Source organism: Bradyrhizobium sp. USDA 3240 (genome assembly GCF_054063295.1).
Map to the genome: position 1 here is coordinate 3040946 of NZ_JBSSGD010000002.1, position 112182 is coordinate 3153127.

102 protein-coding genes, 3 tRNA genes and 8 pseudogenes (2 of these 113 only partly in view) are annotated in these 112182 nt (G+C 63.3%); 48 read left to right on the plus strand and 65 right to left on the minus strand.

The window, feature by feature from the left end:
- Both ACVIGA_RS15190 and ACVIGA_RS15195 read left to right on the plus strand, forming a co-directional pair.
- On the plus strand, positions 1 to 310 hold the final stretch of the coding sequence (locus ACVIGA_RS15190) for a LysR family transcriptional regulator (protein WP_456667002.1). Its footprint begins 584 nt before the window's first position; 310 of the gene's 894 nt are visible here — the last part of the coding sequence; its start codon lies off the left edge, out of view; the stop codon is at positions 308 to 310.
- Positions 311 to 487: 177 nt separating this feature from the next.
- Positions 488 to 757: a hypothetical protein gene (locus tag ACVIGA_RS15195; protein WP_456667003.1), complete on the plus strand. Its 270-nt coding sequence runs from the start codon at positions 488 to 490 to the stop codon at positions 755 to 757.
- A 9-nt stretch (positions 758 to 766) separates the two neighbouring features.
- Here ACVIGA_RS15195 and ACVIGA_RS15200 read toward each other — a convergent pair whose 3' ends face one another.
- The gene (locus ACVIGA_RS15200; RefSeq protein ID WP_212314035.1) at positions 767 to 1087 is read right to left on the minus strand and encodes a PilZ domain-containing protein; all 321 of its coding nucleotides are present in this window, start codon (positions 1085 to 1087) and stop codon (positions 767 to 769) included.
- Between the two features lie 323 nt (positions 1088 to 1410).
- Between ACVIGA_RS15200 and ACVIGA_RS15205 the strand changes: the two genes are divergently transcribed.
- The 3 genes from ACVIGA_RS15205 (at position 1411) to ACVIGA_RS15215 (ending at position 5246) form a co-directional block, all read left to right on the plus strand.
- Positions 1411 to 2919 (plus strand): AMP-binding protein, encoded by a 1509-nt coding sequence (locus tag ACVIGA_RS15205; protein ID WP_456667004.1) that lies wholly within the window; start codon positions 1411 to 1413, stop codon positions 2917 to 2919.
- Between the two features lie 249 nt (positions 2920 to 3168).
- Positions 3169 to 4140: a S1C family serine protease gene (locus ACVIGA_RS15210; RefSeq protein WP_223966758.1), complete on the plus strand. Its 972-nt coding sequence runs from the start codon at positions 3169 to 3171 to the stop codon at positions 4138 to 4140.
- Between the two features lie 23 nt (positions 4141 to 4163).
- Positions 4164 to 5246, plus strand: coding sequence for a carboxylesterase family protein (locus ACVIGA_RS15215; RefSeq protein ID WP_456667005.1), 1083 nt, complete (start codon positions 4164 to 4166; stop codon positions 5244 to 5246).
- 216 nt (positions 5247 to 5462) lie between these two features.
- Here the strand turns inward: ACVIGA_RS15215 and ACVIGA_RS15220 are convergent, their stop codons facing one another.
- Together ACVIGA_RS15220 and ACVIGA_RS15225 are read right to left on the minus strand one after the other, a co-directional pair.
- Complete coding sequence (locus ACVIGA_RS15220) at positions 5463 to 6362, minus strand: SDR family oxidoreductase (RefSeq protein ID WP_456667006.1); 900 nt, start codon at positions 6360 to 6362, stop codon at positions 5463 to 5465.
- 56 nt (positions 6363 to 6418) lie between these two features.
- A complete protein-coding gene (locus ACVIGA_RS15225) occupies positions 6419 to 7159 on the minus strand; it encodes an SDR family oxidoreductase (RefSeq protein WP_456667007.1) in 741 nt (246 codons plus the stop codon).
- A 120-nt stretch (positions 7160 to 7279) separates the two neighbouring features.
- Between ACVIGA_RS15225 and ACVIGA_RS15230 the strand changes: the two genes are divergently transcribed.
- Both ACVIGA_RS15230 and ACVIGA_RS15235 read left to right on the plus strand, forming a co-directional pair.
- On the plus strand, positions 7280 to 8167 hold the full coding sequence (locus tag ACVIGA_RS15230; RefSeq protein ID WP_456667008.1) for a LysR family transcriptional regulator: 888 nt from the start codon (positions 7280 to 7282) through the stop codon (positions 8165 to 8167).
- A gap of 63 nt (positions 8168 to 8230) precedes the next feature.
- Positions 8231 to 8437 (plus strand): hypothetical protein, encoded by a 207-nt coding sequence (locus ACVIGA_RS15235; RefSeq protein ID WP_173638800.1) that lies wholly within the window; start codon positions 8231 to 8233, stop codon positions 8435 to 8437.
- 9 nt (positions 8438 to 8446) lie between these two features.
- Here ACVIGA_RS15235 and ACVIGA_RS15240 read toward each other — a convergent pair whose 3' ends face one another.
- A complete protein-coding gene (locus ACVIGA_RS15240; RefSeq protein WP_456667009.1) occupies positions 8447 to 8773 on the minus strand; it encodes an AzlD domain-containing protein in 327 nt (108 codons plus the stop codon).
- On the minus strand, positions 8766 to 9443 hold the full coding sequence (locus ACVIGA_RS15245) for an AzlC family ABC transporter permease (protein ID WP_456667010.1): 678 nt from the start codon (positions 9441 to 9443) through the stop codon (positions 8766 to 8768). Before ACVIGA_RS15245 ends, ACVIGA_RS15240 begins: the two co-directional genes overlap by 8 nt.
- Positions 9444 to 9517: 74 nt before the next feature.
- Here ACVIGA_RS15245 and ACVIGA_RS15250 point away from each other — a divergent pair, with 74 nt between their 5' ends.
- Entirely contained in the window at positions 9518 to 10120 is a 603-nt protein-coding gene (locus ACVIGA_RS15250; protein WP_456667011.1) for a CGNR zinc finger domain-containing protein, read from the plus strand.
- A gap of 40 nt (positions 10121 to 10160) precedes the next feature.
- Here the strand turns inward: ACVIGA_RS15250 and ACVIGA_RS15255 are convergent, their stop codons facing one another.
- The 6 genes and pseudogenes from ACVIGA_RS15255 to ACVIGA_RS15280 form a co-directional block, all read right to left on the minus strand.
- Positions 10161 to 10838, minus strand: a complete 678-nt coding sequence (locus tag ACVIGA_RS15255; protein WP_456667012.1) for a DsbA family protein — start codon at positions 10836 to 10838, stop codon at positions 10161 to 10163.
- Positions 10839 to 10874: 36 nt separating this feature from the next.
- Complete coding sequence (locus tag ACVIGA_RS15260) at positions 10875 to 11612, minus strand: sulfite exporter TauE/SafE family protein (protein WP_456670813.1); 738 nt, start codon at positions 11610 to 11612, stop codon at positions 10875 to 10877.
- Between the two features lie 139 nt (positions 11613 to 11751).
- Positions 11752 to 12471: pseudogene (locus ACVIGA_RS15265) on the minus strand (LrgB family protein); the annotation flags it as partial.
- Entirely contained in the window at positions 12468 to 12845 is a 378-nt protein-coding gene (locus ACVIGA_RS15270; RefSeq protein ID WP_456667013.1) for a CidA/LrgA family protein, read from the minus strand. The gene ACVIGA_RS15270 and the pseudogene ACVIGA_RS15265, both read right to left, overlap by 4 nt.
- 269 nt (positions 12846 to 13114) lie before the next feature.
- Positions 13115 to 13594 carry a PaaI family thioesterase gene (locus ACVIGA_RS15275; protein WP_456667014.1) on the minus strand — a complete coding sequence of 160 codons (480 nt, stop codon included), beginning with the start codon at positions 13592 to 13594 and terminating at the stop codon, positions 13115 to 13117.
- 5 nt (positions 13595 to 13599) lie between these two features.
- Positions 13600 to 14034 carry an acyl-CoA thioesterase gene (locus ACVIGA_RS15280; RefSeq protein WP_456667015.1) on the minus strand — a complete coding sequence of 145 codons (435 nt, stop codon included), beginning with the start codon at positions 14032 to 14034 and terminating at the stop codon, positions 13600 to 13602.
- Positions 14035 to 14127: 93 nt separating this feature from the next.
- On the opposite strand from ACVIGA_RS15280, the gene ACVIGA_RS15285 reads away from it, so the two are divergent.
- Positions 14128 to 14685: a TetR/AcrR family transcriptional regulator gene (locus ACVIGA_RS15285; protein WP_375777178.1), complete on the plus strand. Its 558-nt coding sequence runs from the start codon at positions 14128 to 14130 to the stop codon at positions 14683 to 14685.
- A 195-nt stretch (positions 14686 to 14880) separates the two neighbouring features.
- On the opposite strand, the gene ACVIGA_RS15290 is transcribed toward ACVIGA_RS15285, so the two are convergent.
- Positions 14881 to 15372, minus strand: coding sequence for a hypothetical protein (locus ACVIGA_RS15290; RefSeq protein WP_456667016.1), 492 nt, complete (start codon positions 15370 to 15372; stop codon positions 14881 to 14883).
- Positions 15373 to 15588: 216 nt separating this feature from the next.
- On the opposite strand from ACVIGA_RS15290, the gene ACVIGA_RS15295 reads away from it, so the two are divergent.
- Both ACVIGA_RS15295 and ACVIGA_RS15300 read left to right on the plus strand, forming a co-directional pair.
- A complete protein-coding gene (locus tag ACVIGA_RS15295) occupies positions 15589 to 15861 on the plus strand; it encodes a PsiF family protein (protein WP_223966735.1) in 273 nt (90 codons plus the stop codon).
- Positions 15862 to 15996: 135 nt separating this feature from the next.
- The gene (locus tag ACVIGA_RS15300; RefSeq protein WP_456667017.1) at positions 15997 to 17082 is read left to right on the plus strand and encodes an AbrB family transcriptional regulator; all 1086 of its coding nucleotides are present in this window, start codon (positions 15997 to 15999) and stop codon (positions 17080 to 17082) included.
- A 247-nt stretch (positions 17083 to 17329) separates the two neighbouring features.
- On the opposite strand, the gene ACVIGA_RS15305 is transcribed toward ACVIGA_RS15300, so the two are convergent.
- The 4 genes from ACVIGA_RS15305 to ACVIGA_RS15320 form a co-directional block, all read right to left on the minus strand.
- The gene (locus tag ACVIGA_RS15305) at positions 17330 to 17713 is read right to left on the minus strand and encodes a hypothetical protein (RefSeq protein ID WP_223966733.1); all 384 of its coding nucleotides are present in this window, start codon (positions 17711 to 17713) and stop codon (positions 17330 to 17332) included.
- A gap of 94 nt (positions 17714 to 17807) precedes the next feature.
- The gene (locus ACVIGA_RS15310) at positions 17808 to 18092 is read right to left on the minus strand and encodes a DUF1488 family protein (protein WP_092123564.1); all 285 of its coding nucleotides are present in this window, start codon (positions 18090 to 18092) and stop codon (positions 17808 to 17810) included.
- A gap of 37 nt (positions 18093 to 18129) precedes the next feature.
- Complete coding sequence (locus tag ACVIGA_RS15315; RefSeq protein WP_456667018.1) at positions 18130 to 18426, minus strand: hypothetical protein; 297 nt, start codon at positions 18424 to 18426, stop codon at positions 18130 to 18132.
- Complete coding sequence (locus ACVIGA_RS15320) at positions 18419 to 18688, minus strand: hypothetical protein (protein ID WP_456670814.1); 270 nt, start codon at positions 18686 to 18688, stop codon at positions 18419 to 18421. Before ACVIGA_RS15320 ends, ACVIGA_RS15315 begins: the two co-directional genes overlap by 8 nt.
- A gap of 330 nt (positions 18689 to 19018) precedes the next feature.
- On the opposite strand from ACVIGA_RS15320, the gene ACVIGA_RS15325 reads away from it, so the two are divergent.
- Positions 19019 to 19147, plus strand: a complete 129-nt coding sequence (locus ACVIGA_RS15325) for a hypothetical protein (RefSeq protein ID WP_263009968.1) — start codon at positions 19019 to 19021, stop codon at positions 19145 to 19147.
- 65 nt (positions 19148 to 19212) lie between these two features.
- Here the strand turns inward: ACVIGA_RS15325 and ACVIGA_RS15330 are convergent, their stop codons facing one another.
- Positions 19213 to 19785, minus strand: coding sequence for a disulfide bond formation protein B (locus tag ACVIGA_RS15330; protein ID WP_456667019.1), 573 nt, complete (start codon positions 19783 to 19785; stop codon positions 19213 to 19215).
- A 158-nt stretch (positions 19786 to 19943) separates the two neighbouring features.
- Here ACVIGA_RS15330 and ACVIGA_RS15335 point away from each other — a divergent pair.
- The 6 genes from ACVIGA_RS15335 to ACVIGA_RS15360 all read left to right on the plus strand — a co-directional run bounded on the left by ACVIGA_RS15335 (position 19944) and on the right by ACVIGA_RS15360 (position 23953).
- Positions 19944 to 20028: transfer RNA gene (locus tag ACVIGA_RS15335), tRNA-Leu, on the plus strand.
- Positions 20029 to 20250: 222 nt separating this feature from the next.
- Complete coding sequence (locus tag ACVIGA_RS15340) at positions 20251 to 21618, plus strand: tyrosine-type recombinase/integrase (RefSeq protein WP_456667020.1); 1368 nt, start codon at positions 20251 to 20253, stop codon at positions 21616 to 21618.
- Positions 21619 to 21979: 361 nt separating this feature from the next.
- Positions 21980 to 22056: transfer RNA gene (locus tag ACVIGA_RS15345), tRNA-Arg, on the plus strand.
- A 119-nt stretch (positions 22057 to 22175) separates the two neighbouring features.
- Positions 22176 to 22604 (plus strand): DUF4238 domain-containing protein, encoded by a 429-nt coding sequence (locus ACVIGA_RS15350; RefSeq protein WP_456667021.1) that lies wholly within the window; start codon positions 22176 to 22178, stop codon positions 22602 to 22604.
- Positions 22549 to 23061 carry a hypothetical protein gene (locus ACVIGA_RS15355; RefSeq protein WP_456667022.1) on the plus strand — a complete coding sequence of 171 codons (513 nt, stop codon included), beginning with the start codon at positions 22549 to 22551 and terminating at the stop codon, positions 23059 to 23061. Before ACVIGA_RS15350 ends, ACVIGA_RS15355 begins: the two co-directional genes overlap by 56 nt.
- A gap of 55 nt (positions 23062 to 23116) precedes the next feature.
- Complete coding sequence (locus tag ACVIGA_RS15360; RefSeq protein WP_456667023.1) at positions 23117 to 23953, plus strand: hypothetical protein; 837 nt, start codon at positions 23117 to 23119, stop codon at positions 23951 to 23953.
- Positions 23954 to 25624: 1671 nt separating this feature from the next.
- On the opposite strand, the gene ACVIGA_RS15365 is transcribed toward ACVIGA_RS15360, so the two are convergent.
- From ACVIGA_RS15365 to ACVIGA_RS15375, 3 genes and pseudogenes are all read right to left on the minus strand, one after another.
- The gene (locus tag ACVIGA_RS15365; protein WP_456667024.1) at positions 25625 to 25864 is read right to left on the minus strand and encodes a hypothetical protein; all 240 of its coding nucleotides are present in this window, start codon (positions 25862 to 25864) and stop codon (positions 25625 to 25627) included.
- Positions 25865 to 26111: 247 nt separating this feature from the next.
- Complete coding sequence (locus tag ACVIGA_RS15370) at positions 26112 to 27431, minus strand: Glu/Leu/Phe/Val family dehydrogenase (RefSeq protein ID WP_456667025.1); 1320 nt, start codon at positions 27429 to 27431, stop codon at positions 26112 to 26114.
- Positions 27382 to 28355 (minus strand): annotated as a pseudogene (locus ACVIGA_RS15375) (IS3 family transposase); the annotation flags it as partial. The pseudogene ACVIGA_RS15375 and the gene ACVIGA_RS15370, both read right to left, overlap by 50 nt.
- Between ACVIGA_RS15375 and ACVIGA_RS15380 the strand changes: the two are divergent.
- Positions 28323 to 28757, plus strand: a pseudogene (locus ACVIGA_RS15380) (IS3 family transposase); the annotation flags it as partial. The pseudogenes ACVIGA_RS15375 and ACVIGA_RS15380 sit on opposite strands and share 33 nt — an antisense overlap.
- Before the next feature lie 100 nt (positions 28758 to 28857).
- On the opposite strand, the gene ACVIGA_RS15385 reads toward ACVIGA_RS15380, so the two are convergent.
- Together ACVIGA_RS15385 and ACVIGA_RS15390 are read right to left on the minus strand one after the other, a co-directional pair.
- Positions 28858 to 29673 carry a helix-turn-helix domain-containing protein gene (locus ACVIGA_RS15385; RefSeq protein ID WP_456667026.1) on the minus strand — a complete coding sequence of 272 codons (816 nt, stop codon included), beginning with the start codon at positions 29671 to 29673 and terminating at the stop codon, positions 28858 to 28860.
- A gap of 152 nt (positions 29674 to 29825) precedes the next feature.
- Positions 29826 to 30233, minus strand: a complete 408-nt coding sequence (locus ACVIGA_RS15390) for a DUF6194 family protein (RefSeq protein ID WP_456667027.1) — start codon at positions 30231 to 30233, stop codon at positions 29826 to 29828.
- 84 nt (positions 30234 to 30317) lie between these two features.
- On the opposite strand from ACVIGA_RS15390, the gene ACVIGA_RS15395 reads away from it, so the two are divergent.
- Both ACVIGA_RS15395 and ACVIGA_RS15400 read left to right on the plus strand, forming a co-directional pair.
- Positions 30318 to 30860 (plus strand): PadR family transcriptional regulator, encoded by a 543-nt coding sequence (locus tag ACVIGA_RS15395; RefSeq protein WP_456667028.1) that lies wholly within the window; start codon positions 30318 to 30320, stop codon positions 30858 to 30860.
- A gap of 127 nt (positions 30861 to 30987) precedes the next feature.
- On the plus strand, positions 30988 to 32910 hold the full coding sequence (locus tag ACVIGA_RS15400; RefSeq protein WP_456667029.1) for a LysR family transcriptional regulator: 1923 nt from the start codon (positions 30988 to 30990) through the stop codon (positions 32908 to 32910).
- On the opposite strand, the gene ACVIGA_RS15405 is transcribed toward ACVIGA_RS15400, so the two are convergent.
- From ACVIGA_RS15405 to ACVIGA_RS15460, 12 genes and pseudogenes are all read right to left on the minus strand, one after another.
- The gene (locus tag ACVIGA_RS15405) at positions 32843 to 33931 is read right to left on the minus strand and encodes an acyl-CoA dehydrogenase family protein (protein WP_456667030.1); all 1089 of its coding nucleotides are present in this window, start codon (positions 33929 to 33931) and stop codon (positions 32843 to 32845) included. The two genes, ACVIGA_RS15400 and ACVIGA_RS15405, sit on opposite strands and share 68 nt — an antisense overlap.
- Positions 33928 to 35112, minus strand: a complete 1185-nt coding sequence (locus ACVIGA_RS15410) for an acyl-CoA dehydrogenase family protein (protein ID WP_456667031.1) — start codon at positions 35110 to 35112, stop codon at positions 33928 to 33930. The genes ACVIGA_RS15405 and ACVIGA_RS15410 overlap by 4 nt, the downstream gene beginning before the upstream one ends.
- A gap of 29 nt (positions 35113 to 35141) precedes the next feature.
- Positions 35142 to 36374 (minus strand): CaiB/BaiF CoA transferase family protein, encoded by a 1233-nt coding sequence (locus tag ACVIGA_RS15415; RefSeq protein ID WP_456667032.1) that lies wholly within the window; start codon positions 36372 to 36374, stop codon positions 35142 to 35144.
- A 157-nt stretch (positions 36375 to 36531) separates the two neighbouring features.
- Entirely contained in the window at positions 36532 to 37107 is a 576-nt protein-coding gene (locus ACVIGA_RS15420; RefSeq protein WP_456667033.1) for a UbiX family flavin prenyltransferase, read from the minus strand.
- A 76-nt stretch (positions 37108 to 37183) separates the two neighbouring features.
- Positions 37184 to 38545 carry a UbiD family decarboxylase gene (locus ACVIGA_RS15425; RefSeq protein ID WP_456667034.1) on the minus strand — a complete coding sequence of 454 codons (1362 nt, stop codon included), beginning with the start codon at positions 38543 to 38545 and terminating at the stop codon, positions 37184 to 37186.
- Positions 38546 to 38695: 150 nt separating this feature from the next.
- On the minus strand, positions 38696 to 39955 hold the full coding sequence (locus tag ACVIGA_RS15430) for a Zn-dependent hydrolase (protein ID WP_456667035.1): 1260 nt from the start codon (positions 39953 to 39955) through the stop codon (positions 38696 to 38698).
- The gene (locus ACVIGA_RS15435; protein ID WP_456667036.1) at positions 39955 to 41337 is read right to left on the minus strand and encodes a dihydroorotase; all 1383 of its coding nucleotides are present in this window, start codon (positions 41335 to 41337) and stop codon (positions 39955 to 39957) included. Before ACVIGA_RS15435 ends, ACVIGA_RS15430 begins: the two co-directional genes overlap by 1 nt.
- A 15-nt stretch (positions 41338 to 41352) precedes the next feature.
- Complete coding sequence (locus ACVIGA_RS15440; RefSeq protein ID WP_456667037.1) at positions 41353 to 42066, minus strand: ABC transporter ATP-binding protein; 714 nt, start codon at positions 42064 to 42066, stop codon at positions 41353 to 41355.
- Complete coding sequence (locus ACVIGA_RS15445) at positions 42047 to 42532, minus strand: ATP-binding cassette domain-containing protein (protein WP_456667038.1); 486 nt, start codon at positions 42530 to 42532, stop codon at positions 42047 to 42049. Before ACVIGA_RS15445 ends, ACVIGA_RS15440 begins: the two co-directional genes overlap by 20 nt.
- Positions 42533 to 42608: 76 nt before the next feature.
- Positions 42609 to 42656 (minus strand): annotated as a pseudogene (locus ACVIGA_RS15450) (hypothetical protein); the annotation flags it as partial.
- 17 nt (positions 42657 to 42673) lie between these two features.
- Positions 42674 to 43978 (minus strand): annotated as a pseudogene (locus tag ACVIGA_RS15455) (methylase); the annotation flags it as partial.
- Positions 43979 to 44161: 183 nt separating this feature from the next.
- Positions 44162 to 46276 carry a ParB/RepB/Spo0J family partition protein gene (locus tag ACVIGA_RS15460; RefSeq protein WP_456667039.1) on the minus strand — a complete coding sequence of 705 codons (2115 nt, stop codon included), beginning with the start codon at positions 46274 to 46276 and terminating at the stop codon, positions 44162 to 44164.
- Between the two features lie 1203 nt (positions 46277 to 47479).
- On the opposite strand from ACVIGA_RS15460, the pseudogene ACVIGA_RS15465 reads away from it, so the two are divergent.
- A pseudogene (locus ACVIGA_RS15465) lies at positions 47480 to 48108 on the plus strand (reverse transcriptase domain-containing protein).
- Positions 48109 to 48442: 334 nt separating this feature from the next.
- On the opposite strand, the gene ACVIGA_RS15470 reads toward ACVIGA_RS15465, so the two are convergent.
- Positions 48443 to 49471 (minus strand): IS110 family RNA-guided transposase, encoded by a 1029-nt coding sequence (locus ACVIGA_RS15470; protein WP_456667040.1) that lies wholly within the window; start codon positions 49469 to 49471, stop codon positions 48443 to 48445.
- A 467-nt stretch (positions 49472 to 49938) separates the two neighbouring features.
- Here ACVIGA_RS15470 and ACVIGA_RS15475 point away from each other — a divergent pair, with 467 nt between their 5' ends.
- The 6 genes from ACVIGA_RS15475 (at position 49939) to ACVIGA_RS15500 (ending at position 55811) form a co-directional block, all read left to right on the plus strand.
- Positions 49939 to 50253, plus strand: coding sequence for a hypothetical protein (locus ACVIGA_RS15475; protein WP_456667041.1), 315 nt, complete (start codon positions 49939 to 49941; stop codon positions 50251 to 50253).
- A 91-nt stretch (positions 50254 to 50344) separates the two neighbouring features.
- Positions 50345 to 51844: an IS21 family transposase gene (gene istA / locus ACVIGA_RS15480; RefSeq protein ID WP_166309211.1), complete on the plus strand. Its 1500-nt coding sequence runs from the start codon at positions 50345 to 50347 to the stop codon at positions 51842 to 51844.
- Positions 51844 to 52707 (plus strand): IS21-like element helper ATPase IstB, encoded by an 864-nt coding sequence (gene istB / locus ACVIGA_RS15485; protein ID WP_166107168.1) that lies wholly within the window; start codon positions 51844 to 51846, stop codon positions 52705 to 52707. The genes istA and istB overlap by 1 nt, the downstream gene beginning before the upstream one ends.
- A 75-nt stretch (positions 52708 to 52782) precedes the next feature.
- Positions 52783 to 53337, plus strand: a complete 555-nt coding sequence (locus ACVIGA_RS15490) for a hypothetical protein (RefSeq protein ID WP_456667042.1) — start codon at positions 52783 to 52785, stop codon at positions 53335 to 53337.
- Positions 53337 to 54653 (plus strand): hypothetical protein, encoded by a 1317-nt coding sequence (locus ACVIGA_RS15495; RefSeq protein WP_456667043.1) that lies wholly within the window; start codon positions 53337 to 53339, stop codon positions 54651 to 54653. The genes ACVIGA_RS15490 and ACVIGA_RS15495 overlap by 1 nt, the downstream gene beginning before the upstream one ends.
- A gap of 231 nt (positions 54654 to 54884) precedes the next feature.
- Positions 54885 to 55811 (plus strand): DUF4238 domain-containing protein, encoded by a 927-nt coding sequence (locus tag ACVIGA_RS15500; RefSeq protein ID WP_456667044.1) that lies wholly within the window; start codon positions 54885 to 54887, stop codon positions 55809 to 55811.
- A gap of 260 nt (positions 55812 to 56071) precedes the next feature.
- Here ACVIGA_RS15500 and tenA read toward each other — a convergent pair whose 3' ends face one another.
- The 4 genes from tenA to ACVIGA_RS15520 all read right to left on the minus strand — a co-directional run bounded on the left by tenA (position 56072) and on the right by ACVIGA_RS15520 (position 58327).
- Positions 56072 to 56746, minus strand: a complete 675-nt coding sequence (tenA, locus tag ACVIGA_RS15505; protein ID WP_456670815.1) for a thiaminase II — start codon at positions 56744 to 56746, stop codon at positions 56072 to 56074.
- Between the two features lie 218 nt (positions 56747 to 56964).
- A tRNA-His gene (locus ACVIGA_RS15510) sits at positions 56965 to 57041 on the minus strand.
- Between the two features lie 187 nt (positions 57042 to 57228).
- Positions 57229 to 57666: a phasin gene (locus ACVIGA_RS15515; protein WP_223976032.1), complete on the minus strand. Its 438-nt coding sequence runs from the start codon at positions 57664 to 57666 to the stop codon at positions 57229 to 57231.
- 262 nt (positions 57667 to 57928) lie between these two features.
- The gene (locus ACVIGA_RS15520) at positions 57929 to 58327 is read right to left on the minus strand and encodes a phasin family protein (protein ID WP_223976029.1); all 399 of its coding nucleotides are present in this window, start codon (positions 58325 to 58327) and stop codon (positions 57929 to 57931) included.
- 361 nt (positions 58328 to 58688) lie between these two features.
- On the opposite strand from ACVIGA_RS15520, the gene ACVIGA_RS15525 reads away from it, so the two are divergent.
- Both ACVIGA_RS15525 and ACVIGA_RS15530 read left to right on the plus strand, forming a co-directional pair.
- On the plus strand, positions 58689 to 62603 hold the full coding sequence (locus ACVIGA_RS15525; protein ID WP_456667045.1) for a histidine kinase dimerization/phospho-acceptor domain-containing protein: 3915 nt from the start codon (positions 58689 to 58691) through the stop codon (positions 62601 to 62603).
- A gap of 397 nt (positions 62604 to 63000) precedes the next feature.
- A complete protein-coding gene (locus ACVIGA_RS15530) occupies positions 63001 to 63828 on the plus strand; it encodes a metallophosphoesterase family protein (RefSeq protein WP_456667046.1) in 828 nt (275 codons plus the stop codon).
- Here ACVIGA_RS15530 and ACVIGA_RS15535 read toward each other — a convergent pair.
- The 5 genes from ACVIGA_RS15535 to ACVIGA_RS15555 all read right to left on the minus strand — a co-directional run bounded on the left by ACVIGA_RS15535 (position 63767) and on the right by ACVIGA_RS15555 (position 69345).
- Complete coding sequence (locus ACVIGA_RS15535) at positions 63767 to 64252, minus strand: Crp/Fnr family transcriptional regulator (protein WP_456667047.1); 486 nt, start codon at positions 64250 to 64252, stop codon at positions 63767 to 63769. The genes ACVIGA_RS15530 and ACVIGA_RS15535 overlap by 62 nt on opposite strands.
- A gap of 399 nt (positions 64253 to 64651) precedes the next feature.
- Positions 64652 to 66352, minus strand: a complete 1701-nt coding sequence (locus tag ACVIGA_RS15540; RefSeq protein ID WP_456667048.1) for a vWA domain-containing protein — start codon at positions 66350 to 66352, stop codon at positions 64652 to 64654.
- Between the two features lie 345 nt (positions 66353 to 66697).
- Entirely contained in the window at positions 66698 to 67681 is a 984-nt protein-coding gene (locus ACVIGA_RS15545; protein WP_456667049.1) for a carbon-nitrogen hydrolase family protein, read from the minus strand.
- Between the two features lie 14 nt (positions 67682 to 67695).
- On the minus strand, positions 67696 to 68223 hold the full coding sequence (locus ACVIGA_RS15550; protein WP_456667050.1) for a tautomerase family protein: 528 nt from the start codon (positions 68221 to 68223) through the stop codon (positions 67696 to 67698).
- A 102-nt stretch (positions 68224 to 68325) separates the two neighbouring features.
- A complete protein-coding gene (locus ACVIGA_RS15555) occupies positions 68326 to 69345 on the minus strand; it encodes a GlxA family transcriptional regulator (RefSeq protein WP_456667051.1) in 1020 nt (339 codons plus the stop codon).
- 261 nt (positions 69346 to 69606) lie between these two features.
- Between ACVIGA_RS15555 and ACVIGA_RS15560 the strand changes: the two are divergent.
- Both ACVIGA_RS15560 and ACVIGA_RS15565 read left to right on the plus strand, forming a co-directional pair.
- A pseudogene (locus ACVIGA_RS15560) lies at positions 69607 to 70769 on the plus strand (IS481 family transposase).
- A 411-nt stretch (positions 70770 to 71180) separates the two neighbouring features.
- Positions 71181 to 72122 (plus strand): IS110 family transposase, encoded by a 942-nt coding sequence (locus ACVIGA_RS15565; protein ID WP_456665701.1) that lies wholly within the window; start codon positions 71181 to 71183, stop codon positions 72120 to 72122.
- Positions 72123 to 72235: 113 nt separating this feature from the next.
- Here ACVIGA_RS15565 and ACVIGA_RS15570 read toward each other — a convergent pair whose 3' ends face one another.
- From ACVIGA_RS15570 to ACVIGA_RS15580, 3 genes are all read right to left on the minus strand, one after another.
- Positions 72236 to 72880, minus strand: coding sequence for a GNAT family N-acetyltransferase (locus ACVIGA_RS15570; protein WP_456667052.1), 645 nt, complete (start codon positions 72878 to 72880; stop codon positions 72236 to 72238).
- A gap of 1 nt (position 72881) precedes the next feature.
- Positions 72882 to 73532, minus strand: coding sequence for a 3-oxoacid CoA-transferase subunit B (locus ACVIGA_RS15575; RefSeq protein WP_097677082.1), 651 nt, complete (start codon positions 73530 to 73532; stop codon positions 72882 to 72884).
- A 78-nt stretch (positions 73533 to 73610) separates the two neighbouring features.
- Positions 73611 to 74318, minus strand: a complete 708-nt coding sequence (locus ACVIGA_RS15580; RefSeq protein WP_028336014.1) for a CoA transferase subunit A — start codon at positions 74316 to 74318, stop codon at positions 73611 to 73613.
- A 244-nt stretch (positions 74319 to 74562) separates the two neighbouring features.
- On the opposite strand from ACVIGA_RS15580, the pseudogene ACVIGA_RS15585 reads away from it, so the two are divergent.
- From ACVIGA_RS15585 to ACVIGA_RS15600, 4 genes and pseudogenes are all read left to right on the plus strand, one after another.
- Positions 74563 to 76516: pseudogene (locus ACVIGA_RS15585) on the plus strand (AsmA family protein).
- Positions 76517 to 76708: 192 nt separating this feature from the next.
- A complete protein-coding gene (locus ACVIGA_RS15590; protein WP_223975999.1) occupies positions 76709 to 78094 on the plus strand; it encodes an ABC transporter substrate-binding protein in 1386 nt (461 codons plus the stop codon).
- A gap of 192 nt (positions 78095 to 78286) precedes the next feature.
- A complete protein-coding gene (locus ACVIGA_RS15595) occupies positions 78287 to 79156 on the plus strand; it encodes a carbohydrate ABC transporter permease (protein ID WP_223975996.1) in 870 nt (289 codons plus the stop codon).
- Complete coding sequence (locus tag ACVIGA_RS15600) at positions 79153 to 80004, plus strand: carbohydrate ABC transporter permease (protein ID WP_176533664.1); 852 nt, start codon at positions 79153 to 79155, stop codon at positions 80002 to 80004. Before ACVIGA_RS15595 ends, ACVIGA_RS15600 begins: the two co-directional genes overlap by 4 nt.
- Before the next feature lie 144 nt (positions 80005 to 80148).
- On the opposite strand, the gene ACVIGA_RS15605 is transcribed toward ACVIGA_RS15600, so the two are convergent.
- The 3 genes from ACVIGA_RS15605 to ACVIGA_RS15615 are packed head-to-tail and all read right to left on the minus strand — an operon-like array spanning position 80149 to position 82975.
- A complete protein-coding gene (locus ACVIGA_RS15605) occupies positions 80149 to 80964 on the minus strand; it encodes an ABC transporter permease (protein ID WP_456667053.1) in 816 nt (271 codons plus the stop codon).
- A complete protein-coding gene (locus tag ACVIGA_RS15610; RefSeq protein WP_456667054.1) occupies positions 80964 to 81878 on the minus strand; it encodes an ABC transporter permease in 915 nt (304 codons plus the stop codon). Before ACVIGA_RS15610 ends, ACVIGA_RS15605 begins: the two co-directional genes overlap by 1 nt.
- On the minus strand, positions 81875 to 82975 hold the full coding sequence (locus tag ACVIGA_RS15615) for an ABC transporter ATP-binding protein (protein ID WP_456670816.1): 1101 nt from the start codon (positions 82973 to 82975) through the stop codon (positions 81875 to 81877). Before ACVIGA_RS15615 ends, ACVIGA_RS15610 begins: the two co-directional genes overlap by 4 nt.
- Positions 82976 to 83373: 398 nt before the next feature.
- On the opposite strand from ACVIGA_RS15615, the gene ACVIGA_RS15620 reads away from it, so the two are divergent.
- The gene (locus ACVIGA_RS15620) at positions 83374 to 84603 is read left to right on the plus strand and encodes a tetratricopeptide repeat protein (protein WP_456670817.1); all 1230 of its coding nucleotides are present in this window, start codon (positions 83374 to 83376) and stop codon (positions 84601 to 84603) included.
- A 7-nt stretch (positions 84604 to 84610) separates the two neighbouring features.
- Here ACVIGA_RS15620 and ACVIGA_RS15625 read toward each other — a convergent pair whose 3' ends face one another.
- The 3 genes from ACVIGA_RS15625 to ACVIGA_RS15635 all read right to left on the minus strand — a co-directional run bounded on the left by ACVIGA_RS15625 (position 84611) and on the right by ACVIGA_RS15635 (position 90983).
- Positions 84611 to 86077 (minus strand): glycerol-3-phosphate dehydrogenase, encoded by a 1467-nt coding sequence (locus tag ACVIGA_RS15625; RefSeq protein WP_456667055.1) that lies wholly within the window; start codon positions 86075 to 86077, stop codon positions 84611 to 84613.
- Between the two features lie 338 nt (positions 86078 to 86415).
- Complete coding sequence (locus tag ACVIGA_RS15630; protein WP_456670818.1) at positions 86416 to 87939, minus strand: ABC-F family ATP-binding cassette domain-containing protein; 1524 nt, start codon at positions 87937 to 87939, stop codon at positions 86416 to 86418.
- 356 nt (positions 87940 to 88295) lie between these two features.
- On the minus strand, positions 88296 to 90983 hold the full coding sequence (locus ACVIGA_RS15635; protein ID WP_456667056.1) for a sensor domain-containing protein: 2688 nt from the start codon (positions 90981 to 90983) through the stop codon (positions 88296 to 88298).
- A 231-nt stretch (positions 90984 to 91214) separates the two neighbouring features.
- On the opposite strand from ACVIGA_RS15635, the gene ACVIGA_RS15640 reads away from it, so the two are divergent.
- Positions 91215 to 92354 (plus strand): NAD(P)/FAD-dependent oxidoreductase, encoded by a 1140-nt coding sequence (locus tag ACVIGA_RS15640; protein WP_456667057.1) that lies wholly within the window; start codon positions 91215 to 91217, stop codon positions 92352 to 92354.
- Positions 92355 to 92448: 94 nt separating this feature from the next.
- Here the strand turns inward: ACVIGA_RS15640 and ACVIGA_RS15645 are convergent, their stop codons facing one another.
- Positions 92449 to 92634 carry a YdcH family protein gene (locus ACVIGA_RS15645; protein ID WP_050422666.1) on the minus strand — a complete coding sequence of 62 codons (186 nt, stop codon included), beginning with the start codon at positions 92632 to 92634 and terminating at the stop codon, positions 92449 to 92451.
- Positions 92635 to 92874: 240 nt separating this feature from the next.
- Here ACVIGA_RS15645 and ACVIGA_RS15650 point away from each other — a divergent pair, with 240 nt between their 5' ends.
- From ACVIGA_RS15650 to ACVIGA_RS15660, 3 genes are all read left to right on the plus strand, one after another.
- Positions 92875 to 93081, plus strand: coding sequence for a YdcH family protein (locus ACVIGA_RS15650; RefSeq protein WP_024583705.1), 207 nt, complete (start codon positions 92875 to 92877; stop codon positions 93079 to 93081).
- A gap of 186 nt (positions 93082 to 93267) precedes the next feature.
- Positions 93268 to 93477: a hypothetical protein gene (locus ACVIGA_RS15655; RefSeq protein ID WP_050401735.1), complete on the plus strand. Its 210-nt coding sequence runs from the start codon at positions 93268 to 93270 to the stop codon at positions 93475 to 93477.
- Positions 93478 to 93496: 19 nt separating this feature from the next.
- Positions 93497 to 93748 (plus strand): hypothetical protein, encoded by a 252-nt coding sequence (locus tag ACVIGA_RS15660; protein WP_212316296.1) that lies wholly within the window; start codon positions 93497 to 93499, stop codon positions 93746 to 93748.
- Positions 93749 to 93754: 6 nt separating this feature from the next.
- On the opposite strand, the gene ACVIGA_RS15665 is transcribed toward ACVIGA_RS15660, so the two are convergent.
- The gene (locus tag ACVIGA_RS15665) at positions 93755 to 94477 is read right to left on the minus strand and encodes a GGDEF domain-containing protein (RefSeq protein ID WP_456667058.1); all 723 of its coding nucleotides are present in this window, start codon (positions 94475 to 94477) and stop codon (positions 93755 to 93757) included.
- Positions 94478 to 94623: 146 nt separating this feature from the next.
- Between ACVIGA_RS15665 and purE the strand changes: the two genes are divergently transcribed.
- Positions 94624 to 95112 carry a 5-(carboxyamino)imidazole ribonucleotide mutase gene (purE, locus tag ACVIGA_RS15670; protein ID WP_223975967.1) on the plus strand — a complete coding sequence of 163 codons (489 nt, stop codon included), beginning with the start codon at positions 94624 to 94626 and terminating at the stop codon, positions 95110 to 95112.
- Positions 95109 to 96212 carry a 5-(carboxyamino)imidazole ribonucleotide synthase gene (locus ACVIGA_RS15675; protein WP_375778551.1) on the plus strand — a complete coding sequence of 368 codons (1104 nt, stop codon included), beginning with the start codon at positions 95109 to 95111 and terminating at the stop codon, positions 96210 to 96212. Before purE ends, ACVIGA_RS15675 begins: the two co-directional genes overlap by 4 nt.
- An 85-nt stretch (positions 96213 to 96297) precedes the next feature.
- On the opposite strand, the gene aqpZ is transcribed toward ACVIGA_RS15675, so the two are convergent.
- The gene (gene aqpZ / locus ACVIGA_RS15680; RefSeq protein ID WP_456667059.1) at positions 96298 to 97020 is read right to left on the minus strand and encodes an aquaporin Z; all 723 of its coding nucleotides are present in this window, start codon (positions 97018 to 97020) and stop codon (positions 96298 to 96300) included.
- A 265-nt stretch (positions 97021 to 97285) separates the two neighbouring features.
- On the opposite strand from aqpZ, the gene rpsU reads away from it, so the two are divergent.
- Both rpsU and ACVIGA_RS15690 read left to right on the plus strand, forming a co-directional pair.
- Positions 97286 to 97582, plus strand: a complete 297-nt coding sequence (gene rpsU / locus ACVIGA_RS15685) for a 30S ribosomal protein S21 (RefSeq protein WP_021078544.1) — start codon at positions 97286 to 97288, stop codon at positions 97580 to 97582.
- A 116-nt stretch (positions 97583 to 97698) separates the two neighbouring features.
- Complete coding sequence (locus ACVIGA_RS15690) at positions 97699 to 98292, plus strand: tetratricopeptide repeat protein (protein ID WP_456670819.1); 594 nt, start codon at positions 97699 to 97701, stop codon at positions 98290 to 98292.
- 9 nt (positions 98293 to 98301) lie between these two features.
- Here the strand turns inward: ACVIGA_RS15690 and ACVIGA_RS15695 are convergent, their stop codons facing one another.
- The 9 genes from ACVIGA_RS15695 to ACVIGA_RS15735 form a co-directional block, all read right to left on the minus strand.
- Complete coding sequence (locus tag ACVIGA_RS15695) at positions 98302 to 99195, minus strand: hypothetical protein (protein ID WP_456667060.1); 894 nt, start codon at positions 99193 to 99195, stop codon at positions 98302 to 98304.
- A 250-nt stretch (positions 99196 to 99445) separates the two neighbouring features.
- Positions 99446 to 99730 (minus strand): cupin domain-containing protein, encoded by a 285-nt coding sequence (locus tag ACVIGA_RS15700; protein WP_028340624.1) that lies wholly within the window; start codon positions 99728 to 99730, stop codon positions 99446 to 99448.
- A gap of 114 nt (positions 99731 to 99844) precedes the next feature.
- Positions 99845 to 100942 (minus strand): calcium:proton antiporter, encoded by a 1098-nt coding sequence (locus tag ACVIGA_RS15705; protein ID WP_456667061.1) that lies wholly within the window; start codon positions 100940 to 100942, stop codon positions 99845 to 99847.
- A 54-nt stretch (positions 100943 to 100996) separates the two neighbouring features.
- Positions 100997 to 101815, minus strand: coding sequence for an alpha/beta hydrolase (locus ACVIGA_RS15710; RefSeq protein WP_456667062.1), 819 nt, complete (start codon positions 101813 to 101815; stop codon positions 100997 to 100999).
- Positions 101816 to 102012: 197 nt separating this feature from the next.
- The gene (locus ACVIGA_RS15715) at positions 102013 to 103410 is read right to left on the minus strand and encodes an NAD(P)(+) transhydrogenase (Re/Si-specific) subunit beta (RefSeq protein WP_456666461.1); all 1398 of its coding nucleotides are present in this window, start codon (positions 103408 to 103410) and stop codon (positions 102013 to 102015) included.
- Between the two features lie 43 nt (positions 103411 to 103453).
- Entirely contained in the window at positions 103454 to 103771 is a 318-nt protein-coding gene (locus tag ACVIGA_RS15720; protein ID WP_016841609.1) for a proton-translocating transhydrogenase family protein, read from the minus strand.
- Positions 103772 to 103782: 11 nt separating this feature from the next.
- On the minus strand, positions 103783 to 104907 hold the full coding sequence (locus tag ACVIGA_RS15725; RefSeq protein ID WP_456667063.1) for a Re/Si-specific NAD(P)(+) transhydrogenase subunit alpha: 1125 nt from the start codon (positions 104905 to 104907) through the stop codon (positions 103783 to 103785).
- Between the two features lie 144 nt (positions 104908 to 105051).
- Positions 105052 to 105204 (minus strand): aa3-type cytochrome c oxidase subunit IV, encoded by a 153-nt coding sequence (locus ACVIGA_RS15730; RefSeq protein WP_163159659.1) that lies wholly within the window; start codon positions 105202 to 105204, stop codon positions 105052 to 105054.
- 252 nt (positions 105205 to 105456) lie between these two features.
- Positions 105457 to 107382, minus strand: a complete 1926-nt coding sequence (locus ACVIGA_RS15735) for a M3 family oligoendopeptidase (RefSeq protein ID WP_456667064.1) — start codon at positions 107380 to 107382, stop codon at positions 105457 to 105459.
- A 142-nt stretch (positions 107383 to 107524) separates the two neighbouring features.
- Here ACVIGA_RS15735 and ACVIGA_RS15740 point away from each other — a divergent pair, with 142 nt between their 5' ends.
- The 3 genes from ACVIGA_RS15740 to ACVIGA_RS15750 all read left to right on the plus strand — a co-directional run.
- The gene (locus tag ACVIGA_RS15740) at positions 107525 to 109012 is read left to right on the plus strand and encodes a sigma-54-dependent transcriptional regulator (protein WP_456667065.1); all 1488 of its coding nucleotides are present in this window, start codon (positions 107525 to 107527) and stop codon (positions 109010 to 109012) included.
- A gap of 307 nt (positions 109013 to 109319) precedes the next feature.
- Positions 109320 to 111599 carry a L,D-transpeptidase scaffold domain-containing protein gene (locus tag ACVIGA_RS15745; protein ID WP_456667066.1) on the plus strand — a complete coding sequence of 760 codons (2280 nt, stop codon included), beginning with the start codon at positions 109320 to 109322 and terminating at the stop codon, positions 111597 to 111599.
- A gap of 264 nt (positions 111600 to 111863) precedes the next feature.
- On the plus strand, positions 111864 to 112182 hold the 5' portion of the coding sequence (locus ACVIGA_RS15750) for a DUF882 domain-containing protein (RefSeq protein WP_456667067.1). 1280 nt of this gene lie beyond the right edge of the window; only the first 319 of its 1599 coding nucleotides appear in the window; it begins with the start codon at positions 111864 to 111866; the stop codon falls past the right edge of the window.

Genomic DNA, 112182 nt, shown 5'->3' on the forward strand with positions numbered 1-112182 from the left:
CCGCCTGCCGACCTTTGGCGGCATCTATGCTTGGGAATTCGAGAAGCGCGGACGCCCGATCAAGGTCCGCGTCGACGGACAATTGGTGTTCAACAGCACCGCACTGCGGATCAAGGCGGCGCTGGCCGGGCTCGGGCTTGCCTATGTCGCCGAGGATCAGGTGCAGGCGCAACTGGACAAGGGCCAACTGGTCCAGGTGCTCGACGACTGGTGCGCGCCGTTTCCCGGCTATCACCTCTATTACCCGAGCCGCCGGCAATCCTCGCCGGCGTTCGCGCTGCTGGTCGACGCGCTGCGTTATCGGGGCTAGCGGAGCGGACGCGGCGCCGTGATCGCGCCCGCATCCACCACACGGATATTTGCTTTGCGGTATGGCCGTATCCTCTGGGAACGAGACCAACACCACTTACGTTATTGGAGACGCAATCGAGCGGCTTGGCGGACCTCGCCACCGCGCGAGCCTCACCGCACCATCCGGGCTAACCCCATGTTCAGAAACAAATTCGCCATCATCCTCGCTGCCGGCCTCACCCTCGCGCCGGCCCAGCTTCTCGCGCAAAGCACGGGGGGCTCCCCACCGCCGCCGAGGCCCGGAGATCGCGCCGCTTCGTCGGGCGGCGTTGGCGGCACTGCGCTTCCAGCCCAGAGCGGTCAGCGCTATGCACCGTCCTCCGGCGGCAATTTCAGTGCGGCGCCGGCCGCTCCCGGCGGTTCGGTGAACACAACCGGCAATGCCAACAGCGCGCAGGGGCGCTGAGGCGCAGCGCTAGATCGCGCCGGCCGGCTCCGCGGCCGGTTCGTCCGGCTCGGCGTCGGCGGTGACGAATTTGAGCCCGTAGGTCTTGCCGCGACGCCAGACCACCTCGCAGGGGTAGCGCTTGGCGTGATCAGCGAGCAGCGTCAGCGCAAGGCGATCCTTGACGTCGAACTCGACCTCGGTCGTGATCTTGGCGCCGCCGGGCGAGATATCGACCACGGCGCAGGCGTTCTCGGTTACACCGTCATCGACCGTGATCCACGCCGCACGATTGTTGAGCTGGCGCCGCGGCTCGCGACTGATTTTGATCCGTGCTCCATTGCTCGCCATCGTCGTCGTCCTTGAAGACATTGGTCCTTGAAAAAAATTGGAGGCCGCGCAGGTCGATCGACGCGCCCGGCACACAACCGCACGGGCCACAATGCCGCCGCCCCGTAAAGTCCGGCTTAGCGCGATCGCTTGAACTTTACCGGAATCTTGACCCGGCTTTTATCGAACGAGGATTCCGCAATTCCATCAGCGGGATACCGGCCGCCCTGGCAGCCATTGGCTTGACACGGAGACCGCATAGTTGGTGAAGTGGCAGCCGTGGCTTCGGCCACATCCCTGCAACAAGAGCGCTTCAAGCCGCCTTAGTCCTTCGGAAACGCCCCATGCTGATCCCCCTCGCCGACGTGCCGCGCTGGTATGCCGAACGCAAGCCCGTAGACGCGATCGCCGTCAGTCACGGCGCGGATGCGCTGACCTGGCGTGAGCTCGAGCAGCGCGCCAATGCGCGGGCGCGCGCCTTTGCCGCCAAGGGCGTCAAGCCCGGCGACTTCGTCGCGATCGGGCTGCCCAACAGCAACGCATTCTTCGAGACCACGTTTGCGGTGTGGAAGTGTGGCGCGACGCCGACCTCGCTGTCATGGCGGCTGCCGCGCGGCGAGGCCGCCGCGGTGCTCGAGATCCTGAAACCGTCGCTGGTGGTCGGCGGCGAGGCCGACTGGAACGCGCCGAATTCGCTGCCGGTGGATTTTGTGCCGGAAGGATTTTCCGGGGAGCCGCTCGATGCGCCGGTCGCGCGCTACTGGAAGGCGATGACGAGCGGCGGCTCGACCGGACGACCGAAGGTGATCCTCGATCACAGCCCTGCCGTGATCGAAACCACGACACCGCTTCTGCTCGGCATGCCACATGAGGCGTCGGTCCTCAACCCGGGCCCGCTGTATCACAACGCGCCCTTCATCCTGTCGCACGCCGCGCTGTTCGGCGGCGGGCGGCTGACCGGCATGGTGAAGTTCGACGCCGAGGAGACGCTGCGGCTGATCGCGCGCGAGCGCGTGCAATGGGTCAACTTCGTGCCGACCATGATGCACCGGATCTGGGCGCTGCCCGAGGAGGTACGCAACCGCTACGACGTCTCCAGCCTGCAGATCGTGTTTCATATGGCAGCCCCGATGCCGCCCTGGTTGAAGGAGAAGTGGATCGAATGGCTCGGGCCGGAACGGGTCTGGGAGCTCTATGGCGGCACCGAGCGGCAGGGCGCCTGCGTGATCTCGGGCGTCGAGTGGATGGCGCACAAGGGCTCGGTCGGCAGGATCGGCGAGACCGCGCGCCTGCGCATCATCGGCGAGGACGGCAACGACGTCGCGCCCGGCGAGACCGGCGAGATCTACTTCCTGCCCAATGACGGCGCCGGCTCGACCTATCACTATCTCGGCGCCACGCCGAAGCGGCGTACCGACGGCTGGGAATCGCTCGGCGATATCGGCCGGCTCGACGAAGAAGGTTATCTCTATCTCGGCGACCGGCTCGCCGACATGGTGCTGCGCGGCGGCGCCAACATTTATCCGGCCGAGGTCGAGGCCGCGGTCAGCGAACATCCCGAGGTGCGCTCCTGCGTCGTGGTCGGACTGCCCGATCCGGAATTCGGGCAGCGCGTGCATGCGATCCTCGAACTCGCCGACAGCGCCGATGCGCAGAAGATCGCCGACGGCATGAGCGATTTCCTGAAGGACCGGCTCAGCCGCTACAAGCATCCGGAAAGTTTCGAGCGCGTCGGCACGGCGCCGCGTGATGATTCCGGAAAAGTTCGCCGCACCATGCTGCGCGACGAGCGCGCCGCCTGGATCAAGGAGGACCGCGCCTTCCGCATCATGCCGGCGCGCGCGAAGGCATGATCCTGAAAAGTGCGAAGCGGTTTTCCGAAAAGATCATGCCCAAACAAGAAGCTAAAGCGCGATGACGATTCAACCCGACCTCATCGCGCTTCAAAAAGCGAATAGGTTCAATTGATCTTGCGAGGGGCAGGTCTGCACGCCAGATGAGCTGTGCAGGCCGCCGCGCAAGGTATATCATTCCATCTTCCCTGCCGGCAGAACCTCGGACTACCATGAGGTTCCAGCACGCTGCACGCCAGGAGATCCCGGATGCCCTCCACCACCGAATGGAAAGTGCCAGCGGCCTTTCAGCCCCGTCCCGAAGATTACCGCTATGACCTCGATCGTGCGCTGATGAGCGTGGTCGGGCTGCACTCGATCATTCCGCCTGACGCCTTCAGCGCCGAGACGCTCGGCACTGAGCGCACCGGCAACGGCGTCTTGATCGACAATGGGCTGGTGCTGACGATCGGATATCTGATCACGGAGGCCGCCACGGTGTGGCTGCATCTCGGCGACGGCCGCGCGGTCGAGGGCCACGCGCTCGGCTTCGATTTCGAATCCGGCTTCGGCCTGGTGCAGGCACTCGGCAAGCTCGACATCAATCCGCTGCCGATCGGCTCGTCGGCGGGAACGCAGGTCGGCGACAGTGTCGTGCTCGGCGGCGCCGGCGGCCGCACACGCTCGGTCGCAAGCCAGATCGCCGCGAAGCAGGAGTTCGCGGGCTACTGGGAATACCTGCTCGACGAGGCGATCTTCACCCATCCGTCGCATCCGAACTGGGGCGGCGCCGGACTGATCAACAATGCCGGCGAGCTGATCGGCATCGGCTCGCTGCAGCTCGAACGCGAGCGCTCGGGCCGAGCCGAGCATGTCAACATGATTGTGCCGATCGATCTGCTCAAGCCGGTGCTCAGCGATCTGCGCAAGTTCGGCCGTGTCGACAGGCCGGCGCGGCCGTGGCTCGGCATGTACACGACCGAGATCGACAACCGCCTCGTGGTGGTCGGCGTCGCCAGCAAGGGACCGGCGGCGCGCGCCGAGCTCAAGACCGGCGACGTGATCCTCGCGGTCGACGGCGACAAGGTGACGAGCCAGACCGGCTTCTACAGAAAACTCTGGTCGCTCGGCGCGGCCGGCGTCGACGTGCCGCTGACGATCTACCATGAGGGCGTCACCTTCGACGTGACGCTGACCTCGATCGACCGCATGAAGCTGTTGAAGGCGCCGCGGCTGCATTAAGAGAAAGAAAAGAGGCAGCGACGATGAGCGAGGCCGTGGTTGACGACATCGTGGCCGTGCTGCCGCCGCTGTTGCAGACGCTGGAATCGCTGTCCTTTGTCGCGCGCAACCTCAACCCGCCGGACTTCGATCGCGTGATGCAGATCGCGGGCGAGCCCGAGGAGGCCTTGCAGGCGGTGCGGCCGCGGCTTGCCGATTGGCCGGAGAAATTCGCGCACATCAAGACCGCGCTGGAGGCTGCGATCGAGCCGGCATTGGCCGGCTATGCGGGCCTGCGCGCGGTGCAGAATGGCGAAGGCGATCTGGTCAGCGTATTCCGCGCGCTACGCTATCTGCCGCGCGCACAGGAGGCGCTCTATCCGCTGACCGAACTGCCGCCGGTCAGCGGCTTCTTCATCGCGCACGACTTGCGCGAAGACGCCGCGCTGCAAGCGAAGCTCGCGGCGACACCCAACGCCGACACCGGCATATTCCATGAGCGCAACGAGCCGGGCAGCCGCGGCGGCTTCTCGATGTATGTGCCGGAGTACTACACGCCGGATCGTGCCTGGCCGCTGGTGATGGCGCTGCACGGCGGCAGCGGCAACGGCCGCGGCTTCCTGTGGAGCTGGCTGCGCGATGCGCGCAGCCGCGGTGCCATCCTGGTGGCGCCGACCGCGACCGGCCAGACCTGGGCGCTGATGGGCGACGACAGCGACACGCCGAACCTCAACCGCATCCTCGACCAGGTGTGCGCGCGCTGGCGGATCGACGAGACGCGGATGCTGCTGACCGGCATGAGCGACGGCGGCACCTTCAGCTATGTGAGCGGGCTCGACGGCACCTCGCGCTTCACGCATCTGGCGCCAGTCGCTGCGACCTTCCATCCGCTGATGGCCGAGATGGCCGATGCCGATCGGCTGCGTGGCTTGCCGATCTTCATCACCCACGGCCGGCTCGACTGGATGTTCCCGGTGCAGACCGCGCGGCAGACGCAGGGCTTGCTGTCGGCTGCGGGGGCCAAGGTGATTTATCGCGAGATCGACGATCTCAGCCACACCTATCCCCGCGAGATCAATGCGGAAATTTTTCGGTGGCTGGATGGTGAGCAAGCCGGCGGAGCGTGATGCGCCGCCAGCTTGTGTAGTTGCGTTGCGTGGCTCTATTCCCGTCACCCTGAGGAGCGCGAAGCGCGTCTCGAAGGGTCGACGGGCCCGGCTGCGGCCATGCGGCTGCATCGGGCCGTGCATCCTTCGAGGCTCGCTCCGCTCGCACCTCAGGATGACGGTGATGGATAGTGCGCGTGGCACTATCCTCATCGTTGATGCGGACAGAGCGCCGAGCTACTTGTTCACCCGCGGCTTGAGCAGGTCGGAGAAGCCGACCCGGTGCAGCATCTCGTCGCGGACGCGGTCGATCACGCCGAATGCGACCTCGGCGCCGTCCTGGGTCGGATCGATGTGGACGCGGAACGGCCGCTTGCCGAACGGCGTGTCCACGACCTTAGCGATCGCATCGGCCACGGAGCCAGCGTCGGCATCCTCGGGCACGATCGCCGAAAACGCCTTCATGATCTCGTCACCAAAACCGGCATAGGGACCGGCTTCATATTCGGCGGCGCGCGCCTGATCGGCGGGACGTCCGGAATGCGCGAAATGGTTGGTGCCGCCGGTGAACGCGCCGGGCACGATGATCGAGGTCTCGATGCCCCAGCGTGACAACTCGCGGGCATAGATCACGGCCATCGCATCCATGCCGGCCTTCGCCGCGAAGTATGGCGCGAGATAGGGCGGCGTGCCGCCGGCCGAGCTAGAGCTCGACACCCATACCACAAGTCCCCTGCCCTGCTTGCGCAGCTGCGGCAGCGCCGCGCGATTGACGCGCTGGGTCGAGAGCACGTTGACGTCGTAGACTTCGGCAAGCTGCTCAGGCGTGAAGGCCTCGGCCGGGCCGAACACCATGTGGCCTGCATTGTGCATCACGACGTCGAGGCGGCCTTCCTCGGCGACGATCTGGGCGATGGCTTTATCGACCGAAGCCTGCGAGCCGACGTCGAGCTCGAGCGAGCGCAGTTCGACCTTGTTGTCGCGGGCGAACTCCTCGATGTCGGCGACCGCGGCGGCGTTGCGGCCGGTGGTGTGGCGCATCGAGGCGTAGACGGTGTGGCCGGCCCTGGCGAGCGCGTTGGCGGTGAGGCGGCCGAAGCCGCTGGAGGCGCCGGTGATAACGATGACCTGTTTCATGACACGTATCCTTGTGATGGCGGGTTGAACGAGAGCTGGGTTGAAGTGTTGGGACGTCAGACCAGGCCGCCATTGGCGCGCAGGGTCTGGCCGTTGATCCAGGAGCCGTCGGGACCGGCGAGAAACGACACGGCGTTCGCGATGTCGTCGGGCGTGCCGAGCCGCTCCAGCGGGACCATCTTGGCGAAGCGATCGATCAGCTCGTCTGACTTGCCGTTGAGGAACAGATCGGTCGCGGTCGGGCCGGGCGCGACCGCATTCACCGTGATGTCGCGGCCGCGCAATTCCTTGGACAGGATCGCGGTCAATGACTCGATCGCGGCCTTGGTCGCGACATAGATGCCGTAGGTCTCGAGCTTGGTGCCGACGACGCTGGTCGAGAAATTGACGATGCGTCCGCCGTTGCGCAGCCGGCGTGCCGCCTCGCGCATGGTGTTGAAGCTGCCCTTCAGGTTGACCGCGACCTGCTGGTCGAAGGCCGCGTCGTCGCTGTCGGCAATCCTGCCGAGCTTCATGATGCCGGCATTGTTGACCAGCACGTCGACGCCGCCGAACGCCGCTTCCGCCGCGTCGAACAGGCCGCGCACCGCATTGGCATCGCTGACATCGGCCTTCGCGGTCAGCGCCCGGCCGCCGGCGGCCTCGATCCGGTCGGCCACCGCCTGGGCGGGCCTGGCATCGCCGGAGTAGTTGATGACGACGGTGAAGCCGTCCTTGGCGAGGCGTTCGGCAACCGCCGCGCCGATCCCGCGCGAGGCACCCGTCACCAGAGCTACCTTGTTGGTTTGGTTGGTCATTTTCAGTCTCCCATCAGGTTGGCGGCCAAGGCCGCGTTCGATGGGGAGGACACTAGGCCTTGGCATTGGCCGGATCATCAGGCATCTTCTGGCATCACTATTCGTAATTGCCGGATAATAATGGACCGCTTCGACGCGATGCGCGTGTTCACCCGGGTGGTCGAGCGCCGCAGCTTCTCGCTGGCCGCCGACGATCTCGCTTTGCCGCGCTCGACGGTGACGGACGCGGTGAAGGGGCTGGAGGCGCGGCTCGGCGTGCGGCTGCTCGAGCGCACCACGCGCACGGTCCGCCCGACGCTCGACGGCGAGGCGCATTACCGCCGCTGCCTGTCGCTGATCTCCGACCTCGAAGACGCCGAAGGCGCGTTCGGCGGCGCGCGGCCGAAGGGGCTGCTGCGGCTCGAAGTGCAGGGCACCTTGGCGCGGCACTTCCTGCTGCCGAACCTGCCCGGCTTCCTCGCCCAATATCCTGATATCGAGATCAACATGAGCGAGAGCGATCGCTGGGTCGACCTGATCCGCGAAGGCGTCGACTGCGTGCTGCGCTTCGGCCAATTGCCCGACAGCGACATGATCGCGCGCCAGGTCACGATGCTGGAGCGACTGACCTGCGCCACGCCGGATTATTTTGCGCGCTGGGGCATGCCGACCGATCCGCTCGCGCTCGACGGCCATCGCATGATCGGCATCCGCTCGCTGACGACGGGGCGCTTGCGCCCGATGGAATTCGTAATCGACGGCGTGCTCAAGCAGTTTCCGCTGCCAGCGCCGATGTCGGTGACCGGTCCCGAGAGCTATCTGGCGAGCGCCAGGCTCGGGCTCGGCCTCGTGCAGGTGCCACGCTTCCATGCCGAAGCCGATCTCGCGAGCGGCACGCTGATCCCGGTGCTGCAGCAGTGCCCGCCGCCATCGGTGCCGGTTTCGCTGCTCTATCCGCGCACTCGACAGCTTTCGCCGCGGGTCCGCGTGTTCATCGATTATGTGATGCGCGTGTTCGCGCGCAGTTGATCGATCGCCGGAACCACAGCGAACCCCGCGACGTTATCCCATCGACACCGGAGGGATTGAGCGATGCGGACGTTTTTCGGCATGATATTGGGCGCGCTGCTGCTGGTTTGCGGCGTCTATGTCTACGATTCGATGCAGACGTCGAGCGTGGCTAACGGGCAGGTTGCGCAGGACACCCGCACCATTGTGAATTGGGACGTGGCCGCCCGTGACTGGAATCTGCTGAAGGCGCGGGCGCACGAGGAATGGACAAGGGTCGCCGCGAAATAACTGCCGGCGTCACGGTACGATCACGGATGTCGCGATCGCCGCACCGAACCCCGCGCCCAGCGCGGCCCATTCCCTGGCCGTGACAGCCATCGTCACGAGCGCGATTATTGTCCCGACGAGACCTGCCAGCCCGCCGGACAGGCAGCCACCGACAATGAATGCGATGAACAGATTGCCGGGCGCGAGCCGGAGAAACCGCGCGGCGATGCCATCGTCGCGCATCGACCCGGCGAGGACGTATCCACCGGCGCGCATGGCATAGCATGTCAGCCCGAGGATGAAGATCACGCCGAGAACGTCCAAGTCCTTCATCAAGTGCGGCACCAGGTCATACATCGGTCCGCTCCATCATGCTGACGAGCGTGCCGCATCCGCCCCCGATCAGCATCGACCAGCTGGGATCCACGAATCGGCTGACAAGCAGCGCGACGACTGCCGAGACCAGCCACGGCCACCGAGATGTCGCGTTCTTCCACTGGCTGGGAAGCAGCGTCGCAATGAACATCGTCGGCAGCAGCGCGGCGGCGAGCTTCAGCGGTCCGTTGGTTGTAAGCGGGGCGGCATAGGCAAGTGCAGTGCCGCCGACCCAGCCGATCGCCATGGGAATGCTCGATCCGAGCAGATAGCCGGCGTCGGGTCCGTTGCGGTCTGCATCCGAGCTCGTCATCAGCCACGACGCATCCGCGAGCAGAAACAGGCTGAGCAGGATCTTCCGGGGGGCCAGTCCGCCAAACAGCTGGCGCAGATGGGCGCCCATCAGTAAGTATCGTGAATTGGTGGCGATGCAGGCAACGACCATGGCGGCAACCGGCAACGGGCTTGCCCACATGCTCAGCGTGATCGCCTGGGCGGTGGCGGAGTAGACGAGCAGGCTGAACAGAATCGCTTGCGGCGCCCCCAGCCCAAGCCCCTTGTAGGTCAGTCCCATCACCAGGCCGGCGGCGCCGTTGCTGAGCAGGAACGGCAAGGCCGCGACCAGGCCGCGCCTGAATCCGGCGGCCGTCATCGTTGGGACGCGTTGCGACGGTTGGGCGCTTGTAATGGTCATGACCGTTAGATTAAACTTGGTGAGAGGCCGTGATGTCAAGGGATCCCGCGCGGGCAGCGACACAGTTCTTCGGTGGACGGGTCTGCCTCGACTTCGCGAACACGCTCGACTGGCGGACCTCGAACGATCCGCAGGAGCTGATCCCGGATTATGCTGCGCTATTGTCCTGGAGCGAACGCCGCGGGACGTTGCCGCTCGCCGCGATCAGGAAGCTGAAAGCGCATTCGGCGAGCAGCGTTGCCGTGGCAGCGATGCAGAAGGCGCATGATCTGCGCCGCGACATCTGGGGCATTTCCGACGCGCTCCGCAGTGGCCGCAGCGCGGACCTCCGTCTCGTCAATCGGATGCTGTCGGCGGCGCCGCGGCAGCCCGACCTGGTGCGGCAGGATCACGGCTATCGCCATGCGCTGGCGGGGATCGACGTGACGGAGCCGTTGTGGCCGGTGCTGTGGTCGCTGACGGCCCTGCTGGCGTCCGATGATGCGAGCCGCATCGGATGCTGCGAGGCCGACGGCTGCGGCTGGTTCTTCGTCGACGAGAGTCCGAACCGGACGCGCAGATGGTGCTCGAGCGAAGTGTGCGGCAATCGCGAGCGCGCGCGGCGCGCCTATGCCAAGCGGAAGGGCTCGACGTAAACTCGCTCCATGTTGGTCGCGAGGGAAGCGACGTCGCGAGCTAGTTCTGCTCGGTCTTGCGGCCCATATTGGCCTTGCGCGCGTCGGCGATGACCTGCTCGAACTGATCGATGCTGAGCACGCCGGGCACGCGATACTTGCCGACGATGAATGACGGCGTGCCGTTGAAGCCGAATGCCTGCGCCTGTTCGTTGTTGCGTGCCAAGACCGCGTCGATCGCCTTGGCGTTGGTGTCGAGATCCTTCTTCAGGCGATCCATGTCGAGGCCTGCGCCCGAGAGCAGTTCGGCGATGCGCGGCTCGGTGATGCGCGAATTGACCGAGATCATCGCCTCGTGCGCGGCTTCGAACTTGTCCTGGTACTTCGCCGCCAGCGCCATCCGCGCCGCAACCTTCGACACCGGCCCGAGGATCGGCCAATCCTTGAGCACCAGACGAACCTTGCCGTCGTCCTGCACCACCTGGCGGAGCTCCGGCGCGAGCTTGCGGCAATACGGGCAGTTATAGTCGAACCATTCGACGATCGTGATGTCGCCCTTGGGGTTGCCGATGTCCGGAATATCCGGATCGCGCAGCACCTGCTGCTCGGTCAGGACATTGTCGTCCTCGGCGCGCGCGCCTCCGGCGGCCAGGAGCGCAATGCCGGCACCGATGAGGCCGAGCGCGCCGCGGCGGGTGGCACCGGCGTTATCGAGGGGAAATTTCGTCAGGTGGTTCATAGCTCGCTTCCGGAAGGGCTCCTCGCCCTTCTACGTTCAGGACACATTGATGTTACGCAGCAGCATATAGATCGCCACCACGATAATCACAGTCGCAAACACGATATTGAGGGCGCCGCGCCGTTCCGACAGGTGGCGGGCGCTCCGAGTGCCCAAGAGACCGCCCGCGATGCCGCCGGCGACGAATAGCCCCGCCAGGCCCCATGACACCAGCCCGGACCACGCATAGCTGAGGGCCGTGGTCATGCCGAAGGCGGTGACGGCCACCAGCGACGAGCTGACCGCGTTCATGATCGGCATCCCGGTCGCCAGCATCAGGGCCGGCACGATCAGGAAGCCGCCGCCGATGCCGAAGAAACCGGACATGGTTCCCGTGGCAAGCCCGAGACCTATGATCGCGGGCGTGTTGGACATCGATATCTTGACGTCGGTCAGCCCGACCCGCGCGCGGGTCTTCAGCATCAACCCCGCGATCACCAGCATCACGATCGAGAACAGGGCGAGCAGCTTCTGCCCGTCCAGCATCTTGCCGAGGATCGAGCCGCCGAAAGCGCCGAACATGCCTGACAGTGCGAACAGCAGTGCGCAGGACCAGATCACGGTGCCGCCGCGGGCGTGGTTGGAGAGGTTGATCGCGGCGTTGGCGGCGACCGCGATCGCCGAGGTGCCGATCGCGACATGCGGCTGGGCTACCCCGACCACATAGACCATCAGCGGCACGGCAAGGATCGACCCGCCGCCGCCGACCAGGCCCAACGAAAAGCCGACCAGCATGCCCGATACCAGCCCGAGCACGCTTTGAGTTGCGGAAAAGACCAAGGGGAACAGACTCGTGTTTGCGGCGGCAACCATAGAAGGATTTGCTGCTCAACGCCATACCAATAGCACAAAACTGCCCTGCAAGGGGCGTCAGGCGCAGCAGATAGGTCACGGCCAGCGGCACCAGCAGCGAGGTGACCAGCGCATTCAGGCTCATCGCGATCCCGGCAAAGACGCCGGCGACCTCGTCGACCTGGAAGGCGCGCGCGGTGCCGATGCCATGGGCGGCGATGCCGGCGGCAAAGCCGCGGGCACGAAAATCCGTGACGCCGGTGAAGTTCATCAATGGCGTGACGATGATCGCACCCATGATGCCGGTGAGGATCACCGAGACCGCCGTCAGCGAGGGATCGGCATGCAGGGATTCGCTGATGCCCATCGCAACGCCGGCCGTGACTGATTTGGGGGCCAGCGACAGGATGATGTCGCGCGGCAGGCCGAAAGCCCGCGCCAACAGCACCACCGAGACGATCGCGGTGAGTGAGCCGACCGCGAGCGCAACCAGCATCGGCAGGACCGCAGCCGCAACCCGCCTGCGGTTCTCGTAGAGCGGCACCGCGAGCGCGACCGTCGCCGGCCCGAGCAGGAAGTGCACGAACTGCGCACCGGCAAAATAGGTGGTGTAGGAGGTGTTGGTAAGCAGCAGGAACGCGCCGATGATCCACAGCGAATGCAGCACGGGATTGGCGAGCGGGTGCCGCCTCGTCTTCAGCGACACCGCATCGGTTGCGGCATACGTCAGCAGCGTCACCGTCAGCCAGAGCAGCGGCGACTGCGAGAGATAGACCCAGAGCGAAAACGGATTGTCGCTCACGGGTTCTCCTCCTCGCGCGCAAACATACTGCTCGCCGCCACGAAGGTCGCGACCGTCGCCAGCAGCGTGACGATGACCGAAACCGCGAGGATCACCAGGATCGCGATGCCGTGCTCGGCGAGCAGGTCGAGCTTCTGCACCACGCCGACCCCGGCCGGAATGAACAGCAGCGAGAGATTGGCGAGCATGCCGCGGCTTACGCTCTCGACCCCGTCATTGCCGAGCGGCCCGCGCGCGAGCACGGGAAAGCGGTCGCGCGCCAACAGCAGCAGCACCAGCCCGACGACAGGCCCCGGCACCGGCACGGCCAGCGCCCGCACGGCAACCTCGCCAACCAGCTGGCAAAGCAGGATCAGACCGAGGCTGGCAATCATGACAAGGCACTCACGCGAAGCATGCGCGTATCAGGTCGGTGTGGGGGAGGCTTGTCAATGCGCGGGACTCGAGCGTGTGCGCAAATGCTGGGCACGCCTTTCCCAAGCAGCCCGGTCTCTGGGTCGCGTCATCCTGAGGAGCGCGAAGCGCGTCTCGAAGGATGCACGGCCCAGATGTTTCCGCGTGTTACTTCTCCGCTGGCGAAAGCGTGGGCCGTCGACCCTTCGAGGCTCGCCCAGCGGCGCAATTGCGCCGCAAGGCTCGCACCTCAGGGTGACGGAGATAAAGCTCCGCTCGTTGCTAGCGGCTCCCGCCGCGCCAGCGCCATCAGCGTGCCGCTCATGGTCGCGACCAGCGTCTCGATGCCGTCCTGCACGGCGTAGGCACGGCCGTCGCAAACCGTCAGCGTGCGGCCTGGCTTGACCACGACGCCGCGGAACACGAACCGTTCGCCGCGGGCCGGCGCCAGCAGGTTGGTCTTGAACTCCACCGTGAGGATGTCGGAGCCTTCGGGCATCAGCGTGAAGGCGGCGATCCCGCAGGCATTGTCGAGCCCCGCGGTGATGATTCCGGCATGCACGAACCCGTTCTGCTGGCAGAACTCCGCCGCATAGGGCATCGCGAGATCGACCTCACCCGGCTCCATGCGCGCGATCGAGATACCAAGCGTCTGCATTGCGCGCTGGCGTTCGAATGTGGCGGTGGCAACCGCGCGGAAGTCGGGATTCTTCGGCTCAAAGCGGGGCATGGCGGTCACGCAGTCACGGATTCTGACGGCACGAGGTGCGGCATCGCGGCGTAGCGGATCGCCGGCGCGAACGGCGCCGATTTGCGCGCGGCGCGATCGATGTGCACGGCGGCGATCTCGCAGGTCGCGGCGATGTCGCCGGTCTCCGCGTTGCGCATCTCGTGCAGGATGCGGACCGACTTGTCGCGGAACTCGACCAGCCGGCTCTTGACCTCGACGAGGTCGCCGGCGAGCAGCTCGCGCTGATAGGAGATGTTCTGCTGCACGGCGGCCATGCCGCGGCCGGACTCGCGCAGATAGCTCGGCGTCAGCCCGAGCCGCGCGAACATGTTCCAGCTCGCCTTGTCGAATTTGCCGACATACCACATGACGTTCATGTGGCCGATGTGATCGCAGTGCCAGGGATAGACCGTGCCGCGATAGGTCGCTTCGCCCTCCATCGTCCCCTCCTTTGCGCTCTGATACGGTAGCGTATCAGGGACCAAGCAGGCTAGCAATACGGTACCGTATCGGGACCGCTCCGCGGAGATCACATGACTGAAAGCAAGGGCGATGTCTGGGTCGCGGCCGGCTTTGCCGAACTCGCGCATAGCGGCGTCGATGGCGTGCGGGTCGAGGTGCTGGCGAAGAATCTGGGCGTCACCAAGGGCGGCTTCTACCGCCGCTTCAGGGATCGCGCCGCGCTGCTGGAGGCGATGCTGACGCGCTGGCGCGACGGCCGCATCGCCGCGATCGAGAAGCAGACCGCGCTCGACGGCGCCAGCGCGCGCGAGCGGCTGAAGGCGATCATCACGCTCTATTCGGAGCGCATGAACACCGAGGCGATGGCGGTGGAGCTCGCGATCCGGCAATGGGCGCGCACCGATGACGCCGCGGCGGCCGCCGCCGCGAGCGTCGATGCCGCGCGGCTGAAGCAGGTCGGCCAGCTCTATCGCGCCACCGGGCTCTCGGCCGACGAAGCCGATGCGCAGGCCTTCCTGTTCTACTGCTTCATCTTCGGCCAGAGCCTGTTGTTTCTCGAACGCGGCCCGCGCAAGCGCGCGCAATTGCTGGCGCAATCGGCGGACAAGCTGCTTGCGGAAGGCCAATAACGCTTCTGCCGAAAGAAAAGCGGCCGGCTTGCACCGGCCGCCCGTCGATCTCACATCGAGAGTCTCGCCTCACCATCGGTATCATCACCCGCGCATGCGGGTGATCCAGTATTCCAGAGACGCCTGTGCTCGAACCGAGACGCCGCGGCGTACTGGATCGCCCGCCTGCGCGGGCGATGACAGATGTGGCTGGGCTCAGGCGCCCTTCAGCTTCTTGTTGCATTCGCTGTAATAGCCGCCGCCCTTCTGGATCCACTTCAGGCCGCCATTGCCGCCGGTGGTCTTGTTGGCATTGTACTGGTCCACGCAGGTGTGCATGCGCCCCTTGCCTTCGGATTCCTTGGCGTATTTGGGATCGATCGCGTTCGGAAACACGGCGGGCCCTGCTGGTGCGGCGGGTGCCGCGGCGGGAGCGGCTTCCCGCTTGGCTTCCTTCGGCGCGGCCGGAGCAGGCGCGGCAGCAGCGGGCGGCGGAGCGGCGGGCGCCGCAGCCGGGGTCGCGTCGGCGCCGCATTGCGCCTTGCGGAAATCGTTCCACTTCTGGCCGTTGAGGGTGCCGCCCGACTTGGCCGCCTGATACTTGGCGCTGCATTCCTGCGCGGTCAGGGCCTGCGCCGGCGCGCTCGCCACAAAGGCTGCAAAGCCCGATACCGCAATCACACACAACAATCTGGTCTGAATGGTCATCCCTGGTCTCCCGTCATCCCTGGTTTCCCGTGAGGTTTCCCTCGGCTACCCTTGGGGGCATAGGCGTAAGACCATTATCCTAGCGCAACCCCGACTTGCGACAACGTGCGGACGCCCTTGGCCGTTAAAATATTGTGGCGGCTGGACCACCGCATATTCATCCACGGTTCATCATGGCCGCGCAACGTTTCGGCTCCTTCCCTCACGAGGTGCCCCATGATGACGATTTCCAAGCTCGCGACCGCAACCGCCCTTGCCTCCCTGCTGCTGATGGGCGGCGCCTTCGCGCAAACCGCCGCGCCCGCCGCCAAGGACGCCGCTCCGAAGGCCGACGGCAAGATGGCCAAGGAAGCCAAGCCGCGCACCGCCGAGTCACTGGAGTGCTCGAAGCAAGCCGATGCCAAGGGCCTGCACGGCAAGGAGCGCAAGAAATTCCGTTCCGAGTGCAAGAAGGCGGGCGGTGCTGCCGCTGCGCCGGCCGCGAAGTAACGCGTAGACGTATTTTGACGTCCTTCACCCTCCCCGCCGGGGAGGGTGAAAATCTGTGCGCCGGGCAAGCCGGGGCGCAATGCTGCAATCGCGAGATGCAATTGTCCCGTGGTTGCGAATTTGCCATAAGGCGGCGTGACCCTGATCCGCGCTTCGATGGCGACCGCCATTCCCGACCGCAGCATAGTTCTGAACGGACTCGAGACTCTCGTCATCGGCGCCGGCGGCGGCCTGCTGTTTTTATGGGCGGGATTGCCGGGCGGCCTGATCTCGGGTGCGATGTGCGCGGTTGGGATCGCCGCATTGGCCGGACGGCCGCTCGCGGTGCCGCCGGTGCTGACGCAATCGGTGCTGCTGCTGCTCGGCATCTCGCTGGGCTCGCTGATGTCGCAGCAACTGCTGCAGCACATGAGCTCCTATCCGCTCACCATCGCCCTGCTGGCGCTGGCGACGTTCTGCTCGACCTTCGGCTCAAGCGTCTATCTGCAACGCATCCATGGCTGGGACCAGACCTCGGCCTTCCTCGCCGGCAGCCCCGGCGCGCTCTCCCAGATCACGATCCTTGCCGCGGAGAAGGGCGCCGACGTCGCGGCGATCGCCGTGGTGCAGACCATGCGCGTCATCATCCTGACCGCGGCCCTGCCGCTGGTGCTGGCGCTGACCGGCGTGACGCATGCGGCGCCGCCGCCATTGCCGACGACGGTCGCCTCGCCGTTCGGCCTCCTCGCCCTGGCCGCCGGGTCGATCGGCGTCTCGCTGCTGCTGCGCTGGATCAAATTCCCCGCCAGCTGGATGTTCGGCGCGATGCTCGCCTCCAGCCTGCTGCATGGCTCAGGGCTGGTCGATGGCGGCCTGCCACCCTGGCTGCGCAACGTCGCGCTGGTCGGCATCGGCGCGCTGATCGGCACCCGCTTTGCTCGAATGAAGACCTCGACCCTGCTGAGCCACGTCAATGCCGGGCTCGGCTCGTTTGCGATCGCGATCGCAATCTCGGCCGTGTTCGTCGCGGTGATCGCCTTCACCACCCATGTGCGGCTCGCCGACGTCGTGGTCGCCTTCGCGCCCGGCGCGATGGACGCGATGCTGGCGCTGGCGCTGACGCTGCACATCGACCCGATCTTCGTCGGCGCGCATCATCTGTCGCGCTTCCTGTTCGTCACCATCTCGACGCCGGGCATCATCCATCTGTTCGGACGGCCGCAGGACGACGTCGACGATTAGTCCAAAGTCCAAGGCTCACCTGTTAATTCCGTCATCCCCGCGCAAAGGATTCGCCTTTGTCGCTGGAGGTGAGAGCGGAGCGAGCCTCGAAGGATGAACGGCCCGGCTGGTGGCCGTGCATGCTTCGAGACGGCCGCAAGCGCGGCCTCCTCAGCATGACGGATTGAGAGGCGGACGGGTGGGAAGCGTGGTGGGTTTCGCGGAGCCTGTCATCGAGCCGCGCTTTTCGCGGACCCGTTAGCTCTACCTAACCTGCCTCGGCCGTCGACTGGTCCGGCTGATCGCGGAACGATCGCGCCAACGCCACCAGTTCATCGGGATCGAACCACAGCTCCTCGTCCCGGTCGATTTGCAGTTTCGCAACGGCTGCGGCACGCCACAAGTGCCCGGTGATCCGGGCATAGACCGAATCGGGCTGTGCTTCGCTCCATTCCTCGAGCCGCTCCCTGGCGACCGCGCGCCATAGCGCGGTCAGCCGGCGGCTCGCACCATGTATCTCGGAGATGGTGTATCGCGGGCGCTGCTCGCTCATCAACGTGGCGACGAGATTGCGTCGGCTCCTGAGGCGCAACAACGTCTCATTGGCCAACAGCAACAACTCGACGGGGACGCGGTGCACGATGATCAGCATGGGCTCGTCTGTCGCGCATGGGGCGGTGACGGCGGGATAGCCTCCACCTTGAAACACCTGACACGCGCATCAGGGCCTTCGCACAGGGCAGCCGCTATCTCGGCTTCCGAAAATCGATGCTGCGCAGGATGATCCGGGGCGGCGCCCCTTCGAACTCCTTCGCCTGGTACTTGCCATCGGCGCAGGCCTCGATGCGCTCGCGCAGCCGCATGAACTGAGTCTCGCGATGGCCCGCGCGCCCGAGCGCCCCGCCTTCCAATTCATCCATCGCGGAGGTCGAGATCGCGCAGTGGATCTCCTTCTCGTCGTCATGCATCGAAAACAGCACGACCATCCGGTCGTATTCGTAGCTGATGAAGCGACCCTGGGTAAGCGTCATGTGATCAGCTCCTTCAAAGCCGCGAAGTGGTTCTGGTTCATCGCGGCTCGGTGAGCCGGACAAAATCCTCGAGAATTGCCGTGACCAGATCGCGATGCCTCGTATCCTCCGGCGGCAGGCTCGCGGCGTACAGATTCAAAACGTAGCGCGCCTTGGCAGCCACCTCCGGCCACGACGTCGCAGGTACCGCCAGCAGTCCGGTCTCGAGCGTGACCTGGCGTTCGCGCAGATCCCTCGCATGGGTCTCGATTTCCGCCAGCGCACGGCGAATGTCGGTGGCTTTCTGCGCCGCCATACCGCGGTGGCGATCGAGGTCGAGCGGTTCGTCAGACATTGGAGGCGCTCGCGTCGATACGCTGGGCGTCCGCCAGATCGACCGAGCCGATCGACACCATCTCCGTCGTCAATCCGCGCGAGCCTTGAGCCGGGACGATGATCATCGTGGCGACACGGCGGAACACCGCGAATGAGAGCCCTTCGATCGCCTCTTCATCGGTAATGACGTCATAGGCGCCTGCGGGCAGTTCACGATCGATGCCTCTGATCCGGAATGGATGCTGGAAGGTGACGACTTCACGTCGGGAGCGCATGGTCATGGGCCAGCCTTTTGCGAAACGCCTTGCGCGCGGTGCGGCCCCGCGGCCAGCATGCGCCGCTTCGGCGGCAATAGCCAATGCTTTCTCGTTGGTTTTCCTGGCGTTCCTGGCTTTCTCGCCGAACGAGCGGCGAAGGGCCGCTCCTCATAGCATCCTGCGCGTTGTTGCCGCAGCGCGCCGCAGACCGCTTTGGCGCTCGCTATTCGAAGCCGATCGGCCTACGGTCGACCACCATCACTTCAGGCAAGTGAATCCACACCGGCGTTCGGGGCTGCTCCGCAGCCAGGTTCTGACCGAGCCGATGATCTCGAGAGACAGAGGGAGACCGACATGTCCAAAGGCGAGCGACACGGCAACCGGGAAACCAAGAAGCCGAAGAAGGAGAAGATCAAGGTGATCGCCGCGGCTCCCAGCCAGAAGGGCGGACAGCCGACCTTCACGCCGGGCAAGAAGAAATAGACCGGAAGAAACAGATCGATTGAGTCAGGGCCTGTAAATCAGGCCCTCCAAGTCGAGTCTCCAACTCAAGCCTTGGCAGCCTTCGCCACGCCCCAGCCGGCGATCGCGGCCATCAGCAGCGAGATCAGCACGTTGTAGCCGGCAAGCGAGATGCCGAGGAAGCGCCACTGCACCTCGTCGCAGCGGACCACCTTGACCTTGTCGAGCTGATCCAGCAGCGAGCCGGCCTTGCCGAAATCCACTATCGGGCCGGTGCAGTCGGTCGGCCCCTGCCAGAACCCCCATTCGACCCCGGCGTGATAGGCGCCGAGCCCGGCATTGGCGAGCGCGGCGAGGCCGAGGATCGCAAGGCCCGCGAGCAGCACCGGGCGCGCCGCGCCACGGGCGGCCGCAAGCGCCACCACGGCGCCGAGCGGGACCGCGAGATAATAGGCATAGCGCTGCTCGAGGCAGAGCGGACAGGGCATGATCTCCAGCACGAGCTGGAAGAACCAGGCGCCGGCCAGCGTCACCGCCGCGATCACGGCAATCGCCAGGGCCGAGGTCAGCGCCGGATTGCCGGTGGCGGAAGCATCCGACGGATGGGCGGTGGCGAGCGTCACGGCAGTCCTCCTGCGAGCACCGTCCGGCAGGGTCATGGCCCCTGCTCCATGCTCAGCCCGGGTCGTATCGCGCCAAAATACCGCTGTCGAGGCGCGGGACAATCACATCCGCGCGGGTTGACCGTGACGGGCCGCCCGCTATAGTCCGCCGCGCTTCGCGACCCCGGCCCGTCTCGGCCTGGTCCACCGCGAATGCCCCTGTGGCGGAACTGGTAGACGCGCTCGACTCAAAATCGAGTTCCGCAAGGAGTGCTGGTTCGATTCCGGCCAGGGGCACCAACTAGGCTGTTCAAGCCCGTTCTAAAGCGTCCGCAACCGTTCGCGCAGTGCTCGGAAACCCTTGAAAAATAGGCACTTCCGCGTACATTTGTGTTCGTCACTGTTTGTTCTCCTCCGATCCCAGCCGCCCGATTTGCTGGTATTTTTGCTGGTATCCTGCTGGTATCGGGAGAACAAACGTTCACAACGACTTTCGCTTTTCCGAATAAAGGAATTGAGCAGATGGCCGGCAAGAACGGCGGCGCATGCGCCAATCCCAAGCAGATCAGGACCGACGTCGACTGCCGCGCCGCCCGACCGAACTTCGTCAAGGGCGCGTGGAGTCCCGCCAAGATTTCCGACGTAACCGGCGGCTGGCTCTATCTCTTCGTCACGCCGGACGTGAGCAGGCCTGGCAACGCGGCCTCCAAGCTCTGGCGGATGGACTACCGCTTCCATGGCCGCCAGAAAACCTACTCCATCGGCCCCTACGGCAACGGCAAGGATGGGACGTTCTCGCTCGCAGACGCGCGGCGCGAGCGCGACAAAGCCAAAGATCTGCTCAAGGACAGCAAAGACCCAAGCATCGAGAAGCAGCTCGACAAGCACAGGCAGGCCGCCGCCCGGCCTTTCAGGCAATGGGCCGACGAGTGGCTCGCAAAGAAGAAGGTCGAAAAGGTCAAGCGCGGCAGGATCGTCGCGGTGCGCGACCCCAAGACCATCGAGGTGCTTGAACTGCGCGTCGGCTACGTCAAGGCTCGCTTCGGCAAGCTGTGCAGGCAGGACATCAAGCGTCCGGACGTGCTCGCGTTCATGCGGTCATATGAAGCCGAGGGAAGGCTGGAAACGCGCGACCGCGTGCGCAGCATCTGTGAGCAAATCTGCGACTATGCCGATGTCGAAGGCGACGGCTATAATCCATTCCGCAACCTGCGTGGGCAGATGATCGCCAACATTTCGACGGCACGTCCCGGCGTCACCGAACCACGCGACGTGACGCGCGTTTTCAAGCTCATCAGCGCGCCGTGGACGAGAGCGAGGTTTGGTGACGTTGTCGGCCTTGCCTTGCGCTTCGATGCGCTGACCATTCCCCGCCCCGGCATGGTCAATGAAATGGAGTGGAGCGAGGTCGATTGGGATGCCAAACGCTGGACCGTTCCAGCCACCAAAATGAAGACGGGCTGGGATCATGTTGTGCCTCTGTCACGGCAAGCACTCGCGATCCTGCGCAGCGTTCAAAAGCTGACTGGCCATCGCAGGTACGCGTTTTCCTGCTCGAAGGACGCGCCGCTATCAAACAACACTCTCAACAAGCGCTTACGGCTGCTGGGCATTGACACCAAGACCGATCATTGTGCCCACGGATTCCGGACCACCTTCTCGACGCTGTCTCACCACGAAGAGATCAAGGACGCCAAGGCGTGGGATGGCGATGTCGTCGAGCTGCAGCTTGCGCATCTCGATAACTCTACGGTGGAAGGTCTGTACAAGAAGCACGGACCGCTCGCATTGATAGGCTCACGCACGAAGCTGATGCAGCATTGGGCCGATCGGATCGACCACTGGCACGATCCAAAGAAGGTGATGCCGATCAAGGGCGGCGCTGCTTGAGTCACCTAAGAGGCGCCCCTTCCGGATCGCCTGCGCCGACATCGCAAGTATCGGTGGTTGCGGGGACCTGCAACCATCTCAAATTGCGAAAGAGTCCTCAGCTTCTCTCGAACCTGGCAGTGGGGGCTCTGGCGTTGAAGAGCGGCCTCTTTCGTGTAGCGGCCTAAACATGCTTTCGGGCCAAGATCATCGATCGCAGGAAGTCCTGCCGGCGCAGAACCGTTGCCCTCCGAAGGCACGTGTCAAGCCAGTTCTTGCAAAAGCGGGAGCGGAAAGAGGATTGGAATACAAGGACTTGCGAGACTGACGTTCGTCGCTTCACTCTCGCAAGAATTTCGCGTAAGCACTGCGCAAGCAGTAGGCACCCGTAGCTCAGCTGGATAGAGCGTCGCCCTCCGAAGGCGAAGGCCACACGTTCGAATCGTGTCGGGTGCGCCATGCTGCGATATTTACAACATTCTCAGACGGCGGTCGCTTCCCAGGTTCGGGAGCGCAATGTCGCGCAATATTTGACGTTACCGCAGAGTGGGTCTGCGAGCATTCCTCGGTGAGGCCAAATGAGCTCAGGTCCGGCACCCAAGTTTTCCAAGGACAATCAGCATTTCGTTCCGCGGTTCTGGATAAAGCGATTTGCCGGATCCAACGGACGCATTTTAGGTCGAAAGCGCGGCGAGGCCCGAGCATTCCAGGTCGCAGCCGGCGATGTCATGACTGGCGACTGGACGTATACCCTGTTCGACGGTTGGTGGCGTCCGGCCGACAAGTTGGAGGATGCTCTGTCAGTGTTCGAGGGCGAAGCAGCGACCGTGATGGTTGCGGTTGACGACGTCTCGTCAACGTTGTCAGCCTCTGCTGAAAGAGAAATTAAGCGAAGTGATTGCGGTATCGGGATGTCGTCTCCCATGGGTGATGAGGCGCGGCCATCAACGCATGAAAGAATTGGCGGCAGCCTTTGCAAGTATCGTGAAGTACAAAGACGATCGTGAATTTATTCAGGATATCAGAACCCGATTTGGGGTTGATCTGTCGGAAGCAGATTGCTCGAGTCTCCGATCTCGGCCCGACGGAGCTCTCGAGGTGACTGCGCGCGCTCTGAACGAAATTAGCCCTCAGAATCCGGTCTTCGCTGAGCAGGCAGTGCTGCAAGGCGCTGGACCGATCGCTACAATATTGCGGACGATGGATTTCACGTTGCTCGACGCGCCGGCGGAAAGCCTCGTTCTGAGTGACACACCGATGCCAGACTTCGAAATTGCGACAGGCTTTCTCCTACCACTCTCGCATCGGTTGATGTTGAGCGCTCAGCCAGCCGCCGGGCCATCAGCGATTTTTGGTCGGCGTGCTGCGACCCCCGCTGAAGTGGAGGAGAGTAATCGATTTCAGTTTGATAGTCTCCTTGATATCGTAGTTGGACCTGACAAGGACATCCTGGAACGCCTTTGAACGGACCGGGGCACGAAAGCGAAGCGGATGAGCGGCGGAGAGTTCGGGCAATCTCATGACAGATATTACGTCGTTGATACCCGGCGTTGGATCGCAGCTTGCCGATTTCTCGATCGGTTTTGCAAAGCTGAGCACCGTTGCGGGCCGAGAACATGCGCACCCAGCGCGCTCAGGCGCATTGGTGTCTGTAGGATCGATTCACGGAATATTGACGGCCGCCCACGTGTTGGAGGAGCTCCCGGACAGCGGGGAAGTTGGCCTAATTCGGTTCATAAGGGAACCGAAGATTCAGGCACAGACAATCGATATGTCCCTGACGGAGAGGCTAACTATACGTGGGTCAGGGGAAGCAGCTGACGGGCCCGATATTGGGTTTTTGCGACTCGCCTCAACGCAAGTGGCAACACTCAACGCGACGACGAACATCTTCTTTAACCTAAGCAGGCGGCAGGACTCTGTCTTGGAGAATAGGCATCCATCTACGGAATATTTTGAAGGCATTTCTGGAATTATTGCTGAATGGACAATCAATCGTGGCGGGGCGGAAGCTGGATTTCGGCACCTCCTAGGATTTCGTGGCTTGTTTGGTGTCGGCTGTGTGGCTGGAGTTCATGATCACGACGGCTACGACCTCGTTAGTTTCGAGACGGATCGTAACGAAAACCAGAATGCGCCGACTGATTACGGAGGCTGGAGCGGAGGTGCGCTATGGCGTGTCTACATCACCCAAGGCACGGACGGTCAGCCGACCGTAATAGAACGAAGAATGTTTGGAGTGGCCTTTCATCAATCCGCGCTTGTTGAAGGCAAACGCACCATAACATGTCATGGCCCGAAGAGCGTCTATAAAAATCTATTAGCCGAGATAGCGCGCAAGTGGCCATCCACCTAAATTGTGGTCGACTCACAATTATTGATGGTTTGGAACCTGAAAATGCAAATCGGATTCAGTCCAGGTTGCGATCTAACCGGCGGTTGTTCACGCCCGACGTCGAGCGGCTTGAGCTTGTGCGTCATGTTTTTCAACGCGAGAGCCGTCCTCCGAACCCACGTTGCGAAGCTACTGTTTGCGCGGTGACTATAGGTGACATTGCGAAACTAGCCGCAACAGGTATTGCGCACGATATTGAATGCTTTGCGATCACTTCCAGCTGGCGGATACGATAGCGAAGCAGTGCGACGGAGAGAGTGTCAGTCAATGCACGTTGAAAGACAAAGCATTTTCGAACTTACTAGATCAAAACCCACGGTTTAAGCTACGGCCCGAGAATGAGTCAAAGCGTCGGCAGCCCACCGGATCCTAGAGGCTCGATCGGTCAAATCGCGGAGGCGCAACTACCGATACCGACATTCGGTTCAAGTTGCGATCTGATCGAGCGCGCCCACTGCGCCTCGAACGCAGTGACCGTCTTCTTAGTTATTGATTTTAGTGATGGCGACAGGCGTTTCTGTCACGCTTTGTTCAGGTCGTTTCACGTTGGGCGGGATGGCGCCTGCCTCCCCAGTCGAAAAAGACTTCGGTGTGCTGTGAGGTTAGATCCCGTTGTCCAGAGCCCAGTTCGAGATCGCACGACGCGTCCACCTGCACGAACCGCGGCCGCTGCTTCACGAGGTAGAGTCGAGGATGGGCGCGGTAGCTTGGGGCCAATGGCCACGCCCCGTTTCCCATGCCGCTCATCAAACCGGGCGCCGATTTTCGGCACCCGGCCTTCCAACTGGCTTCACCGCGAGGCGTACGGAGACAAACTAACCGCACGCGGCTTTGGCACGGTGAGCAACTCCCCTTCGCCGCTCGACACAGCAATCTCCGGCGGCTCCTGTCCTTGTTGGTGTTTGCAGGCTCATCGCCAATCGCCACGACTTCGCCATCTTCAAAAGCACGCCAGAAGTCGAGGCCCTTTGCTCTGCCAGCATTACCCGGCATCAACGCTCCTATTGCCCCGTCCGACTCCCGCCGTGACCACCGCTAATGCGATGTTGAGGCCTCTGCCCTCTTCCTCGACGGGTCTCCCCTGTAACTGCGAACCACCCTTCCGACGTCCCGTGCCACTACCCCGGCGGATCGCGTGGGGGCGCGCGTCGATTGCTTCCCAGCACGTGCGGCTTTCCCCAAATGACCGGAGGGTCGGCATCCGCATTAGAACTTTCGAGGCCTGCTCGGACTTCACTTTGTTACGGCCAATCGGATCGTTCAGCAGTCAAGGCCGCCTTCGTCGCAGGGTTCCAACCCAGCTAGTTACCCAGCCGAGCCGCCTGCCAGCTTCCGGACCAATCGACAATTTTCCGGGTGAGATCCTCCCTCACTGATAACGGTCAATGGCGCCCGTAACCGGAACACAGCGGCGGGGACAGACCTGATGGCGAAACCGAACTAGGCGTAGAGCCGCCGCACGACTTTGTGCGGCACCGGTGACCACACACGCCTCCTGCAAAAGAGCTGACGAGCGCTAGGAGCAATTGGCCGGGCACGGTCGTCGTACCTTCGTCCAGTTCGCGCTGAGTGAGTTCCGCATCGGTAGGACCCCAGTTCCGATTACCCGTCAGCGCGACGAAACGATCGACTTCATCCCGCGTTACCGATCGCCAGCGTCCGGGAGCGAGTTCGGTGCCCACGAAAGGCGGTGAGATCAATCGCCCGCGCGACGCGAAGTGCAGTCGCCTGGGTCGGCGACCCGGGCTCTTCGACCAGCGCGCCAACGATCTTGGGCGCCTCGATAACGGTGGGAATAACGAGCGCCCCTTTCGGCACCACGGCGGAGGCCGGCCGATTGCTGACGCCAAGGTTTATCGAGACGCCGATCATAGCCACCTGCAGGCCGCCAAATCCGGATTGTCGGCTGCTCTTACGGTCCATATGCGGGAATAGGACGCCAGCCTTTTGCCGCACTTGGATAGGATCTGTCGAGGCCTTACTGATTTTGAGAACATTTCCGACGCTTTCGCCATTTTGCGACGCAAAGCGTCGAGCTTGCGGCGAACGCAACCCAATGGCTTTCTCACCTGTGACTGCTCGCGGCGGTGCCTGCTAGCTGGTTGAGCGTGTCGGCTCTTCAAAGGCCCAGAATACGGTAGGTTTGCGCGACGTCCCTAATCGCCAGGACATATGCAGCCGTCCTTAGGTCGGGGATGTCGGATACCGGATCGTTCCACAAATCCGACATTCTGCCGTAGGCAGTTCTCATGAAATCGTCCAACCCAGACCTGACCAGATCAATCTCACGTCGACCTTCAAGCAGACTGCGGTAGTCAATCGGTAGCACCTGACCAGTCATCGCTTCCAACGTGCTCGCGAAGCGACGCTTGCTCTCTTCATCCAAACGACGCTCCATCAAGCCGAACGGCATATGATTGAGGTTTTTGACCCATTCAAAATATGACACCACAACGCCCCCGGCGTTGACGAAAAGGTCGGGCAGCACAACCTTGCCAGCCTTCCTCAGGATGTCGTCAGCCGCCATTGTTATCGGACCGTTCGCCGCCTCCACGATCAGCCGCGCCCTTATCCGTCCAGCATTGCCTTCGTGTATTACACTCTCGACGGCGGCGGGAATAAGGATATCGCAGTCGTCTTCGAGCGCCGACGGATCTGCCTGGAACACCTCGCCGCCATCAAACCCTGAGACGTCGCCGCCGCCGAGAAGGTGCTTCTTGAGATGCTCGATGGGAATTCCGGTAGGATTGCGTACGGTCCCGCTGCGCTCGACGACAGTCACGACGCGCATCCCGTCTTCCTCGGAGAGAAACTTCGACGCGTGATAGCCGACGTTGCCCAAACCTTGGACGACCACCGAAAGGCCAGAAAGTCGATCTTCACGAAACCCGGCCCTCACCCGATCGCTGGCGTGACGGAAGAACTCGCGGACCGCAAACTGCAGACCCCGTCCAGTAGCCTCGGTGCGCCCCTCAATGCCATTGCCTGCAACAGGCTTGCCAGTCACGCACGCGGTTGCATTCAAATCGTCCTTATGACGCTGTCTGTACTCGTCAGCGATCCACATCATGTGGCGCTCGTTGGTGCCAACATCGGGCGCAGGCACGTTGATCACTGGGGACAGGAATTTATGAGCGATGAGTTCTTGAGCGAAGCGACGCGTAATCTTCTCCTGTTCGGCTTCGCTCCACTGGTGGGGGTCGATCTTCAGGGCGCCCTTCGAGCCCCCGTAAGGCAGCCGCATCAAGGCACATTTGAAGGTCATCAAGGCAGCAAGCGCTTCGACTTCCTCCTGGTTCGCGTCGATTGAATAGCGGATGCCGCCCTTGGCGGTTTGCAGATGATTGGAATGGACGGCCCTCCTGACCTGCTCCCCGATTTGCCCTCGTTTATAAGGAGAGTCTGTTCTGGGTTTGGCCCCTGTTGGGGCGGGTTGCAAACTCGGTCGGTGTGAGCCCGTTGAGGCTCGTGTGCGGTCGGTTGGTTTTGTAGTCGATCCTCCACTCTTCGATGATCCGGCGAGCCTCGTTGAGATTGGCAAACAGGTGCTCGCTCAGGCACTCGTCGCGCAGGCGGCCGTTGAAGCTTTCGACAAAGCCGTTCTGCATCGGCTTGCCGGGCGCAATGTAGTGCCACTCGATCCCGAGTTCTTCCTGCCAGGCCAGGATCGCATTTGAAGTGAACTCGGTGCCGTTGTCGCTCACGATCATGCGTGGGCAGCCCCGGCTTTCAATGATGTGGCCAAGCTCACGCACCACACGCAGGGCGGTGAGCGAGGTGTCGACGACCAGACCCGGGCATTCCCGGGTGAAGTCGTCGACCAGGGTCAGGACACGGAAGCGCCGGCCACTGACCAGCGTGTCCATCACGAAGTCGAGCGACCAGCGCAGGTTCTGATCCTGCGGGATCGTCATCGGCGCCCGGGTGCCCAGTGCCCGTTTGCGGCCACCACGCTTGCGCACGCTCAGCCGCTCCTCCTTGTAGAGCCGGTACAGCTTCTTCCGATTGATCCGGACCCCTTGCCGAGCCAATAGCAGCCCCAGGCGACGGTAGCCGAAGCGGCGACGTTGCGACGCCAATTCCTTCAGCCGGGCTCGCAACGGACCATCGTCCGGTCTCGTCGGGGCATAGCGATAGGTCTTCGGTTGCAGGCCAACCAGCCCGCAGGCCCGCCGCTGCGAGTAGCCCTTCTCATCGATCGCCCAGGTCACAGCGCGTCTCCGCAAGCTGGGCGTCAGAAGTTTTTTCCGAGCATCACCTTCAGTGTCGATGCGTCTAGCATCGACTCCGCCAGCAGCTTCTTGAGCTTGCGGTTCTCCTCTTCCAGGGCCTTCAGCTTGCGGCCGTCGGAGATCTGTTCTCCCGCCGTGTGGTGGGCTGGTCGATGAACGCGGCGATGACGGCCCAGCTCGTCACCGACGCCCTGGTGATGGCGATCTGGCGACGGGGCAAGCCAGACGCGCTGCTGCATCATTCCGATCGCGGCAGCCAATACACCAGCGAGCAGTTCCAGCGATTGATGACCGATCACGGCGTCGTCTGCTCGATGAGCCGGTCAGGCAACGTCTGGGACAACGCGGCGATGGAGAGCTTCTTCTCGTCATTGAAGACAGAGCGGACTGCGCGCAAGATGTATCGAACCAGGGACGATGCCAAGGCTGACGTCTTTGATTATATTGAGCGCTTCTACAATCCGAAACGCCGACACTCGACGATCGGATATTTGAGCCCCATGGAGTTCGAACGGAAGGCGGGATTAGCTTAAATCGGTGTCAACAGAACCGGGTGCAGCTCATACCTTCAAATCCCGCGTTGCTCTGAAAGGCTGACGATAAGGATTTGACAACAGCGATATAGAAGAAAATTTACAAGTCTGGCTCGGGGACGTGATTTTTCCATTCGACATTGGCCTTCCGATACCGCTCAGGGGTCAGGCCGGTGAACTCCCTGAAATCACGGATCATATGTGCCTGATCGGAATATCCGTGGGAATTAGAAAGATGGCTCCATCTGACCTCACCGGCATCTGATCTAATGAGATTCTGAAATCGACAAATTCGGGAGTAAAGCTTTGGTGACAGGCCAGTTCTCCGCGTGAACCACGAGATCATATTTCGCGCGTTAAATCCTAGCTCCTCGGCCGCTCGGAAGACTGGCATTCCCTGGGCGAGTGAGTTGCATGCCCACTCCAAGCGTCCGTCTGCAACGAGGCGATGGAAGGCTCTTTCAAGGAGGGTTGCTTCCAACAACATTATGCGAGTTTTTGGAGACTTGAGTTCCAATAACTTGTGATGAAGCTCCGTTGCAGTTCGTCCCCAGTCAAGATCGGGGTCGACCAACCTGTCTGAAAATGAACTGACCGCATTTCCGAAAAACCAGTGAGCACCACCGGGTTTGAAGCTAACGCCACAAAGAGCGTCACGGGCAGACTGTGTGATAAGGACTGGGCGTTTTCTCGGCCCTTGCATCACTATTTCGCCCGATACTTGGAAGATCGCCCCGTTGATACTTCGTTCTTCAATCCTGTTTCCAGATAGGTTCACGAGAATCTGGGAACGCGCATTTGGTAAAATGCGCTCGCTGGGCCGGCCCCCTTGCTCATCGGACACCCAAATATAGTCAACAAAGGCAGAGAGCCGCTGGTCCTTCGGTCGGCAAAAAAGCATACGGGCCTCAACCATTAAGAAAATATCTCTGATAAGACATTCGCGCCGAAACCGAGGAGACCTAGCGGCATACGCGATGCCTAGCAGGGCGACCTTCTCCAACGCCCGTCGTGCATACTCCTCAAATGCCGTCTGCGCATCGCATTGGCTTGGGAATCTCGACGATTCTACCGGCGGGCGAGTTCATACGCTTTGCGAAGAAGCACGCGGCACTCGGAATAGGAATTTTCAGGATTGACGGCGCAAACCCAGTGCATGCGTCCATAGACAGGATGCGGTTGGAGTTCGTCGCGGGCAGCATAATCGAAATGCGCAGTTTCCAAAGCCGCGCGGGAGGCGTGGTCAGGAAACAGCGCTCTGAACGCGTCCCGGCCAGGCGCGATATTAAGCCGGAACGCCCCGTCGCTATCGAGCCGAGAAAGATTATCGAATTCGGTGTCACGCGTGACAACGGTGGCGAAGGGAATTTGCCTCTCCACGCCTCTGAAAAAGAAAAAATCGGGGGTGCTTGTATCGACGTGAATATCCGAACCAAGGGAAACGATGTCGGACTTGATGATTTCCAGCACAGGCATGCAAACTTCCTTTTAACCAAACTTGGCTAAACGCTTTATAGTGCTTTTGACCAAACTTGGCTATAGGGAGGTTAAGGTTGGAGCATGATGAACGTCACGCGTCTGCTCGTTCTGGGCACGATTAGATATCTCGGCACGGCGCATGGATATGCGGTGCGTCGCCAGTTGGATGACTGGCGCGTCGAAACATGGACGACGGTGAGATCAGGCTCGGTCTATCACGCGCTCGGGCAACTACATAAAGAAGGGAAGCTGGCGACCTCTGGGAGCGAGGCGGGAGCGCGTGGGACGGAGCGAACAGTTTTTTCCCTGACCCCCAACGGAACGACGGAGTTCTTCTCCCTACTAGAGAAAGCGCTGGGAAGTTTTGACCTCCCTGAATTAAGCGCCGGCATTGCATTCCTCGGGCAACTGCCGCCACAACGCGCCCAAAGTCTCCTTGCATCTCTACATGAGCGGCTCAACGCAAATAAGGAGTTTCTCCAGAAGCTAGCGGAGAACATGCCAAACGACCAAGCCGTGCCACGCACCGCTGATCTTCTGGACCTTTGGGCTAGCCATCTTGAAGCCACGGCGCGGTCGGTGGCGCGACTTGAAATGAAAATTGCGAGCGAGCGGGCAGACTAATGTGATTCTGATGCGAAGGAGCAAGGCAACTTTGTTGCCATGATACATCAGATTCCAAACTTCAAATGGATCTCTTGTTCGAGATTCGACGCACGCGAGCGTTTTCGTCTCGCGAAGGGAATATCAAATGGAGACAAATCAGTTATCCTATTTCGTCTTGGCATGCCAACATCGGAATCACAAAGAGACGGCGGCCCGCGCGGGAATATCATCCTCGGCGTTAAGCGATAATCTCAAATCGCTCGAGCGCGAACTTGGGCTTATTCTGTTCGAGCGCGGACAGTTGGGACATTATCCGACTGCAACAGCGCGATGGTTATATCAATCGATCGAACCTGTACTCCAGCGCACGGAGGCCGTTACAGCGGTGCCGGACCGCACGAACGGTCAATTAGATCTGCTGCGCATTACTTCGCCACTCCAATTCATGCTGGGTCGCCTGTCGCGGTCAGCTAGCCTCGCCGTTCGAGCACTGCGCAAAGATCATCCCAATGTCATTGCTGAGGTCACCTTCGCGTTTACCGAACTGTCATCCTGCCTAAAAGATGGAACGAAGAGCCATGCGGATTGCCAAGGGGATGTATTTGAAGACGATAAAAGCGATATAGTTCTCAAATATGCCGAGAGCGAAAAAGATCATGCGGAGCACTTTCTCTTCGACGACGACTGGATAGTCGTACGGCCCTTTGACCAACGCGAGGAATCGGAACAGGTCACTGGATTTGATACCCTGCGGCGCCTACCACTGATCGTCCCGCCCTTATCAAAGGCACAGATACATCAGGTGCGAGCTTATTGCATTCGCCATGATTTACCGATCCCAAGCGTCATTGAAGAAGACGTCGGCACGTTCTCCAAGCTGTCGGAAGATACCGAACCTTTCGCCCTTCTGGCGCCGCACAGTCTAGTCGCTAGCGGTCTTTCTCGAGTGAATTTCAGTCAGTCCCGCCTCCCCGTAAGGTTGACCAGCACAATCATCGCAAAACTCCTTACGGACGGTCCCGCCGCCCGCACTTATGTCACGCTGCTTCAGAAACTTCTTCAAAATCCAGATCCCTTCATTTGCTATCAGCCAAGCATCACGTTGAAGCAGATGCGCTATTTTCTTATGTTGCGAAGCAAGTTAAATATGAGCGCAGCAGCGAAACAACTTAACGTTGTCCAACCAGCTCTTTCAAGCCAGCTGCGCAAGCTAGAAACTCTCGTCGGCCAACCCTTGTTCCACCGCCAACACAACGGCCTCAAACCGACATTTGACGCTCCCAGGTTGGCGGAATTGGTTGAGCCAGCCGTCGAGCGTTGCGACAACGTGGTGTTTCGCGCCAGGCATATTGCCGCCGCTCAACATCATTCGCTTTCGATTGGCGTCTTTCCGATAGCGAACCACACCAGCCAACTTGCTGAAGCACTCGCGTCCACGGTACGCGATTGGTCCCACGCATATCCAAAAGTCAAATTGAAGATCGTGGAGGCTCCATCAGATGTTTTGTATCGTTGGGTAAGATCCGGCCTCACGAGCTTTGCGCTGGTCGAAGCGCACATATCGCGTTCGTCGCAGATTGACCTGCAAAGCGAGGATCTTCTCGGCGTCGTTTCCGGTGCCGGCACGAACTTGGTTGATCCCGGAGAAATTCCGTTACTCCGCGTGGCAGAACTGCCGCTGATTTTGCCCACCGAAACATTTGGATTGCGGCAGTTGCTGAATCAAGCGGCAGAGGATGCCGATATTCGCCTGAAGCCAACAATTGAAAGCAACTCTTTCACAATGACCTTGGCATTGATCCGGCAAACGCGCTTTGCGACCATTATGCCGGAGGCATCGGTGCGCCCCTACGTTGCCGAGGGAGCCCTCCAATTTAATCCAATAATAGACCCGTTCATTCGACGCCGGTTGTCTATTGTCTTTTCAACGGACCGAACTCTAACTCAAATCGAACGTTCGATGATTAAAACTTTCCGGCATCATCTCGCTGCGATTGGCTTTAAACCGGCTGGAGCAAGCGATACCGTGCAAGATGATGTTCAGGGGGACCAAATAGCAATTCGTTGACGAGTATACGCTTCACATATCGGCTAATCGTGCATTCTTCCGTCATGCCAATGGCTCCATGGATCTGAATAGACTCTTCCACCATCATACGCCCTGACCAAAGAGCCTGGATCCAGGCTGCCGCAGCCAGGGCGGATTGATCGGTCCGATCATCCGTGATTGCCGCGGCGGCTGCCATGACCAGCGACCGTGCTTCATCAAGTTTGATCCACATGTCCACGAGACGAAATTGCAGAGCCTGAAACGATCCAATCTGGCGCCCGAACTGCTTGCGTAGTCTGGCGTATTCAAGGGTCTGATCATAAAGAACCTGCATCGCGCCGAGGTTTTCAGCGGCGGCGGCAACGAGCACTTCGTCCCTGACGGCACTGAGAATTTGCCGAACGTCGACCCCGCCATCGATGCGGCAAGCGGAAGAAACGACAACATTATTCAAGGTCATATGGCTCGCCGAGCGGCCATCCAGAAGCGGATACCGTTCACTGCTAACACCGAGGCTGGCAGGATCCACTAGAAACAGGCCTACGTCGTTCGAGCCGACGATAATCGCCGAAATCAGGATGGCATTCGTCTCATCCGTTTCTGCCAGCACACAGGCATTTGATCCGATCAATCCATATCCGCCGCGCAGCGCGTACGCCCGGACTTGCGATGGATCGATCGGATCGTTCGCTCCGGCCGCGAAGAAGCCGGGCGTGGCGCGGAATTCACCGCCTATCAGTTGCTGAAGGTGGGCCGCTGCGTCGCGGCAGCGACCAAGCACGCCTCCCGCCATCACGACAGCAGGCAAATATGGAGTCGAGATGAGCCTCGCCGCCAATCCCTCCATCAGCACCATTGTGCCGACTGATCCTAAGCCGCTGCCCCCTAGCGCTTCAGGAAAGGACAGCCCGATCCAGCCGAGTTTCGTGAAGTCACCCCAATGACCACCCGCGTTCGCCACAGGCCCGGCTCGATCCGCAACGAAACGACTGACAGATTCCTTGAGCATCTGCGTTTCGGCGTCGAGAGCGAAATTCATTCCGAACCTCCCAAGCGGAGCACATGTTTGCCAAGCACCATGCGCTGGATCTCGTTCGATCCGCCCCATATCGTGAGTTTGCGCAAGTTGAGGTAGGTTGGAAGCACACTCGAAGCTTCGTTTCCTCCGGGCGAAATCAAGCCTTCGAGGAACGTCTCGGAATGGCGCAAACAGGCTGCCCCCTTGAGATCAATGCGGACTCTCGACAATTCCTGGGCAATTTCGGTTCCTCGGATTTTCAGCTTTGACGCTTCCGGACCCGGATTGTCGCCTGCAATAGCTCGCGACAGCAAACGAAGCTCCATATATTCAAGTGCTAGAAGCTCGATCTCCAGGCGGGCCAACCGGTCTGTAAGGAGCGGGTCCTCCATACGCCCAAGTTCGCGAGCCTCGGCTCGCAACTCGCCCAGTATGCGTTTGGAACGAGAAGCACCCGACATCGAGAAGCGTTCAAACTCAAGCAGAAACTTGGCGTAGGTCCAACCCTGCCCCTCTTCGCCGATCCGATTTGCAACCGGCACCCTGACATCGCTAAAGAAAACCTCGTTAAACTCCGCGTCGCCATCCAGTGTTCGTATCGGTCGCACGGTGATGCCCGGCGTGCGCATATCAATCAGTAAGAAGGAAATCGCGCGCTGTGGCTTTTCGGCGGGATCGGTTTTGACGAGGCAGAACATCCAGTCCGCCCAGTTTGCCCACGTTGTCCAGATCTTATTGCCGTTCACGAGATAATAGTCCCCATCGCGAATGGCGGTTGTCCGTAACGCGGCCAAATCCGAACCCGCCCCCGGCTCGGAATACCCCTGACACCAGAAATCCCTGTTCTCGCGAATCCCAGGCAGGAAGCGCGCCCTCTGCTGTGGACTTCCGAATGTGTAGATTACAGGCCCAGCCATTGCGATGCCAAACTGGCATGGATGAGGCGCCTGTACCGCTCCATACTCGCGCTCAAACAAATAGCGCTGCGTCGGCGTCAATCCTGGCCCGCCCGCATCCTTCGGCCAGCCGATCGCGTACCAGTTTCTGGCAGCCAGGATATTCTGCCACTTGATGTAATCCTCGCGGCTCAGGCGCTGATTGAAGCGAACCTTCTGAGCCAGGTCTTGCGAAAGATTGTCGCGTAGATATAGACGGACATCACGGCTGAAGGCATTTTCCTCTTCGGAGAACCGTAAATTCATGACTGTAAACCCCGCCGACAAACATGTATTTAGATCGTGCCGGACGCCCGCAATGCCGCGATTTCGCTCGGTTGTTTCCCCAGCAATTCCTTAAGAATAGCGGGACCGTCTTCGCCTAACCGCGGCGCGCGGCGCGCCTCCCCGCGCGCTAGTCCATTGAAGTGGACGGGCTGCTCAGGTAGCAAAAGGGTACCTACCGAATCGTGGTCCACTGCCGTGATAAGCTTGCGATCCTTGACGTAAGCGCTCTCAGCAGCTTCGGCGACATCCCAGATCGTTGAAGCGGGAACGCCTGCCGCAGCCAGAATCTTGACGACTTCATCGGCCGACTTCGAAGCGGCCCACGTTTCGATTAAGTTGCGTAGGGCGACGTGATTCAATCGGCGCAGTTGGTCAGTCATAAATCGCTTGTCCTGCGACAAGTGCGGATCACCGATCGCTTTCGCGAGCTTCCCGAACAGCGCACTATTGGCTACGGCAACCATGAAGTTTCCGTCGCTAGCTGCATATGCGCCGAACGGCGCCGATAGCGGATGCTGATTGCCATGCCTTCGCGGGGCGGCGTTCGTGATCTGCCACTGAGCGAGCGCCGTCGGCAACAGCGTGAAAAGCGAATCAAACATCGCTACATCCAGCCGCGCTCCCGCGCCCGTCGCCTGACGACGATAAAGAGCAGTGGAAATGGACCATGCTGCAAACAGGCCCGACACAGTATCTCCGACAGAATCGCCTACTAGCGTCGGCTCTCCGCCTGGAGCGCCGGTGATGCTCATCAGGCCCGACATCGCCTGCGCGATTACATCGTAACTAGGCAAGTTGGCGAACGGCCCCGTTTGACCAAATCCGGATATCGAACAGTAGATCAGATCTGACCGCAGTGGCTTCAGCGACTCATAATCGATGCCAAGCCGACCGGCGACTCCCGGGCGAAAATTTTCAACGACGACATCGCAAACAGCCGCAAGACCCCTCGCGATATCAAGGCCCTGCTCTGTCTTGAGATCTAGGACTAAGCTCCTCTTGTTGCGGTTGATAAGTTCAAAGCTAACGCTGACGCCGTTCTTGAACGCTCCCATTGAGCGCTGATCATCTCCGCCCGGAGGCTCTACCTTGATGATCTCAGCGCCCAGGTCTGCCAAAAGAGCCGTACAAAATGGTCCAGCAAGGACACGGCTGAAATCAAGAACACGGATTCCAGTTAGCGGTTTGGAAGCTGGGGCCTTCGATACTGAGCAGGAGATGGCGCCATCCTCACGGCTCACGGTTGCTGGCGTCTCACTTATCATCTGTTGCCCACTTCGTCGTGCGTGAGCGTCGTCGACATATCGACGGCGTTATTTGCACCATCTGTTATTTGGCTTCGATGTAGAAATAGCAACTTGAGAACGGAGCTATTCGAAAATCCGAACTGTGCTCGGCTCATGCGGACGGTGCGTCCTTCCAGCGTGGGAACTGCCCGGTATCAATGTCGAACAGATCCAATGCTCGCCCTACCGTGTGATCGACAATCTCGTCTATCGTTTTCGGCTTGGGGTAGAACGCTGGTACCGGCGGCATAACGATAGCGCCCATCTCAGTTACTGAAACCATATTCCTGCAATGACCGAGATGAAGTGGCGTCTCGCGGAGCAGGAGAACGAGCCGTTTTCGTTCTTTCAGGATGACATCCGCAGCGCGTGAAACCAGTGTTCCACAGGCTCCGGACGCTATCTCGCCAAGAGTCTTGACCGAACAAGGTGCGATGATCATTCCGCTGGTCCGGAAAGAACCGCTCGAAATCGGTGCGGCGACATCGTCATTAGCGTGAACGTGATCCGCAAGAGCGTGCACGTCTTTCGGCCGCAGATTGCTTTCGTGAACGAGTGCGACCATAGCCGATCGCGACATGACAAGATGAGTCTCATAGTCGAACGCTCTCAACGTCTCAAGGAGCCGAATTCCGTAGGCATGGCCAGATGCGCCCGTAATAGCGACTATGAGCCGTCGTTTTGACACTGCAATCTCCCAGCATGGCTGTGCAGCAAGGTCGGAAGGATTATCACCCGAGCAATTCAAGTCGGTTAGATCGCGTCTAATATTGGTTCAGTTGACTGCGAACCCGCTCGGTCACCTTCTTAGGAGCGGCAAGACGCTCGGAGCGCGTGAGTGCCTCACCGTCTCCCGGCCGCGTTGTTGCGATCATCCCAAGTTTGGTCACCGTGAGATCCTCGTGGACCGGGTCACAGCGATCAGCCTTGACGCCCGGAATGACGATGAGATCTTCGTGTCCGCGAAACCGCGCGGCGAGTGCCCATTCAACCTCGCGCGGGTTCTCGATGTCGATATCGTCGTCGACAACGGTTACCAATTTGAGGAGGCTCACATGCCCCAAAGCCAGCAGTGCTGCGCGCTTGCCCTCACCCAGCCGCGGCTTATGCATCGAGATTATGGCATGCAGACGTCCCATTCCGCCTTCGGTGATCAGGACACGGCGTACAGCCGGAATCATCCGCTGCAAGGCCTGGTGCAGCGTCGCACCGATGGCCACTCCGCCGAGCAAGCAGTGCTCGCTGGCGTAACCGGGAAGGATTGCTTGATAAATCGCATCCTTTCGATGGGTGACGCAGCGGATCGTTCCTCCCAAGCCTGGACCGTAGTCGACATAGAAGCCGTGGAATTCCGACACCGGGCCTTCTTCGATCAACTGGGCTGCATCGAGTTCGCCTTCGAGAACGATCTCGGCATGCGCGGGCACCTCGATATCGACCGTTTTGCATTTGACAAGCTGCAGCGGCTCGCCGAGCAGCGCGCCGATGTTGTCAAACTCGTCATCGCCCAGCCCGAGATATAGCTGTGAGCCGAGCAGCACCGCCGTGTGGTTGCCGATCGCGACCGCGATCTCAAGCTTGCGGCCTAGCGCTTTCGCCTTTTCGCTGAGGATGTAAAGATGATGGTTCTTGGCGATGCCGGCCATGATCCGCGCCCCGCCCTCCAGCCGCAAGCGCGCAATCGAGACATTCCGCTGGCCCGTTTCGGGATCCTTCGCAATGATGACGCCCGCCGTGATGTAGGGTGCCGCTTCGCGTTCGAACCATGTCGGCACCGGCAACAGCGCCGCAAGATCGATACTGCCCTGATGAATGATATCTTGCACCGGACCGTCCGAAACTACCACCGGATGGATCGGACTTTTCAAGGCACCTAGGCATTTGGCATCGAGTTTATCGACCGCGACGCCGAGCCCACGCGCGAATCTCTCCCGAGATGTCAGAAGATTTCCTACCACCGGCATCGTGGCGTTGCCGACGTGCTCGAAAAATAGCGACGGTCCGCGATCCCGCAGCGACAAGACGGCTCCCAACTCAAACTTGGCGTCTACTTGCCGCGTCACGCGGTGCAACTCTCCGCTGGCTTCGAGCGCCGTCACTAGGCCACGCATGCTTTGGTCGGTCATGATACTCACCGTTCTTGAACTGAATCATCTCGCCGAAACGCGAAACCGACGTTTTGGCAATCTTGTCAAAAAGCCCGTCATCGCGACATCGGGAGGCATGATGCCGGTCGAGGTATCGCTGCCAACGAGAGCAATGACCGTCAACGCGGATCAAATGTTCTTACCGTCGAGTAGACGAATTGCTTCAAGCAGTGTCGCAGCGCCTGCCGCCATTGCGTCCGGTTCAGCCCATTCCTCGGGCGTGTGGCTCTTGCCGTCGCGACACGGAATGAACAGCATAGCGCTCGGCGCGATGCGTGCTACGAAGGCTGCGTCGTGTCCGGCACCGGAAGCAAGCGCGATGGCCGAATAGCCGAGCGACGCAGCCCCGCTCCCGAGCAGATCACGCAACTGTTCATCGCAAGGCGTTGGATTGGTGCGCGACAGCACGGCAAAACGAGCCCGTGTAACATTCCGCTGCAGGGCGACTTCCTCGCTCTTGGAGTCCAGCAATGTGGCGAACTCCTCAAGTTGTACAGCCCTTTCAGCGCGAATGTCGAAAATCATCCGCGCCCTCCCCGGCACGACATTGGCGGCGTTCGGACTGATGTCCAGCACACCGGTCGTTGCCACGAAATGACCATCGTCTCGCCTGGCAATCTCATTCGCCTGCTGCGCGGACCATAATGACAACTCGGCTGCAGCGAGCCCAGCATCTCGCCTGTCCCGCATCGGCGTGGTGCCCGCGTGATCAGCCGCGCCGTCGAACACAATCTCGACGCGCAGGATACCGGCTATGGAGGTCACTAGGCCAAGCGGAACGTTGCAATTTTGCAGAACGCTGCCCTGTTCGATATGAAGTTCGAAATATCCTGCAATATCCTTGCGCTGTGCTTCCGCCAGTCGGGACGAATCGCCACCGGCCCGCGCGATGGCGTTGGCGAGTGTCTCACCCGCCGCATTCGTGTAACCGAGCATTGCCTCTTCGAGCGCCCCCGCCATTGCGCGGCTGCCGACGCAGGACACCCCATATTCGCTCGGCTCTTCGGCAAGGAAGTCTACGATCTCGATGGGATGCCGCGGAGCATAGCCCAGGGCCTGCAGGGCGCGCACAGCTTCCAGCGCCGTAAGGATGCCTGCGGTGCCGTCGAAACGCCCGCCGGACGGCACGGTGTCCGAATGCGAGCCGAGCATGATTGGCGGCGCGTCCGGAACGCTGCCGTCGAGGCGCGCTATCAGATTGGCCCCCGTATCCAACCGGACCGACATGCCGGCGTCCTCGAACTGCTTGCTGAGCCACGCCCGTCCTTCGAGAAAGTGCGGTGAAAATGAGCGCCGCGTATACGGCCGGTCGGGATCCGTGATCTCGGCCAAATCCATCAGGCTGCGCCACAGCCGGTCCGGGTCGATGGGCGGGCGCTCGTGGCGCATCAGCCGATCTTCCTGTTTGCAGCATCAGACCGGGATGGGCACACAAACGCACCCGAGCCGGGGTCGGCCAGTACGTTCGTACCGTCGTAAACTAGCTTGCCGCGCAGATAAGTCGCCACAGGACGATATGGCAGTTCAATACCCGCATACGGACTCCACTTGACGAAGTTGTGTCCGCTGGTCGCCGGGTCGTAGCGATGCGGCGCGTGCGCCATCACCACCAGGTCCGCATCCCGGCCCAGTTCGATCGCGCCCTTGCGATGGCCGATCCGAAACAGCCGCGCGGGATTGGCCGCGAGCAGCCGCGCTGCCCAAGTGACGTCAAGCTGGCGTTCGGTCAGGCCCTTCAGCAACAAAGGATAGAGAACTTCCAAGCCAGGCACGCCCGATGAATTTTTCAGCATGTCGGCATCGGTCTTGCGGTCCTCGGACCAACTCACATGATCCGTCGAAACGACGGTGACGTTGCCAGCCGCGAGATGGCGCCAGAGCAACTCTACTTCGCGCCGTGGGCGAACCGGCGGATTGACCTTCGCCTTGCCACCGAGCCGCGCAACATCGTGTTCCTCATCGAGCATCAGATAGTGAATGCAAGCCTCGATCGTCGTGTCGAAGCCCTGCTGGCGGTAAGCTTCACACAGGTCATAGCCACGCCCCACCGAGCAATGGACGATATGGGAGGAACACCCTGCCTGCGCACCGATCTCATAGACTTCAGCTATCGCCAACGTCTCCGTCACCGGCGGACGCGATAAACCATGGGCGCGGTAATCGCGAATTCCACTAGCATCCACATCTCTCATCGCGGCCCGCACCATCTCGTCGTTCTCATTATGAACGCCGGCGGCGAGACCGTGTCTCCCGATTTCCGCAAAGCACGAATAGAGCGTTTGCGGCGGAACACGTGGAAAGCGGTTGGGATCTGTGCAGAATGTCGAGAATTTGAACGCAGAGACACCAGCGTGCACCATATCCGCGATGTGCGCGGGTCCGTCATCCGGCCTGACAGTGCCGTACAGCGCAAAGTCGACGCGCGCCTGGGCACCCGCTTCGGTGATCTTCTGCTGCACGCGCGCGCCGGTGCAGACCAGAAAGCCTTCATCATAAGGCATGTCGACAACGGTCGTGACACCGCCGGCTGCGGCGGCACGCGTCGACCAGATAAAGTCTTCCTGCCCGAGTTGCGACTTGGAGTGCACCTGGGCGTCGATCGCGCCCGGCAACACGTAAGAGGATCCAAAATCCTGGCGCTCCTTTGCGGCGGGCGAGGACCCGAAGCCGATTCGCTCGACGAGGCCGTTCCGGATCGCCACATAGCCGCCGTCGACCACGCGGTCGGTAAGAACGATACGGCCAGTGACAACTAAATCAAAATCGCTCATCAGGTATTACCCATGCTAGTGAAACGAACCCACGAAGATATCGAATAGCTGATCATTGCAGCTGGCATCCTGCGACGAGCCCGAGAATGCAAGTGAACCCGAGGTCAGGACACAGACATTGTTTGTGAACGCGAGCGCTCGCGCCGTATTCTGCTCAACTAGAAGGATCGTTACGCCGTCTGCCTTCAGATCCTCCAGCGCGTCAAAACAGAGATCGACCATCTTCGGCATTAATCCCAGCGAAAGCTCGTCAATAAGCAACAATTTCGGCTCGGCCATCAGGGCGCGACCCATCGCTAGCATTTGCTGTTCACCACCCGATAGGGATCCCGACACCTGCTTTCGACGATCCAAAAGTCGCGGAAACAGTTCGTAGACGCGTTGCCGGTTCCTACGATCCCGCGCGGCCGTCAGACGATAGCCGCCGACCGTGAGATTCTCCTCGACAGTAAGGTCAGCGAACAATCGCCGCCCCTCCGGCACCATGGCAATACCAAGATCGACGCGCCGGACCGCGGGAACATGGGTGATGTCCTTTCCATTGAGCAGAATGCGCCCGCTCTGAATAGTCGTGTGACCCATGATAGCCATAACGGTGGAGGTCTTGCCGGCTCCATTCGGCCCGAGCAGCGCCAGCGACGACCGCGCAGCGAGTTCGAACGTCAAGTCGTGGACGGCGCGCACCGGCCCATAGCCACAACTAAGGTTTTCAAGCCGCAGCATGTTCATGGACCTTTCCGATATAGGCTTCTCGAACTGCTTTGTCCGCCATCACGCTATGCGGATCGCCATCAGCGATGATGCGCCCGCCATCAAGCACAAGAAGGCGCTTGCAAACCCGCAGCACCTCGCTCAAATTGTGCTCGATCAGAATAGTAGTGAGGCCGCCTGCATTGAGTGCTGCGAGCGTATCGGCCTGCTCCTTCGCTTCGCGATGGTTAAGGCCAGCAAGCGGTTCATCGAGCATAACGAGGCTCGGCTCAACTGCAAGTGCACGCGCAACCTCAAGGCGCTTGAGACAGCCGAGCGGCAACGAGTTGATCGGCTTGTGCTCGAGCCCTCCAAGTCCCACGCGGGCGAGAACTTCGCGCGCCCGACTGTCTTCCTGGGTCCGCTTGCAATGGAAGAGCGCCCTGAACGGGTTGGACGTGAAACGATGACCAGCCGCCAGCGCCACGTTGTCCAGAACGCACATTGAACGAAACGGGCGAACGATCTGATGAAGTCAACGCCAAACCCTTTCGTACCCGAGCGACTGTCGACAGTTGGGTTACGTCGTCGTCATCGAGCAGAACCTGGCCACTATTTGGCGTCAGCACCCCAGCGACGATCTTAAGTAGGGTGGTCTTGCCCGCCCCATTAGGACCATCGCCGCGGACTGCACGAGCTTGGTCGGATGCGCCTGCGCGCCGGATATATGGATCGACTGCAATCCGTATCCCTCATAGAGCGCATCCGTGAGCCTGGCGCCTTCCGGCGGCGACCACTCGACAGTCTCATACGTGAGCTCCACGCCTTCCGGCGTGACGTCGCCCAGAGTAGACGATGTGCGCGGCGCACAGGCTCCGAGCGATCGTGACATTGCAGGGCGCTTGTTGACGTCGATCACGACCGGGGCGGCAACAGGCAGCCTCGGAGGCACATGCTGGGTCACCCAGCTGAGCAAGGCAGCGACATCTGCCGCCATGCCGGGCGAGGCCGGAAAGACCTTCGGATCTGCCGCGGGCTGCTTGTCGATGACAAGCAGCCTTGTGTCGATCTGAGTCCCGTGCTTCGCGTAGACGGCGCCGTCGATCGCGGCAGAAAACACAACACGCCCATACTCCTGAAGGCGAACGAACGCGTCGGTCCACGCCGGATTGTCCGGCGCAAAACTCGCGCCGGTAATGGCGACCAGACGACCGCCGTCGCAAAGACGCGCCAAGGCCGACGCAATGTGCCGGAGCGCCGCGTCCGCCATTCGTCGATCGACATTCGCCAGCGCCGAGAACGGCGGGTTCATCAGGACGACGCTCGGGACGATACCCGCATCGAGGTGATCATCGATCTGGGCGGCGTCGAACCGCGAGACCTTAACGTCGGGGAACTGTTGGTCGAGCAGCGACGCGCGGGCCTCGGCCAACTCGTTCAAAACCAACGCACCGCCGGCGAGCTCGGCGAAGATGGCGAGCAAGCCTGTCCCCGCGGAGGGCTCCAAAACCCGGTCGGCCGACGTGATGCCGGCTGCGGTACAAGCGGCCAGCCCCAGCGGAATTGGCGTCGAGAATTGTTGAAGCGCCTGGCTGTCCTCGGAACGCCGCGTATGGGTCGGCAGGCAGCTCGCGATTTTCGTGAGCATCGGCAGCATCGCGGCCGTCGAACCAGCTTTGGTCCGCATGGCCGGACCGAATTTGCGAAGGAACAGAACGGTTGCCGCCTCGCAGGCGTCATAGGCAGTCTTCCAATTCCAGGTGCCGGACGCGTCGGAGGCGCCGAAGGCAGCCTCCAAGGCGCCGCGCAGGACCTCGGCATCGACGCGCCGGCCGCGTTCGAGATCGGTCAAGAGCTGTTGCGCAGCCTTGATCGCAGCGGAGGTGATAGTTGCGGCGGCACGTATCGAGAGCGGCGCAGCGGCAGCGCCGCTGGCGAGAGATTCGGTCATGGGGATCTCTTTCGGAGAGCAGGAACGGGTCGAACCGCCCGGCGCTCTCCTCAAGACCACGGCGATTCAAACCCATCCCGGCCAGACTCTCCCTCTCAGCATCGGCCATAAGAATGGGGACCGGCGCTGTGCACCGGTCCCCCAGCAAGCGCAGGACAGCCGGAGCCACCCCGCTCCATGCGGTCACTCAGCCGCGTCGAGCTGTTGCGGATCATCGTCGCCGGCGTTCTCCTGATCCACCTCAGCGAGGAATTCCGGCGGCGGACCCGCTTCACCTTCCGGCTCCGCCGAAGACGGCTTGGAATCGATGAGACGCAGCGGCTCCGGCAACCAGCCCGAACCATCTAGGAGACGCTCGGCCTCCTTGGCCATGTCGGCCTTCTTCAGATGGTCGATCAGTTGCGCCGAAGACTCGCCCTTGGCTTCCCGTACCGCCTCCAGAATGCGAGGCTTGGTCACTCGGCCGAGATAGTTGTCGACGGACGGTCTCCAGCCAGCCTGCACCATGTCAAGTCCGGCAGCGCGCGCTAGCACGTTGGCCTGGTCGAGACGCGTACGGACGCCGTGGGCGGAGACGCGCCCCTGATTGTAACGATTAGCCGGCTCATAGATGGCGTTGACCGCAAAGGACGCACTGTGGGCAAACAGCGATGCCTGTGCCCCACCATCGAGAGCTGTCAGGGCATCCCAGAGATCGTTCTCGCTCTTCGGCAACCGCGCCTTCCAGGCTTCATGCCGCACCTCGACAGCCTTAGCCGAGACGCTTTCCTTCAGCCCCGGAGCTTGAGCGGGAAAGGTTGGCGTGCGCAGCCCGATCTCAAGGCAGCTCCCGGACGAAGCAAACCGGTAAAAGGCCGTCAGCACGAAGTTGTGCAGCACCGCCTGGAACGCGATGGAAGGATTTTCGGCCAGCGCATTCCGCAATGCCAGCGTACGATGCGCCGTCAGTTCGACGATGAGCCGATCCGGCAACGGCCTTGCCGGGTCTTCATCATCCTCCTCCGGTTCGGTCAAGGCGCCGGCAACCGAGATCGTCGTGCGCGTTACGGAAGCACCAGCCTCCCGCCCTTCCGTCGATGATGCACCGGTGGGCTGCTCGACATCGTGATCGACTACAGGTGCCTCATCCTCGGGTCGAACATAGCCCCGATCGACGCAAAGGCGTCCTTCGGCGTCGATACTGACGAAGACGCCGGCCCGGGCAATCTCGGCCGGATTGTAAGTTTCCGGCCGGTCTACGAGTGCCACCAGGGCCGCCTCGATCTCGCCGAGACGCTGGTCGACCTCTTCGGGCAGCTCATCCGCATCATGATACTCGGACTCGAGCTTCGCCTGCTCGGCGTTGAGAGCGTCGATGGTGGCCTGCTCCTCGGAGGTGAGATCGACAGGTTGGCCTTCAAGCTCGCGCAGGCGTGTCGTATGGCCGTAGGGGAAGTCAACGGCGACTGAGATCCATTTCCACCCCTCGGCACCAATTGCTTCCGCCTCGGCTTTGAGCTTCTCTGTGACAAGACGGTCGAGCAGAGCGATGTCTTGAAGCCAACCGCCATCATCGTGCTCGAACAGGTCGCGCAAAACGCCGCCACCCGCCTGCTGGTAAACATCGAGCCCAATGAACTGCACGCGGCGATCTGACGCTCGTACGGTATTTTCGGTCAGCATCCGCCGGATTTGATAGGGTTCGTCGTAGCCCGAGCGGCTGACATTCTCCCAGACCTGCTCCTGCCGCGCGTGATCCGCCGTGACCGAAAACGCCATGAGTTGCTCGAGAGTCATGCCGTCTTCGGCATAGACGTCGTGCAGCTTTGGCGACACGGACGCCAGCCTCAGTCGCTGCTTCACAACGGCCGGTGACACGAAATGCCGAGCCGCGATATCCTCCTCGGACATACCGGCGCCACTCAAGGTCTGGAAGGCTCGGAACTGATCGAGCGGATGAAGTCCGACCCGCTCGTCATTCTCTGCAAGCGAGTCATCTTCAGCGATGCCGCCGTCGCGCACGACGCATGGAACAGCTTGCGTCTTTGCCATACGCTTCTGCTTCACGAGAAGCTCCAGCGCACGATAGCGCCGGCCTCCGGCCGGCACCTCGAACATGCCGGTCTCATTGCCCTCCGCGTCCACAACCGCCCGCACGTTGAGACTTTGCAGGAGCGTACGCTGCGCGATGCTTTCGGCGAGTTGCTCGATCGAAATCCCGGCCTTGATCCGCCGAACGTTCGACTGGCTGAGCACCAGCTTGTTGAAGGGAATGTCGCGCGAAGGCGACAGCGTGATCTTTTGGACAGCTTTCCTCATGTCGTTTCTCCACGACGGGCGGCCAAGAGCCTCTCTCTCGGCCTCCAACCCGTCGCGAAAAGCGCATCTCCCCTCTCACTCTCGTTTCCGAAGCGACTGGCGAGATCTTCACGCTGCCGCCCTCTCATTCTTCATGGACTTGGCCTTGAGGTGCTTTAGGGCCGCAGGCCCTGTCAGGCGTGCGCGAACGCGCATCGCCCCACTGAAATGGCACCCGGAGAGCGTGAGCATAGCGACCCGAAGGGGCACGCGGGTCCGAGTGCAGCGACGAGACCGGTTAAGAGGGGACCCGGGAACGGGGCAGTGATAGCGATCGCCGAAGGCGAGCCCCTTTCCCGAGTTCCCCCGGCGAGGAGCTCCGCAGAGTTTGCGCGAGGGATCGAAGCCGGCTGGCGTGCGCCGTTGTGGCGTGAAGAAGAAGGGAGTGTTCGAAAGAATGGAGCCTGCTGGTTATGGCTCTTGCTTGCCCGGCTCACCGGTGTCGGAAACGACTGAGACCTCGAAAGAGGAACGGGACCAGAGCATGCCGGGAAACGTCTCGAAATCGGGCGCCGCAGCCCGGTGGAGAGCACAGAGTAAGGTGTGCATGGTGAAAGCTGTATTGCCTGAATCCCAGTTTCCAGTCGCCAAAGGGCTGGCAGTAGCGAACGCGGCTGACACGCTACGCCACGCGGGGCGGATCGCACCGGCCAGTGCGAACTGCCACCAGTCCGCGTGGGACGACCACCATCCGTGGGTCAAGGAGACGAAGGGGACACCTAAACACACCGCAACTCCCCGCACACGTAACTACGGGATCGCCTGCAGCAGGTTCGTTTGCGAACCTGTATGGCGCCGGAGCCGTCGTAGTACCCAAATGCCCGGCGTAATGGCCGCGACAGCCGCCGCGAGGCGGACGATCATGCGTATAAGGCCGGGCGACCGGACCGAAAGCGCCTCCGATCGGGGGAAGGACGATGCCGCCAACAACGGCATGTGCAGTATGCGTAGAAAAGATTCTTCGACGGAGAGGTTCTGCTGATGCAGGCCGTCACCATCCAGAGGAGAATTGAATCACTGCCGACCTTGTCGCGGTCGGGCAAGCGCGTAAATGGCCTTCACCGCCTGATGAGATGTCCGCATCTCTTCGAGCGGGCTTACGAAAAGGTCTCCCGCAACAAGGGAGCTCTGACGCCCGGTGTAGATGGCAAGACCTTCGACGGCATGTCGCTGGAGAAGCTCGCCGACATCGCCAGGCGCGTGGCAGATGGCACTTATCGCTTCCGGCCAGTCCGGCGGGTTTATATCCCGAAAGACAACGGCAAGACACGACCGCTGGGTATCCCCACGGTGGAAGACCGGCTCGTTCAGGAAGCGGTCAGGATTCTACTCGAAGCGATCTATGAACCTGTGTTCCTCGATGAATCACATGGGTTCCGGCCGGGGCGATCCTGTCATACCGCACTCAAGCTCATCAAGAAGAGTTGGACGGGCTGCAAGTGGCTGGTCGAGTGGATGTGCGTGGGTTCTTCGACAACATCGACCATGACATCCTGCTTGGGCTTCTAAGGAAGCGGATCGATGACGATAAGTTCATTGGTCTGATCGAAGGAATGCTCAAAGCAGGCTACATGGAAGATTGGGTCTACGGACGCACTTACAGTGGCACGCCACAGGGCGGCGTTGTCTCGCCCTTGCTCGCCAACATCTATCTGCACGAGCTGGACCAGCACATGCAGATGATGAAGGCGGACTTCGACAAAGGCCGTGAGCGACGTCCATACCCGCGCTACGTGGCGTTGGAACGGCGCGTTCTCAGTCTTCGCCGGAAAATTTGTCATTCGGCCCTTTAATTGCGGTTTGTTGTCAAGCTTACATTTCTGAACTCGCCTCTCGGTGGTAGCGCTCGCGCCGTCGCAGCTGGTCAGGGTTGCGGAGACGGCGCGAGCGCGGCTGATAAGTACTTTGCCGGCCAGTATTTGATCGCCCGGACTGATGTCTTCGCTGGGGTCATGGTCCTTTCCGAGGTCGCGCAGCGCCTCATGATGATGTCCGGGTCGGACGCCTCAACGTTTGCAGCGGAGTACGGTCGAGCCGTCACCAGCCGAATGAACGAGGTCGCCTCAACACCGTCCCAGCGGGACATCGCCAGTCCGGCAGACCGGACCAGGAACTTGCGAGCAAATATCAGACTGGCTGCGGCTGCCCCCAGTCGAAGGAAGTGCCATCGACCCAGATGCAGTGAAGGATGACTGCGATCTTTCGGGCGATAGCGACCTTTGCTTTCCTCATGCCGATCCGCTTGGCGAGCTTCATGCCCCAGGCCTTGAGGGACGACCATTTCTTAGTCCGATAAAGAAGTACGGTAGCGGCCTCAAACAAGTAGGTTCGGAGGAGCCGGTCGCCCCATCGAGATATCTTGCCATTGATGTCAGTTTCGCCGGATTGGTTGCGCCGAGGTGTAAGGCCGAGGTAGGCACCGACTGTCAACGCCGATCGGAAGCGCGAGGGGTCATCGATCGTGTGGCGGAACGTTAGGGCCGTCACGACGCCGACACCTGGGACCGTCATCAGGCGACGCGTCGTCTCGTCCAGCTTTGCCAACCGGCGGACCTCGTTGTCGAACTTACCCTGTTGTTGACAGACATTCTCATGGATCGAGAGCAGCGGCGATATCACGCCGAAGAGTGGATGATTATTGCCCAATAGCTCGCTGACCTGGTTGCGGAACGGCTGGCCGATTGCGCGTGGGAACAGCAAGCCATATTCTTTGATCATACTCCGGACCTGGTTCTCGATGTCTCGGCGCATCGACACGAGCCGGGATCTCGCGACGAGTATCGCGCGGATCTTTTGACTTTCCTCGCTCTTGACCTTGACCTCCCGATACCAGCCAACCCGCACCAGTTCAGCAAGCCCCCGCGCATCATTCTGATCGCTCTTGTTCATGCGTACGGATAAAGCCGCGTGGGCATGCCGCGCGTCGATGCAAACCACCGGCAGATTGACCCTACGAAGTTCGTGCCATAGCCAGCTCGCCATCGCCCCAGTCTCAAATCCGATGCGCTCCGCTTGTGGCGCCCGCTTACGAAGCAATGCTGCGAGTGCCCCTGGATCGGACTTTGCCTTTCCTTCGAACAAGACCTGCCCCACTTCGTCGACCACACATACTGAAGTTTCCTTTTGCGAGACATCCAGCCCAACATATTGCTTCATGGCCCCTCCGATTCGTGAGATTGCGGGAAGGCCTGAAGATAGCGGACCTTCTTGAGCCGCGGGCGCCGACCGCAATTACGTCATCGTCTGCAATATTGACCCCCTAAGCCGGGGGATCGGCGTCCAAAATTGACCCCCCGTATTGCCTCATCGAAAATGTTACCGAACAATTCCGCTGATGACTGGGGCGGCGTTACCGAATCAGGTCGGTGGCGCCAATGGCGAGCGGGATCAGCATGGGCGCAAGGCGCGAGGTGTTGGCCGCGGTGGCGAGGCGCTACCGTGCGGCTGGACGAGTGGAGAAGGGACGGATCCTTGACGAGTTGACAGCAACGACGGGTTGGCACCGCAAGCACGCGGTGCGAGCACTGTCGGTTGCCGGAAGGGACAGGCCCAGACCACCACTGGACGAAGGGGCAACGAGCCCAACCGAACCAGCGACAAGTCGGCGACGCAAATATGCCAGCGTGCGCGACGCGCTGATCGCGCTGTGGGAAGCCTCCGATCGCGTCTGCGGTAAGCGCCTCGTATCGATGATCCCAGTGCTGTTGCCCGCACTCGAGCGGCATGGCCGGCTGAAGCCAACGAGCGCAGAGCGTGCGCTGCTGACAACTCTGAGCGCGGCGACGATCGATCGGATGTTGATCGACGTTAAAATTGCGGCTGCTGGGGGGCGCCGGCGGCGAGTCGGATTCTACTCGGCGATTCGACGCGAGGTGCCGATCCGCACTTTCAATGACTGGGCAAACCCGCCGCCAGGCTTGTGTTTCGGCATGGAATAAGGACCCCGTTTCGGGGTGATCGGCATCCAATCGGGACCCCGGGATAAGGGTCCACAGTGGCTTCCATCGAGTCATGGAAGCCGAGGTTGGGATGCTGGTGGTGGAGACGATTGGTAAGATCCGTCGCGCCTACTTTGTTGATGGTCGTCCGATCAAGGCGATCTGCCGAGAACTTGGCGTATCGCGGAAGGTGGTTCGCAAGGTCATTCGTTCTCAAGCGACGGAGTTCCGGTACGAGCGCGAGACGCAGCCGCTCCCGAAGATGGGTGCCTGGAGTGCCGAGCTTGATCGGTTGCTGGCAGGGAATGAGAGCAAGGCGGCGCGGGAACGGCTGACGCTGATCCGGCTATTCGAGGAACTCCGCGGCCTGGGTTATGCCGGCGGCTATGATGCGGTTCGTCGATACGCCCGACGGTGGACCAAGGAACGCGGCACCTCGACAGCGTCGGCTTATGTGCCGCTGAGCTTTGCACCAGGCGAAGCCTACCAGTTCGACTGGAGCCACGAGGTGGTCCTGCTGAGCGGCACCACGGTGATGGTGAAGGCTGCTCATGTTCGGCTCTGTCACAGTCGCATGCTGTTCGTGCGGGCCTATCCGCGGGAGACGCAGGAGATGGTGTTCGACGCCCACGACCGGGCATTCGCCCTGTTCAAAGGCACCTGCACCCGCGGCATCTACGACAACATGAAGACCGCGGTGGAGACGATCTTTGTCGGTAAAGGCCGTCTCTACAATCGCCGCTTCCTGCAGATGTGCAGCCACTATCTGGTCGATCCGGTCGCCTGTACGCCAGCGTCGGGCTGGGAGAAGGGGCAGGTCGAGAACCAGGTCGGGCTGGTCCGGGAGCGCTTCTTCACGCCGCGGCTGCGGTTCAAAAACCTCGACGAGTTAAACGCCTGGCTGCTCGACAAGTGCATCGCCTACGCCAAGGCTCATCGCCATCCGGAGCTGGTCGATCAGACGATCTGGGACGTGTTCGAAGCCGAACGCCCCAAACTCGTTCCCTATGCCGGCCGCTTCGACGGCTTCCATGCGGTGACAGCATCGGTCTCGAAGACCTGCCTGGTGCGCTTCGACAACAACAAGTACTCGGTCGCAGCCAGTGCAGTCGGACGACCGGTCGAGGTTCAAGCCTATGCCGATCGCATCGTGATCCGTCAGGATGGACGTATCGTTGCCGAGCACCCGCGATCCTTTGGCCGCGGCGATACCGTCTACGACCCCTGGCATTATGTGCCGGTGCTCGCCCGCAAACCCGGCGCCTTGCGCAACGGTGCTCCCTTCAAAGACTGGGTGCTGCCGGCCGCGATCGAGCGGATCCGGCGCAAGCTGGCCAGCACCGACGATGGCAATCGGCAGATGGTCGACATCCTCACCGCGGTGCTGACTGACGGTCTGTCCGCGGTGGAAGCGGCTTGTGCCGAAGCGCTCAGTCACAGCGTCCATTCCGCCGATGTCGTTCTCAATATCCTGGCCCGTCAACGTGAACCCGCCCCACCGGCCAACATCATGACGCCGGCCGCACTGACGCTCCGTCATGCACCGATCGCCGATTGTGCCCGCTACGACAACCTCCGGAGGACCATCTGATGGAACGAACCCAAATCTTCGACCTCATGGGCGAACTTAAGCTCTACGGCATGAAGGCTGCCTTCGACGAGATCATGGCAACTGCCGTCAAGCGCCAGCACGAGCCTCAACGCATTGTCGGCGACCTGCTCAACGCCGAGATCAACGAGAAGCAAGCCAGGTCGATCAAATACCAGCTCACCATTGCAAAGCTGCCGCTCGCCAAGGACATCGCCGACTTCCAGTTCGACGGCACGCCGATCAATCAGACTCTCGTCAATGATCTCGCTGGCGGCGGCTTCATCGCCCAACAACGCAACGTCGTGCTGGTTGGCGGCACCGGTACAGGCAAAACCCACCTGGCGATTGCCATCGCCAGAAGTTGCATCCGCGATGGCGCCAGAGGACGCTTCTACAACGTCGTCGACCTCGTCAACCGGCTCGAGACCGAGACCCGCAACGGTCGGCAGGGACGGCTCGCCGAGCATCTGACCCGCATGGACTTCATCGTTCTCGACGAGCTGGGCTATCTGCCGTTCGCGCAATCCGGCGGTCAGCTCCTGTTCCATCTCATCAGCCGGCTCTACGAGCGCACCTCCATCATTGTCACCACCAATCTTGCGTTCGGCGAATGGCCCAGTGTGTTCGGTGATGCCAAAATGACCACCGCGCTACTCGACCGATTGACCCATCACTGCGACATCGTCGAGACCGGCAACGACAGCTGGCGATTCAAAAGCCGCGACGATGTTCAAACAACCCGCGCTCGCGCCGTCTCCGCAACCCCGACCAGCTCCGACGACCCGAGCGCTACCAGCAGAGCACGCCGATCAAAGGGGTCCCTTTTGGATGCCGATAGGGGGTCCCAGTCGAACGCCGATTGACACCTTGGCGAGCTAAAGAACCGCGTTATGTCGTCCATAGTGACCGCAGAAGTTCTCACCGACCGAGACGAGCCAATGCTCTTGGCGTGGCCGACGCCGGACAACCCGAGCGGGTTCATCCGGTTCGAAACGGCTACTGATTGGCGCAATTTCGTCCATGACCTCGGCATCGACACGCGGATTCCCGACATCGTGCGCGCAAAGTTCGCGCGCGCGCAGACCCTCTACATGCTGGGTTGGGTCGATTTCAGCGTGGTGAAAGCGGGCGAGCTCGCCGCGTTGATCGCCCTGGAACTAGCGGCGATGGATCGCTACGGCGGACGGATCCCGAAGGGTAAGCGCAGTTTTGCCGCGCTCCTGAAGTATATGGTCGTCGTCGATGGACTGACCGACGCGCAGATTCCGATGGTGACGCGCTGCGGCGGGACGGCCATAGGTCAGTTGACGGGAGAGACCCGTCCAACCCTCGCCGAGCGTCGAAACGCGTTGGCACACGGCGACCCGTTTGAAGGTCTGCCCACCGGCGGCCTCCTCGAGCTGGTGCGAGACCTCATCAACTTCGCGTACCGTAACTACATCGCTGAGGCAGCAAGCCTCGGCGCGCCGCCGGCGTCCGCAGGGCACGCCTGATGCCAGCCAGCCCGTCGATCATCGCCGCGGTCGAGGCCCTGTGGCGAATCCCAAGACCGGGCCCTAATAACCTCCTGGCCGCCCCGAGCTTTGTCACGCTGAGTGAGCTGTGCCAAGCGGAGTATGGGGGCGACAAGCCAATGTTCGCGTTGAGCACGGCAGTGCGCTCGCTGGGCCTGCCGTGTCAACTCCCGGAAGAGATTGCAAAACTTAGCCTCGATCCAGCAAGCGCGGCGAACGCAATCGATCAGGCCTACAAACGCAAAACAACGCTACGGCGGCATCTTTGCCCGCTAGACTTGGCGGACGAACTGCCGTCGCTGAGCTTCGGCAACGCTCGTGTCGCAGAATTCAGTGCTGACGACCTGGCGGGCCTGTTCGACGCGCCACGCCTAGCGCGCAACTTTCATAGCCAGCCCTTTGACGCAAAACGATTGGCGCAATTTCACTGGCTCGTGGTGGAAGAAGAAATCGTGCTCGATCCTCGGCCGGAAGCGCGTACCGCCCCGTTCATGTACATGACCTTCGACCGGGATTTGGGCGAGATCGATCCCCATCTCGGTCGTTTCCCGCCCGCGGTCGAAGCTGCGCTCTTTTTCCTCCTGTTGGCGCCGTGGGAACGGTGGTCGACTATGCCGCAAGTCGACTGGAGGGGCTTTCGTCTCCCGTGGATTCACACGGTCGATGATGATCTGTTCGTTCGACCGTCACCGCCGCCAAGCGCAGACAGCCTCACCCTTGAACCTTGGATCGTGCAGGACGAAGGGGGCGAAGACGTCGAACTGGAGCGTCCGACCGCCCTCCCACTCGACGACGAGGCTAGGTCAGGACTAGCCCTGTTTACCGACAGCGCGTGGCGCGAGCTCGAAGCCGCTAGGGCAACCAGCGTCTTTGAAACGCCGGTCGCGCACTTCCTCGTCCGCGCCTTTCTCGCCGATGGAATGGATGAGGTTATGGCGCACATGACCGCGATAGAAGCCGCGGTCGGCCTTGAGATGGATCATAAGAAGTGGCTCCGCCCGAAACCTGACCCTCACAAGAAGGTGTCATTCCCAACGGAACGCGTCGCGGCGCGTATCGCAGCGGTCCTAAACGATCGCACCAGCGTCAAGGCATACAAGGACCTCTTCGAACTGCGCAGCACTTTCGTTCACGGGCGCGCCGGGCTCAAGAAGGTCTCAACAGCGCAGCGAGTGATGGCGCGAAGCCTGGCGCGCGGCGTTGCGCGCGGTCTGGTCGAGGTCGCCCTGCAGGGAGCTCGCCCGCGCGAAGACGTGCTGAGCGATCTGCTCGATCAAGGCGTGAAATATCTGTAGGCTCAAGATGGATGGACCGCTCATGGCTCTTGAAGACGCGTTTCGGCTGATCAGGCAAACCAACGAATTGACGCTGGACCCTCGCCCTCGGTCGCTCGAACGATGATACAATTGCCAGGCGTGGTGACCTTCAACCTAGACACCCACCAGCTCGCTTGGATCGAGACCGTTCGTCGCTGCGACCGGCTAGGAGAAGGCCTATTATAGTCGAAATGAAGGGGTCCGCTTCCGATGAACGATCCACGCGACCATCACGTCGTTCCACAATTCTTCCTCCGCAACTTCGCCATCGACGAGGCGCGCACGAAGGTAACCACTCTGGCTAAGGAGGGAGCCGTCGCCGTGTGGATGGAGCGCTCGATCAAGAGCATCGGGTACGAGCGCGACTTCTACGTACATATGCAGGGCAATCGTCCGATTTCGGTCGAGACGGATATCAACCGGACGGTCGAGACGCCGATCAGTCGGAGCGACACCTGGGCCAAGATTGTCGCTGGACGCTCCGCCGACCTCGACCAGACCGACCGGCCTATTCTCTATTCGCTCGTTCGGCATCTCGAGGCCCGCACACCCCACTATCTTCAAACGAGCGCAGAGCTCGCCGCGATGGCGGCCGATCCTTCTTCCGATATGGAGTTCACGCAGCAAGAGCGGGAGATGTACACGACCCTGAGCGCCAACCCAGATCTCGCGAAGCTCATGTTCAACGCGATGGCCCTGCGCTCGTTCGCAGACGATTATGACCGTTCGCTGATCCAGGTGGCACGATCGCCGATCCCGCTCCGGTCTTCGACCACGCCCGTGCTGCCCGCGCCTGCTCCTGCACATGTCGCGATGGATTTGCCCCTCCCGGGAATGGTGCCGTTCCAGCGCGTGCTGGTGGTCGACCCGCACACGCTGATCCTAGTCGTCGTCGGCGACTTCGACGGAGCCTTCGTGAACGGGGAGATGCCGATCGAGCTGGCACACGGCTTCAACCGTAGCGTCGCGGGCCAGTTCGCGCACTTTCCAAAGGTCCGGCATATGATCTGCGGACGGGACCGACTCGTCGAGGACATGACGTGGGCGCCATTCGAACTCACATCAGACACTCCAGCGAAGATAGTTTTCAAACGGCGATCCGCGCAGGCCGTTGTTAGCGAAGACCCCAAGGCTTGATTTTCTACTTCCAGCGTCCGGTCAGTCGGAAATGACCAAGAATAGCGGCCTGCGAGGACGCGAAGCGCTCGCAGAGCATATGGAGAAGATCGTTGATCACCCTCGATACCGGTTCCAGCCGATGGGGATTGAGATTTAAGGCCAGTTTGCCGGCCTGCTCACGAGGGTAGCTGCCGATCCGATCTCCTAAGGTAGGCTGGTGGCGGGAATTGGATTTGAGCCTATGATCTTCAGGTTGTGAGCCTAATGATTGCCGAGAGCTATTCAACACGCTGGCCCGCGCGCCAACCCATCTCCCAGAAGTCTGCCTCAAGTCGGGTGGCTTCCTTGAAGATTGCAATCAGCTCCGCTTCGCGAGCCGGTGTGACGTAGAGATCGGCAAGGTGTTCCATGTGCGCCCGCGCTTTTGCCGCGACCTCCTGGTACGGCGCGCCGGCGTACTCGGCTATCCAGACGCTATAGGAGTTCGTCGCAGCGTCCGCATCGGGTCGCGAGGCGAGCCGGATTGCGATCTCCGCGTAGCCGATCACACAGGGGGCAAGCGCCACCTTGAGTGCCAGCAGATCGCCGCGCATTCCTGCGTCGAGAACGTAGCGCGTATAGGCCAGCATCTCGACCGACGGAGGGGTTTGTTCGAGGTCGCTCAGGGATAGACCCCAACCGGCACAGAGCTTCACATGCAGGTTCATCTCGACATCAAGGATGGCCGAAAGGCCAGCCGCCGCTTCACGCATGTCGGCAAGTTTGGGCGACTTGTAGACTGAGAGCGCGTAGGCGCGAGCAAACTCGACGAGGAACAGGTAGTCCTGAACGAGGTAGTGACGAAACGCCGCTTCGGGGAGCGAGCCGTCTGCCAATCCGTTCGTGAAGGGATGCTCGGTGTAGGCCCGCCACTCAGCGGATGCTTCTGCCTTTAGACGCTCGAAGAAACCCATGATCTTTTTGGCCTGGCTTGCTTTCCATGAACCGTCTTTGGCTCGCGGGAGCAATTTCATCAGGTTGAGTGATGTCGCAATCAGAACTCAAACCTGCGGCGCGTCACTACGAATGACTGCATTTTAGAAGCAGACTGCGTTTCCGCCGCCGTGGTAGCTACATGGTAGCTAGCGGCCGCGGGCTTCGCGCGTAGACTAGAACAAACTATTGATTTCGTTGGTACAGTTGGGTGGGCTCGAACCACCGACCTCCTGTTCCACAGACAGGCGCTCTAACCAACTGAGCTACAACTGCATCCTGACGCACGGCCCCGCAAAAAGGGGGCGGCGATTTCGGCGGAAACTAGGTGCAACGCCTGCCTTTGGCAAGGCCGTAACGCGCTGATTTCCGCTCTTATCTCGGGCCAATCCACGGGCCCCGTCCAGCAAAAAGGCCCGGACCGCATCGGCCCGGGCCTTCCGCTAACTCATGCAGGCTGCGATCAGGCGGCCGGCTGCTGGTAGAACTTCGAGGCGCTGGCCTTGATCGGCTCGGCGGTCTCGCTGGCGACCTTCTGGCCGAGTTCGGCCAATTCCTTGGCCTGCGCGGTGTAGGTCTCGAACTGCTTGCGGGTGTGCGAGGTCCACAGCTCGACCGCTTCGGTCGGCGACTTCACGCTGAACAGCTCCTGGGCGAAGTCGAGCGACGAGGTGGTGTTGGCCTTGAAGAACTCGATCAGCTTGGCCGAATACGCGGTGGCGCCCTTGTTCATCGAGGTGAACACGGCCTCGACGGTCGAATTGTGGGTCTCGGCAGCGTCCTTGAACTTGGCGTAGCTGTCGCGGGCCTGCAGCACGCCCTTTTCGGCGAACGCGCGCATCTGCTCGGGAACCTCGAACGGGATGATCGAGGCGGAGAACGGATCGGACGGGTTGGTCATACGTGTAATCCTTCGCAACGGGTGAGTAGATGTGACCATTGCGGACGTCCCGGAGACACAAGGGCCGGGAACGTTGAATGGATCACGCTGCCTTGATTCACGGGAGTGCCCTTCGTCGGGCGCGCCTAATAAACACCCATATCATGTCAATTTTGTGCAACGCAACGTAAGATCGCGTGCGACGCCACATTTTTTATGTGGCGGAATATGGGATTACCGCGCCCGACCGGGGTTGGGCCTGCCACACCCCTTCAGCTCTTCATCAGCTCTTGGGCTTGACCGCATCCATCGCTGCGCGGCTGACCGCCTGGCCCATCTCGCTGGCCTGCTCGGCCAGCGAGCGCATCTGGCCCTGCACATATTCGCTGTGCAGCCGCATGACCTCGGTGAGGTCCTTGGCCTTGAGCAGCGACTGGGCGTAGTCCAGCGACGACTGCACGTTCTTCTCGGCGTAGGACAGCGCCTTGGTGGAAAGCTCCTTGGCGCCGGCCCGCATCGTGGCATTGCGCTCCTCGAACTTGCCGGCGGTGTCCCGCGCATTGGTCACGAATTGGTCGAAAGCCTTGCGCGCCTGATCGAAGCTCGCCTCCGCCATCGACCGCATGTCCTTGGGGATCTCGAATTTGGGGATCTCGAACTGGTCACGCCCGTTGTCGCTCATGGTCGCTCTCCCTCGCTTGATGATCGGCCCGCCGGGTTGGCCCTGCGGGCCCGGGGTAGGATACAAGGTAGAATGGACGGCAGAACATATCGTGGCACTGCAATCGCAGGTGTGACGCGCCGCCGCCCGGGCTCCGCAACACGCTGTCGCAGCCGCCTCTCTGCCTGACAACGCCAAACGGCTGCGGATCGTTCGGCCAAGTTAACGTTATCCCGGCTTAAGCCGGGACACCCTGGCCGCAGACATGGACCTGCCGCCCCCCAGTTGCGATACTAACCTTCTGTTAAGGCTGTCGTCCTGCGGCCGCCGGCGCTCCGGCAGCTTAAGGAAGAAGCCAAACCATGCGGTCAAATCTTGCGTGATGAGTGACGCGGAATTCCAGATCCAGGCGCTCGGCGACGTGCGGCTGGCCGACCATGCGTCGGGCGCCTTGCCGGCATGGCTGTGGTCGGCCGACGGCGCACGGATTCTGTGGGCCAATCCGGTCGGCGCGCAGGTATTCGGTGCCGCCAATGGTGCCGAGCTGGCGAAGCGCGCCTTCGGCCCGGCCGATCCGCATCGGCGCCAGGTCGCGCGGCTCGGTCCCAGCCTCGACGCAGGCGGCGCAGTGCGGCTGGAGCGGCTGCGCGGCTTCGGCGCGGCGCCCGGCATGCTCGCGACCTGCGGCTGCAGGCGCATCGAGCTATCCGACGGCAGCCACGGCATCCTGATGACCGCGCTCAATGCGTCTGGCCGCACCATGCCGCTCAACGAGCGCTTGCTGCGGCTGGTGCAGGGCTTGCCGCGTCCGGCGGCCGCCTTCAACGGCGACGGACTTTTGGTCGCAACCAACGAGGCAGCGCGTCCGCTGCCCGGCCTGCACGATCTCACCGAAGCCGGCCTCGATGCCGCGCGCGACGAAGCGCTGGCGCAGGGCCGCGCGGCGGCGAGCGTTGCGATCGGCCGCGTCGTGCTGCAGCGGATCGGCCACGGTGCCGACCGCGCGCTGATCGCACTGATCAAGCCGGCGGCGCATCTCGCCGCCAAACCGGCAGCGCCGATCGTGGTTGAGCCGGTTCGGCCGGGCACGGCTGCACCGGAAGCACCGGCAGCGGCAGCAGCGCCGCAACAGGCCGCGACAGTCGAGCAGCCACCAGCGCCTGCCGCTGTCGAACTGCCAACCGCGCATGAAGAAACCGCTACGCCGGTCAGCGAAGCGCCGGCCACCTTCACGCTGTTCGATGCGCTGGATCCGCCTGCGGAAGAACAAGCCGCAGCCGAGCCGATCGTGAGCGCGACTGAATCCGAACCTGCGGACGTTACTGCATCTCCCACGTCGGAAGAGACGCAGGTGGAGCGCGCGCCCATCGAGACCGTGGCATTCGATACCGCGCCGGACGAAACTCCCGCCGTCGAGGAGCCATTATCGGAAGCGCTCATCGAAGTGCCCGCTGAGGCGCAGGTCGAAGCGCCCACGCAGCCTGCTCCACCGCTCGAGTCGGCCGAGCAGGCGCATGCAGAGCAAGCACCGCTCGAGACCACGTCACTCGACACCACGCCAAACGAAACTGCCGCGGTCGAGGAGCCGCTATCGAAAGCGCTAATCGAGATGCCCGCTGCGGCACAGGTTGAAGAGCCCAAGCCGGAGCAAGCGCCCTCTCTCGAAGAAGCCGCACAAGTGCCCACTCCCGAAACATCGGCGCCACCGGCCGAGCCCGTGCCCTCGCCTTATGCGATCGCGGATACGCCACCTCCGTCGCCTGCCGCCGCGCGCGCGACGCTGGCCCCGGCGCCGCCGCCATCATGGCTCGACGAGCCGTTGCCGGTGCGGCGGCATCCGCTGCGCTTCATGTGGCAGATGGATCATGAGGCCCGTTTCTCGCTCGGCTCCGACGAATTCACCCGCCTGATCGGCCTGCACACCGCGGCAGGCTTCGGCCGTCTCTGGAGCGACATCGCCGAAAGCTTCGGCCTCGATCCCGAGGGCCGCGTCCTCAAGGCGTTCGCCAGCCGCGACACCTGGAGCGGCATCACGCTGCACTGGCCGGTCGACGGCGGCGGCCGGCTGCCGGTCGAATTGTCCGGCCTGCCGGTGTTCGATCGTTCCAGGAATTTCGCCGGCTACCGCGGCTTTGGTGTGTGTCGCGACCTCGACGGGCTTGCGCGACTCGCGGCTTTGCGCCGCTATGAGTTCTTCAGCGGCGCGATCGCGCCGCGATCGCTGTCGGCCGATGTCGCCCCGGCGCCGCGCACCGCCGCGCCGCCCGGGCCCGCCGCACCGCATGATGTTGCTCCGCCACCCGACCCGACCGCACCGCCACCCGAGGAATTGACCGAGCCGAGCGCAGCAGAGACTTCACACCAAGCCGATCCGGATCACGCCATGGAAACGCCGCAAGAAACGAAAGGAGGAACGCAGGAGGAAACGCACGACGTGCGCCACGACCCGCCGCAGAATGTGCTGCCGTTCCGTCTTGCCGGCGATACGCGGCCGCCGTCGTTGACGCCGGTCGAGAACAACGCCTTCAACGAGCTCGCCCGTCAATTGTCGGCGCGGCTCGAAAGCGAGGCCGGCCTCACCGCGACGACGAACGAGCGCGCCGCCACGGAGACGGTTGCCGAAGCGCCGCCCGCCAGCGAACCGGAGGCGGAGGCGCCGCAGCAGCAAGACGTGATCGCGCAGCTCGATACGCCAGCCGACGCGCCAAAGGCCGGTTGGCTCGCCGCGAGCGAACCTGCACCACGCGGAGAGTCCCGGCGCGACCGCGCGCTGCTCGATTTGCTGCCGGTCGGCATCCTGATCTACCGGCTCGACCGCATGCTCTATGCCAACCACACCTTCCTCGCCCGCATGGGCTATGACAGCCTGCACGCGCTGGAAGCCGCCGGCGGGCTCGACGCGCTCTATGTCGAGCCCGGCGTCTCGCAGGCAAGCAGCACGTCGGGCACCGGTACGCCGGTGACGATCTCCGCGAACCAGAACGCGGACGACGGCGCGCAGTCGGTGTCCGCCGAGGCACGGCTGCACACCATCACCTGGGACGACGATTCCGCGCTGGCGCTGATCTTCTCGCGCACGCTGGACGAAGACGCCGCGGTCGCGGCCGCGCTGTCCGATCCTGCTCCCGATCCGGAGCCTGTTGCTGCCCTGGAGCCGGTGCTTGCGCCGATACCACCGCAGGCCGGCCACGCCGACGCCGAGGAGCTCGGCGCGATCCTCGACACCGCGGCCGAAGGCATCATCATGTTCGATGCCGAGGGCAACATCCATTCCTGCAACCGCAGCGCCGAGGCGCTGTTCGGTTATGATGGCGACGAGTTTATCACGCACAATCTCGCCGACCTGTTCGCGCCGGAGAGCCAGCACGGCATCTTCGACTATCTCACCAGCGTGAAATCGGCCGGCGTCGCCAGCCTGCTCGACCACGGCCGCGAGACGCTCGGCCGCGTCCGCCAGGGCGGCATCATTCCGCTGTCGGTGACGATGGGCCGCACCCGCGCCGACGGACCGAATTTCTTCGCCGTGTTCCGCGATCTCTCCCAGACCAGAAAGAGCGAGGGCGAACTGCGCGAGGCGCGGCGGCTCACTGAGCGCGCCGCCAACGGCAAATCCGACATGCTGGCGCGGATCAGCCACGAGCTGCGCACGCCGCTCAACGCCATCATCGGCTTTGCCGAGGTGATGATATCAGAGCGGTTCGGCGCGCTCGGCAACGAGCGCTATGTCGAATATATGAAGGACATCCGTGCCTCCGGCGAGCGGGTGATCGCCATTGTCAACGACCTGCTCGATCTGTCGCGGATCGAGACCGGCAAGCTCGACCTCGCCTTCACCAGCCAGAACCTCAACGAGATGGTCGAGAGCTGCGTCGCCGTGATGCAGCCGCAGGCCAACCGCGAGCGCATCATCATCCGCACCTCGCTCGCGCACACGCTGCCGCCGGTGATCGCCGACGCCCGCGCACTGCGCCAGATCACGCTGAACCTGATCGGCAACTCGATCCATCTCGCCAATGCCGGCGGCCAGGTGATCGTCTCGACCGCGCTGTCGGATTTCGGCGAGGTGATGCTGCGCGTGCGCGACACCGGCCAGAGCCTCAACGACAACGAGGTCGCCGCCGCGCTGGAGCCGTTCCGCGCACCGACGCCTTCAGATCATGCCGGCTCCGGCGGCGTCAGCCTGTCGCTGACCAAAGCGTTGGTCGAAGCCAACCGCGCCAAATTCCAGATCCGCACCGGCGGCCGCACCGGCACGCTGATCGAGATCGTATTCTCGCATGCTGCGGCGAGGGCGTGAGCGGCGGCGTGCAGCTGGTGTTTTTAGCGTGCGTGTGATGTTTATCGTCTCCCGCCGGTAGCGTGAGGAACGCAATAGCGGAAGGGTTCCCTCTCCCCTTGTGGGAGAGGGTTAGGGAGAGGGGTGCCACGCGGCACGCTCTCTCCATTCAATCCAGCAACGCCACACGATCGAGATTGCGAAAGCGAGCCTCACCTCAATCATCTCGCTCGGGGCCACCCCTCTCCCCACCCTCTCCCACAAGGGGGGAGGGATCTTGGCCAGCGTGCCTACCTCACTGCGGGAATCTGTCGCGCTTAGCCCGCGCGGCACGGCATAAATCTTGCTGCAATTCCGATTGTTTGAAATTCATTATCTTGCGAACCCAGCCCGCTTTCCGGGCATCTGGAGCTGGCGGATGCGCTGCCTCGTCGTCGCCGACTTGCATTATTCATTGCCGCAGTTCGACTGGCTGCTGGCGGCCGCCCCGCAATTCGATCTCGTGATCTTCGCCGGAGACGCGCTCAACCTCGGCTCCGCGGTGGATTTCCGCGCCCAGATCGTCGTCGTCACGAAATACCTCGCGCGGCTCGCCGGCCTCACGCGCGTGATCTTCTGCTCGGGCAATCATGACCTCGACGAGCGCAACGCGGAAGGCGAGAAGGTCGCGCGATGGGTCGCCGCCGTCAGGGAATTCGGCGTCGCCTGCGACGGCGACAACCTGACGATCGGCGACACGCTGTTCACGGTGTGCCCGTGGTGGGACGGCCCGATGGTCAAGGCTCGGATCGACGACCAGCTGCGCAAGGCCGCCGCCATCCCGCACCGCCGCTGGGTCTGGGTGCATCACGCCCCGCCGGCGGATTCGCCGATCAGCTGGGGCGGCAAGCGCTTCTTCGGCGACGTCGAGCTGCTGCACTGGATCGAGCGCCACCGTCCGACGACGGTGATCTCGGGCCATGTGCACCAATCGCCGTTCATCCCGAACGGCTCGTGGTTCGACCGGATCGGGACCACCTGGGTGTTCAATACCGGGCTGCAGCCGGGCCGGCCGCCGGTCTACATCGTGCTCGATCTCACCCAGGAGAAAGCCTTCTGGCTCGCCGCTGGCGACGCGCAGATCGTCGATCTCAACGCGCCCCTGCATCGGCCGGCAGCGCCGCTCAGCGAGGCGCCGGACTGGCTCACATCCTTGGATCGGATTGCCGATCCGAGCCTGGCGCGACCTGCATCGGCGGTAGGTTGATCATGCTCTGCAGCACCTCGCTGACCATCGCCAGATGGGTGCCGTGATCGGCATATTGATGCATCAGATCGGCAAGATAGGTCGTGGCGACGTGCAGCCGTTGCGCCAATAGCTGCGCGATCAGCAGCGCCACCGCGGGCTGCTCGCGCAGGAACGACGCCGCATCGTCGAACTCGTACAGGACGCAGTCGGACGCCGCGCGCACCTTTGCGCTGTGCGGCCTGTCGAGCAGAACACTCATCTCGCCGAACACCGCGCCGGGCTCGTCGATCACCGCGACCACACTGTCGCCCTTCACGACCTCGACCTTGCCCTCGAGCAGCACGAACAGATGACCTGTCTGGCCGCCCTCCTCGATGAAATCCGTGCCGGCCGGCAGGCTGCGCCTGCTCCCGCCGGTGCAGTGATCAAGGATCGCCCGCATGCTGTTTCGCCTCCGTCTGCTGTCAGACTAGGCGGAGATGCGGCCGAGGTGAACGGGATTAGCCGGGCGGTCTGCCCAAATTGTCGGCATGCCGGCGAGGGATGAGCGTGCGTGCTGGGAGCGTCAAAGATGGTCTCACGTCACTCTCCTCCGCTTTCAGTTAGGGACGCACCGGCGGAGGGTTTCCCTCCCCCCTTGTGGGGGAGGGTTAGGGAGAGGGGTACCACACGGCACGCGCTCTCGATTTGCAGAACGGCGGGATCGAGATTGCGAGAGCGAGGCTTTCCTCGTTTATCGCACCCGGGGCACCCCTCTCCCCAACCCTCTCCCACAAGGGGAGAGGGAGCCTGAGAGATGTGCTCACCTCACAGGCGGGAGAGACGCGACGTCGTATCGCCCCTACTGCTTGATCTCCACCGTCTGGCGCTTGCCGGCGGCGATCGAGAACGGCTTTTCCGCCTTCTGGCCGTCGGCATAGGTGGCGACCGCGACGTAGTCGCCGGCGCTGAGCGCGACGTTATAGGTCGCATCATAGCTCACCGAGACGCGCTTGCGCTCGTCATTGATGTCGCGCTCGGCGCCGTAGATGTCGATCTCCTGGGCGCCGTCGGCCTTGATCCCGACCACGCCGGCGTTGAGGTTGACGGTAATCCGGGTCGGCGCGCCGGACTTCACCTCCGCGCGCGCCGTGCCCTTGGCCTCGCCGACCGTCACCATCACCTCGTAGCTGCCGCCGGGCAGATCGAACTTCGATTCGGCGTCGTATTCCTGCGCAACCTTCTCGCCCTCGTCACCATCGGCCTTCGCCGGCTGATGCACGGCGACCACGAGGTCCTTCTCGACCTTGGGGCCGCCCTCGGCATAGGTGGTGGTGACGATCAGCTTGCCGACGTCGAGGGTGAGTTGGACGTTGCTGGAGTCACCGGCGGCGACCGCGAACGGCTTGCTGGTCTTCGACTGCCCCTTGGTCAGGGTCAGCGTATAATTGCCCGCGGCGAGCACGAAGCGCGGCACCGCGTCGTACTCCTGCGCGACCAGCCTGCCGCCCTTGTCGGTGACCTGCCAGACTACGTCGTCGACCTTGGCAGCCCCGCCCGCAACCGAGCCCTCGCTGGTGACGTAGCCGGCATCGAGGATGACGTCGAGCGTCGTCGGCCTGCCGTTCTCGACCTTGAGCGGAAACTCGCGCTTGAGCTGGCGGTAGCTCACTTCCACGATGTAATCGCCGGGCGCGATGTTGTCGGCGAACGGCGCACCGTAGAAGGTGTTGACGTGCTCGCCCTTCTCGCCTCCGGCTCGCTTGTAGACGCCCCAGTTGACGTCCTCGTCGCTGATCGGATCGAGCCCTTCGGCAAGCCGCGCCACACCACGGAGATTCTTGCCGAGATAGGGATCGGCGGCCGCCGGCTTCGGCGGCGCCTCGCTCGCGACCTTGGTGCCTTGCGTCGCCGCCACCGCCTTGGTCAGTGCGCCGGTGAGGCTCGCGGCGTTGCCGGCATCGAGATAGACGCCGCCGGTCGCGCGCGCGATGCATTGCAGCTGGCTCTTCGCCGCGGGATCGGCGACGTCGAGGCCAATCACGTGCGCGGTGAAGCCGATGCCGGCCTTCTTCAGCTCGGCCGCGGCCGCGCACGGATCCGGCGCGCAGGTCTCGATCCCGTCGGAGACCAGGATCACGTTGGCCTTGTTCTCGGTCGAGTGCAGCGCCTCGGCGGCAGCACGCAGCGAATCCGAGATCGGCGTCTTGCCCTTCGGGTTGATGCCGTCGATCGCGGCCTTGATCCTCGCCGGATCGAACTTGCTGATCGGCACCATCAGCTCGATGTCCTTGCAGTCACCCTTCGAGCGATGGCCATAGACCATCACGCCGAGACGATCCGCAGGATTCCATTTCGACAGGATCGCATCGACCGCCTGTCGCGCAGCGGAGATCTTGCTCCGCCCGTCGACCAGGCCCCACATCGAGCCGGATGCATCGAGCACGAGGATGGTGTCGGTCCCCTGCCCTTGCGCCTGCGCCTGGGCGCCATGAAGTGACAGCAACGCCAGGCCAAGCGACAGCAGGCCGGCAACGAACGAGCGGCAAAAAACCTTAATCACGGATCGATCCTCGATGATGGAGACAATCGGAGGGCAAAGACGGCTGCGACGGCGCGGCAGATCGTGAGACCATTCGCACCTTGCCACAGCCGCGCCTTCCTTCGATCCCGATTTTGTTTTTTGTTGGCCGGATTTCCGGTGCGATACAATTGCGACGCGCACGCGACGAAACGCCAAAATGTCTTTGATTGGCGTCACTTGCGTTCGAACCTTTGGACTATTGCGACAGGCGTTTGGACTGACGCGACACGCCAATCGCGATTAAATTGCTTCCAGAGTTGCGCGCATCGCGATGGACGGCGTGAGCATCATCACGGATGACGCTGCTTTGCACGCTGCCGTGCACTACTCCCACATGTCCGGCGCGACGCGCCCGGCGAAGCCGCAATCGATGACCCGATCCTGCCGATCACGGTCGACGATCAGTCGGAGCAGGTCCGGGCGCGAATAGTGGCCGCCGATATCGCACAGCGCCTTTGCCGCGAGAACAACCTCCCGCGATCCGTCGGCGATCAGGATGGTCTCGCCTTGCGCAGGCCCCGCGATGACCTCGCCGCGTGGATCGATGATCACGCTGTCGCCGCTGTACTCGATCGTCGACAGCTCGCGATAGCGTTCGGGCGTCGCCTCGTGCGACCGCATGCCGCCCACGGCGATGACGTAGCAACCCGCCTGGGACGCGAACGCGCGTGACAGCAAAAGCTGTCGCGGCCACAGCGGCGTGGGAGACGGCGGCGCCACGGCGGGCTCTCGTCCCGGCCACGCGGCGACATGGATCTGCGTTCCCTGCGCGGCCAGCGCATAGCCGGGCAACATGGTGTTGTGCTCCCAGCAATTGAGCCCGCTGATCCTGCCATAGGACCGCTCATGAACGCGCAGGCCGACCGCGTCGCCATCGGCCCACACCGAACGCTCGTTGAAGGTCGGCTTGAGCTTGCGGTGACGGCCGAGAATCCGCCCCTCGCGGCCAATGAACAGAAGCGTACAGTAGACCGTGCCCTTCGTTGTCGCGTCGCGTTCGGCAACGCCGATCACGACATCGATCCCGGCGCCCTCTGCCGCATCGCAGAGCCGGTCGGTGGCGGGCGACGGAATCTCGACGGCGCTATCGAGATATTCCGCCATGGCGCGAAAGGTGCTTGGCCCGGTCGGTGCATGGCAGAAGAACGGATAGCCCGGCAGCCAGGTCTCGCCGAACGCGGCGATCGTTGCCCCCATGGCGCCAGCCTCGCGGATCAGGCGACAGGCCTTCTCCACCGACGCCTCGCGATCGAACGGCACCGCGGCGGCCTGGATCGCCGCGAGCCTGAAATGTGCATCGATTGCCATCGCCGGGTGCCGCTTCACGCGACGCCCTTGCGGACAGCATCGAGCGCGCCCGCAAGCAGCTCGAGCGCCTTGACGCGCCGTCGCCGTGCAAGGCGTTCTTCGCCGACCTTGCGTTCATGCTCGCCGGCGATGAAGGCCTGAATGTCGGGCAGCAGACGAATGACGCCGCGGCTGCCCCACTGGCCATCCGGTATCTCGGTCGGAAACACCCAGACCTGCGGCGCCACGTCCTCGTACGAACCGCCGGCGGCGCGTACCACGGCATCGGTCACGTCCTTCACCAAAGCCGCGCGTGAGGCTTCGGTGTACTGCCCCTCGGGCACCGTCGGGACGATGCGATAGCGCGGCGACGGCGACGGCTCGCCCGCCACGTAGACCGCGGCCGGCCGATGCAGGAACACGACGGTGACGCCTTGCGCCACCTTGTTGGCCGGGTCGAATCCCTCGTGACCGATCAGGATATCGCCGAGCTCCTTGATGAGCCGCGCTTCCGCTGCAGGCTTCAGGGCTCCTTCGGGAATTGTGACGTCGATCATCGGCATTGAGAGACCTCCTGTTGTTGCCGGCATGAGGTCTATGCGCGGGGTGCTTCCGGCAGCAGTGGCAGTATCGCCATTCTCAAGGTAAATTCGGACACGGCCTCGTCAGCCGGCAGTCGCCGTGCGCGCGGGGACACGCGCAAACCGGCGCTGGTATTCGCGGGGCGAAAGCCCGGTCTCGCGCTTGAACAGGCGGCGAAAGGTCGACAAGTCGTTGTAGCCGACCCGCGCACTGACCGCCTCGAGCTTCAGCCGCCTGGATTCGATCAGGCGCTTGGCCACGTCGACGCGCAGCGCCTGCAGATATTGCAGCGGGGCCTCGCCGACCGCGAGCTTGAAGCGGCGATTCAACGTGCGCTCGCTGACCGAAAGGTCGCGGGCTAGCCTGGCGAGGCTGAAGCCCCGTTGCAGCGACTTCTCCATCAGGCTCTGCGCTTGCGCCACCAGCGCATCGGAATGCTGGGTGTCGTGGGTGCGGCTGGCATAGGACGCCTGCGAGACGCGATTGCCGTCGATCAGCATCAGCTTGCCGGTCTCCGCGGCCAGATCGGCGCCGGCGAACTTCTCGACCAGCCGAAGCGCAAGATTGAGCGAGGTGGTCACCGCGCCCGAGCAGACGATCCGGTTCTGCTCGGTGAGGATCTCGGCGACGCGTAGATCCACCGCCGGATAGCGCATCGCAAATGTCCGTCCCTTCGCCCAATGGGTGGTCGCAACCCGGCCGTCGAGCAGGCCGGCTTCGGCGAGGATGAAACTGCCCGTGCAATAGGATGCGAGCAGGGTGCCGCGCTCATGTTGCCGCCGCAGCGCGGCGAGCAACGGCTCGACCGTATCGAGCCGGGCGAAGAAGCGCTCGATATCGCCGACGAACGGCCCGGGGATTACCACCGCATCCGCCGAAGACCGCGCGCTGATCGCTCCATCGACGTCGATGATCTGGCCGGACGCGGTCTGCACCGGCCGGCCGTCGAGTGACTCGACGCGCCAGCGCAACTGGGACGGCTTGCCGTTGTGGCGCTGCGGCTGCTTCGCCGCCACCGAATTGGCGGCGGTGAACACGTCGACAATGCCCGCAACGCCCGAAGCGAGAATCCCGTCATAAACCCAAATCCGGATAAGTGGCATGGCCGTGTCCGATCTCGCACAATATGAGGCAATCCTGCCATTACACCCGAGGCCAGGCAAGCGGCCGGCAGCGGCCACCGTTAGGGCCGCGCTATGTGACTGCCCGACGCGTAACTCATGTCGCGAGAATGCGATGCTCCGTCCCCACTCACCTGTCATCGCCCGGCTCGATGTTCAGCCCGGGGACATGACCGACGGGTGTTCGGAGACATAGCCGACACATCATAGTGCAGGGATTTGGCAAAGTGGGAGGCCAAGTCCATGCCATGGCGTGAGGTGTCGGTGATGGATCAACGGCGCGAGTTTGTACGGCTTGCGATGCAGGAGGGCGCGAACCGACGCGAGCTCTGCCGTCGGTTCAACATTCATCCCGACACGGCTTACAAGTGGCTCGCACGATGGCAGGCGGATCAGTCCGTCGCGGACCGATCGCGCCGGCCGCATTCGAGCCCAGGACGAACCGATTGCAAGCTCGAAGAGCGCATTTTGTCAGTACGCGATGCTCATCCGGCGTGGGGAGCTCGCAAGATCGCTCGCTGTCTGGAACGGGAAGGCTATCATGCGCCGGCAGTTTCGACGGTCCATGAGATCTTGCGTCGAGCTGGCCGCATCAAGCCTCCGCTCGGCGGCGCAGTGGCAAGCCAGCGTTTCGAGATGCCGGCCCCCAATCTGTTGTGGCAGATGGACTTCAAAGGCTGGATTCGGCTCGGCAATGACGCTCAATGCCATCCTCTGACAGTGGTCGCTCGCGCTATGATCTGTGCCTGCAGGCCTGCGCCGATCAACGCACCGATACGGTGCGTAGTCGCCTGGAGAAGACCTTTCGTCATTACGGTCTGCCGGAGGCCTTCTTCGTCGACAATGGCTCACCGTGGGGCGACCCTTCTGGCGAGCGATGGACGCGGTTCTCGGTCTGGCTGCTCAAGCTCGGCATCGCGGTCATCCACAGTCGCCCCTATCACCCGCAAAGCCGTGGCAAGAACGAACGGTTCCATCGCACGCTCGCCGCTGAGGTCTTCGCGCTGCGGCAGTTCCGTGATCTCGCGGAGACACAGCGCGCCTTTGACGCCTGGCGGGAGGTCTACAACTTCGAACGGCCGCATGAGGCGCTTGGACAGCAGGTGCCGGCCAGTCGATACCGGCCGAGCCAGCGGGCCATGCCCGATCGCTTGCCGGAGGTCGAATATGACAGCCACGAGATCGTGCGCCACGTCTCCACGACCAAGGCCTACATCAGCTTCAAGGGATGCCTTTGGAAGGTCCCGCAAGCCTTCCGCGGTGAGCGCCTTGCCATTCGTCCCTCGTCAAACAACGCGCAATACGGTGTCTTCTTCGCCGCCCACCAGGTCGCTATCATTGATTTGGCGAGCGGAAAAAGTGTCGGCTATGTCTCCGAACACCCGTCGGTCATGTCCCCGGGCTGAACACTCGACCGGGCGATCCAGTACGCCGCGGCCTCTCGGCTCAATCGCTAGCGTCTCTGGAATACTGGATCGCCCGGCCAAGCCGGGTGACGACACCGAGGTCAGGTGCGCAACGATGGTGCGTCGTATCGCGCGCGATCGATCCTCATCGTCGTCCCGGCGCAGGCCGGGACCCATAACCACCGATGCGAATTGTTATGCGCGATTGCGACGACGAGTCCCGCCTTCAACATCTGCCGCGGCGTATGGGTCCCTGTGTCTTGGAAGTCTGTCATGATGGGGTGGGCGGGAAGCCGTTGGGTCCTTGGCGCTTGACGCCGTGAGCCGGCTCGGTCTCCCGCCCGTTCCATCTAAACCTGAACAGTTGCACGAGGCTGCGCCAACAGACCTCGCATCACAGGGACAGGCACCGTGATCATAGCTCTTCGTTACGTCGGAATCGACATCTCCAAAAAACACCTCGATATCTTTGATGAGGCTGACGGCGTGCCGAGGCGCATTGCCAACGCGACACAGGCCATCACACAGCAGGTGGCGCGTTGGCAATGCGATGCGCTGGTCGTCTTCGAGGCGACGGGTATCTATGACCTCGCGCTTCGCGAGGCGCTACGTCAGGCCGGGATCCAGTTCGCACGGATCAACCCGGCCCGTGCCCGCGACTTTGCACGGGCTAGCGGCCTGCTCGCCAAGACCGATCCGATCGATGCGCGGATGCTGGCAGCCTTTGCGCGGGCCATGCAGCCCGCCCCCGAGCAGGTCGCCGATCCTGCACGCAACGCCTTGGCGAGGCTTGCAAAACGGCGGGATCAGCTGGTCCTGATGCGCGCCCAGGAGAAGAACCGGCGCAGCGAGGCCGACGATCGCGCCATGGCCGAACGCATTGGCCGCCTCATCGAGGTCCTCGACAGCGAGATCGCCGAGATCGAGGCCGACATCAGCGCATTGATTAAAGCCGAAGCGGAGATCGCGGACGATGCGAAGTTAATGCGTTCGCTGCCCGGCGTGGGTCCCGTGGCCTGCATGCAGCTCATCGCGCAGATGCCGGAACTCGGGCGGATCGGACCGAAACAACTCGCAGCGCTCGCTGGCCTTGCCCCCTTCAACGTCGACAGCGGCGCCTTCCGCGGCAAGCGCAAGATTGCGGGCGGCCGAAAGCGCGTTCGTGACGCCCTTTATATGGCGGCCCTCAACGCAGTCCGCAGAGCTGATCCGTTCAAGGCCTTCTATGCACGACTGCGACAGGCCGGAAAACCAGCCAAACTCGCCCTCATCGCCGTCGCCAGGAAGCTGCTGACGGTCCTCAATGCCATCATGCGAGACCGAAAGCCGTACCTGCAAACCAAACCAACATAACAGTTGCCGGCTTTCGCCGGGACGACGATTGTGCATGTAGGCCGCGCCACACGCTCAGCGTCGTCCTGGCTTTCGCCAGGACGACCGCGTGGTACGTACCCCTCGCCGCCGCCTCACATCCCCTGCGCAAATCGGCGAAAGCCCGGCGCGCCGGTCAGGGCTTCGAAGGCAGCATCGCGCTTCTCCTCGGCGAAGGCAAAGCCGGCCTTCGTGTAGCAGCGCTCGGCCGGGCCATTGCCGATCACGAACGAGATCGATGCCCGCGAATAGCCCGCAGCCTTGCCGTCGGCGAGCGCGCGGGCGATCAGGGCCTGCACCAGACCGCCGCCGCGATAGGATCCGAGGTTTGCGACGTGCTCGATCAGCCAGTCGCCCTCGCCGCCCTGAACCCAGCAATTGCGGGCATAGCCGCCGCGCGCGACGATGCCGTCGGCATCCACGCCGATCTCCGCCGCAACCTCCTCGATCGCCGCGCGTGCGGCGACCACCGTTCCGGATGCGGGCATGGCGCACAGCGCGGCGGCCGGCACGCCGTCGACCTCAGCGATCAGGAAATGGGCGACATGGTACCATGAGCGCACCCGCGCCACGGCGAGCCGCGCCATGAACGCCAGGCATTCCTCCTCCGGCCGGTCGAGCGCGATGTCGAACCAGCCGCGCGGCAGCGGGCCGCGCTGCGCGGCCAGCACGACGCGGGCGATGAAGCCGGCGTCGTCGGATCGTGCGGGACGGATCGAGGATCGTCCCGCACCAAGCATCTCAGGTGTTCTTCAGCGCGACGCGGAATTCCGCCTCGGTCTTGGCCTTGACCTCGTCGAGCGTGACGCCGTCGGCGAGCTCGATCAGCGCCATGCCGTCCTTGCCGTGCTTGTCGATGGTGAACACCGCCAAATCCGTGACGACCATGTCGACCACGCGCTCGCCGGTCAGCGGCAGGTTGCACTGCTTGAGCAGCTTCGCACCGTCCTTGGCGGAATGCTCCATCACGACCACAACGCGCTTGACGCCGGCGACGAGGTCCATGGCGCCGCCCATGCCCTTCACCATCTTGCCCGGGATCATCCAGTTGGCGAGGTCGCCGTTCTGCGCCACCTGCATGGCGCCGAGGATCGACAGATCGATATGACCGCCGCGCACCATGCCGAAGGAATCGGCCGAGGAGAAATAGCTGGTCGACGGCAATTCGCTCACGGTCTGCTTGCCGGCGTTGATGAGATCGGCGTCCACCTCGTCCTCATAGGGGAACGGGCCCATGCCGAGCATGCCGTTCTCGCTCTGCAGGTTCACGTCGACGCCGTCGGGGATGTAGTTCGAGACCAGCGTCGGGATGCCGATGCCGAGATTGACGTAATAGCCGTCGCGCAATTCCTTGGCGGCGCGGGCGGCCATCTGTTCACGGGTCCAGGCCATGAGGCTCTCCTGAAGAACTACTTATTGGTTGCGCATGATCTTGTCGGAAAACCGGTGCCCGGTTTTCCGGATCATGCGTTAAGCGGCGGGCCGCGGGCGGGTGTTGCGGAACTCGATCCGCTTCTTGCCGGTCCCGACCTCGATGATGCGTTTGACGAAGATGCCGGGGGTGTGGATGTGGTCCGGATCGATCTCGCCGGCCGGCACCAGATGCTCGACCTCGGCAACGGTGACCTTCGCGGCGGTTGCCATCATCGGGTTAAAGTTGCGCGCGGTCTTGCGGTAGACCAAATTGCCGGCGGTGTCGCCCTTCCAGGCGTGCACGATGGCGACGTCGGCAAACAGGCCGCGTTCCATGATGTACTTCTCGCCGTCGAATTCCTTCACTTCCTTGCCTTCGGCGATCAGCGTGCCGACGCCGGTCTTGGTGTAGAAGGCCGGGATGCCGGCGCCGCCGGCGCGAATGCGCTCGGCCAGCGTGCCCTGCGGGTTGAACTCGAGCTCGAGCTCGCCGGCGAGATATTGCTGCGCGAACAGCTTGTTCTCGCCGACATAGGACGAGATCATCTTCTTGATCTGGCGCGTCTCCAGGAGCCGGCTGAGGCCGATGCCGTCGACGCCGGCATTGTTGGAGACGACGGTGAGGCCCTTGACGCCGGATTCGCGGATCGCGTCCGACAGGGTCTCGGCGATGCCGCAGAGGCCGAAGCCGCCCGACATGATCATCATGCCGTCCTTGAGGAGACCATCGAGTGCCGATTTGGCGTCGGGATAAACCTTGTTCATGCAATGAATACCTGATGGAGGGCGCGGAACGGCTCTGTCCAACGGATTATTAGGCGAAATCTTCGCAATGCGTCAATCACGGCCCCGCGCGGCGGCGGGCGGCAGCCTGCGACATCAACATGGCCTTGAAAGCGACAAGAAAACCCTTCAAGTTGTGTGGGTTGGCACCGGCTTCCATTGCGCAGCCGGCAGTGTTCGACGACGACCCGACAAAACTCAACCCGACCCGGATATGTCATTGACGATGGCCCAAGGAATTAAGCGCCTGGGGATGCCGATCGCGGCGCTTTTCGGCCTGGCGCTGGTCGGGCTGGTCGGAACGTCGTGGTTCCTCAACCGGGACGCGCTGCGGAGCGCGGTGGAAGCGCAGATTCGCGGCGTGACCGGGCTCGAGCTCGTCGTCAACGGCCCGATCGACGTTTCGGTGTTTCCCGGCAGCTATGTCTCCTTCCATAATGTCGGGCTGAAGGGCGCCGATACCACCGGTCCTGCCCTGCAGGTCGATGTGCTGACTGCCAATCTGCGTCTGCTGCCGCTGTTGCTACGGCGGTTCGAGATCGCCGACGTCATGATGCTCCGTCCGCATATCCGTGTGGTCCGCGACAGCGCCGGCGAGAGCAACTGGACCCCGTTCGTCGAGACCATCGCCAAGACGATGACGCCCGGCGCCGCGAACCAGGTGTCGTTCTCCGAGATACGGATCCAGGACGGCGAGCTGAATTACCAGGATGGCACCAACAATATCTCCGAGCAGCTCGGCGACATCGACCTGTCGCTGGCCTGGCCCTCGATCTCGCGCTCCTTTGCCGCAACCGGCCAGTTCGACTGGCGCGGCGAGCGCGTCGACGGCTCGATCAGCGCCAGCGATTTCGTCGCGCTGCTGTCGGGCGACCGTTCCGGCCTCAAGGCACGGCTGGCCAGCGCGCCGCTGAAGGTTGCGTTCGACGGAACCGTCGCCAACCGCACCAGCCTGATGATGGAAGGCACGGCCACCATGGACTCACCGTCGCTGCGCAATGCGTTGCGCTGGATGGGACAGGCGCCGCCCGGCGGCGGTGGCGGCTTCGGCCGCTTTGCGCTGAAGGCCCGCGCCAATGTGGTCGGCGGATCGGTCGCGCTCACCAATGTCAATGTCGAGCTCGACGGCAACGTCGCCGAGGGCGTGATGACCTACGCCAACAACGGCCGGCAGACGCTGCAGGCGACGCTTGCCGCCGGCAATCTCGATTTCACGCCCTACATCTCGACGTTCCGCCTGCTGGCCAGCGGCCAGCGCGACTGGAACAGGCAGCTGTTCGACCTCTCCTCGCTGTCGTCGACCGATCTCGACATGCGGCTGTCGGCCGCCAAGGTGACGGTCGGCCCGTCCAAGCTCGGCCGCACCGCGTTCGGCGCCAATCTGCGTGGCGGCGCGCTCGCGCTCAGCGTCGGCGAGGCGCAGATGTATGGCGGCATCGCCAAGGGTTCGTTCGCCATCGCGCGCTCGGACGCGGTCGCCGACGTCAGGGCGCAATTCCAGTTCACCGATGTCGATCTGCAGGCCTGCGCCAGCGAACTGTTCGGCATCACGAAATTGTCCGGCCGCGGCAACCTCAACGTCTCCCTGACGGCTTCCGGCTCGAGCCCGTTCGGGCTCGCGTCGTCGCTGGACGGCACCGCGACGCTGAACGGGCACGACGGCGCGATCGCAGGCTTTAATGTCGAGCAATTGCTGCGGCGGCTGGAGAAGCGGCCGCTGTCCGGGCGGCGGCAATTTCCGCTCCGGCTCGACGCCTTATGACAATCTCAGCGTCTCGGTGAAATTCGCCGACGGCGTCGCGACTGCCGACGACATCCATGTCGTGAGCCCCGCGGCCAAGATCACGCTGACCGGCACCGCCTCGGTGCCGTCGCGCGAGTATGATCTCAAGGGCGTCGCCAGCCTGACCTCGGCATCTGCCGGCGGCACCGCGTTCGATTTGCCCTTCGTGATTCAGGGCCCGTGGGACGATCCGCTGATCTTCCCCGATCCGGAAAGCCTGATCCGCCGCTCGCCGGCATCCGCCCCGCTGCTCGACGCCGTGAAGGATCGCAAGACCCGCGACGCGGTGCGCTCGGTGATCGAACGCTTCACCGGCGGCGCCGCACGGCCCGATGCCGCGGCCGGCGCGCCCGGCAACGCTCCGGCAACGGCGGCCGAGAATGCCAAATCGAACTGACCAAGGTCGAACTGGCCAGGGGTCGAACTGATCGATCCATTCACTTTCCGCATCAATGCAGCGGGACTGATCCACGCTCTCCCGCGAGCCCCCTACAGAAGTCGTCGATGCGGCATCTTTATCGGGTCCCGGGCATGCGCTAGTGTTTTCCCTAACCGGTTAAAAAAACCGGCCTCATGAGGGGAGAAGAACGTGAGATCCAAGGTTATCGGTGCGCTATCAATTGCGGTCGCTGCGGTCGGCCTGTTCGCCGCAACTGCACCCGCTCTGGCCCAGGGCAAGACGATCACCGTCTGGTGGGGCAAGGGATTCTACAAGTCCGAAGACGACGCGCTGCTCGATACGATCAAGAAATTCGAAGCCAAGACCGGCATCAAGGTCGAACTGTCGCAATACGCGATCCAGGACATGATTCCGAAGACGGTCGCCGCGCTCGATTCCGGCACCGTTCCCGACGTCGCCTATTCCGACACCTACGATGTGCAGGCCCAGGGCAAGTGGGCCTTCGAGGGCAAGCTCGAAGACCTTTCCGACATCATGCTGCCGATGAAGGACGCCTTCGCGCCGAACACGCTGGAAGCGGCCCTGCTCTACAATGACGTCACCAAGAAGAAGTCCTATTACGGCTTCCCGCTGAAGCAGCAGAGCATGCACGTCCAGATCTGGGGCGACATGCTGGAGAAGGCCGGCTTCAAGGCCGCCGACATCCCGACCAAGTGGGAGGATTACTGGACGTTCTGGTGCGACAAGGTGCAGCCGGGGATCCGCAAGGCGACCGGCCAGCGCATCTACGGCGTCGGCCAGCCGATGGGCGTGGAATCCACCGACTCGTTCCAGTCGTTCTACACCTTCATGGACGCCTACCACGTCAAGCTGGTCGACGACGACGGCAAGCTGCTGGTCGACGATCCCAAGGTGCGCGACGGCCTGATCCACGCGCTGAAGGATTACACCGACACCTACATCAAGGGCTGCACCCCGCCCTCCTCGACGACCTGGAAGGACCCGGACAACAACGTCGCCTTCCACAACAAGACGATCGTGATGACCCACAATTTCACGATCTCGATCGCGGCGAAGTGGTTCGAGGATTCCACCAACCCGGCGCTGACCGACGCGCAGCGCGCCGCCGGCAAGCAGGCCTATGAGCAGGACATCATCACGGCGTCCTTCCCGAAGGCGCCGGATGGCTCGACGATCCGCTACCGCTCCGACGTCAAGACTGGGCTGATCTTCGCCAACGCCAAGAACAAGGCGGAAGGCAAGCAGTTCATCGCGTTCCTGATGCAGGAAGACAACGTGCGGCCCTATATCGAAGGTGCGCTCGGCCGCTGGTTCCCAGTGACCAAGGCCAGCCAGGCCAGCCCGTTCTGGCAGGCCGACCGGCATCGCAAGGCAGTCTGGAATCAGTTCACCGGCGGCACCGCGCCGTTCGACTTTACCAAGAACTGGAAGTTCACCATCCTGAACAACGAGAACGTCTGGGCCAAGGCCATGAACCGCGTCGTCAGCGAGAAGGTGCCGGTGGACAAGGCCGTCGACGAACTGATCGCGCGTATCAAGCAGGTCGCGGGGTAACGTAAAGGATGTCGGCTGGCGCCAAAACTGCTTCCGCGTCGTCCCGGCGAAAGCCGGGACCCATACGCCGCGGCAGCAGTTCTGGAGTATGCTGGTCGACGACTTTCGCGCAACGACCAGGACCTGTGGTTATGGGTCCCGGCCTTCGCCGGGACGACAACGTAGGCGGCATCTCCTTCCTAGAGTAACCGAATGGCGATCACGCTCTCCGCATCCGATGCCCCCTCGCCGCCGCTGTCGGCGCGGCTGACGCCGCCGCAGGTCTGGGGCATCGCGCTGCTGGTGCCCTACCTGCTCGTCTTTCTCGCCTTCGTGGTCTATCCGGTCGGCTACGGCCTGTGGCTGGCGCGCCATCCGTCGAGCTATGTCGCGCTGTACAACGACCCGATCTTCGCGCGCGCCGCCGTCAACACGCTGATCTTCCTGGTCATCGGCATCAACATCAAGATGCTGATCGCGCTGTTCCTGTCCGGCTTCTTCGCCCAGCAGCGGCCCTGGATCAGATGGCTGTCTGTCATCTTCATCCTGCCCTGGGCGGTGCCGTCGATCCCGACCATTCTCTCCGTGCGCTTCATGCTCAATCCCGAATGGGGCGTGGTCAACCAGCTGATCTTCAAGTTCACCGGCGACGACGGCCCGAACTGGCTGAACGATCCCGCGGTCGCGCTCGCGATGGCGATCGGCGTGCACATCTGGAAGTCGCTGCCGTTCTGGACGCTGATCCTGCTGACCGGACGACTCGCCATCCCGCACGATCTGTATGAGGCATCCGACGTCGACGGCGCCAATTGGTGGCAGAAATTCCGCTACATCACCTGGCCGTCGATGCAGACGCTCTACATCACCTGCACGCTGCTCTCGATGATCTGGACGCTCGGCGACTTCAACAGCGTCTATCTGCTCACCGGCGGCGGGCCTGCCGACCTCACCCACGTGCTCTCGACGCTGGGCATCCGCTATCTCAGGCTCGACCAGCTGTCGCTCGCGATGGCCTCGATCGTCTGCGCGATGCCGTTCGTGCTACCGCTGGTCTATTACATGATGAAACGGTTGTCGCGATGAAGCTGCCCACCCTCCGCGAAGTCGGCACCGAGGCCAAGCTGCTGCTGATCGGCATTCCGGTCTTCATCTGGACCATGATCCCGATCTACCACATGTTCGTGTTCGCGATCTCTCCGAAGGAGGACGCGTTCACCGGTAAGCTGTGGCCGACGCATCCGACGCTGCATAATTTCTCGATCGTGTTCCACCAGCAGCATTACTTCCTGCGCGACTTCTGGATCCAGTTCTGGAATTCGGCCGTGATCGCGCTCGCCGTCGGCGCGCTGACGCTGTTCGTCGCCACCGCCGCGGCGTTCTCGATCTCGCGGCTGCGCGTGCCGGGCGGCCGGGCTGTGATGAACCTTGCGCTGTTCACCTATTTCATCCCGGCGGCATTCCTCGCCGTGCCGATGTACCGCACCATGGGCACCTACGGCCTGCTCAACAATCACTGGTCGCTGATTTTGGCGATGGTGACGATCGCCGCGCCCTACGCGATCTGGGTGCTGAAGCAGGCCTCCGACAAGCTGCCGGTCGAGCTCGACGAGGCCGCGACGATGGACGGCGCCACCACGCTGCAACTGTTCCGCCTGGTCTATGTGCCGCTGATGATGCCCTCGCTGGTCGCGGTCGGCACCTATGCGATCCTGCTCGCCTGGAACGAATATCTCTACGCGTTCCTGCTGCTGTCGAAGGACACCGACATCACGCTGCCGGTCGCGCTAGGCAACTTCCTCGCCGCCGACGATTCGCCGTGGGAGCTGTTGATGACCACCGGCTTCATCTACGCGCTGCCGCCGGCCGCGGTCTATTACGCCTTCAAGCGCTACATGGTCGGCGGGCTGACTGCGGGCGCCGTCAAGTCGTGAGGCCCGGAACCGGTCCAACCTCGTCGTCATTGCGAGGAGCTCGCGACAAAATTGCAAAGCAATTTTGCGCTGAAGCGACGAAGCAATCCACCTCTCCGCTTGCGGCGCGATGGATTGCTTCGCTTCGCTCGCAATGACGGGCCGCTACAGAGGCGCGGCGCTTTCGCCGCGCGCGCTCGACAGTTTCGAGGCGAACGAGGCGATCACGATGATCACAGCGATCAGTGCGATCACCAGCGTGCAGATCGCGTTGATCTCGGGCTTCACGCCGAGCCGGACCTCGGAATAGATCCGGATCGGCAGCGTCGCCGAGCCGGGGCCGGTGGTGAAGCTCGCGATCACGACGTCGTCGAGCGACAGCGTGAAGGCGAGCATCCACCCCGCCACGATCGCCGGCACGATCAGCGGCAGCGTCACCAGGAGGAACGCGCGCACCGGATCGCAGCCGAGGTCCATCGCGGCTTCCTCCAGGCTGCGGTCGAGCGTGGCCAGACGCGACTGCACCACAACGGTGACGAAGCACATCGTCAGCGTGGTGTGGGCGATCGTCACCGTCCAGAAGCCGCGCTCGGCGTTCAGCGCCACGAACAGCAGCAGCAGTGACAGGCCGGAAATCACCTCCGGCATGACCAGCGGTGAATACAGCATGCCGGAGAACAGCGCCCGCCCCCGGAACCGTTCGCCGCGCGCCAGCCCGACCGCCGCCAGCGTGCCCAGCAATGTCGCCAGCGTCGCCGACACTGCGGCGACCGACAGGCTCATCCACGCCGCCTCCAGCATGGCGCGGTCGTTGAAGAACTCGTGGTACCAGCGCAGCGACCAGCCGCCCCACACCGTCACCAGCCGCGAGGCGTTGAAGGAGTAGATCACGAGGATGACGATCGGCAGATAGAGGAACGCCAGCCCGAGCGCCAGCGACGTCATGTTGAAGCGCGTGAGCTTGGTAACGGTACCAGCCATCAGCGATTGCTCTCGAGCTGGCGGCGTTGCAGGCGGTCGTAGAGCACGAGCGGAGGCACCAGCAAGAGCAGCAGCGCCACCGCCGCGGCGGATGCCACCGGCCAGTCCTTGTTGGTGAAGAACTCGAGCCACAGCGTCTGCCCGATCATCAGCGAATTGGAGCCGGCGAGCAAATCGGGGATCACGAACTCGCCGACGATGGGAATGAAGCAGAGCAGCGCGCCGGCGCCGACGCCGGGCAGCGATAGCGGAAACGTCACCAGCCAGAACGCCTGCCGCGGCGAGGCGCCGAGGTCGCCCGCGGCCTCCAAGAGCGAGGCATCCATCTTGGAGAGCGTCGCATAGAGCGGCAGGATCATGAACGGCAGATAGGAGTAGACGATGCCAAGATACATCGCGCTGTCGGTCGACAACCAGACCACCGGCGCGGACACGATGTGCAGCGTGAGCAGGATCTGGTTGAGCAGACCGTCATGCTGCAAAATGTTGATCCAGGCGTAGATGCGGATCAGGAACGAGGTCCAGAACGGTACGATGACCAGCATCATGGCCACGCCCTGCCAGCGCTGCGGCAGCCGCGCCATGCCGTAGGCGACGGGATAGCCGATCAGCAGCAAGATCAAGGTCGAGGTCACAGCGACGACGAGGCTGCGCAGATAGGACAGGATGTACAGATTGTCCTGCAGCAGCAGGCGGAAATTGTCGAACGACAGTTGCGCAAACGCGGCCGCCAGCGCCGCGCGGCCCTCGGTGAAATCGAACACCGGCGTATAGGGCGGCTGCGCGATCGCGGTCTGCGACAGGCTGATCTTCAGCACGAAGCCGAACGGCACCAGGAAGAACAGCACCATCCAGAGATAGGGCGCGATCGCGGCAAGCCGCGCCGGCCGCGCGAAGATGCGGCGCGCGCTCATTGCTCGAGCACCAGGCAGTCGTCGGCGGTGAACCACGCCACCACGCGCTGGCCGGCGAGATAGGCGTCGACATCGAGCCGTGCGGTATTGGCCATCGACGACCGCACCACCGCGCCGGACTCCAGCCTCACCCGATAGCTCGTCACGCCGCCGAGATAATTGACGTCGGCGACGACGCCCGCCAGCCGGTTGATCGTCTGCGATCCGCCCGCGTCCGAGGCCGGTGCGCGGCGCGACAACTTCACCTTCTCGGGGCGGATCGCGACGCTGACCACCTCCTTGGTCACCGGCGGCCACAGCTCACTGACCGCGAGCGTACCTGCTTCCGCGGTCGAGACCGTCAACCGTCCATTCTCGCGGGCGGCGACCTGGCCGTTGAACAGGTTGATGTCGCCGACGAACTCGGCAATCCAGCGCGAGGCTGGCGCCTCGTAAAGATTGCGCGGGGTTGCGACCTGCACCAGACGGCCGGCATCCATCACCCCGATCCGACCGGCCATCGTCATCGCCTCCTCTTGATCGTGGGTGACGATGATGAAGGTCATGCCGAGCCGGCGTTGCAGCTCCATCAACTCTCCTTGCGTGCTCTCGCGCAGCTTCTTGTCGAGCGCGGCGAGCGGCTCGTCGAGCAGCAGCACCTGCGGGCGGCGCGCCAGCGAGCGCGCCAGCGCCACGCGTTGCCGCTGTCCACCGGAGAGCTGGTCGGGCTTGCGCTTCTCGAGCCCCTCGAGCTTGACGAGCGCCACCATCTCGGCAACGCGGCTCGCGATGTCGCGGCGCGCCATGCCGGCACGCCTGAGGCCGAAGGCGATGTTGTCGCGCACCGACAGATGCGGAAACAGCGCATAGTTCTGGAACATCATGTTGACGGGCCGCTCGTGCGGCAGCACCTGGGCGATGTCGTTGCCGCCGAGCAGGATGCGGCCCTCGTCCGGGGTCTCGAAGCCGGCGAGCATGCGGAGCAGCGTGGTCTTGCCGCAGCCACTCGGGCCGAGCAGCGCGAAGAACTCGCCGGCGCGAATGTCGAGCGAAAGCTGGTCGACCGCGCGGAAATTGCCGAACGACTTGGCGACGCCCTCGATCCGCAGCAGCGGCATGTCCGAGACGGCCGGTTCAGGCAACGGCCTTGCCGCCTCCGCACTCGCTTCGCCCGATGTCACGTCCGCAAGCCCCGATTCCCCGATAGGTCCGATCCTGGCGGCAAGCTAGCGGCGGATCGCCACCGGCTCAACCGCCTCACGAACATCTCCCGCAATATTGTCGGCTTCCGCGCCTCTGCTGGAGCGTTTTCGAGCGAAGTGGAAACCGGTTCGCGTGACGAAAACGCGTCAAAACAAAAAGCTAGAGCTTCGGTTCTGATTCAATCGGAACCGAAAATGCTCTAGACTCGCAGCCAAACTCGGGAGGACAACCGATGATTCACGACCGCTACGGCCTGCAGCTGACCACCACCTCGGACCGCGCCGCCGCATATTATGTCGACGGCGTCGACCGCATGCTGGCGGCGCTGCACGGCGCCGATGCCGCGTTCGAGGCGGCGATCGCCGAGGACCCCGATTTCGCGCTGGCCCATCTCGGCCGTGCCCGCGTCCACCAGCTCAACATGGAAGGCGCCAACGCCCGCGCGAAGGCGGCCGATGCGCGGCAGCTGGCGGCGGCCGCGAGCCCGCGCGAGCGCCAGCACATCGAGATCATCGCGTCCGTGATCGAGGGCCAGGGCAAGAAGGCGATGACCGCCGCCGAACAGCATCTCGCCGAATATCCGCGCGATGCGCAGATACTCTCGCTGTTGCTCGGTGCCTTCGGCCTCTACGCCTTCTCCGGCCGGTCCGACCATGACGCCGCCCGGCTCGCAATCTCCGAACGTTATACCAGCGACTATGGCGACGACTGGTGGTTCCTCACCTATCTCGGCTGGTCGAAGACCGAGGCCGGTGATGTCGTCTCGGGCCGCGCCGTCACCGAGCGCGGCTATGCGCTGAAGCCGGAGAACGCCGGCGCCGCGCACGCGGTGGCGCATGCGCTGTTCGAGCAGGGCGACGCGGCGGAAGGCCGCAGCTTCCTCTCCGGATGGCTGCCGGCGAATGATCGCACCAGCTTCCTGCAGGGCCATCTCGCCTGGCACCTCGCCTTGATCGCGATCGAGGAGGGCGACGCCGACGGCGCGCTCGCGATCTACGAGCAGCACATCAAGCCGGCGGGCCGACCCTATCCACCGCTCAATATCTACACCGACACGGCCTCGCTGCTGTGGCGGCTGTCGGTCGCCGGCAAGACCGGCCTCGAATCACACTGGAAGGATGTCGCCGCCTATGGCGACGGATACTTCCCCAAGGCCGGCGCGCATTTCGCCGACGTGCATCACGCGCTGGTCGCAGCCACGACGAACAACGACGCGCTTGAGGCGCGGCTGACCGAGATGGCGGCGCGCGACGTCGACGGCAAGCTGGCGCCCGGCCCCGCCGCGATCGGGCTCGGCCGCGGCGTCGCCGCCTTCGCCGCCGGCGACCATGACAGCGCCGTGCGTATCCTGGCGCCGCTGATGCCCGAGCTGGTGCGGATCGGCGGCAGCCATGCGCAACGCGAATTGTGGGAGGACACCTTCATCGTCGCATGCTTGCGCGCGGGTCAAGGCCGGCAAGCGACGAACCTGATTTCGGAGCGGCTGCATCGCCGTCCATCCAAGCGTGATCTCGCCTGGTCACAGGAGGCAGCGCGGCAATAGCCGAACCTCAATCCGGCTTCGCCATGAATGCCGCAAGCGCATCCTGATCGGCTTGCGGCATGGTCAGGCCGAGCTTGGAGCGCCGCCACAGGATATCGTCGGGAAAGCGCGCCCATTCCTTGCGCATGAGGTAGCGCACCTCAGTTCCAGTCAGTTCGGGGCCGAAGGCCGGACCGAGATCGGCCTTCTGCTTTGCCTCGCCCAGGATATCCTTCACGTTCAGCCCGTAGGCGGCCACCAGCCGCCGCGCCTCGTCCTCGCCCAGGAAGCGCCAGCGATCGCGCGCGATGTCGACCTCGGTCTCGAAGCGCTGCCACGCGAATTCGCCGCCCGGCAGCGGCACTGTTGCGGTCCAGCGCGGCGTGATCGGATAGAACCGCGTGAATTCCGACACCGCCCGCTCGGCGCGACGCCGGGAGGTGGTGACGTCACCGCCGAAGATGGTGAGCAGCGGCGCCTTGCCACGCCGGAAATCGAGTGACGCCGCGCCATCACTGCTGCGCCGGCGCACGGGAGCGACGACGGAATTGGCGCCGGAAATCGTGCGCAGCACATCGGCCGGAGTGATCTGCTCGCGAAAATAGCGATTGGCTGCGTCGCAGAGATAGGCCACTTCGCGCACGCCCATCGCGACAATGGCGGGATCGCCCTTGAAAGGATGACTGACGCTACCGATCAGGGTGAAGTCGCGCGCGTAGGGACTGGCGAAGACCAGTTGTCCGTCGAGGTTCTGGAACGCATAGACGTTGTCGCAGTCGAACAGCCGGCGCACCACTATCTGGCTGATCTGCACGGTCGCGAGCGGTGGCGCCGGCGCGCGCAACACGGTGTCGGCGACGGAGGCGGCCCATGCGCCGGTGGTGTTGACCAGCGACCGCGCGGTGATCACCCGGCGATAGCCACGGTCGATCACGACCAGCCGCCAGGTCTCGCCGCGCTCGGCCCTGGTCACGCGCGCGCCGGTGCGGATATCGGCGCCGCGTGCGGCGGCATCGACGGCGTTGAGCACGACGAGCCGGGAATCGTCGACGACGCAATCGGAATATTCGAACGCGGTTCCGAACGGCCGCTTCAGCGCATTGCCGACCGGATGGTGGGTGACATCCAGCGTCGTCGAGCGTGGCAGGCCGCTACGCGAGGCCAACCGTTCGTACAGCAGCAGCAACGACCGCAATTGCCACGGCGGCCGTTCCTCGGCATGCGCCGGGATCGCGAAGCGCGCCGGCCGCACCAGATGCGGCGCGATGCGCAGCAACACATCGCGTTCCCTGAGCGCCCTGCGGACGCGGAAGAACTCGCGCCGCTCCAGCCCGGCCAGATCGCCGTGGACCAGCCGCGGCGAGGCCCCCGACGCGCCGGAGCCGAGATCGCCCTGCTCCAGCAGGACCACGCGCAAGCCGCGGCCGGCCGCATCGCGCGCAATGCTCGTGCCGTTCAGGCCTCCGCCGATGATCGCGAGATCATAATCCGCCATGCGCAACGGCTATCGCATTTCAATGCGAACGAAATACGTATTCGCACGAGAAATGCGTTCAAGGCGCGGCGCTTGACGACATGATGTCTGGATAAGGCGGCCTCACGGCACACTCCACCTCTCCCGCCTGCGAGGGCGAGCGTACGCTTGCATGATTTCGGAATATTGGAAGAATGCTCCTGAGTTGCCCGACGTGTCAAGTCGCCTGCTCGAACGCCGGCCGCCGCCCGCTACTTTGCATGGGGTTGTTTTCGATATTTTGGCGGCGCCCGTGCGACGGCCCCGCAAGCGGGAGAGGCACACTGTCTTGGCGACGGTTATCCAATCTAACTCCATCGCTAGTCCACACCGACCGAGGCAAAGAAGTGTTCGGGGCTATCGACCTCGATTAGCTTCTTGCCTTCGATCACCCAGAACCGGTTGGCCACTGTCCGCACGAACTGGCGGTCGTGCGACACCAGCAGGCAGCTGGCCTGCTGCTCCATCAGTTCGTCCTCCAGCGTCTCCTGGCCCTCGATGTCGAGGTGGTTGGTTGGCTCGTCGAGCAGATAGAAGTTCGGCAGGGTGAGCCGCAGCACCAGCATGCCGAGACGGGCCTTCTGCCCGCCCGACAGCCGTCCGATCGGACGCCCCTGCATCTCGATCGTGAGCCCGGCGCCGGCAAGCAGGCCGCGCGCACGCTGATCGCCGACCTCGAAGCGCCACGTCAGCATGCGCATCGGCGTGTCGCTATCCGCGAGATCGGCCAGCACCTGGTCGCAATAGCCAAGCACCAGCGACTCGGTGGCCCTGATCTCGGCGGCTGCCGCCTCCGCGTCCTCGATCGCCAGCCGCAGCGCCGCGACGAACCGGGTCTTGCCCGCGCCGTTCGGCCCGAGCAGCGCGATCCGGTCGCCCTTGCAGATGAACTGCTGGCCGGTCCTGAACAGCGGCCTGCCGTCCGGTGTGGCGATCGCGGCGTTGTTCAGCCTGATAAGAACCTTCGCATGGGTGTCACGGTTGGCGAGCCGGATCGCTCCCGCCGAGCGTTCGACATGCGCCGGCTTCGCCGTCTCTTCGAGCTTCTCGGCGCGCTGCTTCAACTGCTTGGTCTTCGACAGCAGAAGGTCGCTGCCGGAATTGATGCCGAGGTTGTTGAGCTTGGCGGCCTGCTGCCGGAGCTGCCGGACGGCCTTCATGTCGCGCTGAAAGCGCCGCTCGTCCGAGGCATCGAACTCGTCGAGCGCCGCGCGCGCCGCGGTGTAGGGCAACGCGAACAGCTGCGACCGTTCCGGGCGCAGGAACAGCGTCCGGTTGGTGGTCGCGTCGAGGAAGGCGCGATCGTGGCTCGCGATCACCACCGGCATCTCGCGCGGCAGCGCATTCAGCCAGGCCTCGAGCCGGCCGATCTTGGCGAGGTCGAGATGGTTGGTCGGCTCGTCGAGCAGCAGCACGTCGGGCTCGGTCACCAGCACACGGGCAAGCATTGCAAGCCGGAGCCAGCCGCCGCTCAATTGCCTCAGCGGTCGCGCCCACAACTCCTCGGGCACATCGAGCGATTGCAAGGCGACGTCGACCCGCCAGCTCTCGCCGGCGCGCTGCTCGCCGGGTAGCGCCTCGAGCACGGCAGCATGGAACGGGGTATCCAGCAGCCTCGGCGGCGCGTCCTGCTCGACATGGCCGACGGTCAGGCCGCGCGCGCGGGTGATGTCGCCTTCATTGGGCTCCATCGTGCCTGCGATACAGCGCAGCAGCGTGGACTTGCCCCGGCCATTGGCGGCGACGAGGCCGATCCGGTCGCCGGCATTGACGACAAAATTCAGTTCGGAAAACAGCGGCGCGTTCAGCGTCACGCCGAGATTGCGTACATTGATGAGGGTCACGATCAATTCTCTGGTCTTGCCGGCGATCACGACATCATCCTGAGGCGTCCAGCCATCATCGGATGTGCGTGTCGGTGCGCGGCGAGGGATTCAAATGCAGGCGCGAACGCTCAAACGTTCGACGCCGCACGGCCACGAAGGGCAGACCAGGAAGAGATTTTGTCCGAGTTTCCGGTCAGCCCTGCAAACGCATTTGCAGGGCGTTGACGGGGCCACGCTTGAGGTGGGGATCAGTGAATCTCGCCACGACGCAGCCCTCCTTTCTCGGCCGAAATGATGTGGTGGTTCGACGGTAACCGGACGTGCAAGGGATGGCAAGCGCAGCCGGCGGCGCCGACCTGACGGTTCAGGCCGATTTACCCGGCCCTGCGCACGGTCTCGGCCAGCCGGTCGCCGCCGACCAGCGCGGCAAATTGACCGATCGGCGCCGGCCTGCCGATCAGATAGCCCTGCACCGCGTCGCAGCCTTCCTCGGAGAGGAAACTGAGCTGCGCCTCGGTCTCGACGCCTTCGGCGACGATCGACATCTCAAGGCCGTGGCCGAGATCGATGACCGCGCGGACGATCGCGGCCGATTGCGGATTGCGGCCGAGATTGATGACGAAGGCGCGGTCGATCTTGATCTTGTCGAACGGAAACGCCTGCAGATAGCTCAGCGAGGAATAGCCGCTGCCGAAATCGTCCATCGAGATGCGCACGCCGAGCGTCTTCAGCCGACGCAGCAGCGACAGGCCGCGGTCGAAATCCTCGATCAGCACGCCCTCGGTGATTTCGAGCTCGAGCCGGTCAGGCGTCAGCCCGGTCTCGAGCAGGATCGAATGGACGAGGCCGACGAGGTCGCCATGGGTGAATTGCGCCGGCGACAGGTTCACGGCGACCTGCATCGGCATAGCCCATGAGGCGGCCTCACGGCAGGCTTCGCGCAAGATCCATTCGCCCATCTCGACGATCAGGCCGCTTTCTTCTGCGAGCGGAATGAAGTCACTGGGCGGCACGAAGCCGCGCAGCGGATGGTGCCAGCGCGCCAGCGCCTCGAAGCCGATGATCTGGCTGCCCGCAACGCTCGCGCCGGTGGCGGCCTGCGGCTGGTAGTAGAGCGACAATTCGCCGTTCTTGATCGCGACCGACAGCTCCTGGTGCAGCACGCGGCGATCGCGGATCTGCTGGTCCATCTCCGGCTCGAAGATCGAGATCGTGCCGCGCGACTTGGCTTTGGCGCGGAACAGCGCTGCGCCGGAATTGGCCAGCAGCGAGGCCGCGTCGGATCCGTTGTGCGGGAACATCGCGACCCCCGCGGTGAGGCCGGTTCGCACCGATTTGCCGTCGATCGCGAAATCCTCACCCAACGCCTCGGCGGCCTGCTCGGCCAGCGCAATACCGGCGGCCGGTTGCTGGCCGTCAATGATGAGGCCGAATTCGTCGCCGGATAGCCGCGCAACCACGCCGCCGCGCGCCACGTTCTGCAAGCGCTGCGCGACTTCGATCAGCACCTTGTCGCCCATCGCATGGCCGTAGACGTCGTTGATCTCCTTCAGCCCGTCGAGGTCGACGCAGAGCACGGCGAATTCCTCGTCGGTGCCGTCGCAGGCCTCGATCATCTGGGTCAGTGCTTGCAGGAACGCGGCGCGGTTCGGCAGATCGGTCAGGCCGTCGTGGTAGGCCATGTGCGCCATGCGCGACTCGGTCTGGCGCCGGTCGGTGACGTCCTCATGGGTCTTGATCAGATATTGCGGCTCGCCATGGTCGTCGAGCACGGTCATGCGGCGGGTCAGGAACAGCCGCAGGCCGTCCTTGGTCGAGATCGGGTGCTCCTCGGCGATCATGCTGCGCTTCCGGATCGCGGCCTCGTCCCGGGCGACGATCAGCTTGGCTTCGCGCGCATTGAAGATGTCGGACGCGGTGAGGCCGGCGGCGTCTTCGCGGCGGCGGTTGAGGATCGTCTCGGCGCTGCGGTTGGCCAGGAGGTAGCGGCCGTCGCTGACTCGCTGCACGATCAGCGAGACCGGGATGTTGTCGACCACGAGCTCGAGGAATTTCTTGTTGTTCTCGAGCTCGCGCGACAGCGAACGGCGGTCGGTGACGTCCTCGAACAGCGCGATCAGGAATTCCGGATCGCCGGCCTCGTTGCGGGCGATTACGCGGTTCGATGCCAGGATGCGCTTCTCCGAGCCGCGTTCGACGAAGAATTCGCTGCGGTGATAGCCTTCGGGCGCGTCGAGCGCCGCGCGGTCGGCAGTGTCGATGCTGACGGCGGTCTCGGGACGGAAGATCTCGTCGGCGCGCTTGCCCACGATGTGATCGCGCGAGAAGCGCGAGAAGCGCTCGAACGCGCGGTTGGCGAAGATGTAGCGGCCGTCCTCGATGTTCTTGGCCGCGACGCAGACCGGGACGTTGTCGAGCACGGATTCGAGGAATTGCGTAGTCGAGGCGAGCTTGCGCGACAGCTTGCGCTGGTCGGTGCAATCGAGATGGGTCGCCACCGAGCCGCCGTTCGGCAGCGGAAAATATTTCACCAGCACCGACCGGCCGCCGGGCAGTTCAGTGACCAGCCCGTCGGGCGTTGCGGCCCTGGCAAAGAAATCCTCGGCGCTGATGTCGAGTACGCCGCGGTCGCGGCGCAGCTCCAATAGCTCGGTGCCGGTCATGTTGCGCCTGATGTCGGCGCGCGACAGGCCGTAGATGTCGAGATAGCGGTCGTTGCAGAACACGATGCGCTCACGCGCATCGGTCATCACCACACCCTGGTTCAGGTGGTTGAGGGCGGACGACACGAAGGCGTTGCGCCGCAGTTGCGCGCGCTTGGCCTTGCGCAAGGCCGAAAGGATCCACAGCCCGACCGCGCCGAGGAAGGAGGCAACCACCACGCTGCCGATCAGCAGCTCCCAGACCACGCCGGGATCGAGGTCACCAAGATAGGTCGACGGTGCGAAGGCGTCGGAGGCGGCCCAGGCTGCACCGACCGGCACGACGGCGGCGATCAGGCAAAGGACGGCCCTTGCCGGAATCGAATTCTTCCCGCCCGCCTGCCACTTCCTGCCAGCCATCAATCACCCGCGGATTTCCGGGGCGAGTGTCCGGCTCCGGCGGTTTGGATCGGGTAAACGCGTAGGGATGCAACTGGAAAATGCCACTTAATGTACGGCAATTGCCCTGACATGATTAATGCTCCACTAACAGGGCATGGCTCCCCAACTATTTGAGATGGCCCAAGCACTTGCCTAATAAGCACTTGCCGAAAACGATCGGATCGGCTGAACGATGTTGGCGGCAACGGCGTGGCTGCGCGAAAATGTTCGGACCTGAAGGACGAGATGGACAGGGTTGATTGCGTGATCGTCGGAGCGGGGGTGATCGGCCTCGCCGTGGCGCGGAGGCTGGCACAGGCCGGCCGCGAAGTGATTGTGATCGAGGAGGCCGAGGGGATCGGCACCGTCACCTCGTCGCGAAACAGCGAGGTGATCCACGCCGGCATCTACTACCGGGCCGGCAGCCTGATGGCGCGGATGTGCGTCAGCGGCAAGCGGGCGCTTTATCGTTACTGTGCCGAGCACGGCATCCCGCACAAGAATTGCGGCAAGCTGATCGTCGCCACCACGGCCAAAGAAACCGAAAAACTGCAGTCGATCCGGGCTCATGCCGAGGCGAACGGCGTCGACGACATGCAACTTCTGTCCGGCGAGGCGGCACGCGCGCTGGAACCGGCGCTGAACTGCGACGCGGCGCTGCTGTCGCCCTCCACCGGGATCATCGACAGCCATGCCTATATGCTGGCGCTGCGCGGCGACGCCGAGGCGGCGGGAGCGGCATTCGCCTTCCATACGCCGCTGCTCCACGCCAGGGCAACCGCCAACGGATTCGAGATCGAGGCCGGCGGCGCGGCGCCCATGACGCTGGCCTGCGATCTGCTGGTCAATGCCGCCGGCCTCGGTGCAACGGCGGTCGCGCGCAGCGTCGAGGGCATGCCGATCGAATTGATTCCAACGGCCTATCTGGCCAAGGGCAATTACTTCAGCTGCAGCGCCAGGGCGCCGTTCTCGCACCTGATCTATCCGGTGCCGGAGCCCGGCGGGCTCGGCGTGCATCTGACGCTCGACATGGCCGGACAGGCGAGGTTCGGCCCCGACGTCGAATGGATCGATCACATCGATTACGCCGTCGACCCTGATCGGGCCGAGCGGTTCTATCCGGCCATCCGCAAATACTGGCCGACCCTGCCGGACGGGGCGCTGATGCCGAGCTATTCCGGAATCCGGCCCAAGATCGTGCCCCCGGCGGTCGCGACCCAGGATTTCCTGATCCAGGGACCGGCCGATCACGGCGTCGCCGGTCTGATCAACCTGTTCGGGATTGAATCGCCCGGACTCACGTCATCGCTCGCGGTCGCCGACCACGTCGGCGAGCTGGCGAAGCTCTGAGCAAATGCAGCATGGCCTCCCGGGGGATGCGCGCCGCGGCGTTCATCCCTCGGTGAAAGGCCAGACTATTTGCTAAATTTGCGGAGGAACCGGCTTAGTGGACCGTGTCGTCGGCGGAAAGTCTCAACCGCTCGATTTGGTCCTTGACCATCAACTTGCGGCGCTTGAGCTCGCAAATGTGGAGATCGTCTACGGAGGGGTGAACGAGTGCTTCGTGCAGTTCGTTCTCGAGTATTTTGTGCTTACGCTCCAGCTCAACGAGATGGGCCTGTATTGCCATTGCGAACACTCCTCGGTGCGTTAAACCTCAGGTTCGATCCGGACCAATAAGTCTACACGAGTGGGCCGCGCTGTCGATAGGGGACGCGAAATGCCGCACGCACTCATTTCGGTTTATCTGTAACTAATCGTGACTATGGAACCGGTTCGGCTTGCGCGGCGCGCGCTCAGGGAGGATATTCCGGCGAGCGGCTGCTTCGGCCGTAACAACCTCTTCGTGTTTACCAGTCAATACACAACCATGAACGATCAGGATGAGCGCGAACTCCTCGCCGAGCTTGCGCGTCTGCAACAAGAGCACCGCGACCTCGATGCCGCGATCGACGCGCTGCATCAATCGCCGGCGCCGGATCTCTTGATGCTGCAACGCTTGAAGAAGCGGAAGCTGCAATTGCGCGACCGCATCGCCTTCATCGAAGATCAGATCACGCCCGACATCATCGCCTGACGCCTGTCGCTGCGGTTCGGCTGCCCGCTGGTTCAGATCCGGCGACGGTTTTCCCCGTCATCCACAGCGCCTCATTGGCTTCACGTTCGCGGCAACGGACACGGGCGTGCTTTTCGGCGCTTGACTCCAAAAGAACAAAATAAGAACATGCCGATCCAGCCGCCAGCCATCAGAGGGAGTTTCGCCATGTCCGCACCGCCTTCCCTGCCCGACAACAGCCGCTACGAGAAGGCCTGCGATCAGGCGATCGCGATGTGCGACGGCAACCTGCGCAGCACCATCAAGGCGCTGATCATGGCCAACGAATATCTGGAAGCCGAGCTCGAGGAACTGCAGGCCGCGATCGCGGCCGGCTGCGTGCCGGCGCGAACCCATGCGGCGAGCGATGCCGCCTGATCTCTGAGGGAGCACAGCAATGGCTGACGTAACCTACTACGTGGCGCTGCCCTTCATGCAGGACGACGACGGCACGCCGGTCGCCGGCAGTGCAGAGGAGTGCCAGAGCTCGGCAATCGCGCTGCGCCGGGCGGAGACGATGTCGCGGATGCCCGGCAGCATCGGCGCCGTCGCGTTCAGCCGCACCGGCGATCCCGCGATCGGCGAATTCGGCGATGCCAAGCTGCTGCGGGCCTACGGCGATGTGCCGGAGGATCTGAGCGCGCTCTAGGCCTCACTAGCAGCTGGATTCATGGCGCCGCTGCGCCTTGCGCACATACATCGCACGATCGGCCTCGTCGAGAACGCGATCAGCATCCGAATGCGCGGTGAGGATCGCAACGCCTGCCGAGGCGCCCGCGGAGATCCGGCTGCCACGGAACACGAAGCTCAGGCGATCGATCGCCTCCTCCAGCGCAGCCGCCTTGGCGCGTGCATCGGTCTCGCTGAGATTCCACAGCAGCACTGCGAACTCGTCGCCACCGAGACGGCCGATCACGTCGGAGGCGCGCACTTGGTCCGATATCGCGGCGACGATCGTCTTCAGCACCTCGTCACCTGCCGCGTGCCCGAAGGCATCGTTGATCGGCTTGAGGCGGTCGACGTCGAGCACGATCACCGCGCCGGAGGCCTGATAGCGCTTGATGAAGGAGAGCGAACGGACGAGCTCGCGCTCGAAGCCGCGCCGATTCAGGATGTCGAGCAGGAAGTCGGTCTCGGCGGAGGCTTGCAGCTCCTCGATCCGGGCCTGGGCCCGCGCCAGCTGCGCCCGCAACCTGCGGATCGTGGATTTGTCGCCGGACGCGACCGCGCCTCGCGTGGAAACTTCGGTCCCAGCCCCTTTGGCTCCAGTCCCTTTTGTTCCAGTCCTGCCGGGTGCGGATTTGCGCGCGGCGGGCGCGCCTTTTCGTCGTTTTGCCGGCCCGGAGGCCGCCGCCGTCGTCTTCTTCTTCATGCGCATCCTTGTTGAGGCCTGCTTATGAAGGCTTGCCGGGATTCACCAAGACAGGATAGTCCATTCTAACTCCCTTGCCACGCCTTGGATGACGCCCGGGCCGCCCCTATAATCCGGCCTATGCATTTGGATTCCTGCACAGAATTGAAGAGATGACCGCTCCGATCGCCATCATCATGGGAAGCCAGTCCGACTGGGAGACCATGCGCCACGCCGCCGAGACCCTGGCCGCGCTGGGCGTTGCCTGCGAAACACGCATCGTTTCGGCGCACCGCACCCCCGACCGGCTCTATGCCTTTGCCAAGGGCGCCAAGGCGGCCGGGCACAAGGTGATCATTGCCGGCGCGGGCGGCGCCGCCCATCTGCCGGGCATGACGGCCGCGCTGACCGAGCTGCCGGTGTTCGGGGTTCCCGTCGAGTCGAAGGCGCTGTCCGGCGTCGATTCGCTGTACTCGATCGTGCAGATGCCGGCCGGCATCCCGGTCGGGACGCTGGCGATCGGCAAGGCCGGTGCGATCAATGCCGCGTTGCTCGCGGCAAGCGTGCTCGCGCTCAACGATCCCGCACTGTCGGTCCGTCTTGCGGCCTGGCGCCAGCAGCAGACCGATGCGGTCAAGGACCATCCGGAGGGCGCGGCGTGACGGCTTCGAACCTCGTGAAGCTGAAGCCGGGCGACACCATTGGAATCCTCGGCGGCGGACAATTGGGCCGGATGCTGGCGATGTCCGCGGCGCGCCTCGGGCTGCGCTGCCAGGTGTTTTCGCCGGATCCGGACTCGCCCGCCTTCGACGTGGTGCAGCACGCGACCTGCGCGGAATATGCCGACGTCGAGGCGCTCGAACTGTTCGCCAACGACGTCGACGTCGTCACCTATGAATTCGAGAATGTGCCGGCCGCGACCGCGATGGTGCTCGCCGCGCGCCGTCCGGTGCTGCCCGCGTACAAGATCCTCGAGACCACGCAGGACCGGCTGATCGAGAAGGACTTCGTCAGCAAGCTCGGGATCGGCACCGCCGATTATGCCGACGTCACCTCGGTCGCAACACTCCGCGCAGCGATCGAACGGATCGGCCTGCCTGCCGTGATCAAGACCCGCCGCTTCGGCTATGACGGCAAGGGCCAGGCGATCATCCGCGCCGGCGACGACCTCGAGCAGGTCTGGCAGGACCTCGGCACCAAGTCGGCCATCCTCGAGGCCTTCGTGCCGTTCGAGCGCGAGATCTCGGTGATCGCCGCGCGCTCGGCTTCCGGCGAAGTCGAGTGCTTCGACGTTACCGAGAACGAGCACCGCGACCACATTTTGAAATTTTCCCGCGCGCCCGCCGCGATTCCCGAACAGCTTGCCGCGCAGGCGCGGGCGATCGCCGAAAAGATCGCCACGGCGCTCGACTATGTCGGCGTGCTCGCGGTGGAGCTGTTCGTGGTGCCCGGGAACGGCGCAGCGACCGTGCTGGTCAACGAGATCGCGCCGCGCGTGCATAACTCCGGCCACTGGACGCTCGACGGCGCCTCGATCTCACAATTCGAGCAGCACATCCGTGCAATCGCCGGCTGGCCGCTGGGCAAGCCGGTGCGCCACGGCGAGGTCACCATGACCAATCTGATCGGCGACGACATCCTGAGCTACGAGCAGTGGCTCACCGTTCCCGGCGCCACCGTGCATCTGTACGGCAAGGGCACGCCGCGCCCCGGCCGCAAGATGGGGCACGTCACCGAAGTGACGCCGGCCCGCAAGCCGTAACTCCACACCAGCGGCCGCGGCCGCCTTCGCGTCATCGACGGAAATGGGATCGTGGCAACCACGATCCCATTAGCGCTCTAGCCGATCATGCAGTCTTGACGCCGGCGACGACGCCGGTCGGCTCGTCGCTGAGCCAGCGATAGATCACGCCGCCGAGCGCACCGCCGATCAGAGGCGCGACCCAGAACATCCAGAGCTGCCCCAGCGCCCAGCCGCCGACGAACAGAGCCGGCCCGGTGCTGCGCGCCGGATTCACCGAGGTGTTGGTGACGGGAATGCTGACGAGATGGATCATCACCAGCGCGAGGCCGATGGCGAGCGGCGCGAAGCCGGCGGGCGCCTTGCCGTGGGTCGATCCCATGATGATGAACAGGAACATCATGGTCATCACCACCTCGGTGATGAAGCACACCACCATGCTGTAGTGGCCCGGTGAGTGCGCGTCATAGCCGTTGGAGGCGAAGCCCTTGCTGACATCGAAGCCAGGCGCGCCGCTGGCGGTCACATAGAGCAGCCAGGCCGCGATGATCGCACCGGCGACCTGCGCGATGATGTAGGGCAGCACCTGGCCGCCGGGGAAACGCCCGCCCGCGGCGAGCCCGACCGTCACGGCCGGGTTGAGGTGGCAACCCGAGATATGGCCGATCGCATAGGCCATGGTCACCACACTGAGCCCGAACGCCAACGACACCCCGACCAGGCCGATCCCGACCTGCGGAAAGCCGGCCGCGATCACCGCGCTGCCGCAGCCCGCGAATGTGAGCCAGAACGTACCGATCAGTTCGGCCGCGTATTTCTTCATGTCCATGTGGCATCTCCCCTATTTCCAATGTCCGGGTTATCTGAAACCTCCGGGAGCGGCCCCGATCCCGGCGCCAAACCACCCAAATCAGGGCCGCACGAAGGCATTTTCGCCCCATTTCGTGGCTTTACTAGGCCCTAAAGTCACTCGACCGGTGGACATCTGCGCGTTTGTCTGATACATGCGCGCGCCTAGGGTTAAGAGGCAGGCCTTTTGCCGCCCCTTCACCTTGCCAGAATTCCGAACCGATCAATTCAAAAGAGGATGCCGCGTGCAGGTTCTCGTCCGCGATAACAATGTCGACCAAGCCCTGAAGGCGCTGAAGAAGAAGATGCAGCGCGAGGGCATTTTCCGCGAGATGAAGCTCCGCGGTCACTACGAAAAGCCCTCTGAGAAGAAGGCTCGCGAAAAGGCCGAAGCCGTGCGCCGCGCACGCAAGCTGGCGCGCAAGAAGCTGCAGCGCGAAGGCCTGCTGCCGATGAAGCCGAAGCCGGTGTTCGGCGCTGGTCCCGGTGGCGACCGTGGCGGCCGTCCCGGTGGTGCAGGCGCCGGTCGCGGACCGCGCTGAACCGTTTTGCCGATCTGGAAGTCTAACAGCGCGGGCCACAGGCCCGCGTTGTCGTTTTGAAGCCAGCCGTGTTCCGGGGTACTCATGCAAAACGACCGGCAAGAGCATTTTGCATGATGGCCGTTCCGGCGCCCCGCTCCCCGCTCCCAGAATCCGCGCACCGCCGTCGTGCTGCGCACTTCGTCATCATGGCCGTGGTTCTCGGCTTGCCGCTCGGGGGCTGCTCCTTCGACTTGGGATCATGGGGCTCGGACGACAAGCCGAAACAGGCTGCCGCTGCCGACAAGCCCGCTGCCGTGCATTCCGGCAAGGTCGACGAGGCACAGGCGGAGTTCGAGCAAGCGCTGACCGCCGACCCCTACAACATCCAGGCGCTGTACGGCCGTGGCCTGATCTATCAGGGCCGCGGACAACATCAGCAGGCGATCGACGATTTCACGGCAGCGAGCGGGCTGTCGCCGCAGAAGGCCGAGCCGCTGATCGGCCGCGCCGCCAGTTACCTCGCCCTCGACAAGGCCAAGCAGGCCGCCTCCGACCTCGACGAGGCCGTGCAGGCCGATCCCAGCAATGTTGCGGCGTGGAGCGCCCGCGGCCAGGCCTATGAGCGGCTCGGCGACAAGGCCAAGGCGGCGGCGTCCTACAATCGCGCACTCGCGCTGCGGCCAAATGACGGAAGCGCGCGCAGCGGGCTGGCGCGCACCGGCGGCTAGAGCTTCGGGTTACTTCGGCAGGACGGCGTGGAACATCGACTTCATGCCGGAGAACATGTCGTCGGTGACCGATGTGCGCTCGTTCTTCGGCGCCGGCATGGCGGCGTCGGCGCGCAGATCGAGCGGGGCCTGCAACACCGGAACCGGAATGTCAGCCGGCGGCGTCAGCCGATTCGCATCCTGGGCATTGGCGGCGTAGGGCGGGCGCGGCTGCGCGGCTTGATCGGCATTGTCGGTGGACGGGTTCGACACCATGATCGGCGGCGGCAACGGCCGGATCGCCGGGGCTGCCGCGGGGCGCTGCTGGTCAGGCAGGCGGGCGAGATCGGTGCTGCGAGCGTCTTGGGAGCGCACGGCGTCCTGGGATCGCGCAGCGTCCTGCGGACGCTCCTTGCGCAACCGCTCGATGGCGGCACGCGCAAGATCGTTAGCGTCGCGGGCTTCCTCCGGCGTGACGGCGGACTCGACCGGCGCCGCGGCGGGCGCAGCCTTCGCGACCGCCTTCGGCGCCGCCGGATGATGGCGCGAGTCGGCGGGGATGCTGGCCGTCTCGGCCGGCGCGTCAGCCTTTGTGTCGGCAGATTTGGGGTCAGCCGATTTGGGATCGGCGGGCTTCTCGGTGACGGTGGCCTTCTCCGACGCCGACCGCTCGATCAGGGTGCGCTCGGACATGCCTTTGGCCTTTGCGCCGGCTTCCGGGAGGCTGCTGACGACGGTGGACTTTTCGGCGGGCTTGGCGGCGGCTTTCGGATCTGCCTTGGGATCCACAGCGGCGGTCACGGCTGCGGCATCCGGCCCTTGCGGCTTGGCCACGATGTAGTGATTAACGATGTACGCCCCGATGATGGTCGCTGCCACCGAGGGTAAGATGTCCATCACGAATTTCTTCAGGTAACTCAGCATGACCTGCCACTCCCCACCCCGTTATTTCATGCTGGAACTTTGAGGCACATTCAGGGATCAACTGCGACGGATCGGTGGCAAACCCCCGTTCCGACGTCACCTTTGGTGTCACTTTGGTTTCAGCGGAGGCGCCCCCTGCGCAGGCCGCATCCACCTCTTAATTCATCGCGCAGCCGTTAACGGGTTATGAATTTCCACAGCCGCGCCTGCTCGGAGCTGCCATTCTCCCCGCGCAGGGTTACCGCCCGCGTCAGGGCTTGAGTTCGACCTCGAGGAACACGATCTCGCTGGCCGTCTCGTTAAGCACGTCGTGCTGGACCCCGGCCTTGCGGAAATAGGACTTGCCGGCCCCGAGCTGCGCCTTCGAGCGCTCGCCGTTCGGCGCCACGATGGTCATCTCGCCTGCTGTGATCGGAACGATGACGTAGTCCATCTCATGGGTGTGGTGGCCGGTGGCGCTGCCCGGCGCGAGCCGCCATTCGGTCACGCGGACCTCCGCGGTATCCACCTGCACATCCGATTTGGCGCTGAGCATCGTCACTTCTCCACGAAAGCGTTTTCAAGCGAAGTGGGTACCGGTTCGCGTGAAGAAAACGCGTCAAAACAAGAATCCAGAGCCGGTCCCGATTCGATCGCGACGGTAAAGGCTCTAGGGCACGAAAACCATGAACACGAACACCGCGAACACCACCATGTGAACCAGCCCGAACAGGATGTTGGTGCGGCCGGTTCCGAAGGTGAGCATGCTGACCATGAAGGTGAGCAGCAGGATCAGCATATGCTGGTTGCTGAGCCCGAGCACCAGCTGCTTGTCGAGCACATAGGCGGCCGCTGCCACGGCGGGAACCGTGAGCCCGATGGTGGCGATCGAGGAGCCGAGCGCGAGGTTGATGCTCTTCTGCAGGTCGTTCTTGCGCGCCGCCGACACCGCGGCAACGCTCTCCGGCAACAGGATCAGGGCCGCCACCACCAGACCGGCAAAGGCCGGCGGCGCACCGATCTTGATGGTGACGACATCGACCACCAGCGAGAATTTCTTGGCCAGCAGCACCACCGCCAGCAGCGACACCAGCAGCAGGGCAACGCTGATCGCCGTCTCGCGGTCCGACATCACCTCGCCATGCGCCGCCGCCTCATTGGCGCCGCTGACGAAGTAATCGCGGTGGCGGATGGTCTGGGTGTAGAGGAACACCGCATAGAGCAGCAGGGTCACGACACTGATCACGGCGAGCTGGGCCGTGGAGTAGATCGGGCCCGGCGCGGTGAGCGTGAAATTCGGCATGTCGAGCGTGATAGTCGCGAGCACGAACAGCACGCTGAGGTAAAGGTTGGCGCCGGTGATCTGGAAATCCTGCTCGCGGTAGCGGATGCCGCCGATGAAGATGCAGAGCCCGACCAGGCCGTTGCAGACGATCATCACCACTGCAAACACGGTGTCACGCGCCAGCGTCGGCGCCGGGGTGTCGCCCAGCATGATGGTCGAGATCAGCGCCACCTCGATGATCGTCACGGCCAGCGTCAGGAGCAGCGTGCCGAACGGCTCGCCGATCCGCTCGGCAATCATCTCGGCATGGTGGACGGCCGCAAACACGGTGCCGAACAGAATCACCAGCAGCACGGCCGCGAACACCCAGCCCCCGGCCGATGGCGCGAAGCTGTAGCCGGAGGCCGAGACCGCGGCAAACAACAGCACCGCAAGAACGGGATACAGCCAGGCCGACCGTGGCATCGGTCCGTGTGCGCTCATCGTGGGGTCCCCTCACGTCATTGGCCCCGATTATGCGACAGACAATCGCCGCCGTCAGCCTCTAGCGGCGTCGATAAACCGGCGCGCGGTATCCATCGCACCGAAATTATCGAGATCGTCGTGCCCGCCGCCGGGCAGACGCACGAACTGCTTGGGCTCGCGGGCGAGGCCGAACAGCCGCTCGCCTAAGCGGATCGGTATCGCCGGATCGTCGCTGCCTTGGATGATCAGGAGCGGCGCCGTGACGCCAGCGATTCGCCGGTCGGAATGGAATTGATCCCGCATCAGCAGGCTGACTGGCACAAACCAGAAGTGCTCAGCGGCGACGTCGGCCGTCGAGGTATAGGGTGCCTCCAGGATCAGCTTGCCGATGGGGTGTTCGGCGGCGAGCGCGACCGCAACGCCGGTGCCGAGGGAAAATCCCCAGGCCACGATCTGCTCGGCACGGTAGCGCGCGGTGGTGAATTCGTAAGCGGTCGCGGCGTCCAGCAGCAGGCCCTGCTCGCTCGGAGATCCGCTCGAGCCGGCGTAGCCTCGATAGGACAGCGCCACCAGCCCGGTACCGTCGGCCGTGATGGACTTGAAGCGCGCCACGCGGCCGGCCAGGAAATCGCCATTGCCGGGAAAGAACAGCACGACCGGCCGGCCCGGCTTCGCCGGCACATGCCAGACGATGACCTTCTCGCCATCGGCCGTGGTGAGGACCTGCTCCTCCGCTTCGGGAAGGCCCGCGGCTGCGGGCGCCGTCCGCCCGACCGGCGGGATCGGAAACAGCAATTCGCGCTGCTTGACGTACAGCACCGCGAGCCCGCCGAGATAGACGACGACCGCGGCGATCACGAGCCATTTCAGGATTGCGAGTGCCAGCCCCATGATCGGTACCGCAGCTATGTCTTGCCGCGGAGCTTCCGCTGCTTCTCGACCTCAACCTTGATGCTGTCGGGGACCGGCCGGCACGCGCACGCCGACGCGTGCGCGACATGCCATTTGATGCGCTGCTCGCGCGTGGCCCGAGGCGGCATGCGATGGTCTCGATGCCACTCCCGGTTCAGCGCCATTCGCCGCCCGCCCTACATCGCCTTGACGATGTTCTCGGTGACCTTCTTGGCGTCGCCGAGCAGCATCATGGTGTTGTCGCGGTAGAACAGCGGATTGTCGATGCCGGCGTAGCCCGAAGCCAGCGAGCGCTTGATGAACATCACGGTGCCGGCCTTCCAGACCTGCAGCACCGGCATGCCGTAGATCGGCGAGGTCTTGTCCTCTTCCGCCGCCGGGTTGGTGACGTCGTTGGCGCCGATCACAAACGCGATATCGGCCTGGGCGAACTCCGAGTTGATGTCCTCGAGCTCGAACACCTCGTCGTAGGGCACGTTGGCTTCGGCCAGCAGCACGTTCATGTGGCCGGGCATGCGGCCCGCCACCGGGTGAATGGCGTATTTCACCTCGACGCCTTCCTTCTTCAGGATGTCGCCCATCTCGCGCAGCGCGTGCTGGGCCTGCGCCACCGCCATGCCGTAGCCGGGCACGATGATGACCTTGGAGGCGTTCTTCATGATGAAGGCGGCATCGTCCGCCGAGCCGAGCTTGGCGGGTTTCTGCTCGCCCGAGCCGCCGCCGGCCGCCGCGGTCTCGCCGCCGAAGCCGCCGAGGATCACCGAGATGAACGAGCGGTTCATCGCGTGGCACATGATGTAGGACAGGATCGCACCCGACGAGCCGACCAGCGCGCCGGTGATGATCAGCGCCGAGTTGCCGAGCGTGAAGCCGATGCCGGCCGCGGCCCAGCCCGAGTACGAGTTCAGCATCGAGATCACGACCGGCATGTCGGCGCCGCCGATCGGGATGATCATCAAGACGCCGAGCGCCAGCGCGATGATCGTGATCAGCCAGAAGTCGAGCGCGCTGCCCGACATCACGAGGCCGACGATGAAGAACACCAGCGCCAGCGCCAGTGCGATGTTGATGACGTGGCGGAACGGCAGGATGATCGGCGCGCCGCTCATCCGCGCCGACAGCTTCAGGAACGCGATCACCGAGCCGGTGAAGGTCAGGGCGCCGATCGCAACGCCGAGCGACATCTCGACCAGGCTCTGCGGATGGATGTTGCCGGGCGTGCCGATGTCGAACGCCTCGGGCGCATAGAACGCGCCGGCGGCGACCAGCACCGCGGCCATGCCGACCAGCGAGTGGAACGCAGCGACGAGCTCCGGCATCGAAGTCATCGGCACCCGGCGCGCGATCACGGCACCGACGCCGCCGCCGATCGCGACCGCGAGGATCACCAGCAGCCAGGCCACGCCGTCGGCCGGCGGATGGCTCGCCAGCGTGGTGCCGACCGCGATCGCCATGCCGATCATGCCGAACATGTTGCCCTGGCGCGACGATGCCGGGCTCGACAGGCCGCGCAGCGACAGGATGAACAGCACCCCCGCCACGAGGTACAGAACAGCAGCCAGATTGGCGTTCATCTCAGGTCCCCCTTTGTCTTCGTCACCCCGAGGTGCACGCCGCTCACTTGGCTTTCTTCTTGTACATCGCCAGCATGCGCTGGGTGACCAGGAAGCCGCCGAAGATGTTCACGCAGGCGAAGATCAGCGCCACGAAGCCGAAGCCGCGGGCCCAGCCCGAGCCGCTCGACACCATGCCGACGCCGACCGCGAGCAGCGCACCGACCACGATCACCGACGAGATCGCGTTGGTCACGCTCATCAGCGGGGTGTGCAGCGCGGGCGTCACCGACCACACCACGAAGTAGCCGACGAACACTGCAAGAACGAAGATCGACAGCCGGAACACGAACGGATCGACGGCCTGCGCGAGATGCTCCATGGCTTCTCTCCTTACTTCGGCTGGAAGTTGGGATGGATGACGGCGCCGTCCTTGGTCAGCGCGGTGGCCTTCACCAGCTCGTCGTCCCAATTGACCGCGAGCGCCTTGCTGGCCTTGTCGACCATCGTCTCGATGAACGAGAACAGGTTGCGCGCGTAGAGGCTGGAGGCCGAGGCGGCGACGCGGCCGGCGACGTTGGTGTAGCCGACGATCTTGATACCGTCGGTCTCGACCACCTCGCCGGGCCTCGCCCCCTCGACATTGCCGCCGCGCTCGACCGCGAGATCGACCAGCACCGAGCCCGGCTTCATCGACTTCACCATCTCGCCGCTGACGAGCTTCGGCGCCGGACGGCCCGGGATCAGCGCGGTGGTGATCACGATGTCCTGCTTCTTGATGTGCTCGGCGGTCAGCGCGGCCTGCTTGGCCTGGTATTCCTTGGACATCTCCTTGGCGTAGCCGCCGGCGGTCTGGGCGTTCTTGAACTCCTCGTCCTCGACCGCGAGGAACTTTGCGCCCAAGCTCTCCACCTGCTCCTTGGTGGCGGGCCGCACGTCGGTCGCGGTCACGATCGCCCCGAGGCGGCGCGCGGTCGCGATCGCCTGCAGGCCGGCGACGCCGACGCCCATCACGAACACCTTGGCGGCCGGAATGGTGCCGGCCGCGGTCATCATCATCGGGAAGGCCCGGCCGAACGCTTCGGCGCCCTCGATCACCGCGCGGTAGCCGGCCAGATTGGCCTGCGAGGACAGCACGTCCATCACCTGGGCGCGGGTGATGCGCGGCATCAGCTCCATCGCGAACGCGGACACGCCGGCATCGGCCATCGTCTTCAGCGCGGCCTCGTTGCCATAGGGATCCATGATCGCGATCACCAGCGCGCCGCGCTTGTACTTCGCGAGCTCCGAGGCCTCGGGCCGCTTCACCTTGATAATGATGTCGGCATCCCTGAGCGCATCGGCGCTGACGGTGGCGCCGGCGGCCGTGAGCTCCGAATCGGGCAAGCCCGACTTGACGCCCGCGCCCGGCTCGACCGCGACCTCGGCCCCCAGCGCCTTGAACTTCTTGATGGTATCGGGCGAGACCGCAACCCGCGGCTCGGACGCATCGATTTCCTTGGCAACGGCGATCTTCATGGGCCCTCCGGCGGCGCGCGCGGCGCACGCGTCTTCAAACTAGCGTTATTTTCGCCAGATTGGATACCCGGTTTTTCCATCCGGGTTTTCGACAGGAATTCCGGCACCGCCGCGGGACGGCGATGCCGCTAGCCAATCAGAGGATCAGACCAGGAAATAGGCCATCAAGGCGAGGAGGATGGCGACGCTGATGGTGCCGTATTTGACCAGTATGAGAAACCCTTCATAGGTCTGCTCATGCGCCACGTAATCGTTGCCGTCGGCGGTCGTATAGGCCACTTCGCTATGGTCTGCCATCGCTGTCCCCAGTCAGAAATTCGCGTTCTGCGAGCCATTACCGCAAACAGGTTGGCAGGGCAACGGCGTGGTCCCGATCGGGCGATTTGAACCGCAAATCGTCCCCGATTCACCCGATCGAGCGACGGCCCTGCGGCCGCCCCTTCGGCAGGATTGATCTCCCAAACCCGGGCGTCATGGGATGATCATGCCGTGAGGCGCAAAAAACGCCGCACGAATCTGATGCTGGGCCAGCCGGAAGGCCGATGGTCGTCAGCCCATCGTCTCCAGCTCGTCGATCATGCCGGCGATGACGGACAGGCCGCCGTCCCAGAATTTCGGGTCCTTGGCGTCGAGCCCGAACGGCCGCAGCAGCTCGGAGTAATGCTTGGTGCCGCCGGCAGCGAGCATGTCGAGATAGCGCTCCGCAAACCCCTCGGATGCGTGCTCGTAGACCGCATAGAGCGAGTTCACCAGGCAATCGCCGAACGCATAGGCGTAGACGTAGAACGGCGAGTGGATGAAGTGCGGGATGTACATCCAGAACGTCTCGTAGCCCGGCTTGATCTCGATCGCGGGCCCCAGGCTCTCGCCCTGCACGCTGAGCCACAGCTCGCCGATCCGCTCGGCGGTGAGTTCGCCGTTCTTGCGCTCGGTATGAACCGCGCGCTCGAACGAATAGAACGCGATCTGCCGCACCACGGTGTTGATCATGTCCTCGACCTTGCCCGCGAGCAGCGCCTGGCGCTGCTTGGCGTTCTTGGTCTGGGACAGCAGCCGCTTGAAGGTCAGCATCTCGCCGAACACGCTCGCGGTCTCCGCCAGCGTCAGCGGCGTCGGCGCCATCAACGCGCCGTTCTTCGCCGCCAGCACCTGATGGACGCCATGACCGAGCTCGTGCGCCAGGGTCATCACGTCGCGCGGCTTGCCCTGATAATTCATCAGCACATAGGGGTGCGCCGACGGCGTGGTCGGATGCGAGAACGCACCGGGCGCCTTTCCCGGACGCACCGGCGCGTCGATCCAGCGATCGCTGAAGAAGCGCTCCGCGATCTCGGCCATTTTCGGCGAGAAGCCGTTATAGGCCGACAGCACCATGTTGCGCGCTTCCGGCCAGGCGATGGTGCCGGTCGCCGCGAACGGCAGCGGCGCGTTGCGGTCCCAGTGCGGTAGCTTCTTCTTTTTGAACCAGCCGGCCTTCAACGCGTAATAGCGATGCGACAGCTTCGGATAGGCCGCGCGCACCGAGGCGACCAGCGCGTCGACCACCTCGCGCTCGACGCGGTTGTTGAGGTGGCGGGAATCCGCGACGTCCTGGAAGCCCCGCCAACGGTCGGAGATTTCCTTGTCCTTGGCCAGCGTGTTGGTGATCAGCGCGAATGTGCGCTCATTGTCCTTGAAGGTCTTGGCGAGCGCCTGCGCGGCCGCCTTGCGCTTGTCGCCGGCCTTGTCCTGCAACAGGTTCAGCGTCGGCTCGATCGCGAGCTCCTTGCCGCTGATCTTGAAGCGCAGGCCGGAGATGGTCTGGTCGAACAGCCGGTTCCAGGCGGCGTAGCCGCTCTGCGCCTTCTCGTGGAAGAGCTGCTCGACGCGATCCTCGAGCTGGTACGGCTTGTCCTTGCGCAGATCCTCGATCCACGGCCGGTAGTGGCCGAGCGTGGGTTCGGCCATCGCGCGCTCGATCACGTCATCGTCAACGCGATTGAGCTCGAGCGCGAAGAACAGGAGATGCACCGAGGCGGCCGTCAGCCGTTCGGAGACGTCGCCGTAGAATTTCGAGATCGCGGGATCGACGCTGTCGCCGGCGTGGACCAGGCCGGCATAAGAGCCGAGACGGCCAGCCAGATCGTCGATCGCCTCGTAGCGCCTGATCGCCCCGGCCAGCCACTTTCCGCCGCCTTCCTTGCCGGTATTTTCGGCAAGCTTGCCCTTGTAGTCGGTCTCAAACGCGACGCAATCTGCATCCATTTTCTGCAAATCGCGCGCAACTTCCGGCGCGTCGATACCGGAGTAGAGATCCGCCAGATTCCATTCCGGAAGCTTGCCGGTCTTGCCGGCTGCCTGTTTCGGGCCGGCTGCGGCCGGTTTGCGTTGCGCGGCCGTCTTGCGCAGCGCGGCTTCCTTGCGGAGAGCGGCCTTGCTGAGAGCAGACTTGCCGGGAGCAGACTTCGAGGAGGCAGTTTTGGAGCGCGAGGTCATCTTGTTCGTAACCTTACTTCAGTCGGAAAGATGTCGGCGGCGGCGGAATGAAAGCGGGTTTGCAAGGTTTAAGAGTGCGTTAATCGGCATCGGCGACATTGCCCCGATTCGAGACAGATAAACGTAGCGTGCGGGGAAAACCATGGCTGCCACCATTTTGATCGCCGATGATGACGCCGTACAGCGTCGTTTGGTTGAAAACATGGTGCAGAAGTGCGGCTATGAGCCCCTCGTCGTGGACAGTGGCGACGCGGCGATAGCGGCCCTGACCGCATCCGAGACGCAGGCAATCGATGCCGTCGTGCTCGACCTCGTGATGCCGGGCCTCGACGGTCTTGGAGTCCTCGCAAAAATTCGTGAAGCTGGTTTGAACATCCCGGTCATCGTGCAGACCGCGCATGGCGGCATCGACAATGTGGTTTCGGCGATGCGCGCCGGTGCCCAGGATTTCGTCGTCAAGCCGGTCGGCTTCGAGCGGCTGCAGGTCTGCCTGCGCAATGCCCTCAACGCGTCGGCGCTGAAGGGCGAATTGCAGCGCATCCGCCACAGCCGCGAGGGCCGGCTGACCTTCACCGACATCATCACCCGCAGCGAGGCGATGGCAGGGGTGCTGCGCACGGCGCAGAAAGCCGCATCCTCGACCATCCCGGTGCTGATCGAGGGCGAGTCCGGCGTCGGCAAGGAACTGTTCGCACGCGCCATCCACGGCAGCAGCGAGCGCAAAGCCAAGCCGTTCGTCGCGGTGAACTGCGGTGCGATCCCGGACAATCTCGTCGAATCGATCCTGTTCGGTCACGAGAAGGGCGCCTTCACCGGCGCCACCGAGCGCCATCAGGGCAAGTTTGTCGAGGCCCATGGCGGCACGCTGTTCCTCGACGAGGTCGGCGAATTGCCGCTGGCCACGCAGGTGAAGCTGCTGCGCGCGCTGCAGGAAGGCACCGTCGAGGCGGTCGGCGGCCGCAAGCCGGTCAAGGTCGATGTCCGCATCATCTCGGCGACCAACCGCAAGCTGCTCGATCTCGTGAAGGGCGGCCAGTTCCGCGAGGACCTGTTCTATCGCCTGCATGTGCTGCCGCTGACCATTCCGGCGCTGCGGCAGCGGCGCGAAGACATCCCGCATCTGCTGCGGCATTTCCTGGCGCGATTCTGCGCCGAGGAGAACCGCAACATCACCGGCATCAGCGGCGATGCGATGGCGCATCTGGCGCAGCTCGATTGGCCGGGCAACATCCGCCAGCTCGAAAATACGGTGTATCGCGCCGTGGTGATGAGCGACGGCGACCAGCTGGGGCTCGCCGACTTCCCGCAGGGAACGACGCCGGTGCCGGAGGGCAAATCGTTGCAGGGCGAGCCGCTGGTGGTGTCGCCGTCCACGGCACCTGCCATGATTTCCGGTAATGAAATACCGGCAACCTCTGCCCTGCCCACGGCGGGCGGCCTCTCGATGCTCAATGCCGCGGGCGAGATGCGCCCGCTAGAAGATCTCGAGAACGAGATCATCCGGTTCGCGATTTCGCATTATCGCGGCCAGATGTCGGAGGTCGCGCGCCGCCTCAAGATCGGCCGCTCGACCCTTTACCGGAAGCTCGACGAAGCCGCGGCCGGCACGCGCACAAGCGACGCCAGCTAAACCTGAGGCCGACAGGGCCATATCAGGGAACCTTTTGAACCGTGTCCCGTCGGTGACAGACAAAGGCTGTGCCGCGTGGCAAAAACGCACGGCCCGAGCGAAATCAGTTGCTTCGAGGTCAGTTTGTCGTGAGTTGCCCCGCAAGGCGCTGGCTGCATAAGAGGGGCAAATGTATCGTCTGCGTTGATTGCGTGCAGGCATACGAGTCGCTTGAGAAGCCGGCGCTTTCGCGCAAGCTATGAAACCGAATACCGATTTGAACTGTTCCAGAATCTTGAGGGGGCAGTTCCACCCAGGGGGTGCGAAAATGCGTGACTGTTCGAACAACCGTCGAGGATTCGACCGCGTCTTGATGACCGTCGCGGCGACCTTCCTCACGGTGTCCGCGAGCTCGGCCTTCGCGCAGGACACGCCTCGCTCCAGCGCCTCGGAACTGGCGATCGACGCCGCGATCCCGCGCCCCGAACCGGCCAATGTGCCGCCGCCCACCGCAAGCGATTTCAAGGCCGACACCACCGCCGCGCTGCCCGACGCCGCCAAGCCGGCGGACGCGAAGCCCGCCGAGGTGCAGGCCACCGAAGCCAAGGCTGTTGATGCAAAGCCTGTTGATGCAAAGCCGGCAGAGCCGAGCGCAACCGCAAAGGCCGTCGAGCCGAAGCCTGCCGATGTTGCCACCGCGCCGGCGACCAAACCCGCCGATGCGCCTAAGGTCGATGCACTCAAGACCGACACCGCGGTCGCGCCGGCTGCGGCAGCATCCGCCCCTGCAACGGCCACAGCACCCGCCGCAACGCCGGCTCCCGCGACTGCCGCAGCTCCGGCTGCTGAGCCCGCGAAGGCTGCGAGCAACCTAGCCGCCGAGGATCAGCCGGTCGCCGACAAGCTGCGCGAGTTGCTCGCCAGCAAGTCGTTGCGCACCTTCGATCGCAAGAACGAGCGCGCCGCGGCCGAGAAGTTCTATTCGGCGCGCGAATATGCACCTGTCTTCACCAAGGCCGGCAAGCTGACCGATGCCGGCAAGGGCATCATCGCGCGCCTGAAGGATGCGGCCGCCGACGGCCTCGATGCATCAGACTATCCGGTGCCGGATTTCGCCGCGGCTGCCACGCCCGATGCGTTGGCCGACGCCGAGCTGAAGCTCGCGGCCAGCATGCTGGACTATGCCCGCCAGGCCCAGAGCGGCCGCATGCACTGGTCGCAGGTGTCGGCGGATATCCTCTATCCGGAGCACCCGATCGATCCGGCCGAAGTGTTCGCGAATGTGACCTCAGCCAAGGACGCCTCCGCCGCGCTCGACGGCTACAACCCGCCGCAGAAGCTCTACAAGGAGCTGAAGAAGAAGCTCGCCGAGCTGCGCGGCCAGGGCGACGGCCCGGTGATCACGATCGCCGACGGGCCCGCGTTGAAATACGTGCCCGCGCGCAAGAAGCAGGCCGCGGTCGAGATGGACGATCCGCGCGTGCCGGAGCTGCGCAACAAGCTCGGCATCACCGAGGATGCCGACAGCACCAAGTATGACGCGACGGTGGCGCGGGCGGTGGAGAAATTCCAGAACAGCGTCGACCTCAAGGCGACCGGCGTGCTCGACGAGCGCACGGTCAAGGCGCTGAACAATCCGAAGCGCGACCGCCAGATCGACACCGTGCTCGTCAACATGGAGCGCTGGCGCTGGCTGCCGCGCCAGCTCGGCGCCGCCAATGTCGGCAATGCCTATGTGATCCTCAACATCCCCGACTATACGCTGAAGGTGATGCAGAACGGCGCGCAGGTCTGGACCACACGCGTCGTCACCGGCAAGCCCGGCCAGCACGCCACGCCGCTTCTGACCGAGACGATGAAGTACATCACGGTCAACCCGACCTGGAACGTGCCGCCGTCGATCATCTACAACGAGTATCTGCCGGCCCTGCAGCAGGATCCGACGGTGCTGCAACGCATGGGCCTCAAGCTCGAGCGCAACCGCGACGGCTCGATCCACGTCTCGCAGCCGCCCGGTGAAGCCAACGCGCTCGGCCGCATCCGCTTCAATTTCCCGAACAAGTTCCTGGTCTATCAGCACGACACGCCGGACAAGTATCTGTTCGCGAAGGATGAGCGCGCCTTCAGCCACGGCTGCATGCGCGTGCAGAATCCGGATCAGTACGCGTCCGTGCTGCTCAACATCACCGAGCCGAACCAGCACTACACGCCGGAACGGATCCGCAGCATGTACGGCTCGAGCGAAGTCGATCTGAAATTCCCGACGCCGATCCCGGTCAACATCACCTACCAGACCGCGTTCGTGGACGACGGCGGCAAGCTGCAAATCCGCAGGGACATCTACGGCCGCGACGCCGCCATGCTGACGCTGCTCAAGAACAGCCGCGGCAAGGATCTCGAAACGGTGGTGGCACACGCCCAGCCGAGCTACGCGCGGCCGCCGAGCAGCAGCCTGCCGCCGGGCGTCAACGTCGCCGGCGACAACAGCGGCTTTGGCTCCTCCGGACCGAACTTCTTCGAGCGTCTGTTCGGTGGATTCGGCCAGCCGGAGCCCCAGCCGGTCCGCCGCGGCCAGGCCCAACAGCAGCGCCGGGTGATTACCCGCTGATCTGCCTCTTGGCCCGATTGCGATAAATATTGAAGCAAAATCAACGATCTCGCTCAAAAAGCGAGATCGTTTTAGTTAACCATTTCCCGTGGGGTCCGGGGAACAGGGCTATCTTTTGCCACACTCCCCCAGTTAGTTAAGCCCAACTTGGGGGCGGGTCGGTAAACCTCGGTTAACCCTCCCGCTTTAAGAAAGCGTTCACCGTCTTCCGCAGGGGGTCTGCGAAGATGCCGACCGAACGCTCGTCGACTGGGTGGGCTCATAGTGCTGGCTGTTTTCGCACGCCGCTACAAACCGCTGTCGCTGCCTAAGGCCGGATACCACGTCGGCCTGAGCGCGCTATTGCTGTTGGCGGGCGCCGGCTCGGTGCACGATGCGACTGCGCTGAACCAGACCCGCACCCTCTCCTTCCATCACACCCATTCCGGCGAAGACCTCACCGTCACCTTCAAGCGCGATGGCCGTTACGACGAAGCCGCGCTGAAGCAGCTCAATCACTTCCTGCGCGACTGGCGCTCCCAGGATGAGACGGTGATGGACCGTCACCTCTTCGACATCCTTTGGGAAGTGTACGGCGACGTCG

What these genes read in the sequence shown, in the direction of transcription:
- ACVIGA_RS15195 (WP_456667003.1), top strand. Translation starts at nt 488, where the DNA reads ATGTTCAGAAACAAATTCGCCATCATCCTCGCTGCCGGCCTCACCCTC.
- ACVIGA_RS15200 (WP_212314035.1), bottom strand. Translation starts at nt 1,087, where the DNA reads ATGGCGAGCAATGGAGCACGGATCAAAATCAGTCGCGAGCCGCGGCGC.
- ACVIGA_RS15205 (WP_456667004.1), top strand. Translation starts at nt 1,411, where the DNA reads ATGCTGATCCCCCTCGCCGACGTGCCGCGCTGGTATGCCGAACGCAAG.
- ACVIGA_RS15210 (WP_223966758.1), top strand. Translation starts at nt 3,169, where the DNA reads ATGCCCTCCACCACCGAATGGAAAGTGCCAGCGGCCTTTCAGCCCCGT.
- ACVIGA_RS15215 (WP_456667005.1), top strand. Translation starts at nt 4,164, where the DNA reads ATGAGCGAGGCCGTGGTTGACGACATCGTGGCCGTGCTGCCGCCGCTG.
- ACVIGA_RS15220 (WP_456667006.1), bottom strand. Translation starts at nt 6,362, where the DNA reads ATGAAACAGGTCATCGTTATCACCGGCGCCTCCAGCGGCTTCGGCCGC.
- ACVIGA_RS15225 (WP_456667007.1), bottom strand. Translation starts at nt 7,159, where the DNA reads ATGACCAACCAAACCAACAAGGTAGCTCTGGTGACGGGTGCCTCGCGC.
- ACVIGA_RS15230 (WP_456667008.1), top strand. Translation starts at nt 7,280, where the DNA reads ATGGACCGCTTCGACGCGATGCGCGTGTTCACCCGGGTGGTCGAGCGC.
- ACVIGA_RS15235 (WP_173638800.1), top strand. Translation starts at nt 8,231, where the DNA reads ATGCGGACGTTTTTCGGCATGATATTGGGCGCGCTGCTGCTGGTTTGC.
- ACVIGA_RS15240 (WP_456667009.1), bottom strand. Translation starts at nt 8,773, where the DNA reads ATGTATGACCTGGTGCCGCACTTGATGAAGGACTTGGACGTTCTCGGC.
- ACVIGA_RS15245 (WP_456667010.1), bottom strand. Translation starts at nt 9,443, where the DNA reads ATGACGGCCGCCGGATTCAGGCGCGGCCTGGTCGCGGCCTTGCCGTTC.
- ACVIGA_RS15250 (WP_456667011.1), top strand. Translation starts at nt 9,518, where the DNA reads ATGTCAAGGGATCCCGCGCGGGCAGCGACACAGTTCTTCGGTGGACGG.
- ACVIGA_RS15255 (WP_456667012.1), bottom strand. Translation starts at nt 10,838, where the DNA reads ATGAACCACCTGACGAAATTTCCCCTCGATAACGCCGGTGCCACCCGC.
- ACVIGA_RS15260 (WP_456670813.1), bottom strand. Translation starts at nt 11,612, where the DNA reads ATGCTGGTCGGCTTTTCGTTGGGCCTGGTCGGCGGCGGCGGGTCGATC.
- ACVIGA_RS15270 (WP_456667013.1), bottom strand. Translation starts at nt 12,845, where the DNA reads ATGATTGCCAGCCTCGGTCTGATCCTGCTTTGCCAGCTGGTTGGCGAG.
- ACVIGA_RS15275 (WP_456667014.1), bottom strand. Translation starts at nt 13,594, where the DNA reads ATGCCCCGCTTTGAGCCGAAGAATCCCGACTTCCGCGCGGTTGCCACC.
- ACVIGA_RS15280 (WP_456667015.1), bottom strand. Translation starts at nt 14,034, where the DNA reads ATGGAGGGCGAAGCGACCTATCGCGGCACGGTCTATCCCTGGCACTGC.
- ACVIGA_RS15285 (WP_375777178.1), top strand. Translation starts at nt 14,128, where the DNA reads ATGACTGAAAGCAAGGGCGATGTCTGGGTCGCGGCCGGCTTTGCCGAA.
- ACVIGA_RS15290 (WP_456667016.1), bottom strand. Translation starts at nt 15,372, where the DNA reads ATGACCATTCAGACCAGATTGTTGTGTGTGATTGCGGTATCGGGCTTT.
- ACVIGA_RS15295 (WP_223966735.1), top strand. Translation starts at nt 15,589, where the DNA reads ATGATGACGATTTCCAAGCTCGCGACCGCAACCGCCCTTGCCTCCCTG.
- ACVIGA_RS15305 (WP_223966733.1), bottom strand. Translation starts at nt 17,713, where the DNA reads ATGCTGATCATCGTGCACCGCGTCCCCGTCGAGTTGTTGCTGTTGGCC.
- ACVIGA_RS15310 (WP_092123564.1), bottom strand. Translation starts at nt 18,092, where the DNA reads ATGACGCTTACCCAGGGTCGCTTCATCAGCTACGAATACGACCGGATG.
- ACVIGA_RS15315 (WP_456667018.1), bottom strand. Translation starts at nt 18,426, where the DNA reads ATGTCTGACGAACCGCTCGACCTCGATCGCCACCGCGGTATGGCGGCG.
- ACVIGA_RS15320 (WP_456670814.1), bottom strand. Translation starts at nt 18,688, where the DNA reads ATGACCATGCGCTCCCGACGTGAAGTCGTCACCTTCCAGCATCCATTC.
- ACVIGA_RS15325 (WP_263009968.1), top strand. Translation starts at nt 19,019, where the DNA reads ATGTCCAAAGGCGAGCGACACGGCAACCGGGAAACCAAGAAGCCGAAG.
- ACVIGA_RS15330 (WP_456667019.1), bottom strand. Translation starts at nt 19,785, where the DNA reads ATGACCCTGCCGGACGGTGCTCGCAGGAGGACTGCCGTGACGCTCGCC.
- ACVIGA_RS15340 (WP_456667020.1), top strand. Translation starts at nt 20,251, where the DNA reads ATGGCCGGCAAGAACGGCGGCGCATGCGCCAATCCCAAGCAGATCAGG.
- ACVIGA_RS15350 (WP_456667021.1), top strand. Translation starts at nt 22,176, where the DNA reads ATGAGCTCAGGTCCGGCACCCAAGTTTTCCAAGGACAATCAGCATTTC.
- ACVIGA_RS15355 (WP_456667022.1), top strand. Translation starts at nt 22,549, where the DNA reads ATGAAAGAATTGGCGGCAGCCTTTGCAAGTATCGTGAAGTACAAAGAC.
- ACVIGA_RS15360 (WP_456667023.1), top strand. Translation starts at nt 23,117, where the DNA reads ATGACAGATATTACGTCGTTGATACCCGGCGTTGGATCGCAGCTTGCC.
- ACVIGA_RS15365 (WP_456667024.1), bottom strand. Translation starts at nt 25,864, where the DNA reads ATGATCGGCGTCTCGATAAACCTTGGCGTCAGCAATCGGCCGGCCTCC.
- ACVIGA_RS15385 (WP_456667026.1), bottom strand. Translation starts at nt 29,673, where the DNA reads ATGGTTGAGGCCCGTATGCTTTTTTGCCGACCGAAGGACCAGCGGCTC.
- ACVIGA_RS15390 (WP_456667027.1), bottom strand. Translation starts at nt 30,233, where the DNA reads ATGCCTGTGCTGGAAATCATCAAGTCCGACATCGTTTCCCTTGGTTCG.
- ACVIGA_RS15395 (WP_456667028.1), top strand. Translation starts at nt 30,318, where the DNA reads ATGATGAACGTCACGCGTCTGCTCGTTCTGGGCACGATTAGATATCTC.
- ACVIGA_RS15400 (WP_456667029.1), top strand. Translation starts at nt 30,988, where the DNA reads ATGGAGACAAATCAGTTATCCTATTTCGTCTTGGCATGCCAACATCGG.
- ACVIGA_RS15405 (WP_456667030.1), bottom strand. Translation starts at nt 33,931, where the DNA reads ATGAATTTCGCTCTCGACGCCGAAACGCAGATGCTCAAGGAATCTGTC.
- ACVIGA_RS15410 (WP_456667031.1), bottom strand. Translation starts at nt 35,112, where the DNA reads ATGAATTTACGGTTCTCCGAAGAGGAAAATGCCTTCAGCCGTGATGTC.
- ACVIGA_RS15425 (WP_456667034.1), bottom strand. Translation starts at nt 38,545, where the DNA reads ATGACCGACCAAAGCATGCGTGGCCTAGTGACGGCGCTCGAAGCCAGC.
- ACVIGA_RS15430 (WP_456667035.1), bottom strand. Translation starts at nt 39,955, where the DNA reads ATGCGCCACGAGCGCCCGCCCATCGACCCGGACCGGCTGTGGCGCAGC.
- ACVIGA_RS15435 (WP_456667036.1), bottom strand. Translation starts at nt 41,337, where the DNA reads ATGAGCGATTTTGATTTAGTTGTCACTGGCCGTATCGTTCTTACCGAC.
- ACVIGA_RS15440 (WP_456667037.1), bottom strand. Translation starts at nt 42,066, where the DNA reads ATGAACATGCTGCGGCTTGAAAACCTTAGTTGTGGCTATGGGCCGGTG.
- ACVIGA_RS15445 (WP_456667038.1), bottom strand. Translation starts at nt 42,532, where the DNA reads ATGTGCGTTCTGGACAACGTGGCGCTGGCGGCTGGTCATCGTTTCACG.
- ACVIGA_RS15460 (WP_456667039.1), bottom strand. Translation starts at nt 46,276, where the DNA reads ATGAGGAAAGCTGTCCAAAAGATCACGCTGTCGCCTTCGCGCGACATT.
- ACVIGA_RS15470 (WP_456667040.1), bottom strand. Translation starts at nt 49,471, where the DNA reads ATGAAGCAATATGTTGGGCTGGATGTCTCGCAAAAGGAAACTTCAGTA.
- istA (WP_166309211.1), top strand. Translation starts at nt 50,345, where the DNA reads ATGCTGGTGGTGGAGACGATTGGTAAGATCCGTCGCGCCTACTTTGTT.
- istB (WP_166107168.1), top strand. Translation starts at nt 51,844, where the DNA reads ATGGAACGAACCCAAATCTTCGACCTCATGGGCGAACTTAAGCTCTAC.
- ACVIGA_RS15490 (WP_456667042.1), top strand. Translation starts at nt 52,783, where the DNA reads ATGCTCTTGGCGTGGCCGACGCCGGACAACCCGAGCGGGTTCATCCGG.
- ACVIGA_RS15495 (WP_456667043.1), top strand. Translation starts at nt 53,337, where the DNA reads ATGCCAGCCAGCCCGTCGATCATCGCCGCGGTCGAGGCCCTGTGGCGA.
- ACVIGA_RS15500 (WP_456667044.1), top strand. Translation starts at nt 54,885, where the DNA reads ATGAACGATCCACGCGACCATCACGTCGTTCCACAATTCTTCCTCCGC.
- tenA (WP_456670815.1), bottom strand. Translation starts at nt 56,746, where the DNA reads ATGGGTTTCTTCGAGCGTCTAAAGGCAGAAGCATCCGCTGAGTGGCGG.
- ACVIGA_RS15515 (WP_223976032.1), bottom strand. Translation starts at nt 57,666, where the DNA reads ATGACCAACCCGTCCGATCCGTTCTCCGCCTCGATCATCCCGTTCGAG.
- ACVIGA_RS15520 (WP_223976029.1), bottom strand. Translation starts at nt 58,327, where the DNA reads ATGAGCGACAACGGGCGTGACCAGTTCGAGATCCCCAAATTCGAGATC.
- ACVIGA_RS15525 (WP_456667045.1), top strand. Translation starts at nt 58,689, where the DNA reads ATGAGTGACGCGGAATTCCAGATCCAGGCGCTCGGCGACGTGCGGCTG.
- ACVIGA_RS15530 (WP_456667046.1), top strand. Translation starts at nt 63,001, where the DNA reads ATGCGCTGCCTCGTCGTCGCCGACTTGCATTATTCATTGCCGCAGTTC.
- ACVIGA_RS15535 (WP_456667047.1), bottom strand. Translation starts at nt 64,252, where the DNA reads ATGCGGGCGATCCTTGATCACTGCACCGGCGGGAGCAGGCGCAGCCTG.
- ACVIGA_RS15545 (WP_456667049.1), bottom strand. Translation starts at nt 67,681, where the DNA reads ATGGCAATCGATGCACATTTCAGGCTCGCGGCGATCCAGGCCGCCGCG.
- ACVIGA_RS15550 (WP_456667050.1), bottom strand. Translation starts at nt 68,223, where the DNA reads ATGCCGATGATCGACGTCACAATTCCCGAAGGAGCCCTGAAGCCTGCA.
- ACVIGA_RS15555 (WP_456667051.1), bottom strand. Translation starts at nt 69,345, where the DNA reads ATGCCACTTATCCGGATTTGGGTTTATGACGGGATTCTCGCTTCGGGC.
- ACVIGA_RS15570 (WP_456667052.1), bottom strand. Translation starts at nt 72,880, where the DNA reads ATGCTTGGTGCGGGACGATCCTCGATCCGTCCCGCACGATCCGACGAC.
- ACVIGA_RS15575 (WP_097677082.1), bottom strand. Translation starts at nt 73,532, where the DNA reads ATGGCCTGGACCCGTGAACAGATGGCCGCCCGCGCCGCCAAGGAATTG.
- ACVIGA_RS15580 (WP_028336014.1), bottom strand. Translation starts at nt 74,318, where the DNA reads ATGAACAAGGTTTATCCCGACGCCAAATCGGCACTCGATGGTCTCCTC.
- ACVIGA_RS15595 (WP_223975996.1), top strand. Translation starts at nt 78,287, where the DNA reads ATGGCGATCACGCTCTCCGCATCCGATGCCCCCTCGCCGCCGCTGTCG.
- ACVIGA_RS15600 (WP_176533664.1), top strand. Translation starts at nt 79,153, where the DNA reads ATGAAGCTGCCCACCCTCCGCGAAGTCGGCACCGAGGCCAAGCTGCTG.
- ACVIGA_RS15605 (WP_456667053.1), bottom strand. Translation starts at nt 80,964, where the DNA reads ATGGCTGGTACCGTTACCAAGCTCACGCGCTTCAACATGACGTCGCTG.
- ACVIGA_RS15610 (WP_456667054.1), bottom strand. Translation starts at nt 81,878, where the DNA reads ATGAGCGCGCGCCGCATCTTCGCGCGGCCGGCGCGGCTTGCCGCGATC.
- ACVIGA_RS15615 (WP_456670816.1), bottom strand. Translation starts at nt 82,975, where the DNA reads ATGCCGCTGCTGCGGATCGAGGGCGTCGCCAAGTCGTTCGGCAATTTC.
- ACVIGA_RS15620 (WP_456670817.1), top strand. Translation starts at nt 83,374, where the DNA reads ATGCTGGCGGCGCTGCACGGCGCCGATGCCGCGTTCGAGGCGGCGATC.
- ACVIGA_RS15625 (WP_456667055.1), bottom strand. Translation starts at nt 86,077, where the DNA reads ATGGCGGATTATGATCTCGCGATCATCGGCGGAGGCCTGAACGGCACG.
- ACVIGA_RS15635 (WP_456667056.1), bottom strand. Translation starts at nt 90,983, where the DNA reads ATGGCTGGCAGGAAGTGGCAGGCGGGCGGGAAGAATTCGATTCCGGCA.
- ACVIGA_RS15645 (WP_050422666.1), bottom strand. Translation starts at nt 92,634, where the DNA reads ATGGCAATACAGGCCCATCTCGTTGAGCTGGAGCGTAAGCACAAAATA.
- ACVIGA_RS15650 (WP_024583705.1), top strand. Translation starts at nt 92,875, where the DNA reads ATGAACGATCAGGATGAGCGCGAACTCCTCGCCGAGCTTGCGCGTCTG.
- ACVIGA_RS15655 (WP_050401735.1), top strand. Translation starts at nt 93,268, where the DNA reads ATGTCCGCACCGCCTTCCCTGCCCGACAACAGCCGCTACGAGAAGGCC.
- ACVIGA_RS15660 (WP_212316296.1), top strand. Translation starts at nt 93,497, where the DNA reads ATGGCTGACGTAACCTACTACGTGGCGCTGCCCTTCATGCAGGACGAC.
- ACVIGA_RS15665 (WP_456667058.1), bottom strand. Translation starts at nt 94,477, where the DNA reads ATGCGCATGAAGAAGAAGACGACGGCGGCGGCCTCCGGGCCGGCAAAA.
- purE (WP_223975967.1), top strand. Translation starts at nt 94,624, where the DNA reads ATGACCGCTCCGATCGCCATCATCATGGGAAGCCAGTCCGACTGGGAG.
- aqpZ (WP_456667059.1), bottom strand. Translation starts at nt 97,020, where the DNA reads ATGGACATGAAGAAATACGCGGCCGAACTGATCGGTACGTTCTGGCTC.
- ACVIGA_RS15690 (WP_456670819.1), top strand. Translation starts at nt 97,699, where the DNA reads ATGGCCGTTCCGGCGCCCCGCTCCCCGCTCCCAGAATCCGCGCACCGC.
- ACVIGA_RS15695 (WP_456667060.1), bottom strand. Translation starts at nt 99,195, where the DNA reads ATGCTGAGTTACCTGAAGAAATTCGTGATGGACATCTTACCCTCGGTG.
- ACVIGA_RS15700 (WP_028340624.1), bottom strand. Translation starts at nt 99,730, where the DNA reads ATGCTCAGCGCCAAATCGGATGTGCAGGTGGATACCGCGGAGGTCCGC.
- ACVIGA_RS15705 (WP_456667061.1), bottom strand. Translation starts at nt 100,942, where the DNA reads ATGAGCGCACACGGACCGATGCCACGGTCGGCCTGGCTGTATCCCGTT.
- ACVIGA_RS15710 (WP_456667062.1), bottom strand. Translation starts at nt 101,815, where the DNA reads ATGGGGCTGGCACTCGCAATCCTGAAATGGCTCGTGATCGCCGCGGTC.
- ACVIGA_RS15715 (WP_456666461.1), bottom strand. Translation starts at nt 103,410, where the DNA reads ATGAACGCCAATCTGGCTGCTGTTCTGTACCTCGTGGCGGGGGTGCTG.
- ACVIGA_RS15720 (WP_016841609.1), bottom strand. Translation starts at nt 103,771, where the DNA reads ATGGAGCATCTCGCGCAGGCCGTCGATCCGTTCGTGTTCCGGCTGTCG.
- ACVIGA_RS15725 (WP_456667063.1), bottom strand. Translation starts at nt 104,907, where the DNA reads ATGAAGATCGCCGTTGCCAAGGAAATCGATGCGTCCGAGCCGCGGGTT.
- ACVIGA_RS15730 (WP_163159659.1), bottom strand. Translation starts at nt 105,204, where the DNA reads ATGGCAGACCATAGCGAAGTGGCCTATACGACCGCCGACGGCAACGAT.
- ACVIGA_RS15735 (WP_456667064.1), bottom strand. Translation starts at nt 107,382, where the DNA reads ATGACCTCGCGCTCCAAAACTGCCTCCTCGAAGTCTGCTCCCGGCAAG.
- ACVIGA_RS15740 (WP_456667065.1), top strand. Translation starts at nt 107,525, where the DNA reads ATGGCTGCCACCATTTTGATCGCCGATGATGACGCCGTACAGCGTCGT.
- ACVIGA_RS15745 (WP_456667066.1), top strand. Translation starts at nt 109,320, where the DNA reads ATGCGTGACTGTTCGAACAACCGTCGAGGATTCGACCGCGTCTTGATG.